The 111,337-nt window shown below is 71.4% G+C and carries 110 protein-coding genes (2 of these 110 only partly in view); 49 read left to right on the top strand and 61 right to left on the bottom strand.

Going from position 1 to position 111,337, the window contains the following annotated elements; translation table 11 throughout:
* The 4 genes in view from ABD262_RS01970 to ABD262_RS01955 are tightly spaced (at most 44 nt apart) and all read left to right on the top strand, a layout consistent with a single transcriptional unit that may run on beyond the window.
* On the top strand, positions 1 to 1,365 hold the 3' portion of the coding sequence (locus tag ABD262_RS01970) for a tryptophan-rich sensory protein (RefSeq protein ID WP_344130327.1). It extends 69 nt beyond the left edge of the window; 1,365 of the gene's 1,434 nt are visible here — the last part of the coding sequence; the start codon falls outside the window, past its left edge; it ends in the stop codon at positions 1,363 to 1,365.
* Between the two features lie 16 nt (positions 1,366 to 1,381).
* Positions 1,382 to 1,810: an SRPBCC family protein gene (locus tag ABD262_RS01965; RefSeq protein WP_344130324.1), complete on the top strand. Its 429-nt coding sequence runs from the start codon at positions 1,382 to 1,384 to the stop codon at positions 1,808 to 1,810.
* A 2-nt stretch (positions 1,811 to 1,812) separates the two neighbouring features.
* Positions 1,813 to 2,814: a DNA topoisomerase IB gene (locus tag ABD262_RS01960; RefSeq protein ID WP_344130322.1), complete on the top strand. Its 1,002-nt coding sequence runs from the start codon at positions 1,813 to 1,815 to the stop codon at positions 2,812 to 2,814.
* Positions 2,815 to 2,858: 44 nt separating this feature from the next.
* Positions 2,859 to 4,361: an aminopeptidase P family protein gene (locus ABD262_RS01955; RefSeq protein WP_344130320.1), complete on the top strand. Its 1,503-nt coding sequence runs from the start codon at positions 2,859 to 2,861 to the stop codon at positions 4,359 to 4,361.
* Between the two features lie 74 nt (positions 4,362 to 4,435).
* Here ABD262_RS01955 and ABD262_RS01950 read toward each other — a convergent pair whose 3' ends face one another.
* The 3 genes from ABD262_RS01950 to ABD262_RS01940 all read right to left on the bottom strand — a co-directional run bounded on the left by ABD262_RS01950 (position 4,436) and on the right by ABD262_RS01940 (position 7,192).
* Complete coding sequence (locus tag ABD262_RS01950) at positions 4,436 to 5,179, bottom strand: PIG-L deacetylase family protein (RefSeq protein WP_344130318.1); 744 nt, start codon at positions 5,177 to 5,179, stop codon at positions 4,436 to 4,438.
* Positions 5,180 to 5,294: 115 nt separating this feature from the next.
* Positions 5,295 to 5,888, bottom strand: a complete 594-nt coding sequence (locus ABD262_RS01945) for a YflT domain-containing protein (protein WP_344130317.1) — start codon at positions 5,886 to 5,888, stop codon at positions 5,295 to 5,297.
* Positions 5,889 to 5,980: 92 nt separating this feature from the next.
* Positions 5,981 to 7,192, bottom strand: coding sequence for an acyl-CoA dehydrogenase family protein (locus ABD262_RS01940; RefSeq protein WP_344130314.1), 1,212 nt, complete (start codon positions 7,190 to 7,192; stop codon positions 5,981 to 5,983).
* 373 nt (positions 7,193 to 7,565) lie between these two features.
* Here ABD262_RS01940 and ABD262_RS01935 point away from each other — a divergent pair, with 373 nt between their 5' ends.
* From ABD262_RS01935 to ABD262_RS01925, 3 genes are read left to right on the top strand one after another with little or no spacing between them, the layout of a single operon-like run.
* A complete protein-coding gene (locus ABD262_RS01935; RefSeq protein ID WP_344130312.1) occupies positions 7,566 to 8,402 on the top strand; it encodes a serine protein kinase RIO in 837 nt (278 codons plus the stop codon).
* A 53-nt stretch (positions 8,403 to 8,455) separates the two neighbouring features.
* Entirely contained in the window at positions 8,456 to 9,943 is a 1,488-nt protein-coding gene (locus tag ABD262_RS01930) for a wax ester/triacylglycerol synthase family O-acyltransferase (protein ID WP_344130309.1), read from the top strand.
* Between the two features lie 9 nt (positions 9,944 to 9,952).
* The gene (locus ABD262_RS01925) at positions 9,953 to 10,744 is read left to right on the top strand and encodes an alpha/beta hydrolase-fold protein (protein WP_344130306.1); all 792 of its coding nucleotides are present in this window, start codon (positions 9,953 to 9,955) and stop codon (positions 10,742 to 10,744) included.
* On the opposite strand, the gene ABD262_RS01920 is transcribed toward ABD262_RS01925, so the two are convergent.
* From ABD262_RS01920 to ABD262_RS01910, 3 genes are all read right to left on the bottom strand, one after another.
* Positions 10,738 to 11,631 (bottom strand): L,D-transpeptidase family protein, encoded by an 894-nt coding sequence (locus tag ABD262_RS01920; protein ID WP_344130303.1) that lies wholly within the window; start codon positions 11,629 to 11,631, stop codon positions 10,738 to 10,740. The genes ABD262_RS01925 and ABD262_RS01920 overlap by 7 nt on opposite strands.
* Positions 11,632 to 11,985: 354 nt before the next feature.
* The gene (locus ABD262_RS01915; protein WP_344130301.1) at positions 11,986 to 12,879 is read right to left on the bottom strand and encodes an HpcH/HpaI aldolase/citrate lyase family protein; all 894 of its coding nucleotides are present in this window, start codon (positions 12,877 to 12,879) and stop codon (positions 11,986 to 11,988) included.
* Complete coding sequence (locus tag ABD262_RS01910) at positions 12,876 to 13,985, bottom strand: HpcH/HpaI aldolase/citrate lyase family protein (RefSeq protein WP_344130298.1); 1,110 nt, start codon at positions 13,983 to 13,985, stop codon at positions 12,876 to 12,878. The genes ABD262_RS01915 and ABD262_RS01910 overlap by 4 nt, the downstream gene beginning before the upstream one ends.
* Positions 13,986 to 14,036: 51 nt before the next feature.
* Between ABD262_RS01910 and ABD262_RS01905 the strand changes: the two genes are divergently transcribed.
* From ABD262_RS01905 to ABD262_RS01890, 4 genes are read left to right on the top strand one after another with little or no spacing between them, the layout of a single operon-like run.
* A complete protein-coding gene (locus tag ABD262_RS01905; protein WP_344130295.1) occupies positions 14,037 to 14,663 on the top strand; it encodes a hypothetical protein in 627 nt (208 codons plus the stop codon).
* 21 nt (positions 14,664 to 14,684) lie between these two features.
* Positions 14,685 to 15,959, top strand: coding sequence for a magnesium transporter MgtE N-terminal domain-containing protein (locus ABD262_RS01900; RefSeq protein WP_344130293.1), 1,275 nt, complete (start codon positions 14,685 to 14,687; stop codon positions 15,957 to 15,959).
* Positions 15,952 to 16,521, top strand: coding sequence for a DUF1003 domain-containing protein (locus ABD262_RS01895; RefSeq protein ID WP_344130290.1), 570 nt, complete (start codon positions 15,952 to 15,954; stop codon positions 16,519 to 16,521). Before ABD262_RS01900 ends, ABD262_RS01895 begins: the two co-directional genes overlap by 8 nt.
* A 9-nt stretch (positions 16,522 to 16,530) precedes the next feature.
* Complete coding sequence (locus tag ABD262_RS01890; RefSeq protein ID WP_344130287.1) at positions 16,531 to 17,733, top strand: Mrp/NBP35 family ATP-binding protein; 1,203 nt, start codon at positions 16,531 to 16,533, stop codon at positions 17,731 to 17,733.
* A 76-nt stretch (positions 17,734 to 17,809) separates the two neighbouring features.
* Here the strand turns inward: ABD262_RS01890 and ABD262_RS01885 are convergent, their stop codons facing one another.
* Genes ABD262_RS01885 through sigE form a run of 4 tightly spaced genes read right to left on the bottom strand, consistent with a single transcriptional unit; the run spans position 17,810 to position 21,150 of the window.
* Positions 17,810 to 18,160 carry a twin-arginine translocase TatA/TatE family subunit gene (locus ABD262_RS01885; RefSeq protein WP_344130284.1) on the bottom strand — a complete coding sequence of 117 codons (351 nt, stop codon included), beginning with the start codon at positions 18,158 to 18,160 and terminating at the stop codon, positions 17,810 to 17,812.
* A gap of 13 nt (positions 18,161 to 18,173) precedes the next feature.
* Entirely contained in the window at positions 18,174 to 19,880 is a 1,707-nt protein-coding gene (locus tag ABD262_RS01880; RefSeq protein ID WP_344130281.1) for a S1C family serine protease, read from the bottom strand.
* A complete protein-coding gene (locus tag ABD262_RS01875; protein WP_344130278.1) occupies positions 19,877 to 20,506 on the bottom strand; it encodes an anti-sigma factor in 630 nt (209 codons plus the stop codon). The genes ABD262_RS01880 and ABD262_RS01875 overlap by 4 nt, the downstream gene beginning before the upstream one ends.
* Positions 20,503 to 21,150, bottom strand: a complete 648-nt coding sequence (gene sigE, locus ABD262_RS01870) for an RNA polymerase sigma factor SigE (protein WP_344134492.1) — start codon at positions 21,148 to 21,150, stop codon at positions 20,503 to 20,505. The genes ABD262_RS01875 and sigE overlap by 4 nt, the downstream gene beginning before the upstream one ends.
* A gap of 166 nt (positions 21,151 to 21,316) precedes the next feature.
* Here sigE and ABD262_RS01865 point away from each other — a divergent pair, with 166 nt between their 5' ends.
* Positions 21,317 to 21,949 carry an O-methyltransferase gene (locus ABD262_RS01865; protein WP_344130275.1) on the top strand — a complete coding sequence of 211 codons (633 nt, stop codon included), beginning with the start codon at positions 21,317 to 21,319 and terminating at the stop codon, positions 21,947 to 21,949.
* Positions 21,950 to 22,014: 65 nt separating this feature from the next.
* On the opposite strand, the gene ABD262_RS01860 is transcribed toward ABD262_RS01865, so the two are convergent.
* The 3 genes from ABD262_RS01860 to ABD262_RS01850 form a co-directional block, all read right to left on the bottom strand.
* A complete protein-coding gene (locus ABD262_RS01860; protein ID WP_344130272.1) occupies positions 22,015 to 22,371 on the bottom strand; it encodes a hypothetical protein in 357 nt (118 codons plus the stop codon).
* Complete coding sequence (locus tag ABD262_RS01855; protein ID WP_344130270.1) at positions 22,368 to 23,891, bottom strand: leucyl aminopeptidase family protein; 1,524 nt, start codon at positions 23,889 to 23,891, stop codon at positions 22,368 to 22,370. Before ABD262_RS01855 ends, ABD262_RS01860 begins: the two co-directional genes overlap by 4 nt.
* Positions 23,892 to 24,005: 114 nt before the next feature.
* The gene (locus tag ABD262_RS01850) at positions 24,006 to 24,179 is read right to left on the bottom strand and encodes a DUF3117 domain-containing protein (RefSeq protein ID WP_082592686.1); all 174 of its coding nucleotides are present in this window, start codon (positions 24,177 to 24,179) and stop codon (positions 24,006 to 24,008) included.
* A gap of 154 nt (positions 24,180 to 24,333) precedes the next feature.
* On the opposite strand from ABD262_RS01850, the gene ABD262_RS01845 reads away from it, so the two are divergent.
* Entirely contained in the window at positions 24,334 to 25,143 is an 810-nt protein-coding gene (locus ABD262_RS01845) for an enoyl-CoA hydratase/isomerase family protein (RefSeq protein ID WP_344130263.1), read from the top strand.
* Between the two features lie 7 nt (positions 25,144 to 25,150).
* On the opposite strand, the gene ABD262_RS01840 is transcribed toward ABD262_RS01845, so the two are convergent.
* The 7 genes from ABD262_RS01840 to ABD262_RS01810 all read right to left on the bottom strand — a co-directional run bounded on the left by ABD262_RS01840 (position 25,151) and on the right by ABD262_RS01810 (position 30,192).
* On the bottom strand, positions 25,151 to 26,425 hold the full coding sequence (locus ABD262_RS01840) for a hypothetical protein (protein WP_344130260.1): 1,275 nt from the start codon (positions 26,423 to 26,425) through the stop codon (positions 25,151 to 25,153).
* Positions 26,422 to 27,612 carry a hypothetical protein gene (locus tag ABD262_RS01835; RefSeq protein WP_344130257.1) on the bottom strand — a complete coding sequence of 397 codons (1,191 nt, stop codon included), beginning with the start codon at positions 27,610 to 27,612 and terminating at the stop codon, positions 26,422 to 26,424. Before ABD262_RS01835 ends, ABD262_RS01840 begins: the two co-directional genes overlap by 4 nt.
* A complete protein-coding gene (locus tag ABD262_RS01830) occupies positions 27,612 to 28,193 on the bottom strand; it encodes a DNA-3-methyladenine glycosylase I (RefSeq protein ID WP_344130254.1) in 582 nt (193 codons plus the stop codon). The genes ABD262_RS01835 and ABD262_RS01830 overlap by 1 nt, the downstream gene beginning before the upstream one ends.
* Positions 28,190 to 28,669: an SRPBCC family protein gene (locus ABD262_RS01825; RefSeq protein WP_344130250.1), complete on the bottom strand. Its 480-nt coding sequence runs from the start codon at positions 28,667 to 28,669 to the stop codon at positions 28,190 to 28,192. Before ABD262_RS01825 ends, ABD262_RS01830 begins: the two co-directional genes overlap by 4 nt.
* Before the next feature lie 4 nt (positions 28,670 to 28,673).
* The gene (locus ABD262_RS01820; RefSeq protein WP_344130248.1) at positions 28,674 to 29,006 is read right to left on the bottom strand and encodes a DivIVA domain-containing protein; all 333 of its coding nucleotides are present in this window, start codon (positions 29,004 to 29,006) and stop codon (positions 28,674 to 28,676) included.
* 37 nt (positions 29,007 to 29,043) lie between these two features.
* A complete protein-coding gene (locus ABD262_RS01815; RefSeq protein ID WP_344130245.1) occupies positions 29,044 to 29,289 on the bottom strand; it encodes a hypothetical protein in 246 nt (81 codons plus the stop codon).
* Positions 29,290 to 29,394: 105 nt separating this feature from the next.
* Positions 29,395 to 30,192 carry an LOG family protein gene (locus ABD262_RS01810; protein ID WP_425564789.1) on the bottom strand — a complete coding sequence of 266 codons (798 nt, stop codon included), beginning with the start codon at positions 30,190 to 30,192 and terminating at the stop codon, positions 29,395 to 29,397.
* A 63-nt stretch (positions 30,193 to 30,255) separates the two neighbouring features.
* Here ABD262_RS01810 and ABD262_RS01805 point away from each other — a divergent pair, with 63 nt between their 5' ends.
* Positions 30,256 to 31,608, top strand: coding sequence for a serine hydrolase domain-containing protein (locus ABD262_RS01805; protein ID WP_344130242.1), 1,353 nt, complete (start codon positions 30,256 to 30,258; stop codon positions 31,606 to 31,608).
* A 34-nt stretch (positions 31,609 to 31,642) separates the two neighbouring features.
* Here the strand turns inward: ABD262_RS01805 and dapE are convergent, their stop codons facing one another.
* On the bottom strand, positions 31,643 to 32,806 hold the full coding sequence (gene dapE / locus ABD262_RS01800) for a succinyl-diaminopimelate desuccinylase (RefSeq protein WP_344130239.1): 1,164 nt from the start codon (positions 32,804 to 32,806) through the stop codon (positions 31,643 to 31,645).
* Positions 32,807 to 32,940: 134 nt separating this feature from the next.
* On the opposite strand from dapE, the gene dapD reads away from it, so the two are divergent.
* The 3 genes from dapD (at position 32,941) to ABD262_RS01785 (ending at position 35,793) form a co-directional block, all read left to right on the top strand.
* Positions 32,941 to 33,873, top strand: a complete 933-nt coding sequence (gene dapD, locus ABD262_RS01795; protein ID WP_344130236.1) for a 2,3,4,5-tetrahydropyridine-2,6-dicarboxylate N-succinyltransferase — start codon at positions 32,941 to 32,943, stop codon at positions 33,871 to 33,873.
* Positions 33,860 to 34,747: a hypothetical protein gene (locus ABD262_RS01790; RefSeq protein ID WP_344130233.1), complete on the top strand. Its 888-nt coding sequence runs from the start codon at positions 33,860 to 33,862 to the stop codon at positions 34,745 to 34,747. Before dapD ends, ABD262_RS01790 begins: the two co-directional genes overlap by 14 nt.
* A gap of 146 nt (positions 34,748 to 34,893) precedes the next feature.
* Positions 34,894 to 35,793: a DUF559 domain-containing protein gene (locus tag ABD262_RS01785; RefSeq protein ID WP_344130230.1), complete on the top strand. Its 900-nt coding sequence runs from the start codon at positions 34,894 to 34,896 to the stop codon at positions 35,791 to 35,793.
* A gap of 87 nt (positions 35,794 to 35,880) precedes the next feature.
* Here the strand turns inward: ABD262_RS01785 and ABD262_RS01780 are convergent, their stop codons facing one another.
* From ABD262_RS01780 to fdxA, 3 genes are all read right to left on the bottom strand, one after another.
* The gene (locus ABD262_RS01780) at positions 35,881 to 37,176 is read right to left on the bottom strand and encodes a citrate synthase (protein WP_344130227.1); all 1,296 of its coding nucleotides are present in this window, start codon (positions 37,174 to 37,176) and stop codon (positions 35,881 to 35,883) included.
* A 110-nt stretch (positions 37,177 to 37,286) separates the two neighbouring features.
* The gene (gene dapC / locus ABD262_RS01775; protein ID WP_344130224.1) at positions 37,287 to 38,450 is read right to left on the bottom strand and encodes a succinyldiaminopimelate transaminase; all 1,164 of its coding nucleotides are present in this window, start codon (positions 38,448 to 38,450) and stop codon (positions 37,287 to 37,289) included.
* A complete protein-coding gene (gene fdxA, locus ABD262_RS01770) occupies positions 38,447 to 38,773 on the bottom strand; it encodes a ferredoxin (protein ID WP_056924243.1) in 327 nt (108 codons plus the stop codon). Before fdxA ends, dapC begins: the two co-directional genes overlap by 4 nt.
* A 21-nt stretch (positions 38,774 to 38,794) precedes the next feature.
* Here fdxA and ABD262_RS01765 point away from each other — a divergent pair, with 21 nt between their 5' ends.
* Positions 38,795 to 39,829 (top strand): GNAT family N-acetyltransferase, encoded by a 1,035-nt coding sequence (locus ABD262_RS01765; protein WP_344130218.1) that lies wholly within the window; start codon positions 38,795 to 38,797, stop codon positions 39,827 to 39,829.
* Between the two features lie 93 nt (positions 39,830 to 39,922).
* Positions 39,923 to 40,336, top strand: coding sequence for a VOC family protein (locus ABD262_RS01760; RefSeq protein WP_344130215.1), 414 nt, complete (start codon positions 39,923 to 39,925; stop codon positions 40,334 to 40,336).
* Between the two features lie 38 nt (positions 40,337 to 40,374).
* Here ABD262_RS01760 and ABD262_RS01755 read toward each other — a convergent pair whose 3' ends face one another.
* From ABD262_RS01755 to ABD262_RS01725, 7 genes are all read right to left on the bottom strand, one after another.
* A complete protein-coding gene (locus tag ABD262_RS01755; protein ID WP_344130213.1) occupies positions 40,375 to 41,571 on the bottom strand; it encodes a hypothetical protein in 1,197 nt (398 codons plus the stop codon).
* Positions 41,572 to 42,058: 487 nt separating this feature from the next.
* On the bottom strand, positions 42,059 to 43,738 hold the full coding sequence (locus tag ABD262_RS01750; protein WP_344130210.1) for a VanW family protein: 1,680 nt from the start codon (positions 43,736 to 43,738) through the stop codon (positions 42,059 to 42,061).
* A 13-nt stretch (positions 43,739 to 43,751) separates the two neighbouring features.
* Positions 43,752 to 44,306, bottom strand: a complete 555-nt coding sequence (locus tag ABD262_RS01745) for a flavin reductase family protein (protein WP_344130207.1) — start codon at positions 44,304 to 44,306, stop codon at positions 43,752 to 43,754.
* Positions 44,303 to 45,205, bottom strand: a complete 903-nt coding sequence (gene mshB / locus ABD262_RS01740) for an N-acetyl-1-D-myo-inositol-2-amino-2-deoxy-alpha-D-glucopyranoside deacetylase (protein WP_344130204.1) — start codon at positions 45,203 to 45,205, stop codon at positions 44,303 to 44,305. The genes ABD262_RS01745 and mshB overlap by 4 nt, the downstream gene beginning before the upstream one ends.
* Positions 45,206 to 45,209: 4 nt before the next feature.
* Complete coding sequence (locus ABD262_RS01735) at positions 45,210 to 46,904, bottom strand: ABC transporter substrate-binding protein (RefSeq protein WP_344130201.1); 1,695 nt, start codon at positions 46,902 to 46,904, stop codon at positions 45,210 to 45,212.
* A 54-nt stretch (positions 46,905 to 46,958) separates the two neighbouring features.
* Positions 46,959 to 48,842: a translational GTPase TypA gene (gene typA / locus ABD262_RS01730; protein WP_344130198.1), complete on the bottom strand. Its 1,884-nt coding sequence runs from the start codon at positions 48,840 to 48,842 to the stop codon at positions 46,959 to 46,961.
* Positions 48,843 to 48,956: 114 nt separating this feature from the next.
* Positions 48,957 to 49,397: a (deoxy)nucleoside triphosphate pyrophosphohydrolase gene (locus tag ABD262_RS01725; RefSeq protein WP_344130195.1), complete on the bottom strand. Its 441-nt coding sequence runs from the start codon at positions 49,395 to 49,397 to the stop codon at positions 48,957 to 48,959.
* A gap of 178 nt (positions 49,398 to 49,575) precedes the next feature.
* Between ABD262_RS01725 and ABD262_RS01720 the strand changes: the two genes are divergently transcribed.
* The 9 genes from ABD262_RS01720 (at position 49,576) to ABD262_RS01680 (ending at position 59,183) form a co-directional block, all read left to right on the top strand.
* Positions 49,576 to 51,255 (top strand): ABC transporter substrate-binding protein, encoded by a 1,680-nt coding sequence (locus ABD262_RS01720; protein WP_344130192.1) that lies wholly within the window; start codon positions 49,576 to 49,578, stop codon positions 51,253 to 51,255.
* Between the two features lie 162 nt (positions 51,256 to 51,417).
* Complete coding sequence (locus ABD262_RS01715; RefSeq protein ID WP_344130189.1) at positions 51,418 to 52,428, top strand: ABC transporter permease; 1,011 nt, start codon at positions 51,418 to 51,420, stop codon at positions 52,426 to 52,428.
* A complete protein-coding gene (locus tag ABD262_RS01710) occupies positions 52,425 to 53,441 on the top strand; it encodes an ABC transporter permease (protein ID WP_344130187.1) in 1,017 nt (338 codons plus the stop codon). Before ABD262_RS01715 ends, ABD262_RS01710 begins: the two co-directional genes overlap by 4 nt.
* Positions 53,442 to 53,528: 87 nt before the next feature.
* On the top strand, positions 53,529 to 54,548 hold the full coding sequence (locus tag ABD262_RS01705; RefSeq protein ID WP_344130184.1) for an ABC transporter ATP-binding protein: 1,020 nt from the start codon (positions 53,529 to 53,531) through the stop codon (positions 54,546 to 54,548).
* Positions 54,545 to 55,666 carry an ABC transporter ATP-binding protein gene (locus ABD262_RS01700; RefSeq protein ID WP_344130181.1) on the top strand — a complete coding sequence of 374 codons (1,122 nt, stop codon included), beginning with the start codon at positions 54,545 to 54,547 and terminating at the stop codon, positions 55,664 to 55,666. Before ABD262_RS01705 ends, ABD262_RS01700 begins: the two co-directional genes overlap by 4 nt.
* A gap of 126 nt (positions 55,667 to 55,792) precedes the next feature.
* The gene (locus ABD262_RS01695) at positions 55,793 to 56,101 is read left to right on the top strand and encodes a 4a-hydroxytetrahydrobiopterin dehydratase (protein ID WP_344130178.1); all 309 of its coding nucleotides are present in this window, start codon (positions 55,793 to 55,795) and stop codon (positions 56,099 to 56,101) included.
* Between the two features lie 4 nt (positions 56,102 to 56,105).
* Positions 56,106 to 56,819, top strand: coding sequence for a VIT1/CCC1 transporter family protein (locus ABD262_RS01690; protein WP_344130175.1), 714 nt, complete (start codon positions 56,106 to 56,108; stop codon positions 56,817 to 56,819).
* 103 nt (positions 56,820 to 56,922) lie between these two features.
* Positions 56,923 to 58,218 (top strand): hemolysin family protein, encoded by a 1,296-nt coding sequence (locus tag ABD262_RS01685; protein ID WP_344130172.1) that lies wholly within the window; start codon positions 56,923 to 56,925, stop codon positions 58,216 to 58,218.
* A gap of 110 nt (positions 58,219 to 58,328) precedes the next feature.
* Positions 58,329 to 59,183 (top strand): trypsin-like serine protease, encoded by an 855-nt coding sequence (locus tag ABD262_RS01680; RefSeq protein ID WP_344130169.1) that lies wholly within the window; start codon positions 58,329 to 58,331, stop codon positions 59,181 to 59,183.
* An 80-nt stretch (positions 59,184 to 59,263) separates the two neighbouring features.
* On the opposite strand, the gene ABD262_RS01675 is transcribed toward ABD262_RS01680, so the two are convergent.
* The 4 genes from ABD262_RS01675 to ABD262_RS01660 form a co-directional block, all read right to left on the bottom strand.
* Positions 59,264 to 59,497 carry a hypothetical protein gene (locus ABD262_RS01675; RefSeq protein ID WP_344130166.1) on the bottom strand — a complete coding sequence of 78 codons (234 nt, stop codon included), beginning with the start codon at positions 59,495 to 59,497 and terminating at the stop codon, positions 59,264 to 59,266.
* Positions 59,498 to 59,690: 193 nt separating this feature from the next.
* A complete protein-coding gene (locus ABD262_RS01670; protein ID WP_344130163.1) occupies positions 59,691 to 60,350 on the bottom strand; it encodes a TOPRIM nucleotidyl transferase/hydrolase domain-containing protein in 660 nt (219 codons plus the stop codon).
* 68 nt (positions 60,351 to 60,418) lie between these two features.
* Complete coding sequence (locus tag ABD262_RS01665; RefSeq protein ID WP_344130160.1) at positions 60,419 to 61,303, bottom strand: HNH endonuclease family protein; 885 nt, start codon at positions 61,301 to 61,303, stop codon at positions 60,419 to 60,421.
* A 215-nt stretch (positions 61,304 to 61,518) separates the two neighbouring features.
* On the bottom strand, positions 61,519 to 62,055 hold the full coding sequence (locus ABD262_RS01660; protein WP_344130157.1) for a hypothetical protein: 537 nt from the start codon (positions 62,053 to 62,055) through the stop codon (positions 61,519 to 61,521).
* A gap of 268 nt (positions 62,056 to 62,323) precedes the next feature.
* On the opposite strand from ABD262_RS01660, the gene ABD262_RS01655 reads away from it, so the two are divergent.
* Genes ABD262_RS01655 through ABD262_RS01645 form a run of 3 tightly spaced genes read left to right on the top strand, consistent with a single transcriptional unit; the run spans position 62,324 to position 64,937 of the window.
* A complete protein-coding gene (locus tag ABD262_RS01655) occupies positions 62,324 to 62,875 on the top strand; it encodes an RNA polymerase sigma factor (RefSeq protein WP_344130154.1) in 552 nt (183 codons plus the stop codon).
* Between the two features lie 23 nt (positions 62,876 to 62,898).
* On the top strand, positions 62,899 to 63,732 hold the full coding sequence (locus tag ABD262_RS01650; RefSeq protein WP_344130151.1) for a hypothetical protein: 834 nt from the start codon (positions 62,899 to 62,901) through the stop codon (positions 63,730 to 63,732).
* Positions 63,729 to 64,937: a pilus assembly protein TadG-related protein gene (locus tag ABD262_RS01645; protein ID WP_344130148.1), complete on the top strand. Its 1,209-nt coding sequence runs from the start codon at positions 63,729 to 63,731 to the stop codon at positions 64,935 to 64,937. The genes ABD262_RS01650 and ABD262_RS01645 overlap by 4 nt, the downstream gene beginning before the upstream one ends.
* Before the next feature lie 37 nt (positions 64,938 to 64,974).
* Here the strand turns inward: ABD262_RS01645 and ABD262_RS01640 are convergent, their stop codons facing one another.
* The 6 genes from ABD262_RS01640 to ABD262_RS01615 all read right to left on the bottom strand — a co-directional run bounded on the left by ABD262_RS01640 (position 64,975) and on the right by ABD262_RS01615 (position 69,714).
* Positions 64,975 to 65,490: a DsrE/DsrF/DrsH-like family protein gene (locus ABD262_RS01640; RefSeq protein ID WP_344130145.1), complete on the bottom strand. Its 516-nt coding sequence runs from the start codon at positions 65,488 to 65,490 to the stop codon at positions 64,975 to 64,977.
* 37 nt (positions 65,491 to 65,527) lie between these two features.
* On the bottom strand, positions 65,528 to 65,842 hold the full coding sequence (locus tag ABD262_RS01635; protein WP_344130142.1) for a TusE/DsrC/DsvC family sulfur relay protein: 315 nt from the start codon (positions 65,840 to 65,842) through the stop codon (positions 65,528 to 65,530).
* A 5-nt stretch (positions 65,843 to 65,847) separates the two neighbouring features.
* Positions 65,848 to 67,116: a type III sulfide quinone reductase, selenoprotein subtype gene (gene sqr / locus ABD262_RS01630; RefSeq protein WP_344130139.1), complete on the bottom strand. Its 1,269-nt coding sequence runs from the start codon at positions 67,114 to 67,116 to the stop codon at positions 65,848 to 65,850.
* Positions 67,117 to 67,235: 119 nt separating this feature from the next.
* Entirely contained in the window at positions 67,236 to 68,045 is an 810-nt protein-coding gene (locus ABD262_RS01625) for a sulfite exporter TauE/SafE family protein (RefSeq protein WP_344130137.1), read from the bottom strand.
* A gap of 23 nt (positions 68,046 to 68,068) precedes the next feature.
* Positions 68,069 to 68,248 (bottom strand): hypothetical protein, encoded by a 180-nt coding sequence (locus ABD262_RS01620; RefSeq protein ID WP_344130135.1) that lies wholly within the window; start codon positions 68,246 to 68,248, stop codon positions 68,069 to 68,071.
* 56 nt (positions 68,249 to 68,304) lie between these two features.
* On the bottom strand, positions 68,305 to 69,714 hold the full coding sequence (locus tag ABD262_RS01615) for a rhodanese-like domain-containing protein (RefSeq protein ID WP_344130132.1): 1,410 nt from the start codon (positions 69,712 to 69,714) through the stop codon (positions 68,305 to 68,307).
* A gap of 227 nt (positions 69,715 to 69,941) precedes the next feature.
* Between ABD262_RS01615 and trxA the strand changes: the two genes are divergently transcribed.
* From trxA to ABD262_RS01595, 4 genes are all read left to right on the top strand, one after another.
* A complete protein-coding gene (gene trxA / locus ABD262_RS01610; protein WP_344130129.1) occupies positions 69,942 to 70,310 on the top strand; it encodes a thioredoxin in 369 nt (122 codons plus the stop codon).
* A 32-nt stretch (positions 70,311 to 70,342) separates the two neighbouring features.
* Positions 70,343 to 70,747, top strand: a complete 405-nt coding sequence (locus tag ABD262_RS01605; protein ID WP_344130126.1) for a DUF302 domain-containing protein — start codon at positions 70,343 to 70,345, stop codon at positions 70,745 to 70,747.
* A 74-nt stretch (positions 70,748 to 70,821) separates the two neighbouring features.
* Positions 70,822 to 71,088 (top strand): metal-sensitive transcriptional regulator, encoded by a 267-nt coding sequence (locus ABD262_RS01600; RefSeq protein WP_344130124.1) that lies wholly within the window; start codon positions 70,822 to 70,824, stop codon positions 71,086 to 71,088.
* A gap of 560 nt (positions 71,089 to 71,648) precedes the next feature.
* Positions 71,649 to 72,011, top strand: coding sequence for a hypothetical protein (locus ABD262_RS01595; RefSeq protein ID WP_344130121.1), 363 nt, complete (start codon positions 71,649 to 71,651; stop codon positions 72,009 to 72,011).
* A gap of 36 nt (positions 72,012 to 72,047) precedes the next feature.
* On the opposite strand, the gene ychF is transcribed toward ABD262_RS01595, so the two are convergent.
* From ychF to ABD262_RS01565, 6 genes are all read right to left on the bottom strand, one after another.
* Positions 72,048 to 73,157: a redox-regulated ATPase YchF gene (ychF, locus tag ABD262_RS01590; protein WP_344130119.1), complete on the bottom strand. Its 1,110-nt coding sequence runs from the start codon at positions 73,155 to 73,157 to the stop codon at positions 72,048 to 72,050.
* 139 nt (positions 73,158 to 73,296) lie between these two features.
* Complete coding sequence (locus ABD262_RS01585) at positions 73,297 to 74,250, bottom strand: hypothetical protein (protein ID WP_344130116.1); 954 nt, start codon at positions 74,248 to 74,250, stop codon at positions 73,297 to 73,299.
* Between the two features lie 79 nt (positions 74,251 to 74,329).
* Positions 74,330 to 75,226, bottom strand: a complete 897-nt coding sequence (locus tag ABD262_RS01580) for a thioesterase family protein (RefSeq protein WP_344130113.1) — start codon at positions 75,224 to 75,226, stop codon at positions 74,330 to 74,332.
* Between the two features lie 69 nt (positions 75,227 to 75,295).
* A complete protein-coding gene (locus tag ABD262_RS01575) occupies positions 75,296 to 77,701 on the bottom strand; it encodes a zinc metalloprotease (protein WP_344130110.1) in 2,406 nt (801 codons plus the stop codon).
* A 21-nt stretch (positions 77,702 to 77,722) separates the two neighbouring features.
* Positions 77,723 to 78,394 carry a peptidoglycan-binding protein gene (locus tag ABD262_RS01570; protein WP_344130107.1) on the bottom strand — a complete coding sequence of 224 codons (672 nt, stop codon included), beginning with the start codon at positions 78,392 to 78,394 and terminating at the stop codon, positions 77,723 to 77,725.
* A gap of 189 nt (positions 78,395 to 78,583) precedes the next feature.
* Positions 78,584 to 79,474, bottom strand: a complete 891-nt coding sequence (locus ABD262_RS01565) for an NUDIX hydrolase (RefSeq protein ID WP_344130104.1) — start codon at positions 79,472 to 79,474, stop codon at positions 78,584 to 78,586.
* Positions 79,475 to 79,523: 49 nt separating this feature from the next.
* On the opposite strand from ABD262_RS01565, the gene ABD262_RS01560 reads away from it, so the two are divergent.
* Complete coding sequence (locus ABD262_RS01560) at positions 79,524 to 80,720, top strand: DNA recombination protein RmuC (RefSeq protein ID WP_344130101.1); 1,197 nt, start codon at positions 79,524 to 79,526, stop codon at positions 80,718 to 80,720.
* Here ABD262_RS01560 and ABD262_RS01555 read toward each other — a convergent pair.
* The 3 genes from ABD262_RS01555 to ABD262_RS01545 all read right to left on the bottom strand — a co-directional run bounded on the left by ABD262_RS01555 (position 80,657) and on the right by ABD262_RS01545 (position 83,544).
* Complete coding sequence (locus ABD262_RS01555) at positions 80,657 to 81,943, bottom strand: cytochrome P450 (protein WP_344130098.1); 1,287 nt, start codon at positions 81,941 to 81,943, stop codon at positions 80,657 to 80,659. The genes ABD262_RS01560 and ABD262_RS01555 overlap by 64 nt on opposite strands.
* A gap of 226 nt (positions 81,944 to 82,169) precedes the next feature.
* Positions 82,170 to 82,457 (bottom strand): YncE family protein, encoded by a 288-nt coding sequence (locus ABD262_RS01550; RefSeq protein ID WP_344130095.1) that lies wholly within the window; start codon positions 82,455 to 82,457, stop codon positions 82,170 to 82,172.
* Positions 82,458 to 82,518: 61 nt separating this feature from the next.
* A complete protein-coding gene (locus ABD262_RS01545) occupies positions 82,519 to 83,544 on the bottom strand; it encodes a 4-hydroxy-3-methylbut-2-enyl diphosphate reductase (RefSeq protein ID WP_344130092.1) in 1,026 nt (341 codons plus the stop codon).
* 148 nt (positions 83,545 to 83,692) lie between these two features.
* Between ABD262_RS01545 and xseA the strand changes: the two genes are divergently transcribed.
* Together xseA and ABD262_RS01535 are read left to right on the top strand one after the other, a co-directional pair.
* Positions 83,693 to 84,955 (top strand): exodeoxyribonuclease VII large subunit, encoded by a 1,263-nt coding sequence (gene xseA, locus ABD262_RS01540; RefSeq protein ID WP_344130089.1) that lies wholly within the window; start codon positions 83,693 to 83,695, stop codon positions 84,953 to 84,955.
* An 11-nt stretch (positions 84,956 to 84,966) separates the two neighbouring features.
* Positions 84,967 to 85,242: an exodeoxyribonuclease VII small subunit gene (locus ABD262_RS01535; protein ID WP_344130087.1), complete on the top strand. Its 276-nt coding sequence runs from the start codon at positions 84,967 to 84,969 to the stop codon at positions 85,240 to 85,242.
* Between the two features lie 61 nt (positions 85,243 to 85,303).
* On the opposite strand, the gene ABD262_RS01530 is transcribed toward ABD262_RS01535, so the two are convergent.
* Positions 85,304 to 85,861 carry a DUF4245 domain-containing protein gene (locus ABD262_RS01530; RefSeq protein ID WP_344130084.1) on the bottom strand — a complete coding sequence of 186 codons (558 nt, stop codon included), beginning with the start codon at positions 85,859 to 85,861 and terminating at the stop codon, positions 85,304 to 85,306.
* Positions 85,862 to 85,957: 96 nt separating this feature from the next.
* Between ABD262_RS01530 and glpX the strand changes: the two genes are divergently transcribed.
* The 4 genes from glpX (at position 85,958) to ABD262_RS01510 (ending at position 90,187) form a co-directional block, all read left to right on the top strand.
* On the top strand, positions 85,958 to 87,004 hold the full coding sequence (glpX, locus tag ABD262_RS01525) for a class II fructose-bisphosphatase (protein ID WP_344130081.1): 1,047 nt from the start codon (positions 85,958 to 85,960) through the stop codon (positions 87,002 to 87,004).
* Positions 87,001 to 87,918 carry a carbohydrate kinase family protein gene (locus ABD262_RS01520; protein ID WP_344130078.1) on the top strand — a complete coding sequence of 306 codons (918 nt, stop codon included), beginning with the start codon at positions 87,001 to 87,003 and terminating at the stop codon, positions 87,916 to 87,918. Before glpX ends, ABD262_RS01520 begins: the two co-directional genes overlap by 4 nt.
* A gap of 74 nt (positions 87,919 to 87,992) precedes the next feature.
* Positions 87,993 to 89,672, top strand: coding sequence for a fumarate hydratase (locus ABD262_RS01515; RefSeq protein ID WP_344130075.1), 1,680 nt, complete (start codon positions 87,993 to 87,995; stop codon positions 89,670 to 89,672).
* The gene (locus ABD262_RS01510) at positions 89,669 to 90,187 is read left to right on the top strand and encodes a beta-class carbonic anhydrase (protein WP_344130072.1); all 519 of its coding nucleotides are present in this window, start codon (positions 89,669 to 89,671) and stop codon (positions 90,185 to 90,187) included. The genes ABD262_RS01515 and ABD262_RS01510 overlap by 4 nt, the downstream gene beginning before the upstream one ends.
* A gap of 20 nt (positions 90,188 to 90,207) precedes the next feature.
* Here the strand turns inward: ABD262_RS01510 and ABD262_RS01505 are convergent, their stop codons facing one another.
* On the bottom strand, positions 90,208 to 90,630 hold the full coding sequence (locus ABD262_RS01505; RefSeq protein ID WP_344130069.1) for an Ohr family peroxiredoxin: 423 nt from the start codon (positions 90,628 to 90,630) through the stop codon (positions 90,208 to 90,210).
* A gap of 131 nt (positions 90,631 to 90,761) precedes the next feature.
* Here ABD262_RS01505 and lhgO point away from each other — a divergent pair, with 131 nt between their 5' ends.
* Positions 90,762 to 91,967 carry an L-2-hydroxyglutarate oxidase gene (gene lhgO, locus ABD262_RS01500; protein WP_344130066.1) on the top strand — a complete coding sequence of 402 codons (1,206 nt, stop codon included), beginning with the start codon at positions 90,762 to 90,764 and terminating at the stop codon, positions 91,965 to 91,967.
* A gap of 97 nt (positions 91,968 to 92,064) precedes the next feature.
* On the opposite strand, the gene glmM is transcribed toward lhgO, so the two are convergent.
* From glmM to rplM, 3 genes are all read right to left on the bottom strand, one after another.
* Positions 92,065 to 93,420, bottom strand: coding sequence for a phosphoglucosamine mutase (gene glmM / locus ABD262_RS01495; protein ID WP_344130063.1), 1,356 nt, complete (start codon positions 93,418 to 93,420; stop codon positions 92,065 to 92,067).
* A gap of 149 nt (positions 93,421 to 93,569) precedes the next feature.
* Positions 93,570 to 94,076, bottom strand: coding sequence for a 30S ribosomal protein S9 (rpsI, locus tag ABD262_RS01490; protein ID WP_344130060.1), 507 nt, complete (start codon positions 94,074 to 94,076; stop codon positions 93,570 to 93,572).
* A 9-nt stretch (positions 94,077 to 94,085) separates the two neighbouring features.
* On the bottom strand, positions 94,086 to 94,529 hold the full coding sequence (rplM, locus tag ABD262_RS01485; protein ID WP_056923968.1) for a 50S ribosomal protein L13: 444 nt from the start codon (positions 94,527 to 94,529) through the stop codon (positions 94,086 to 94,088).
* A gap of 289 nt (positions 94,530 to 94,818) precedes the next feature.
* Here rplM and ABD262_RS01480 point away from each other — a divergent pair, with 289 nt between their 5' ends.
* Together ABD262_RS01480 and ABD262_RS01475 are read left to right on the top strand one after the other, a co-directional pair.
* On the top strand, positions 94,819 to 95,430 hold the full coding sequence (locus ABD262_RS01480) for a winged helix-turn-helix domain-containing protein (protein WP_344130055.1): 612 nt from the start codon (positions 94,819 to 94,821) through the stop codon (positions 95,428 to 95,430).
* Entirely contained in the window at positions 95,427 to 96,725 is a 1,299-nt protein-coding gene (locus ABD262_RS01475; RefSeq protein WP_344130052.1) for an MFS transporter, read from the top strand. The genes ABD262_RS01480 and ABD262_RS01475 overlap by 4 nt, the downstream gene beginning before the upstream one ends.
* Here ABD262_RS01475 and ABD262_RS01470 read toward each other — a convergent pair.
* Positions 96,722 to 97,981, bottom strand: a complete 1,260-nt coding sequence (locus tag ABD262_RS01470) for an MFS transporter (RefSeq protein WP_344130049.1) — start codon at positions 97,979 to 97,981, stop codon at positions 96,722 to 96,724. The two genes, ABD262_RS01475 and ABD262_RS01470, sit on opposite strands and share 4 nt — an antisense overlap.
* Before the next feature lie 77 nt (positions 97,982 to 98,058).
* Between ABD262_RS01470 and ABD262_RS01465 the strand changes: the two genes are divergently transcribed.
* Positions 98,059 to 98,610 (top strand): MarR family winged helix-turn-helix transcriptional regulator, encoded by a 552-nt coding sequence (locus tag ABD262_RS01465; RefSeq protein ID WP_344130046.1) that lies wholly within the window; start codon positions 98,059 to 98,061, stop codon positions 98,608 to 98,610.
* Positions 98,611 to 98,720: 110 nt separating this feature from the next.
* Here ABD262_RS01465 and pulA read toward each other — a convergent pair whose 3' ends face one another.
* Together pulA and ABD262_RS01455 are read right to left on the bottom strand one after the other, a co-directional pair.
* Positions 98,721 to 104,537: a pullulanase-type alpha-1,6-glucosidase gene (pulA, locus tag ABD262_RS01460; RefSeq protein WP_344130043.1), complete on the bottom strand. Its 5,817-nt coding sequence runs from the start codon at positions 104,535 to 104,537 to the stop codon at positions 98,721 to 98,723.
* 90 nt (positions 104,538 to 104,627) lie between these two features.
* The gene (locus tag ABD262_RS01455) at positions 104,628 to 106,310 is read right to left on the bottom strand and encodes an ABC-F family ATP-binding cassette domain-containing protein (RefSeq protein WP_344130040.1); all 1,683 of its coding nucleotides are present in this window, start codon (positions 106,308 to 106,310) and stop codon (positions 104,628 to 104,630) included.
* 190 nt (positions 106,311 to 106,500) lie between these two features.
* Between ABD262_RS01455 and ABD262_RS01450 the strand changes: the two genes are divergently transcribed.
* Positions 106,501 to 107,373: a hypothetical protein gene (locus tag ABD262_RS01450; protein ID WP_344130037.1), complete on the top strand. Its 873-nt coding sequence runs from the start codon at positions 106,501 to 106,503 to the stop codon at positions 107,371 to 107,373.
* Here the strand turns inward: ABD262_RS01450 and ABD262_RS01445 are convergent.
* Positions 107,363 to 108,025 (bottom strand): TetR/AcrR family transcriptional regulator, encoded by a 663-nt coding sequence (locus tag ABD262_RS01445; protein ID WP_344130034.1) that lies wholly within the window; start codon positions 108,023 to 108,025, stop codon positions 107,363 to 107,365. The two genes, ABD262_RS01450 and ABD262_RS01445, sit on opposite strands and share 11 nt — an antisense overlap.
* A 75-nt stretch (positions 108,026 to 108,100) precedes the next feature.
* On the opposite strand from ABD262_RS01445, the gene ABD262_RS01440 reads away from it, so the two are divergent.
* A complete protein-coding gene (locus tag ABD262_RS01440) occupies positions 108,101 to 108,640 on the top strand; it encodes a cupin domain-containing protein (RefSeq protein ID WP_344130031.1) in 540 nt (179 codons plus the stop codon).
* Here ABD262_RS01440 and truA read toward each other — a convergent pair.
* Entirely contained in the window at positions 108,637 to 109,527 is an 891-nt protein-coding gene (gene truA, locus ABD262_RS01435; RefSeq protein WP_344130028.1) for a tRNA pseudouridine(38-40) synthase TruA, read from the bottom strand. The genes ABD262_RS01440 and truA overlap by 4 nt on opposite strands.
* Positions 109,528 to 109,594: 67 nt before the next feature.
* Here truA and ABD262_RS01430 point away from each other — a divergent pair, with 67 nt between their 5' ends.
* Entirely contained in the window at positions 109,595 to 110,791 is a 1,197-nt protein-coding gene (locus ABD262_RS01430) for an MFS transporter (protein ID WP_344130025.1), read from the top strand.
* 175 nt (positions 110,792 to 110,966) lie between these two features.
* On the opposite strand, the gene rplQ is transcribed toward ABD262_RS01430, so the two are convergent.
* Positions 110,967 to 111,337: the 3' portion of a 50S ribosomal protein L17, sunset domain variant gene (gene rplQ / locus ABD262_RS01425; protein WP_344130022.1), read on the bottom strand. The gene runs 352 nt beyond the window's last position; the window shows 371 of its 723 coding nt (coding positions 353-723); its start codon lies off the right edge, out of view; it ends in the stop codon at positions 110,967 to 110,969.

The following is a 111,337-nucleotide window of genomic DNA, read 5'->3' as shown; positions in this document are numbered from 1 at the left end:
GGCGAGCTCGTGCCCGCCCTGCTCGACGCCGGGTGGCGGGTGCGGGTGCTCACCCGCCGCAGCTCCCGCCTCGACGGCCAGCCCTGGCACGAGGACGTCGAGGTGGTCGAGGGCGACGCCACCTCGCCCGACGACCTCGGCCGGGCGCTCGACGGCGCGGAGGTCGCCTACTACCTCCTGCACTCGATGGACGGCCAGGGGAGCTTCGTCGAGCGCGACCGCACGATGGCCCAGGGCTTTGCTGCCGCCGCTGCGGATGCGGGCACCTCGCGCGTGGTCTACCTCAGTGGCCTGCACCCGTCGGGCGAGCTCTCCGAGCACCTCGCGTCACGCGTCGAGGTGGGCGAGATCTTCCTCGCCGGCCCGGTGCCGGCGACCGTCCTGCAGGCCGGGGTCGTGCTCGGGGACGGCTCGGCGTCGTTCGACATGCTGCGCCACCTCACCGAGCGGCTGCCCGCCATGGTCGCGCCCAAGTGGGTCGACAACCGCATCCAGCCGATCGCCGTCGACGACGTCGTGCACTACCTCGTCGGGGCCGCCGACCTCCCGGCGGACAGCAACCGCACCTTCGACATCGGCGGTCCCGAGGTGCTCACCTACGCCGACATGATGCAGCGCTACGCAGACGTGGCCGGCCTGGGCCGTCGCCTGATCGTCTCCGTACCGGTGCTCTCCCCCCGGCTGGCCGGGCTGTGGGTCGGCCTCGTCACGCCGATCTCCGCCGGCATCGCGCGCCCACTGGTGGGCAGCCTGGTCCACGAGGCGATCTGCCACGAGGACGACGTGCAGACCGCGATCGGGTTGCCGCCGGGTGGCCTGACCGGGTTCGACAGCGCCGTCCGCGCTGCCCTGCGCACCGTCGACCCCCTGCTCTGGCGGCGGACCGTCCAGCGCGCGGCCGGCACGGTCGCCGCGGCGGCCGTCGTGGGCTCGCTGCTCACCGACCCGAAGTCGCGCTGGTACGCCTCCCTCGACAAGCCGTCCTGGCAGCCCCCACCCGCCGCCTTCCCGGTCGTCTGGACCGGGCTCTACGCCGAGGTCGCCCTCCTGACCGCCGCCGCCTCCGCGGTGCTCAAGGAGCGCGACGACCCCGACCACCCCTCCACCCGGGCCCGCGACCTCGAGCGAGCGCTCGCGGTCAACATGGTCCTCAACGCCGGGTGGACCGGCCTGTTCTTCCGCGCCCACCGCCCATGGGTCGCCGCCGCCGAGTGCGCCGCACTCACCGCGAGCAGCGTCGACCTCGCCCGACGTGTGGCTCCGGCCGGACGGGGTAAGGCCACCGGACTGCTCGCGTATGCCGGGTGGTGCGCCTTCGCGACTGCCCTCACCACAGCCATCGCCCGACGCAACCCGCGTCACTGACCACAGGAGCACCTCAATGCCCACCGTCCAGCGCACCGTCACCACCACCGCAGCACCGACCCGGGTCCTGCCCTACCTGCTCGACTTCGAGAACGCCGTGGAGTGGGACGCCGGCACCGTCCGCTGCGAGCTGCTGTCTGGTGACGGCTCTCCCGGCACCGTCTGGCACAACGTCTCGAAGTTCGCGGGCCGCACCGTCGACCTCGACTACACCCTCGAGAGCGTCTCCGACCACGGGTTCGTCATCGTGGGCCGCAACGAGACCACCACGAGCCGCGACACCATCACCGTCTCCCCCGACGGCACCGGGTCGTCGGTCGACTACCAGGCGGAGTTCTCCTTCACCGGGCTCGGCCGCTGGCTCTGGCCGCTGGCGATGCCGTTGCTCAGCAAGCTCGGCAACGACACCGCCCGCACCCTCAAGTCAGCCCTCGACCGGCTCTAACCGTGCCGAGGCTGCGCAAGGTCTCGCCCCAGTCGAAGGGCTGGCGGCGTCGTCGGGCCGGGAAGGGCTTCGTCTACCTCGACGAGAACGGCGCCCGGCTCGGCCCCGCGGAGGTCGAGCGGATCAGGTCACTGGCGATCCCGCCGGCGTGGGAGGACGTCTGGATCTGCCCGCTGCCCCAGGGACACATCCAGGCCGTGGGCACCGACGTCGCGGGCCGGCGGCAGTACCTCTACCACCCCGTCTGGAGGCTCAAGCAGGACCAGACGAAGTTCGACCGGGTGCTGTCCGCTGCGGCCAAGCTGCCCGCGGCCCGGCGCCGGATCCTGACCGACCTCGCCCTCGACGGCATGCCCCGCGGACGCGCGGCAGCGACGGCCGTCCGCCTGCTGGACCTCGGGTACTTCCGCATCGGCAACGACGCCTACACCCAGGACAACGGCTCGTTCGGCCTCACCACCCTGGAGCGCCAGCACGTCCGGCGCCGCGGCGAGGTCATCGTCTTCACCTTCGTCGGCAAGTCGGGGATCGAGCACACCATCGAGATCGACGACGCGGCGGCCATCGCCGCGCTGGACCGGATGCGCCGCCGCAAGTCGGCGAGCAAGCGCCTGCTGGCCTACCAGGAGGCCCGGCGCTGGGCCGACCTCGACTCCACCGCCGTCAACGCCTACCTGGGCGAGGTGCTGGGCGGCGAGCTGACCGCCAAGGACTTCCGCACCTGGCACGCCACCGTGCTGGCCGCCGTGGCCCTCGCTGCCAGCGACGAGCCGGGCGACACCAAGGCGTCCCGCAAGCGCGCGATCAAGGCGGCGGTCGACGAGGTCGCCGGCTACCTCGGCAACACCCCCACCATCGCCAAGAACTCCTACATCGACCCCCGCGTCCTCGACCGCTACGAGAGCGGCGCGACCATCGACGTCGACCCGTCCCGCTTCCGCACGCCCGAGCGCCGCCAGGCCGCGATCGAGAAGGCCGTGCTCGCGCTCCTGACCGACGGCTGAGGTGCCGCGCCCGCCCGGGCGGGCACCCGGCATACGATGGCGCGGTGAGCGAAGAGCAGAAGAAGCCGGAGAACCGCGCCCGCCCGACCACGGACGAGTTCCGTGCGTTCGTCGCCGAGGACTGGGCGCCACGTCCACCCGGTCCCAGCGAGCTGAGCGAGGCTGCGCGGTATGCCGCGGCGCGGCGCGAGGCGGTCAGTGCCGCGTTCCAGGGTGACCGGCTGGTGATCCCCGCCGGTGGCCTCAAGGTGCGCAGCAACGACACCGACTACGTGTTCCGGCCGCACACCGCGTTCGCGCACCTCACCGGGCTCGGCGGCGACCGCGAGCCCGACGCGGTGCTCGTCCTCGAGCCCCGCGACGACGGCACGCACGAGCCGATCCTGTACTTCCGCCCGCTGGCCGGGCGCGACACCGACGAGTTCTTCGCCGACGCCCGCTACGGCGAGTTCTGGGTGGGGGCCCGCCCGACGATCGAGGACGTCGAGGTCGAGCTCGGCGTGACCGGCCGGCACATCGACGAGTTCTCCGACGCCGTCGTCAAGGACGCCGGCGAGGTGACCGTGCGACTGGTCCGCGACGCCGACCGTGACCTCACCCGCGAGCTCGACACGGCCCGCACGTCGGAGACCACCTCCGCCACGACGGCGCAGGACGACCTCACCGAGGCCGACGACGAGCTCGCGCACTTCCTGTCGCACCTGCGCCTCACCAAGGACGAGTGGGAGGTCGGGGAGATGCGCAAGGCGGTCGCGGCCACCCACCACGGGTTCGACGCCGTCATTGCCGACCTCCCCGAGGCGGTCGCCAAGGGCCGCGGCGAGCGCTGGGTCGAAGGCGTCTTCGGCCTGACGGCCCGCCACGAGGGCAACGGCGTCGGCTACGACTCGATCGCCGCTGCCGGCGACCACGCCACGACGCTGCACTGGATCAAGAACACCGGCGAGCTGCGCGACGGCGACCTCATCCTGCTCGACGCCGGGGTCGAGGTGGACTCGCTCTTCACCGCTGACATCACCCGCACGCTGCCGGCCAACGGCACGTTCACCGACGCCCAGCGTGAGGTCTACGACGCCGTCTACGCGGCCCAGGAGGCCGGGCTCGCCGCGGTCAAGCCGGGCAACAAGTTCTCCGACATCCACGACGCCGCGATCCGCGTGATCGCCGAGCACCTCCTCGCCTGGGGGCTGCTCCCCGAGGGAGTGTCCGTCGAGGACACGCTCGACAAGGAGCACGGCCAGTACCACCGCCGCTGGATGGTGCACGGCACCAGCCACCACCTCGGCCTCGACGTGCACGACTGCGCCCTGGCGACCCGCGAGGAGTACATGGACGCCGAGCTCCTGCCGGGCATGGTCCTGACCGTCGAGCCCGGCCTCTACTTCAAGGCCGACGACCTCAAGGCACCCGAGCGCTTCCGCGGCATCGGGGTGCGGATCGAGGACGACGTGCTGGTGACCGAGGACGGGCACGAGAACCTCTCGGCGGCCATGCCCCGCACGTCGGCCGACGTGGAGGCCTGGATCCGCGAGGTCCAGAGCCGCTGACCTTCGCCGTGCGCGAACGGGCCCGCCCCAATCGGCGGGCCCGTTCGCACGCCCGCTGGCTATCGGTACAGCTACTAGCGGCGCTCGACGACGTCGAGGGTGAGGGCCTTGTCGATCCCCGCGGCCTGACCACCCCAGCCGAGGATCATGCCGATCAGCTCGGCCGGCTTGGGGAACGTGTCGGGCAGGGCGGAGTTGTAGGCCTGGTGCGCCTCGAGCGACGCCACCGCCCGGTCGACGTGGTCAGCGACGTCGACGAAGTGCGTGGGGGTCGGTGAGCCGGCGAAGCAGAGCCGCTTGACGTTCCACGGCTCGAACCCCTCGTCGACCAGCTCGGGGAAGATCCAGCGGTTCCCGGCATCGGCCACGGCGTCGGCGCAGGCGAGGCCGACCGCCCGGTGGTCGGCCTGGTTGAGCATCCCCTGGACGAACCGGTCGCCGTAGTGCCCGGTGACCACGACATCGGGCCTGCGGCGTCGGATCTCGCGGGCGATGTCCCGGCGCAGGCCCAGGCCGTATTCGACGTTGCCGTCGCGATGGGTGCCGAAGTCCACCTCGCTCACGCCGACGATCGCGGCCCCGTCGCGCTCCTCCTGCTCGCGGACGCCGGCCGCCTCGTCGGGGTGCATGGTGTCGATCCCGGCCTCACCACGGGTCAGCAGGAAGTAGGTCACGGTCTTGCCGGCCGCGGTCCACTTCGCGACTCCCGCGGCGGTGCCGTACTCGATGTCGTCCGGGTGCGCGACGACGCACAGGACGGATGAGAAGTCGTCGCCGAAGTCGGCGAGAGCGGGCTTGTCCCCTCCGGTCTCAGTCATGCGCACGAGGGTATGCCGCGCCGCGGGGTTCGCGCCCGCCCTTTGGCGCGCGTGCGGCGGTAGTTCGGAAGATCCCCCGCACCAGGGCCGGGCTCATCTTCCGAACAACGGGGTCTCAGGCCGACGGTGGGGGTGTCTGCTGGGTCTGCTCGTGGGCGGCCCGCTGGCGCTCGGCCTCGCGGGCGGCGTCGACCTGGGCCTGCGCCGCCGCCATCGGGTCCATCGCGGTCAGCAGCTCTCGAGCCTGGGCCGCGAACTTGTGCTCGACGAGCACCTCGTACTGGGTGGCCACGACCTGCATGACGGAGGTGAAGTCACGGGTCCCCCCGGTCAGGGCGTAGCCGATGAGCGCCCAGACGAGCCCGAACACGGCGCCGAACGCGACCGTGAGCAACACCCCGATGAAGCCCGCGCCGTTGCTGCTCGTGTCGAGCAGGGAGAAGATCAGGCCGACGAAGAGACCGAGCCAGGCACCCGAGACCAGGCCCCCGACCGCGACCCGCCGCCGGGTGAGCCGGCCGGTGACCCGCTCGAGCTGCTTGAGGTCGGTGCCGACGATGAGGACGTTCTGCACCGGGAAGTCGTGGTCGGAGAGGTAGTCGACGGCCTTCTGGGCCTTGTCGTAGGTGTCGTACCGCCCGAGGGACATCGGGTACTCCAGCGTCAGGACCGCGCGGGACCTCGCCATGGCATTCGGCTGCGTGCTCATGGCACCAGTGTGTCAAAGCCCGCTGGGAGGTGGCTGGACGGGACCCGGCTGCCACCTGGGGTATGCCGCGTGGCCGGCCACGCGGCATACCGTCAGCCTTTGAGCTTGAAGTCCTCGAGGAGGCGACGGCCGATGATCAGCTTCTGGATCTCGGCGGTGCCCTCACCGATGAGCAGCATCGGAGCCTCGCGGTAGAGGCGCTCGATCTCGTACTCCTTGGAGTATCCGTAGCCGCCGTGGATCCGGAAGGACTGCTCGACCACGTCGGCACAGTTCTCGGCGGCGAGGTACTTGGCCATGCCGGCCTCGAGGTCGTTGCGCGCGCCGGCGTCCTTGAGCCGCGCGGCCTTGACCATCATCTGGTGGCTGGCCTCGACCTTGGTCGCCATGTCGGCGAGCCGGAAGAGGATGCCCTGGTGCTCGGCGATCTTCTTGCCGAAGGTCTCGCGCTGCTGGGAGTAGGCGATCCCGAGCTCGAAGGCCCGCATCGAGACCCCACACGCGCGGGCCGCGACGTTGACGCGGCCCACCTCCACGCCGTCCATCATCTGGTAGAAGCCCTGGCCAGGCTCGCCGCCGAGGATCTGCGCGCTGGTCGTCCGGTGTCCCTCGAGCACCATCTCGGTGGTGTCGACGCCCTTGTAGCCCATCTTCTCGATCTTGCCCGGGATGGTGACGCCCTGGGCGGTCTCGCCGAACCCGGAGGTCTTGTCGATGAGGAAGGTCGTCATGTTCTTGTAGACGGAGTCGGCGCCGAGGTCCGTCTTCACAAGCACCGCAACGAGATTCGCGCTGCCGCCGTTGGTGAGCCACATCTTCTGGCCGGTGATCGACCACTGGTCGACCCCGTCGACCGGCTCGCCCTTGACGGCCTTGGTGCGGATCGCCGAGACGTCCGAGCCGAGGCCCGGCTCGCTCATCGAGAAGGCCCCGCGGATCTCGCCGGTCGCCATCTTCGGCAGGTAGCGCTGCTTCTGCTCCTCGGTGCCGTGCTGCAGCAACAGGTAGGCGACGATGAAGTGCGTGTTGATGATGCCGCTCACCGACATCCAGCCACGGGCGATCTCCTCGACCACCAGCGCGTAGGTGAGCAGCGACTCCCCCAGGCCGCCGTACTCCTCGGGGATCATCAGCCCGAAGATCCCCATCTCCTTCATGCCCTCGACGATGTCGGTGGGGTACTCGTCCTGGTGCTCGAGCTCCTGCGCCACCGGGATGATCTGCTCGTTGACGAACTCGCGCACGAGCTTGACCAGCTCCGTCTGCTCCTCGGTCAGGCCATCGGTCTGCTGGAGTCGGGACATGCGGTTCGCCACCTTGCGGTTCGGAGGGATGCGGTTCGGAGGGATGCGGTTCGGGGGGATGCGGTTCGGAGGGATGCGGTTCGGGGATCAGGGCCTCCCGCGAGTATGCCGAGTGGCCCAGTCCCAGCACAGGTTCCCGCCGTGTGAGCCTCCCCACCCGGACCTCAAGAGTCGGAGAGCTGGGGCGCGGAAAAGCAGTGGCGGGGGGCGGAGCGGTTCTGTCACGCTCTCCGGGTATGCCGCGCGGCACCGGGCCGCGCGCGCACGACTCCCTCTCGCAGGGACGACCACCACGACCGAAGGAGGCGCGAGATGTCCACGACTGTCCTGGGCGCGTTCGCTGCCCTTTCCCTTCGTTCGATGGAGTCCACCCATGCAGTTCCAGGAGCACCTCTCCTTCTCGTTTGACAGCCTTCCCGACGCACCCCCCGAGGGTGAGCGTTGGTCCAGCTGGGACGGTGCCACGCACGGTCCGAAACCCCGACCCGACTGGGTCATCACCGCGCTCGGCGCCGTCGAGTCCGACCTCGGCGTCCTCAAGACCGGCAAGGAGGCCGACGTCCACATCGTCCGGCGCTGGCTGCCGGACGGCACGACCAGGCCCGCCGTCGACTCGTTCCTCGCGGCCAAGCGCTACCGCACCGGCGAGCACCGGATGTTCCACCGCGACGCCGGCTACCACGAGGGCCGACGGGTCCGGCGCAGCCGCGAGATGCGAGCGATGGCACGGCGCACCGAGTTCGGCAAGGAGCTGCTCTCCGGGCAGTGGGCCGTGGCCGAGTTCGAGGCGCTGTCCACGCTCTGGGAGATGGGGCTGCCGGTCCCCTACCCCGTCCAGCTCAGCGACCGCGAGATGCTGATGGAGCTCATCGGCGAGCCGGGCGAGGCGGCACCCCGACTCGCCCAGACGCGCCCGACGGCCGACCTGCTGCCCGAGCTGTTCGAGCAGCTGCGCACGTCGATGGTCACGTTGGCCAGGCGGGGCTGGACGCACGGCGACCTGTCTCCCTACAACGTGCTGCTCCACGGTGAGCGGCTGGTCATCATCGACTGGCCGCAGATCGTCGACATCATCGGCAACCCGCGTGGCTTCGAGTTCCTCGAGCGCGACGTCACCAACATGTGCCGCTGGTTCGTCAGCAAGGGTCTCGACGTCGACGAGGGCGAGCTGCTCGGCGACCTCGTCGCCGAGGCGACCTCGCGCTGGTAGCGAGCCACCCGGCATACCTAGGCTGGTGGTCACACCGACGAAGGGGGTCCCTCGTGCCCGTGTCGACGCGCCGCCGGCCCATCGCCCCGCTGGACTCCCTCTGGCTGGCCATGGACCGGCCGCAGAACCTCATGGTCATCGTGTCGGTCCTCTTCCTCGGCGAGGTGCCCGACTGGGCGGAGGTGACCCGGACCCTCGAGGTCCGCGTCCTGGACCGGTACCCGGTGTTCCGGCAGCGGGTCGAGCCGGCCGGTCGACTCCTCGGCCGACCGCACTGGGTCGACGACGAGGACTTCGACCTCGGTCGGCACCTCCGCCGGACCACGCTCACGGGTCGGGGTGACGACGCCGCGCTCCAGCGCTACATGGAGCAGCACCTCTCCGTCCCGTTCGACCCCGACCATCCCCTCTGGGAGATGCACCTCATCGACGGGTACGGCTCGGGTGCGGCGATCTTCTGCCGCACCCACCACGCCCTCGCCGACGGGCTGGCCCTCGCGCGGGTGCTGCTGTCACTCACCGACGAGGACCCGGACGCGGCACCGGCGCCCGCGGACCCGCCTCGGGTCGACCCGGGCAGCGCCGCTACCAGCCCCGCCCGGCCACGGCTGCCCGGGCCTGCGTCGGTCGGCCTCGACCTGGCCGGCGCGGTCGTCACCGAGGCAAGGGGCTGGGTGACGGCCACCGGGCTGCGACACACGACCCGGCTCGCGCTGCGCACGACCCAGGTGGTCTCCGAGCTGCTCCTGGGCCAGAACCCGCCGAACCCGCTGTCGGGCGAGCCGGACCGGGCCAAGCGGATCGCGTGGACCGGGCTGCTCCCCCTCGACGGACCCAAGTCCCTGGGCCGGCTGGCCGGGGCCACCCTCAACGACGTGCTCCTCAGTGCCATGGCCGCAGCCCTGCGCACCTACCAGCAAGACAGTGGCGTCGAGCCGGTCGACCTGATGACGATGGTGCCGGTCAACCTCCGCGACCTCGACGCCCCGCTGCCCCCCGAGCTCGGGAACCGCTTCACCCTCGTCTACTTCCGGTTCCCGAGCGCGACCGCGTCCCCGCTCGCCCGACTCGCCGAGACCAAGCGCCGGATGGACTGGCTGAAGGACTCCCCCGAGGTCGCCCTCACGCACCTGCTCATGGACGTCATCGGACGGGTGGGGCGAGGCCTCGACCGCCCGGTCATCGACTTCTTCGCCAACAAGGCCCTCGGGGTGACGACCAACGTCATCGGGCCGCGCCACCGCCGATGGCTGGCCGGCGCGCCCGTGACGGGGGTGCTCGGCTGGGTGCCGGGCTCGGGGCGGCACACCGTGGGTGTCTGCATCTTCACGTACGACGGGACGGTGCGGGTGGGCGTCATCACCGACGCGGCGCTGGTGCCCGACCCGCAGCGCCTGGTCGCCGCCTTCGAGGCCGAGCTCGAGCTGTTCGTCGCCCTGGCCGCCGGCTCGTCCGACGCGGGAGGTGCGCGGCCGGAGGTGCGGCCGAAGGTGCGGCCGGGTCGTCGCAGGGACGGCCGACCCGGCCGACGACAGCCCTAGGGTGAGGGCATGGCCACGTTGACCCGTCGCGCTCTGCTCGCGGGAGCTGCCGGGGCCGGCGCGCTCGCGGCAGCCGGGTGCCGCGGGCCGGACGCCGCCGCGGTCGCCGTCCGCTCCGGCTCGATGCGCAGCCGGCACTGGCCGGGGCGCGAGATCCACTGGCAGCTCGCGCAGCAGACCCACGACACCACCACGGCTGCCCCCGTCGTCGTGGTCCTGCACGGCAAGGGCGGCGACGCCTCGCACGCCTTCCGGATCATGCGGCTCCAGGACCACGTGCGCTCGGCCGGCCTCACCCTCGCGTCGGTCGACGGCGGCGACTACTACTGGCACGCCCGCCGGGCCGGCGTCGACACCGGTGCGATGGTGATCGACGACTTCCTGCCCCTCGTGCGACGCGAGACCGGGTATGCCGGGAAGGTCGCCTTCCTCGGGTGGTCGATGGGTGGCTACGGGTCGCTGCTCCTGGCCAGCGAGCTCGGCCCCGACCAGGTCTTCGCGGTGGTGGCGGAGAGCGCGGCCCTGTGGACCGACGCCGGGCTGAGCGCACCCGGCGCCTTCGACGACCGCGAGGACTTCGAGGCCCACGACGTCTTCGCGCGCACTGCCGTGCTCTCGAAGATCCCGGTGCGGATGGACTGCGGCCGCTCCGACCCGTTCGTGCCCGGCAACCGCGCCTTCGGCAAGGCCCTGCCGTCGGCGGAGCTCACCTTCGACAAGGGCGGGCACACCGCGGGGTACTGGACCAGCCACGGCGGCCCGCAGCTGAAGTGGGTGCGCGAGCAGTACGACCGTCAGTAGACGGTGACGCGCCCGCCGATCGGCATGATGTCGTTGGCCCAGATCATGTCCATCGCCGGGTTGCTGACGCGTGCGCAGCCGTGCGAGGCCGGGTAGCCGGGGACGTTGCCGGCGCCGTGCACCGCGATCCCCCCGTTGAAGTAGCGCGGGCGCCACAGGTCACCCAGCGGACCCTTGTCGAGGTGGTTGACCGCCCGGAAGGTCGAGAAGGTGCCCGACGGGGTCAGGGCGGTGCGGGTGAACCCCTGGCTGGTGTACCGCTCACCGCTGCCGGTGCTGGTGTTGAGGATCATCGTGACCCGGCCGCCGCGCACGACGAGCAGGAGCTGGCGAGCCTTGTCGATCTCGATCCCGCTGCCACCGATCCGCGACTGCGGACGCACGCCGTTCTGCAGCGCGCGCCGGGTGGCCGGGCCGAAGACGCCGTCCCGGCCGAGCCCGGCGGCCTTCTGGAGCGCCATCACGGCCTGGGAGGTGAGGCCGCCGTAGACCCCGTCGGCCGAGCCGTTCCAGTACCCGAGCGCGGACAGCCGCTGCTGCACCTGCCGGACGTAGGGGCCCGTGTCGCCCGCGTGGAGCGTGTCGCCCTCGGTGGGCACCGGCTTGGGAGTCGGCTTCGGCGTGGGCTTGCTGGTCGGCTTCGGCGCGGCCGTCGTGGTGGGCGTGGTCGGCGTCACGGTCGTCGTGGTGGGCTCCGCCGTGGTCGTCGGCTCCGGGCTCGTGGGGGTGGTCGCGGAGTCGGTGGGTGACGTCGTGCCCTGGGCCGCCGAGGGGGTCGCCGCGGTGTGTCTGCCGAACGTGATGCCGCCGCATCCGCTCAGCGCGAGCGCGCCGACCAGCACCGACGCAGCCAGCGCCGTGCGTGATCCAGTCCGCCTGCGGTCCATCCGGTCCCCTTCCCTGGCCGGCGGACCCCGTCCGCAGGCAATGCCTTGTCAGTCATGGTGACGCACGCGACCGCGTTTCGGTTGTCCCCCGCGCCGAATCGTGACCACCGCGGGCTGTCGGCACCGGCGCGGCCGCCGGGCTGCCCGGCCCGGGGCGGCGCTCCCACGCGCTCACCCCCGGGCCGGCCGCCACGTCCCCCGACATGGCGCGGACGCCCTCCCCCGAGGGCGACCGCACTCACCAAGACGCGGCCCGGTGCGGAAAGGTTGCCCTCCCGGGCCTGTTGATTTCTCAACGAGAATGCCGCCCGGCCACCGTACGGCACGGCGGTCAGGCCTCGGTGTGCGCCGAGATCAGTCCTCGGTGAGCGCCGAGATCGCCTCGTGGATCGCCAGCACCCGCTGCGCCGTCTCGACGTGCAGGCTCTCGACCAGTCGGCCGTTCAACGTCACGACGCCGGCTCCGGCTCCGGCCTCCCAGGCCGCGAGCACGGCCCGGGCGTCCTCCACAGCAGCGGCGCTCGGCGCGAAGGCCGCGTTGCACGCGTCGACCTGCCCGGGGTGGATGAGCGTCTTGCCGTCGAAGCCCAGCCGGCGCCCCTGCACGCACTCGGCCGCGAAGCCCTCGCCGTCCTGCACGTCGTTGTAGACCCCGTCGAGGATCACGGTGCCCGTCGCGCGAGCCGCCAGGAGGCACAACGACAGCCCGGTGAGCAGGGGCGCCCGACCGGGCACGTGCTCGGCGTGCAGCTCCTTGGCGAGGTCGTTGGTGCCCATCACGAGCACGGTGAGCCGGTCGGAGGCGCCCGCGATCTCCTCGCAGTGGAGCATCGCCCGAGGGGTCTCGACCATGGCCCACAGCGCGGTGCGGGCAGGGGCGCCGGCCGCCTCCATCGCGGCGACCAGGGCGCGGACCTCGTCCCCGGACCCGATCTTCGGCACCACGACCGCGTCAGGCCCGGCCGCACAGGCCGCGGGCAGGTCGGCCTCGTGCCACTGCGTCCCGATCCCGTTGACCCGGATCGCGATCTCCCGCCGACCGTACTCACCGGACCGCGCCGCAGCGCAGGCGTTGTCGCGCGCCGTGTCCTTCGCGTCGGGGGCCACCGCGTCCTCGAGGTCGAGGATCAGGGCGTCGACGGCCAGGCTCTTGGCCTTCTCCAGTGCGCGCTCGTTGGAGGCGGGCATGTACAGCACCGACCGTCTCGGTCGGTATGCCGTGGGGTCCACCACGTCAGGCCCGGTCACGACCGCGCACCGTCGCCGTCGCCATCGCCATCGGTGGGAGCTGGCTTCGCGGCATACAGCCGGGCGAGCTCGGGGTCGGTCGCGGCGAGCCGCTCGGCGAGCTCGAGCATCACCTGGCACTGCTTGAGCGAGGCGTCGTCCTCCATCTTGCCGTCGAGCATCACGGCGCCGGTGCCGTCACCCATCGCCTCGACCACACGGCGTGCGTGGGCGACGTCCTCGGCGGACGGGCTGAACACCCGCTTGGCGATCTCGATCTGCACCGGGTGCAGCGACCAGGTGCCGACGCAGCCGAGCAGGAAGGCGTTGCGGAACTGGTCCTCGCAGGCGACGACGTCCTTGATGTCACCGAACGGACCGTAGTAGGGGAAGATCCCGTGCATCGCGCAGGCGTCGACCATCCGCGCGATCGTGTAGTGCCAGAGATCCTGTTGGTACGTCTGACGACTCGCGTTGACGGCGTCCTCGACGCCAGCCGGGGGGTCCTGCCGGACGAGGTACCCGGGATGCCCGCCGCCGACGCGAGTGGTCTTCATCCGCCGGTCCGCCGCGAGGTCGGCCGGGCCGAGGGACAGACCCTGCATGCGCGGGCTGGCGCCGGCGATGGCCTCGACGTTGGCCACACCGCGGGCAGTCTCCAGGATCGCGTGCACGAGGATCGGGCGCTGCAGCCCGGCGCGCGCCTCGAGCTGCGCGAGCAGCCGGTCGACGTAGTGGATGTCCTCGGGCCCCTGCACCTTCGGGACCATGATCACGTCGAGCTTGGCGCCGATCTCGGTGACGAGGGTGGTGAGGTCGTCGAGCACCCACGGGCTGTCGAGGGCGTTGACCCGCGTCCACAGCTGGGTGGAGTCGCCGAAGTCGGTGGCGCGGGCGATCTCGACGAGCCCGGCCCGCGCGGCCTCCTTGCGATCGGCCCTGACGGCGTCCTCGAGGTTGCCGAGCAGCACGTCGACCGTGCCGACCATGGCCGGGACCTTGGCGGCCATCTTCGCGTTGCTCGGGTCGAAGAAGTGGATCACGCGCGAGGGACGCGAGGGCACCTGCGTGAGCGGGGTGGGAGCACCCACCGCCAGTGGGGCGAAGAAGTCCTTGGGGCTGCGCACGCGGCGACGCTAGCAGCGACAGCCACACCGCGGTTATGACACAGTTCACGTGTGACCGAGCCCGCGCGCGAGCCTGCTGGCGGCGCCGTCGCGCCGACGCAGCCCGAGGCGCCCGAGCCCGCGACGACGACCACGACCTCGGCCACGACCACGACCGTCACGCCGGTCAACGTCACCGCGCTGTTCGCCGAGGCCGCGACCAAGTCCGGCCTCATGTGGGTCCAGCCGCCCGGCGACCGCGCGTGGCCGTTCTGGCACGCATGGGCCGACGAGACCGTGTATGCCGTGTCCGGCCCGGGCGAGCAGTCGTTGCCGTGGTTGCCCGGGGAGGTGCTGCTCATCCTGCGCAGCAAGGACACCGGTGGGCGGCTGCTCACGGTGCAGGCCACCGTGCAGGAGATCGACCCGGCCGACGAGGGCTGGGACGCGGCGACCGAGGCCCTGCGGGCGGGCCGCCTGAACGCCTCCGACGACGCCGTCGAGCGGTGGGCCCGCGAGTGCACCGTCCGGGCGCTCCGGCCGTTCGGCGCCCCCGTGGAGGGCCCGGGGTCCTACCCCACGACGTCCGGCGCCGCACCCGTCCCGCCCAGCGAGGCCACCACCGCGACCTGGCGCCCATGGCACTGGCGCGGACGACCGCGACGACGGCGCGGGAACCGCCTCCCCGACGACGGCTGACCAGCCGGATAACCTTGCGGCGTGAGCACCCCGTCGCGCGTCTTCGTCGGCCGCCTGACCAGCCTGAGCGTGTTCGACCCGCTCGGTGACCAGGTCGGCCGCGTGCGTGACGTCGTCGTCACGTTCGGCGCCTCCCGCCGTCGGCCGCGCATCATCGGCCTCGTCGTCGAGGTGCCCGGCCGGCGCCGGGTCTTCGTGCCCATGACGCGGGTGACGTCCGTGGACGGCGGCCAGGTCATCACCACCGGGCTGGTGAACATGCGCCGGTTCGAGCAGCGCACCAACGAGGTGCTCGTGATGGCCGAGATCCTCGAGCGACCCGTCACGGTGCACGACCCCGAGGGCGACTACGAGGCGACCGTCGAGGACGTCGCGATCGAGCGCGAGCGCAGCCGCGACTGGGCGATGTCGAAGGTGTTCGTGCGACAGGGCACGGGGCGTGGCTCGCTCGGGCCGTTCCGCCGTCGCCGGGGCGCGACCATGCTGGTGCCCGTCGAGGACGTGACCGGCATCCACCAGTCCACCGCCGGGCAGTCCGCGGCGATGCTCCTCGAGACCTACGACGACCTGAAGTCGGCCGACCTCGCCGGCGTGATCCACGACCTGTCCCCCAAGCGCCGGGCCGAGGTGGCCGAGGCGATGGACGACGACAAGCTCGCCGACGTGCTCGAGGAGCTGCCCGAGGACGACCAGGTCGAGATCCTCGAGACGCTGCCGGTGGAGCGGGCCGCCGACGTGCTCGAGGCGATGGAGCCCGACGACGCGACCGACCTGCTGCACAACCTCACGGCCGAGAAGCAGGAGGAGCTCCTCCAGCTCATGGAGCCGGACGAGGCGGCCGACCTGCGTCGGCTGCTCACCTACGACGAGGAGTCGGCCGGCGGCATGATGACCACCGAGCCGGTCATCCTCGGCCCGGAGGCCTCGATCGCCGAGGCGCTCGCGGTGGTGCGCCGCGCCGAGATCTCGCCGGCCCTCGCCTCGACCGTCTACGTCTGCCGGGCTCCCCACGAGACCCCCACCGGCACGTTCCTCGGCATCGTGCACATCCAGCGGCTGCTGCGCGAGCCTCCCCACGGGGCCATCGGCGGCATCCTCGACAAGGAGATCGAGCCGCTGACCGCGGATGCTCCTCTGGGCCAGGTGACGCGGATCCTCGCGACCTACAACCTCGTGGGCGTCCCGGTGGTCGACGGCGACGGCCGGCTCATCGGGGCGGTCACCGTCGACGACGTCCTCGACCACATCCTCCCCGACGACTGGCGCGAGGACCGGCACGAGGTGACCCATGGCTGAGCGCGACCGCCGGATGGCCACCAGCCGGCTCGACCAGCCACGCGAGGCCCGCAGGGCGCTGCTCCCGCGTCCCACCATGAGCCAGGAGACGTTCGGGCGGTGGAGCGAGCGGTTCGCCCGCTTCATGGGCACGGCCGCGTTCCTGATCGCGATGACGGTGTTCGTCGTCTTCTGGGTGCTCTGGAACCTCGCGTCGCCCAGGGACTGGCGTTTCGACAACTACCCGTTCATCTTCCTCACGCTCATGCTCAGCCTGCAGGCCTCGTATGCCGCGCCGCTGATCCTGCTCGCCCAGAACCGCCAGGCCGACCGCGACCGGGTCGCCCTCGAGCAGGACCGCGCTCGCGACGAGCGCAACCTCGCGGACACCGAGTACCTCACCCGCGAGGTCGCCTCACTGCGGCACGCGATGGGTGACGCTGCGACCCGCGACTTCCTCCGCTCCGAGCTGCGTGGCCTGCTCGAGGAGCTCGAGGAGCGCGGCCTCGAGGTGCGCCGACGTGAGGCAGATGACAGGCCGGCGGGAGCGACCGGTTCTTCGAGGGACCAGGGCTCGACCTAACATGGGGGCATGTCCCCCAGCCCCAGCGACACCTCGAGCGACGCCCAGAGCGACGCCGTCAGCGACAGCGGGTCTGCGGCCGCCTCCGTGACCGACGACGCCCTCCACCAGGCGCTGTCGACGGTCATCGACCCCGAGATCCGCAAGCCCGTGACCGAGCTCGGCATGGTCGAGAGCGTCACGGTGGATGCCGGCGGCCGGGTCGCCGTGACCATCCTGCTGACCGTCTCGGGTTGCCCCATGAAGGACACGCTCACCAAGGACACCACCGCGGCCCTGGCCAAGGTGCCCGGGGTCACCGCCGTCGACGTCACGCTGGGTGTGATGAGTGACGAGCAGCGCGTGGCGCTGCGCGAGCAGCTGCGCGGTGGCACCGCCGAGCGCGAGATCCCGTTCGCAAAGCCCGGTTCCCTCACCCGCGTGTATGCCGTGGCCTCCGGGAAGGGCGGCGTCGGCAAGTCGTCGGTCACGGTCAACCTCGCCGCCTCCCTGGCCCAGAGCGGGCTGCGGGTGGGTGTGGTGGACGCCGACGTCTACGGGTTCTCGGTGCCCCGCATGCTCGGCGTCGAGCACCGGCCGACGCAGGTCGACGACATGATCCTGCCCCCGATCTCCCACGAGGTGAAGGTCATCTCGATCGGGATGTTCGTGCCCGGGAACCAGCCCGTGGTGTGGCGTGGCCCCATGCTGCACCGCGCCCTCCAGCAGTTCCTCGGCGACGTCTTCTGGGGTGACCTCGACGTCCTCCTGCTCGACCTCCCGCCGGGCACCGGCGACATCGCCATCTCGGTCGCCCAGCTGATCCCGACCGCCGAGATCCTCGTCGTGACCACCCCGCAGCAGGCTGCGGCCGAGGTCGCCGAGCGCGCGGGATCCATTGCGCTGCAGACCCACCAGCGCATCGTCGGCGTCATCGAGAACATGTCGTGGCTGGAGCTCCCCGACGGCTCACGCCAGGAGATCTTCGGGTCGGGTGGCGGCCAGGCCGTGGCCGACTCACTCACCCGCGCGATCGGCGCCGACGTGCCGTTGCTGGGCCAGATCCCGCTCGACGTCAACCTTCGCGAGGGCGCCGACCAGGGCACGCCGGTCGTGCTGCGCAACCCCGAGTCGCCGGCCGCGGTGTCGCTGCGCGCCATCGCCCGTGGCCTCGCGACGCGCTCGCGCGGGCTCGCCGGTCGCTCGCTGGGCCTGTCCCCCGTCGGCCGCTAGGAACCCGTCCGGTCGGGGCTGACCCACCAGGCGCGTCCATGCCGAACCGGGCGGCCCCGGTCAGGTGGCGTCGTCGTCAGGTGGCGTCGTCGTCGTAGGGCGTCGGCTTCGTCGCGTCGAAGCCGCCGTTGCTGGGGGCGTAGCTAGGAGGGGTCCCGTCGGCGTCAGCGGGGTTCGGGTCGAGCAGCGCCTCGCGGACGATGCGACGCGGGTCGTACTGGCGCGGGTCGTACTGCCGCCAGTCGATGTCGTCGAACTCCGGGCCCATCTGCTCCCGCAGCTGGCCCTTGGCGCCCTCGGCCATCGCCCTCGCCTGGCGCACCAGGCGACCCAGCTTCGCGGCATACTCGGGCAGGCGCTCGGGACCGAGGATCACCACCGCCAGCACGATCAGCGCGATGAACTCCCAGCCGTTGATGCCTGCCATGACGTGCCCTCTCCTACTTGCCCGAGCCGGACAGCGTGAGGGTCACGCTGAGCGTCTCGCTGCCACGTCGCACCTTCATCGACACGGTGTCGCCCACGCTCTTGGCGCGGATCGCCACCACCAGGTCGTCGGGGTCGGTCACGCGGCGACCGTCGAACTCGATGATCACGTCGCCGGGCTTGATCCCGGCCTTGCCGGCCGGGCCCTTCGGGTCCACCGGCGGGCCGCTGCTGTCGCTCTCCTTGGCCAGGATCCGCACCCCGTCGCCGGTGAACGCGCGGTCGAGCACCACCCCGATGACCGGGTGCTGGGCCGAACCGGTCTTGATGAGCTGTTCGGCGGTCTTGACCACCTGATCGCTGGGGATCGAGAAGCCGACGCCGATGTTGCCAGACTGGGTGTCGGTGGCCCCCGGGATGCGAGCGATCGCGGAGTTCACGCCGATCACCTGCCCGGCCATGTTGAGCAGCGGACCGCCGCTGTTGCCGGGGTTGATCGCGGCGTCCGTCTGGATCGCGTTGATGTACGACTGCTGGTTGCCGTCGCCGCCGGGGCTGACCGGTCGGTTGAGCGCACTGACGATCCCGCTGGTCACGGTGGACTCGAGGCCGAGCGGTGCGCCGACGGCGATCACCTGGTCGCCGACGACGACGTCCTTGGACGAACCCATCACGAGCGGCACGAGGTCGGTGCGGTCGGTCTTGAGGACGGCCAGGTCGTAGGAGCCGTCACGCCCGGCGATGGTCGCGTCGATCTCGGTGCCGTTGGACAGCTCCACCTTGATCGTCCCCCTGTTCGCGGCACTCGCGACGACGTGGTTGTTGGTGATGATGTGGCCGTCGCGGTCGAGCACGAAGCCCGACCCGGTGCCGCCCCCGTCGGCGCCGTCGACCTTGATGGTCACGACGCTCGGCAGCGCGTTGGCCGCGATGTTGGCGATCGACCCAGGCGGCCGGGCGGTCGAGCCCGCTCCGGCCGAGGGGATCGACGAGGGGGTGCGGTCGAGCCGGCCGAAGTCGACGCGTCCGGTCGCGCCCAGCCAGCCACCGAACACGCCACCCAGACCCGCCGCGACCAGGGCGGCGATGGCCGCCACGGCCACCAGCGCGCCCCAGCCGGGGCCCTTCTGCTGGGGAGCCGTGGCCTCGGGCGGGTGGTGACCGACCCACGGGGCCGACTGGCCGGCATAGCCGGCATCAGCGCTGGCACCGGTGATCGGGTCCCAGCCCTCGCTCGGGGTGCCGTGCGCGCCGGCGTGGGCCGGCCGGCCGGCTGCCTCGGCCTGGAGGCCGGGTGCGGCTGCGGCCGTGGTAGCCCCGACCGGGACCTGGCCGCCCGGCGCGTGGTCGTCGAACGGCCAACCCGTCGGCTCCGCGGCCCAGACCGGTCCGGTGGCGGGAGTCCCCGTCGTCGTCGGCGCACCGCCGACGGCCCCGGGGTCGGGTTGGCCCCGGAGCTCCTGGGTGTGGCTCAGGTCGACGGGCTGGGTGTGGTCACCCGTGCCACGGCCCGGCGGGGCCCAGGGGTCCCAGACGGGCTCGGTGACCGCAGCGGTAGTCGCGGCAGGCTCCGCGATCGGCGCGGTCGGAGCGGCGGCGGGCTCGGGCGCGGGCTCGCGCGCGGGCTCGGTGGTGGGCTCGGGACGGACGGCGGACGAGTCGAACCCGGGGTCGGCTGGCGTCGGCCGGTCCTGGCCCTCCGGGTGTCGCTCGTCGCTCATGGGGTCGATTGTGCCGAACGACCACGCACCGTGCCCACGGTGGGTGTGGCCGACGGACGTGACGATGCGCCGCCGAGGCCGGGCACCGTGAAAGCAGCCGTGGCGAAACCGGGGCTGACGGGCTTGGCCCGCTGCACCACCGGCGGCGCCGTGGGGTTGGTCGAGGTCAGGCCGCCACTCACCACGAGGCTCAGGGCCGCGGCGGCCGTGGCCCCGGCGGCGAGGCCCGCGTAGACGGTCGCGCGCCCGGCCGACCGGTGCAGCGCTGGTGCGCCGCGGTCGACGACCCGGACCGGGGCCGCCGGGATGGGCGGGAGCATCGGGGCCCGAGGCGTGCTCGAGCCCCCGGGGCTCGGGGACGGCGCCTGGGTGGCCAGGGCCAGCAGCATGCCGCGCAGGTCACCCGGGACCGGCGAGCCGGCCGAGGACCGCAGGGCCGACAGCACCCGTCGCTCCTCGTCCACGGCGGCGCGGCAGCACTGGCAGCCCACGACGTGGCGGTCCCACCGCAGCAGGGTCGCGTCGTCCATCGCCCGGTCGGCGTAGGAGGTCAGCTGGTCACCGAGGCACCGGCCGCGGGTGCTGAAGGAAGCACTCGCGACGCCGGTCCACCCGGGGCGGCTCACCGGGACCCCGGCACCGCCCGGCCGAGCACCGGGATCCGGCGCCTGGTGACGGGCGCGCGGTCGGCGTCCACAGCGGGACGGGCGAGCTTGGGGTCACGGTGCGCGAGGGCCTCTCGCAGCTGGGCGCGGCCGCGGTGGATCCGCGACCGCACGGTGCCGAGCTTGACCCCCAGGGTCGCGGCGATCTCCTCGTAGGACAGGCCCTCGATGTCGCACAGCACGACGGCCGCGCGGAAGTCGGGCGAGAGTTCGTCGAGTGCGCGCTGGACGTCGTCGTCGAAGTGGGTCGCCTCGAAGGCGGCCTCGGGGCCGGCCTCACGGGTGGGCAGCCGGGCGGCGGACTCGTCGGACAGCGCGTCGAACCGGATGCGCTGCTTGCGCCGCATCTTGTCGAGGAACACGTTGGTGGTGATGCGGTGCAGCCAGCCCTCGAAGGTGCCCGGCTGGTAGCTGTGCAGCGAGCGGAACACGCGGATGAACACGTCGTGGGTGAGGTCCTCGGCGTCGTGTGGGTTGCCGGTCAGGCGGTAGGCGAGGCGGTAGACGCGGGCCGAGTGCTGCTCGACGATCTCCTCCCAGGTCGGCGGGACCCACGCGGGTCCCTCCTGGGCGCCCCCCTGGACGTCCTGCCGGGCCGTACCGATCGTGTCGGTCGCGGACACGTCCCTCACCTCCGTCGAGCGCCTGGCGGCGCACACCTGTCATTCGGTCCAGACGACCGAGTGGCTTGCATCGTTCCCCAACAACCTGAGCGTTCCCTGTATGCCGCGGTGCCCGGTTCGAGGTGTTCGCGGCAGTAGGGTTTGGCGCATGAGCGCACAGAAGCCGGCCAGCTGGGCCTACGCCGAGGAGTTCGTCACCGAGAACGAGGTGATCGAGTCGGCGCGGCGCCGGGGCGAGGAGCTGGGGGCCACCCCGGTCGGCAACGGCGCCGGTGTCCTGCTGCGACTCCTCGCGGCCGCGGTCAAGGCCAAGTCGGTCGTCGAGGTCGGCACCGGCGCGGGCACGTCCGGGCTCTGGATGTTGCAGGGCATGCCGGAGGACGGCATCCTCACCACGATCGACGTCGAGGCCGAGCACCAGGGTGTGGCCAAGAAGGCGTATGCCGAGGCCGGCATCGCCCATCAGCGCACCCGGGTCATCACCGGCCGGGCGCTCGACGTGCTCCCCCGCATGACCGACGGCGCCTACGACATGGTGGTCATCGACGGCGACAAGGTCGAGTACCCGGAGTACGTCAGCCACGGCATCCGCCTGCTGCGGTCCGGTGGCGTGCTCGTGCTCGACAACATGCTCTGGCACGACAAGGTGGCCGACCCGGCCGCGCGTGACGAGCAGACCTCGGTGCTGCGTGACCTGGGCAAGGCGCTGCGCGACGACGAGCGCCTGATCCCCGCGTTGCTGCCGGTGGGCGACGGCGTGCTCGCAGCCGTCAAGCGCTGACGCGACCCGCTCGTCCGCGCCGGCTCCGGGCTTTCGGGCTCCGGACTCCGGACTTCCGGGACCGGTCAGGCGGTGCCGGGCCCGGGACCGCGACGGAAGCGACCGGGGCCTTCGGCGATGGCGACGACCTCGAACGGCTCGATGAGGGTCGGCGACGAGCCGATGATGCTGCTGCCCGCGGACTCCGCCGCCGTGGCCGAGAACTCGCGCTGGAAGTCGTCGCGGTAGACCTTCTCGTCGAAGACGTAAGTGCCCTCGAACCACTGCCCCTCGACCATCCGCCACGTCTTGAAGGCGAGCCCGTCGAGGAACATGAACTTGGCCATCGATGTCCCGACGACGTAGTCGCGCAGCTCCTGGGCCACCCCATCGGGTGCGGCCTCCAGCGACCAACGCACACTCAGTCCGTATCCGGCGTTCATGACATCTCCTCCAGCCAGGTGAGCAGCAGGCGGGCACCGAAGCCCGTCCCGCCCTTGGTGAGGAGTCCGCGGTCGACGTCCGAACGACCCACCCCGGCGATGTCGAGGTGTGCCCAGCGTCGCGCGCCCACGAACTCGCGCAGGAACAATGCTGCCGAGATCGACCCGCCACCGCCTCCGATGCCCGCGATGTGGTTGATGTCGGCGACGTCGCTGTCGAGGCTGGCCCGGTAGTCCTCCACCAGCGGCATCGGCCAGAGCAGCTCGCCGGTCGCCTCCCCGGCCGCCACGAGGGCGCGCCCGAGGGAGTCGTCGGTCGCGTAGACCGGGGCCATCGACCGGCCGAGGGCCACCCTGGCGGCGCCGGTGAGCGTGGCGATGTCGAGGAGCACGGTGGGGTCGAGGTGCAGGTCGGCGTAGGCGAGGGCGTCGGCCATGACGATGCGGCCCTCCGCGTCGGTGTTGCCGATCTCCACGGTCCGGCCGCCGTACTGGGTGACGACGTCCCCGGGCCGGTAGGCCGCGCCGCCGACGCCGTTCTCGGCCAGGGCGAGCAGCCCGGTCACCCGCACCGGCACGGCGAGCTCACGGCAGGCGGTCAGCACCGCGAGCACGATGCCCGCACCACTCATGTCGGTCTTCATCGCGAGCATGCCGTCGGCCGGCTTGATGTCGAGGCCACCGGTGTCGAAGGTGATGCCCTTGCCGACGAGCACGACCCGCGGAGTGCGGACGGTGGCCCCGTCAGGGGCGTAGTCGAGCTGCACGAGACGCGGTGGGGTCGCGGAGGCGGCGCCGACGGCGAGCAGCCCGCCGAAGCCCTCTGCCTTCAGCTCACGCTCGGTCCACACCCGCACGTCGAGCCCGGTGCGACCCGCCAGGGTCCTGGCCTGGGCCGCGACCCAGGCGGGGTTCTTGGTGTTGGAGGGCACCACGGCGAGGTTGCGGGCGAGCATGGTCGCGCGGGCCCGCACCACGGAGTGCCGCACGGACGGCTCGTCGTAGGACCCGACCAGGGCGAGCTGCGCGGCGGGGACGGACGCCGGCGCGGCGTCGTCCCGGACCCACCGGGGGCTGGAGTAGCCACCCAGCGCCAGTCCCTCGGCGAAGGCCGACTGGACGGCCCTGGACGCGCCACCGCCGACCGTCGTCACCAGCGCAGCACGGTCCTTGCCCGCGCGGCCGAGCGCGGCGCCGGCCGCACGCAGGTCGGCAGCGGTGGCTCCAGCCACGCCCACGAGCAGCACCTTGCGCGCCGCACGCTCACCGGGCGGGAGCGGGACCGTGGTGACCGAGCCGGCCTCGGACTTCGGCTCGTGGGTGGCCGACACCTCTGCGGCGTCGAGCCCGACGAGCGCCAGGGCCTTGGCGGTCGCGCCCGCCGGGGGCAGCCCCCCGGTCGGCACGGGGAGCGCCAGCAGGAGGTCGGCAGGGTCGAGGTCGGCCAGGACGTCGGCCAGGGGCTCCGCCGTGATGGTCCAGTCGCTGGCTGCGGGGTCGAGCAGTTCGGGTGCACGCACGGGCTCGACCCTACCCACCCGTGGTGGAGCCACGGCATACCCCGACCACCCCTGCACGCGCGAGGACCCCCGTCGGCGGGTGCCGATGGGGGTCCTCGAAACGTGCGGTGGGGACTACTTGAGGCCCTCGCAGTTGGTGATCGCGTCCCCCAGGGCGCGGACCTCGTCAGGAGTCATCTCGACCACGAGTCGACCGCCACCCTCGAGCGGCATGCGCAGGACGATGCCGCGACCCTCCTTGGTCACCTCGAGCGGGCCGTCGCCGGTCCTCGGCTTCATTGCCGCCATGAGTGTCCTTCCGTTTGGCGTGGTCTGCTGTTGGCCACGCGGATCCACGCCAGTGCCTGTGATCAGTCCCGCGCGCGCCAGATTTGCTCCATTATCTCGTGAACCACCTCACAGGCGAAATCCGGGTCCGGCGACGGTCCGGCAGGATGGCGGCATGACCGACACGACCGGCCAGCCGGCCTCCCCCGTCCTCGTCGAGCGCGACGGCGCGGTGGCCACGGTCCGCCTCAACCGACCCGACGCGATGAACTCCTTGGACACCCCCACCAAGGATGCGCTGGTCAGAGCCCTGACGGACGTCGCGGAGGACCCTTCGGTGCGCTGTGTCGTCCTGACCGGCAGCGGTCGCGCCTTCTGCGTCGGGCAGGACCTGCGCGAGCACATCACCCTCCTCCAGGACGACGACCCCTCGCTCTGGGAGACCGTGGCCCGGCACTACAACCCCGTGGTCGAGCTGCTCGCGACGATGAACAAGCCGGTCGTCGCCGCGGTCAACGGGGTGGCCGCCGGTGCCGGTGCGGGGTTCGCCCTGGCGGCCGACTTCCGCGTGATGGTCGACGGCGCCGGCTTCAACCTTGCGTTCGCCGGGATCGCCCTGTCGTGCGACTCCGGCACGTCCTGGTCGCTGCAGCGGATCGTTGGCCCCGCCAAGGCCAAGGAGCTCCTCCTCCTCCCGCGCACGGTCCCCGCCGCGGAGTGCCTGTCGCTGGGACTGGTCACGACCGTCGTCGCCCCGGACGAGCTCGAGACCGCGGTGGGCGAGCTGGCCGCCACCCTGGCCGCCGGCCCCACCCTCGCCTACGGCTCGATCCGGCGTGCCGTCGCCTTCAGCGCCGGCCACTCCCTGACCGAGTCACTGGCCAACGAGGGCGACTCCATGACACTGACCGGCGCGACCTCCGACCACCGGGCCGCGGTGGCCGCGTTCCTCGCCAAGGAGAAGCCGGTCTTCACCGGCGAGTGAGCCGCCCTCACGGCGGGGCGGAGGCCCAGGGGGTGTAGGTGAGCAGCGTGCAGGTGAACCAGAAGAGGCCCACGAGGAGCGCCAGCGCGACGACACCGACCCGGCGGCGCCAGTGCGCCACGACCTTGGCGCCCGTGGAGGTCCGCATCGCCACCGAGGCCACCACGGCTGCGAGCGGGAAGTCGAGCAGCAGGAAGCGCCACATGCTCGTGATCGGGCGCACCACCGCGAGCAGGTACAGCGGGTAGGCCAGCGCCCAGACCCGCAGCTCGACCGCCAGCCAGCGTCCGTGCCGACCGAGGATGAGCGCGATGTAGGTCGCGACGAGCCCCACCAGGATGGCCACCCCGACGAGGCCGTGCGCGTCCCACGCCCACGCCAGCCAGAGCACGAACGGGCCCGACTCGGGCTTCTGGCCCCACGCGGCCTGCACGTCGAAGAACGCCCTGGGCAGGCCGCTGGTGATGCCGACCACGACCGGCCACGCGATGGACGAGATGCCCGTCGCGACCAGCATGAGCGCCGCGGTCACCCGCTGGCCGCCCAGCGGAGTCACGCCGACCGCCCGGTCGTCGCGCCACCGGAGCACGAGGTGGGCGATGGCCGCGCAGGCGATGCCCGGCGCCGCCGCCCGGGTGAAGCCCAGGGCGAGCACCAGCACCACGACCCAGGCGTACCGCCGCTGCATCAGCAGGAGCAGGGACCCTGCGATGAGCACGCCGGCCAGCGCCTCGGTGTAGGGCATCACGAGGATGCCCGTCGCCGGGTAGAGGCACCAGAGCGCCCCAGTCACCAAGGCGAGGCGTTCCCGGGCCGGCTGGGGTGAGGCGTGCAGCGCGAAGTTGAAGCAGCGCCAGACCAGGAGCGTGCAGACGGCACCCAGCACGAGGTTGAGTCCGACGCCGGCCACCTCGAACGAGAGGCCGGTGAGCATCAGCACGCGCACCAGCATGGGGAAGGCGGGGTAGAACGCCCACGCGCTGTAGGTCAGCAGCCCGGTGTCGGGGTCCGCCGGCAAGGGGACGGGGTAGCCCTGCGTCGCGACCCGCCGGTACCAGATGCTGTCCCAGTTGCCGAGGATGTCGGCCACCGTCGGGTCGAGGTGGCCGACCCCCGCAGGCGTCTGGAACCACGTCGCGGCCACCCACATGGCGACCAGCGCGATGACCCGGGTCACGGCATACACGAGGAGCAGGAAGACGACGGGGCGTCGCAGCGCCCACCGGCCCACTGCGCTGCGCCCCTGGGAGGTCACCACGGCGCGCAGCCCGGTGACGGTCACGGCGGGTAGTCCGAGGGCGGGACGTAGACGAGCAGCTTCCAGATCCACAGGGCCTGTCCGACGACGCCGAGCGCGACGAGGACGCTGACCTTCACCCACAGCCACCGGGCCCGCCGCTCGACCCACGCCCCACCGAGGATCACGGCGATCAGCGGGAAGAGCGGGATGGCGTAGCGGAAGATGCTCGTGAAGGGGTCGAGGACGACGGCGAGGTAGGCCGGGTAGGCCAGGCACCAGGCGCGCAGCTCGGTGCCCAGCCGGGTCGCCCACGGTCCGCAGGTCAGCACGACGATGGTCGTGCCGAGGGCGGCCAGCGCGACGGGGCCGTAGACGTCGCCGCCCTCGAAGTCGCGGAAGGTCCACTGGGACATGCCCAGCCAGGGCTTGAACGGGGTGATGACGTTGCCGACCCGCCAGGCCGCCATCGTCTCGGTGTAGGCACTGCGCACCCCGGTCACCTGCCAGGCGATCAGCGGCCACGCCACGGCACCGAGGGCCGAGGCGGCGAGGGCGAACGCGCCTGCGGCGTACTCGCCGGGTGCCATCGGGTCGACCGCGCGACGGCGCCACCGCAGGACGAGCACGAGCGCGACGACGACCGCGACGGGGACGGCGATCGGTCGGGTCACGCCCAGCACGAGGGCCAGGACCCCCGTCATGACCCAGTTGCGGCGCACCAGCGCCCAGAGCAGGGCACAGAGCACGAGCATGGCGATCGCCTCGGTGTAGGCGATCTGCAGCGAGACCGCCGCCGGGAAGGCCCCCCACACCGCGACCGTCGCGAGCGCGACCCGGGGACCGACCCGCTCGGCCAGGAGCCGACCCATGATCAGGGCGGCGCCCAACCCGCACAGGAGCGAGGTGGTCGACGCGACGACCGGGAAGCCCAGCCCCGTCAGCGACATCAGCAGCCGGGCCAGCAGGGGGTACAGCGGGTAGAACGCCCAGGCGTTCTGCGAGACCCGGCCGTTGCCGGGGTCCACGGGCAGCACGTGCGGGTAGCCGTGCTGGGCGATGGAGCGGTACCAGCTGCCGTCCCAGAGCACGGTCATGTCGAGGGGCTCGACCGTCGGGCCGGTCCAGTCGGGCATGACGACCTGGTCGCGGCTGGCCAGCACGAGCAGCACGGCGGACACGGCCCGCAGTGCGAGGTAGACCAGCGCCACCCTCACAGCGAGGGTGCGCATCATCGGGCTCCGCCCGCCCGGTGGCAGCCCGCCAGGTGGTCGTCCACGAGCCCACAGGCCTGCATCGCCGCATACATCGTCGTGGGGCCGACGAAGACGAAGCCGGCCTTCTTCAGGGCCTTGGCCAGCGCGGCCGACTCCGCCGAGGTGGCCCGGAAGTCGGCCGTCGTCTGCGGCGGGACGTGGTGCGCGGGCGCGTGCGACCAGACGAGCTCGTCGAGCCCGCCCGCCTCGCGCAGGGCGAGCACCGCCGCGGCGTTCCTGATCGCGGCGTCGATCTTGAGCCGGTTGCGGACGATGCCGGTGTCGGCCATCAGCCGGGCCCGGTCCTCGTCGTCGAAGCGCGCCACCACCTCGGGGTCGAACCCCGCGAAGGCCGCCCGGAAGCCCTCGCGCTTGCGCAGGATGGTGATCCACGCCAGGCCCGACTGGAAGGCCTCGAGGGTCAGCCGCTCGTAGAGCGCCCGCTCACCGTGGACGGGCACGCCCCACTCGGTGTCGTGGTAGGCGAGGTAGTCGGGCGTGGAGCCCGCCCAGGCGCACCGCGGGACTCCGTCCTCGCCGACGACGAGCCCATTCACCGCCCGCCCTCCGGACCCGCGGACCGCGCCCGCTGCTCGGCGCGCGCGATCATCGCGTCGACCGCGCGCCCGTAGAGCCACTCGCTGGCACGGGTCAGCAGTGGCCCGAACAGCCGCTTGAACGGCAGCGGCCGCACCACGACGCCCTCCTGCCAGTCCAGCCGGGTGCCGGTGCCCTCGGGCTCGACCCGCACCTCGGCCCAGCCGCCCAGCAGCCGCCCCGTCTTCACGATGCGGAAGGTGCCGCGCCCGTCGTCACCCGGAGGCGCCCACGCGGACACGAGCATCGAGTCGGAGAACCCGACCGGCCCCAGCCCGCTGAACCCCGCGAAACCCCAGCCCAGCCGGGGCTCCCCGGTGTCGAGCCGCATGCGGGTCAACGGCATCCAGTCACCGTAGGCCGCGAAGTCGGTCACGACGTCCCACACCGTCGCGGGGGGCGCGGCGCTCAGGCGGGTGAGGTGGAAGTCGGCCATGGGGTCAGCGGTGCTGGTCCCCGGCCCCGAGGTGCTGGTCCCCGGCCCCGAGGTGCTGGTCCTCGGCCTCGACGTGCTGGTCCCCGGCCTCGAGCTCGGCGATCCTGGCCTGGAGCCGGTCGAGCACGGCGTCGACCTGGTCCATTCGGTAGCCACGCAGGGCGGTGTCGAAGCGGACCGCCGCGACCTCGCCGGCACCGAGCTCCTCGGACAGCACGGGGTCGGCCTGGGTCGTGGTGGCCTCGGACAGGGGGTCGTAGCCGACCCGCCCCACCACGAGGGCGGCGAAGCCCCCGATGAGGAGCACGCCGATGGCGATGAAGAAGACCCAGATCACGGGCCGATCGTCGCACGAGTTGCCGACGACGACCTAGTCAGCCCGCCGTACCGAGGTCGCGGACGTCGTCGTCACCGCGGCTGATCGCGCTGCGGGTCAGCATCTCGACGAACTGGGGGACGTCCTCGGGGGCGAGCCGCAGGGTGGCCCGGCACACGGTGTCCTGCCAGATCGACAGGACCACCCGTCCGGACTCGGGGTGACCCGAGATGCGCAGGGTGCGACCAGTGACGTCCCGACCGACGATGACGTCACCATGACGCGGCAGCGGCGAGATGGTCACGGACCCATCATCCGCTGAGCCGGGCAGTTCCGTCCATCCCCCGATCGCCCGTGGGCCTGCGGCAGGGCGACGTCACCGGCTCGGGCACACGACCCCGGGGTGGGCCTACTCGGGGCGCTTCGGCGCGACCCGGTCGTCGGCCTCGGTCACCAGCCGGACCGCCTCGTCCACGTCGTCGGTGAGGTGCAGCAGCTCGATGTCCTTCGCGTTGATCGTGCCGGCCTCGAGCACGGTGCCCCGCAGCCAGTCGAAGAGCCCACCCCAGTACTCGGTGCCCATCAGCACGATCGGGAACGAGGTGACCTTCTGCGTCTGCACGAGCGTGACCGCCTCGAACAGCTCGTCGAGGGTGCCGAACCCACCGGGCAGGACGATGAACCCCTGGGCGTACTTCACGAACATCGTCTTGCGGGCGAAGAAGTAGCGGAAGTTCACACCGAGGTTCACGTGGTCGTTGAGCCCCTGCTCGAACGGCAGCTCGATGCCGAGCCCGACCGACGCACCCCCGGCGCCGAGGGCTCCCTTGTTGGCCGCCTCCATGGCGCCGGGCCCCCCACCGGTGATGACGGCATACCCGTGCTCCACGAGGCGACGCCCCACCTGGGTGGCCATCTCGTAGAACGGGGTGCCGGGCTTGGTGCGCGCCGACCCGAAGACGCTCACTGCGGGGCCGAGCTCCGCGAGGGCGCCGAAGCCCTCCACGAACTCGCTCTGGATCCGCATGACGCGCCACGGGTCGGTGTGCAGCCAGTCACTGGGCCCCCGGCTGTCGAGCAGCCGTTGGTCGGTCGTCGACGCCGGGACGCGCGATCCCCGCAGCGTCACGGGTCCGGTGTGGTAGTCGTACTCGCGCTCTGTCGCGCCTGCGGTCTGCGTGTCCTGGGTCTGCGTCTCGTCGGTCACGGGGCCAACCTACGCGAGCCGCACGGCCCGCCGGCGCGGACCACGGTCGCTAGGGTCGAGGACGTGGACACCACCTTGCAGGACACCACCGTCCGACGACTGCGTGACATCGCCATCGACCGGCAGCGCACCGGCCGCGTGCCGGGTCTGGCCGCGGCGGTCGTGCGCCACGGGGCCCCGGTGTGGTCCGACGGGGTCGGGACCGTCGACGTGACCGCACCCCGCGTGCCCGGTCCCGACGACCAGTTCCTCGTCGCGTCCAACACCAAGACCTTCACGGCCGTGCTGGTGATGGCGCTGCGTGACGAGGGCCGGCTCGACCTCGACGACACCCTCGACCAGCACCTGCCCGAGGTGCGGCACCGGGTGACGGTGCGACAGGCCCTCTCCCACGCGACCGGCCTCGCCCGCGAACCGCTGGGCGACGTCTGGGAGACCCTGGTCCAGCCCGACGCGGCCACCCTGGTGAGCGACTTCAGCTCGATCGAGCGCGTCGGCCGGCCACACGAGCACTGGCACTACTCCAACGTCGTGTATGCCGTGCTGGGACAGCTCGTGGAGCGCCTCGACGGGCGCCCGTGGGAGGAGTCGCTGCGCGCCCGGATCCTCGAGCCACTCGGCATGACGCGGACCACCGTCGGCTTCGACGACGGCCCGCGCGCGACCGGCTACCACGTGCAGCCGTTCCACGACGTGCCCCGCGTCGAGCCGGTGGTCGACCTGCGGGCGATGGGACCGTGCGGCGCCCTGGCCAGCACCGTCACCGACCTGGCGAAGTGGTCGGGCTTCGTGGCCGACCCCGACGCGGCCATCCTTTCGCCCGACACCCTCGAGGAGATGTGCCAACCGCAGCTCATGGTCGACCCCGAGGGCTGGGGCGGTGCGATGGGACTGGGCTTCTTCCTGATGCGCTCGCCCGGCCAGCGGACGTGGGTCGGGCACACCGGCGGCATGCCCGGCCAGGTGACCGGGGTGTTCACCCACCGCGAGAGTGGCACTGGCGGGATCGTGCTGATGAACAGCTCCTCCGCCCCCGACCCGGCGGCGTTCGCGATCGCCCTGGGCGAGCACGTCCTCGAGCACGACCCGGCCGAGGCCGAGCCGTGGCGACCCGGCACGTCGGTGCCCGACGACCTGGTGCCCCTGCTGGGCCGGTGGTTCTCCGAGGGGTCCGGCTACACCTTCTCGGTGCGCGAGGGGCGGCTCGAGGCACGCGCTGACGCGGCGCCGGCCGACCGGGCACCGTCCGTGTTCGAGCGGCTCGACGACACGACGTTCCGCACGGTGTCGGGCCGCGAGCGCGGCGAGAAGCTGCGGGTCACCTACGCCCCCGACGGCACCGTGGTGAAGCTCAACTGGGCGACCTACCTCGTCAGCCGGGCGCCCCTTGGCTTCGGCGAGCCACTGGAGGGCTGAGCCTGCTCGACCGGACCGCCGACGCGGCGAGCGGTCAGGCCAGCCACCGCAGCAGCGCGGCCTCGGCCGACTGGAGCTGTCCCACCGGCACGCGCTCGTCGTCGTGGTGGGCCAGGTTGGGGTCGCCGGGTCCGAAGTTGACCGCCGCGATGCCCATCTCGGAGAACCGCGCCACGTCGGTCCACCCCTCCTTGGCGATGACGGGCACGGCGAGCGCGTCGACGAAGGCCTTCGCGGCCGGGAGGTCGAGTCCGGGTCGGGCACCGGGTGCGTTGTCCAGGCAGACCACGTCGTAGCCCTCGAACAGGTCCTGCACGTGGACCAGGGCCTCGTCGGCGGACTTGTCGGGGGCGTAGCGGTAGTTGACCGTGATGACGCACTCGTCGGGGATGACGTTGCCGGCGATGCCGCCGCGGATGCCGGTGGCGTTCATGGCCTCGTGGTAGTCGAGCCCGTCGACGGTCACGGTCGACGTCTCGTAGGCGGTCAACCGGGTCAGCACCGCGGTGGCGTCGTGGATGGCGTTGCGGCCGTTCCACGGGCGCGCCGAGTGGGCGGCGATGCCCTTGACCGTCACGTCGACCCGCAGGGTGCCCTTGCAGCCACCCTCGACCTGGCTGGCCGTCGGCTCAAGGAGCACCGCGAAGTCGGCGTCCTCGATCAGCTCGGGGCGCTGCTGCTGCACGTGCAGCAGACCGTTGTGCTGGCTGTCGATCTCCTCGCCCTCGTAGAACACGAAGGTGAGGTCGCGGCTCGGCTCGGCCACCAGCGCCGCCTTCAGCTGGACCGCCACACCACCCTTCATGTCGACGGTGCCGCGGCCCACGAGGTCGTCGCCGTCGCGCCGGGTGGGGAGGTTGGCAGGCTCCTTGGTGAGCGGGACCGTGTCGATGTGACCGGCGAGGACGACGCGCTCGTCGCGGCCGAGCTCGGTGCGGGCGACCAGGGTGTTGCCGATCCGCGTCACGGCCAGGTGGTCGAGAGGGGCCAGGGCCGCCTCGATGGCGTCGCACACAGCGGCCTCGTCGAGGCTCACCGACTCGATGTCGCACAGGGCAGCGGTGAGCGTGACGATGTCGGCGGACAGGTCGAGGGCGGGAGTCGCCCGAGCCTCGGAGGTCGCGGAGGTCGCGGACGTCGCGGAGGTCGCGGAGGTCGCGGAGCTCGTGGGACTGGTGGGGCTGGTGGAGGTCGCCATGCTCGCCACCATATCCGCCGGGCCGAGTGCCGCCGACCCGGCCCGGGACCGGCTCGAGGCCGGCTCGAGGCCGGCTGGAGACCGGCTCCCGGACTGGTCCCGGGCACCCGACCGAGTCTCGTAGGCTTGCCCCCATGAGCAGCGCACGCACCGCCTGGGGCCACGGACTCGCGACCATCCACGACAGCGGCGCGGTTCTCGACACCTGGTACCCGCAGCCCGCGCTCGGCGACCGGCCGGCGGATGCCGTGGCGCCGGCCGAGCTGGACGCGCTGGTCACCAAGGACGACGTCCGCAAGGTCCGCCGCGAGGTGGTCACCACCGAGATCGACCTCGACGCCGCGCCCGCCGACCCCGCTGACGCCTACCTGCGGCTCCACCTGCTCTCCCACACGCTCGTCGCCCCCAACACGATCAACCTCGAGGGCCTCTTCGGCGTGCTGGTCAACGTGGTCTGGACCACCCAGGGGCCGTGCGCCGTCGACGGGTTCGAGCTGACCCGGGCCGGGCTGCAGGCGCGCGGTCCGGTGCAGGTGCTCGGCGTCGACAAGTTCCCGCGGATGACCGACTACGTCGTGCCGGCCGGGGTCCGGATCGGTGACGCCGACCGCGTCCGCCTCGGGGCGCACCTCGCCCCCGGCACGACCGTCATGCACGAGGGCTTCGTCAACTTCAACGCCGGCACGCTCGGGCACTCCATGGTCGAGGGCCGGATCAGCCAGGGCGTCGTGGTCGGCGACGGTTCCGACATCGGCGGTGGCGCGTCCACCATGGGCACCCTCTCCGGTGGCGGCACCGACCGGGTGAGCATCGGCGAGCGTTGCCTGCTCGGCGCGGAGTCGGGTCTGGGGATCGCGCTCGGTGACGACTGCGTGGTCGAGGCCGGCCTCTACCTCACCGCCGGCACCAAGGTGACGCTCACCGACGGCCGGGTCGTCAAGGCCCGCGAGCTCTCGGGCCAGTCCAACCTGCTGTTCCTGCGCAACTCGGTCACCGGCACCGTCGAGGCGCGCGCGCGCGACGGCCACGGGATCGTCCTGAACTCGGCCCTGCATGCCAACGACTAGGCGCGGTGGCGTCGTCCTCGCGGAGCAGCGCCACCCTTCGCGCACCCGCAAGCTCGTCACCCGGCTCGTGCTCCTGCTGTTCGTCGCGGGTCTCGCGGTCGCCGGGGTGGTCGGCGCGCGTGGTCTCATCACCAACTTCGGCGGCCCGCGCTGTCAGGCGACCGCCGCGGGCGCGAGCGTCGACTTCGACCCCAGCCAGACGGCATACGCGGCCACCATCGAGGCGGTCGCCGAGAAGCGGGGGCTGCCCGCCCGGGCGGCCACGATCGCGATCGCGACCGCCATCCAGGAGTCCAAGCTCCGCAACCTGAAGTACGGCGACCGCGACTCCGTCGGGCTGTTCCAGCAGCGACCCAGCCAGGGGTGGGGCACCGTCGCGCAGATCCTCGACCCGGTCTACGCCAGCAACAAGTTCTACGACGCGCTGGTCAAGATCGACGGCTACGAGGACATGCGGATCACCGAGATCGCGCAGAAGGTGCAGAAGAGCGCCTACCCCGAGGCCTACGCCGACCACGAGACGGAGGGTCGGCTGCTCGCCTCGACCCTGAGCGGCCACTCCCCCGAGGGCATGGGCTGCCGGCTCGACGACGCCACCTCCGGCGACCCCGCGGCCCTGAAGTCCGCGCTCGCGAAGGAGCTGGGCGTCAAGGCCACGGTCACCGGTCGCAGCCTGACCGTCAAGGCCGGCTCCGAGCGGGCCGCCTGGAGCGCCGGTGCGTATGCCGTGGCGAAGGCCTCGGTGCACGGCGCCACGGCGGTGCAGGTCGGCTCGCGCGAGTGGACCCGGACCCGCGACTCCTCCGGCTGGGAGTGGCACGACGCGAAGAAGCGTCGCGGGGCCACCACCGTGACCGTCACCTTCGCCCCCTGAGCCCGCCGCCGATGCGACCAACCCTGGCCATGTGAGTGAGCGCCAACCCACTCTCAGGACGAGCCGGAGAGTGGGTTGGCGCTCACTCACGTGACACCTGTGGAGAAAGTCGGCCCCCTCTCCACACACAACGCGATCCTCGGACGGTGCCACTACCTCGTCGTCCACTGCCGCCATCGCTCGGGCGCGGATCGTTCACGGTCGCGCAGGCGGTCGAGGCCGCCGTCCCGGAGCACCGGCTCCGTGCGGGCGACCTGGCCCGGCCGACGTGGGGCGTGCGGTCGCACCGCGAGGCCACGACGCTCGACCAGCTCGCCGCCGACGTGGCCCTGGCCCTCCCCCCGCCCTGGGCGTGGTCGCACCTCACGGCGGCACGTCTCTTCCGGCTCCCACTTCCCTCTGAGTGGACCCGTGCCGAGCCCCTGCACGTGCTGCGCCCCACCGAGTGCGCCCAGGTCAGGCGCCCCGGCCTGGTCGGGCACCGGGGCCTCGAGCGGCGCGAGACCCTGACGCTGCGCGGACACCCGACGACGACCGCGGCGTGGACGTGGGCTGATCTGGCGAGCCTGCCCCCGCTCTCGGTGGTCGACCTCGTCATCGCGGGGGACGCGTTCGCGACTCGAGACCCGGCCCTTTTGGAGCGCCTGGTCGCCATCGGTCGTCGAGGCGGGTCTCGTCGTGGGGCCCGAAAGCTGCGGGCCGCAGCGGAGCTGCTGCGGTCGGGGAGCGGGTCGCCGATGGAGACGCGAGCGCGACTGGCGTTCCTCGAGGCAGGACTGCCCGAGCCCGAGCTGAACGCGACCGTCCACGGAACGGACGGCCACTTCCTCGCGCGGGTCGACTTCCTCTGGCGCGAGGCCCGCGTCGTGGTCGAGTACGAGGGAGACCAACACCGGACGGACCGACGCCAGTGGCAGAACGACATCGCCCGGGTGCGCCTGCTCGAGGAGGACGGCCTGCGCGTCGTCCGCGTCACCAGCCTCGACCTGTTCGACGCGAGCCGACTGAGAACCCTGGTCGCGATGCTGCGGGGACTCGTCACGTGAGTGAGCGCCAACCCACTCTCAGGCGAGCCGGAGAGTGGGTTGGCGCTCACTGGACGCTGCGCGGAACGGCGGACCGTCAGCCGACCGTCAGCGGCCGGTCATCTCGACGTAGGCGCGCTCGGTGGCGCCGGTGTAGATCTGGCGCGGACGGCCGATCTTGGTCTGCGGGTCCTCGATCATCTCGCGCCACTGTGCGATCCAGCCGGGCAGCCGGCCGAGCGCGAAGAGCACCGTGAACATCCGCTCGGGGAAGCCCATCGACTTGTAGATCAGGCCGGTGTAGAAGTCGACGTTCGGGTAGAGCTTGCGCTCCACGAAGTAGTCGTCCTCGAGGGCGCGCTGCTCGAGCTGGAGCGCGATGTCGAGCAGCGGGTCGGAGACACCGTCCTTGGTGAGGATCTTGTCGGCCGTCTTCTTGATGATGGCGGCGCGCGGGTCGTAGTTCTTGTAGACCCGGTGGCCGAAGCCCATCAGCTTGACCCCGTCCTCCTTGTTCTTGACCTTCTTCACGAAGGTGTCGACGTCGCCGCCGTCCTGGTGGATGGTGTTGAGCATCTCCAGGACCGCCTGGTTGGCGCCACCGTGCAGCGGCCCGAACAGCGCGTTGATGCCGGCCGAGACCGACGCGAACAGGTTGGCATTGGACGAGCCCACCAGCCGCACCGTCGAGGTCGAGCAGTTCTGCTCGTGGTCCGCGTGCAGGATGAGGAGCAGGTCGAGGGCCTTGACCATGTCCTCGTCCATGTCGTAGGGCTCGGCCGGGAAGCCGAACGTCATGCGCAGGAAGTTCTCCGGCACCGACAGGGAGTTGTCGGGGTAGAGGAACGGCTGGCCGACCGACTTCTTGTAGGCGTAGGCCGCGATGGTCGGGAGCTTGGCCAGCAGGCGGACCGTGGAGATCTCCACCTGCTCCTTGTCGAACGGGTCGAGGCTGTCCTGGTAGAAGGTCGACAGCGCGGACACCGCGGACGACAGCACCGGCATCGGGTGGGCGTCCCGGGGGAAGCCGCCGAAGAAGGCCTTGAGGTCCTCGTGCAGCAGGGTGTGGCGCCGGATCTTCTGGTCGAAGTCCTCGAGCTGGGCCTGGGTCGGCAGCTCGCCGTAGATGAGGAGGTAGGAGACCTCGCTGAAGCTCGACTTCTCGGCGAGCTGCTCGATCGGGTAGCCGCGGTAGCGCAGGATCCCCTCGTCGCCGTCGATGTAGGTGATGGCGCTGCTGCACGACGCGGTGTTCACGAACCCGCTGTCGAGCGTGACGTTGCCCGTCTCCTTCAGGAGCTTCGAGACGTCGTAGCCGTCGTTGCCCTCGGCCGCCTTGACCAGGGGGAGCTCGAGGGTCTTGCCCCCGGCCGTCAGGGTGGCGCCAGCAGTTGCGTCAGTCATGCGAAATCCATCCTCCACGTGATGCGGGCGCCCAGATCCGTGTGCCACCGGGCGCTTCCCGCGCACTGCGACGCTACCCCACCACGGGGGGCCTCAGGGAATCGACCCGACTAGCCTGCGAGACGCTCGGCCGCCGCGCCGATGCGCTCGTCGGTGGCCGTGAGGGCGATGCGCACGTGCTCGCGACCGGCTTCGCCATAGAAGCTGCCTGGCGCCACGAGTATGCCGCGGGCGGCCATCGCGTCGACCGTCGCCCAGCAGTCCTCACCCCGGGTCGCCCAGAGGTAGAGGCCCGCGTCGGAGTGGTCGACGCGCAGTCCGAAGCGCTCCACGGCAGCACGCAGTGTGGCGCGGCGGGCGGCATACCTGGCCTTCTGCTCGGCCACGTGGACATCGTCGCCGAGCGCGACCGTGAGGGCCTGCTGCACCGGCCACGGCACGATCATCCCGGCGTGCTTGCGGACCTCGAGCAGCCGTCGCACGAGCGACACGTCGCCGGCGACGAAGGCCGCTCGGTAGCCGGCGAGGTTGGACTGCTTGCTGAGCGAGTAGACGGCGAGCAGGCCGTCGCGGCTGCCGCCACAGACCCGCGGGTCGAGGATGCTCGGGGTCGTGGGCGCGGCGTTGTCGCCGGCGCCCTCCCGCCAGTCGAGCTCGGCGTAGCACTCGTCGCTGGCCACCACGACTCCGTGGTGGCGAGCCCAGTCGACCACCTTGGCGAGGTGGTCGACGCCCAGCACACGACCGGTCGGGTTGCTCGGGCTGTTGAGCCACAACAGCTTCGGTGTCGTGGCGGCGGTCAGGGGGCCCAGCGCGGCGAGGCCGTCGACCACCTGCGGCCGGGCGCCGGCGAGGCGGGCGCCCACGTCGTAGGTCGGGTAGGCCACGCCCGGGAACCCGACGATGTCGCCCTCCCCCAGACCCAGCAGGGTCGGCAGCCACGCGACCAGCTCCTTCGAGCCGATGGTTGGCAGCACCCCGTCGGGGTCGAGGTCAGGGACCCCCCGTCGGCGGGCGAACCATGCCGCCACCGCCTCGCGGAGCTGGGGTGTGCCGTAGGTCTGCGGGTAGCCCGGCGCGTCGGCGGCAGCGCGCAGTGCCTCCTGCACGACCTCGGGGGTCGGGTCGACCGGGGTGCCGACCGACAGGTCAACGATCCCCCCGGCAGCGCCCGTCCCACCAGCGCCCGTCCCACCAGCAAACAGACTCGCCCGCTCCTTGTACGGAGCGAGCGAGTCCCAGGGAAAGTCAGGCAGTGCCCGCGGGCTCGTCACTCGTCGTGGACCTGCGGCGGCAGGTCGGCGATCAGCGGGTGGTCCTTGGGGATCAGGCCGAGCTTGGCCGCACCGCCCGGGCTCCCGAGGTCGTCGAAGAACTCGACGTTCGCCTTGTAGTAGTCGGCCCACTGCTCGGGGGTGTCGTCCTCGTAGTAGATCGCCTCGACCGGGCACACCGGCTCGCAGGCGCCGCAGTCGACGCACTCGTCCGGGTGGATGTAGAGGGACCGCTCGCCTTCGTAGATGCAGTCGACCGGACATTCCTCGATGCAGGCCTTGTCCTTGAGGTCCACACAAGGCTGGGCGATCACGTACGTCATGTCGCACATACTATGCGGCTCATGTCGGCCGACGTCAGCAACCTCCCCCTCGGGTCCCGAGTCGTGGTCAGGTGGCGGCTGGAGGCGCCTGACCCGGCCACCGGCGCGACCCTCACCGACGCCGTCGGCACGCTGGTCGGGCGCGACGCCGAGACCGTGCAGGTCGAGACGTCCCGCGGTGTCGTGACGATCGAGCAGGCGCGGGTGACGGCGGCCAAGGAGGTGCCGCCGAAGCCGTCCCGACGCGGCGCAGCCCACCTCGCCCTCACCATCGAGGACCTCCAGAGGGTGATGACGCCGGCCTGGGGCGCGGTCGAGCGCGGGACCCTCGGCGACTGGGCGCTGCGCGCCTCGTCCGGCTACACCCAGCGGGGCAACTCCGTGGTGCCCGTCGGCAGCCCCGGCAAGCCGCTCGCCGACGCCGTCGCCGACGTCGAGGACTGGTATGCCGCGCGCGGCCTGCCGGCCAAGTTCGCGCTCGCGGGGCCCGAGGGTTTCGACCCCGCCGACGACCCGCTGGGTGCGCTCCTGCTGGGCCGCGGCTACACGGTCGGCAGCCGCACCCTGAACCTCACGGCCGCGCGGGAGACCATCGCCGCAGCCGATCCCGGCGGCCCGGCCGTGACCCTCGCCGGCGAGCTGACACCCCAGTGGCTGGGGGCCTACCGCCACACCCGTGCGACGGTCCCGGGCGCCACGGAGGCAGTCCTGCGCGACAGCCCCCGCGTGGTGTTCGCGAGCATCACCCCGGGAGGTGGTCTGTCGCAGCAGCTCGGCCTGCGCGCTGCGGATGCCGCAGGCACCACGCCGATCGCGTTGGCACGACTGGGGATCGGCGCGGGCTGGGCCGGGCTCGGCGCGGTCTGGACCGACCCGGCATACCGGGGGCGGGGGCTGGCCGCGCACCTCACCGCCAGTCTCGCGGCGCACCTGCGCCAGGAGGGCATCGGGCTGATCCACCTCCAGGTGGAGCACGACAACCACACCGCGATCCGCCTGTACCGGCGGCTCGGCTTCGACGTGCACTCGTCGTACGCGTACCTCACCCAGGACTGAGGGGACCACGACTCGCCGGGCTCCTCACCACCCGGGTGCGGGTGGGCGAAATCGGCTGGCGCGCGGGTGGCCGCGACGGCCAGAGTGACGCCCATGACGTCACGCATCTCGCACACCAGCATCGACTCACGCAACGCCCACGACCAGTCGGTCTGGTGGGGTCAGGTCCTGGGCTTCTCCGAGGACCCCCGCGACCCCAACCTCCCGGGTCACCAGGAGTGCATGATCTTCTCGCCCGACGGCCGACAGCGGGTGCTCTTCATCGAGGTCCCGGAGGGCAAGACGGTCAAGAACCGCGTGCACTTCGACCTGTGGCCGACCGACGGCACCATGAACGAGGAGGTCGAGCGGCTGTTGGCCGCTGGTGCCGCGCTCGTCCAGGACCTGCGCGACCAGCACGGGCCCGGCACGGGCTGGGCGACGCTGGCCGACCCCGAGGGCAACGAGTTCTGCGTGCTGCGCAGTGAGTCCGAACGCCCGGACCCCTACGCCCACCTCGTGAGGTAGGTCGCAGGGGTCGGGACGTCCAGGCTGGCTGCTGGCTGCTAGCTGGTGCGGAGCGACTGGTCCGCGACGAGGGTCCCGCCGGCGGCCCGGGCGAGCGGCTTGGCCGCCCAACCGGCACCACAGCCGATGACGGTGCCGACGTAGGCCGTGCCGCCACGGACGTCGACGACCGGGATCGACTCGGAGACCTGGGTCGACGTGCCCGGCAGGTTCGCCTTGTTGACCCAGACGTTGTTGATGAGCGCCGTGCCGCCGAGCACCATGATGTAGCCGGTGTCCTTCTGGTCGGTGAAGTCCGTCGGCCGGGCCATGGCGAAGTTGAGCTTGATGTTGGTGAAGGACGCCTGGCCCTTCGTCACGATCAGCGCGCCCATGGCCTGGTCGTTGGCGTTCTGGCCCTCGATGACGCAGTCGGTGAAGTCGAGGCCGCCCTGGGTGGTCGCCTCGACGAGGACGGCCCGGGAGCCGCCGCGGGCGGTGAGGTAGAGGTGCTTCACGGCGGTCTTCGACAGGTTGCTGAAGCGCATCAGGTAACGACCCTGGTTGGCGCCCTGCCACCCGTAGTTGAGGTCGCCGGCGACCCAGAGGAAGTTGTCGGACCCACGCAGCGAGAACTGCGTGTCCTGCACGCCGACACAGGTCCAGGAACCCTTGGTGGTGACCAGCGTCATCGAGAAGGGGTCGGCCGGGGTGCCCAGGACGTGCTTGAAACCGAAGAACGACAGCGTGTCCAGCGTGGTGGCGTAGGACGTCCCGGCGCTGTAGGGGTGGTGGTAGAACTGCGAGACGCCGTTCGAGGACTTGAAGGTGATGCCCGCGACCATGACGTTGTAGGTGGTCGAGGTGCCGACCAGCCACGACTTGGCGCCGTTGCCGCAGTTGAGCGTCACGTTGCACTGCGGGAGCGCGCCGGCCGTGTTGGCGATCTCGGGGTTCTGCCACCCGACGTTGGGGCCGAGGATGCGCAGCCCCGAGAAGGTCGTGCGGGTCTGGCTGAAGGTGTGGCTGCGGGGGGAGAGGCGGATCGGTCGACGCGGGCTCGAGGTCCGCGCGAGGTCGAGCGCTGCGGTCAGCTTCTGGTCGTCGGTGCCGGTGAACGAGTCGAGGAGGATGTCGTCCTCACCCGAGGCGGTGGCCGCCGATGCGGATGTCGTGCCGTTCACGACGGCGGCCCCCGTCGTGACGACTGCTGCTGCGCCGAGGCGCTTGAGGATGGTTCTGCGGGGGGTGGGCATTGGTCTCCTTCGGCCCCGGGGGGAGGGCACTGGCTTGCGGGGATGGCCCACCGGGGGGACTGGCCGGCGGGCATCGACCAGCACCAGTCATGCCAGGGGGCAGGACTGGTCACCCAAGACGGTGGCGTCCTTCCAGGACGCTCTTCCGACGGCCACCTCCCTGCAGGAAGGCTCCGGACACCGGCCCAGCGGTGCGGATGTCCACACGCGGATCGACGAGGCAGGAGACTAGCCAAAGACCCGGAGCCGACGAAATCCACGAGGCGCCGATTGCACGTTAAATAAGGACATCCCGGACACTTGGCGGCCCCGTGGAGTGGCGGATCGCCGCCGATCGCGGCCGAGGGGCAACCGCGTGACCAGCGTCGTCGCCGCAGGACCCCACCGACGGACCCCTGCCGTCGGAAGGCCGCCACCCCGAGGACGAGATCTGGCTCCCCCCACCACCCGCGGACCCCTCGTCAGCGAGCGCTGGCCCCGGGTGGGGTCAGTTGGCGTTCGGATGGGTGCAGGTGACCTTGTCCTCGGGGATGTAGTGCGTGGTGAAGCTGGACGTCCGGATGGTCTTGCCGGCCTTCTTGAAGACCCGGGTGACGGTGACGTCGAAGCCGGTGCTCGGACTCTGTGTCACGCACCCGGGCCGGTCGTCCACGATGGTCCTCGGCTGGACGACGTTGCGGCGCGGGCTCTTGACGCTGTCGATGTCCCACACCTTGGTGCCGTGGAACGTCACGGTGACCGAGCCGTTGGAGACGAAGGCCTGGATGAGGATCCCGTAGCCCGTGTCGTTGGTCCACTTCTGGTCGACGTCAGGCCAGGAGATGGTCGCCTCGCGCCCCTCGGGGTACCTCGAGATGTAGAAGCTGTGCGCGAGGTACTCGTCGATCCGCACCCCCGAGAAGAACGCGGCGTTGAAGGTCGTGGTCGACAGCTGCGAGATGCCGCCGCCGTAGTCGGTCGTGAGGCGACCGTTGTTGATCACCGGTGCGGGGTTGTAGCCCTTGGCGGCGGTGCGCTGGCCGAGCACCTTGTTGAGGCTGAACTGCTCGCCCGGACCGACGTAGGTGCCGTTGAGGGTGCGGGCCGCGATGGTGATGTTCTCTGTGCGCGGCGGGTTGTAGGGGAAGTACGTGGTGAAGGTGGAGACGACCTCGCGCGGCTTGATCTTCTCGGCCTCGGCGGTGGTCAGCTTCGGCTGCACCACGGCGGTCGTGACGGTCGCGGTCCGCGTGGAGGAGGTCAGGGCGGGGACGAACGCCGACACGATCGACTTCTCGTCGAGCGTGGCTCCGGCGGCGGACGGCACCACCACCGGCGTGGTCCCCTTGAAGGTGATCTTGGCGTCACGAGGCTTGGCCTCGAGCCCGGCAGCCGCGGCCGACTTCCGCACTGCCGCAACGAGTTTGGCGTTGTCGATCGATGGAGCGAGGTTGCCGGCCGAGTCGGGCTTCATCGCCAGGGCCGGCGCGAACGCCGCAGGCGCCACGGCGAAGGACTTCGCGCCGACCTTGACGGTGACCGGCGCCGACACCGCGGGAGCGGCGAACTCGGCCACCGCCCGGTCCACCTCCTGCGCGCTGACCGCGGGGGCGACCCGGTCGACCTGCGGCGTGACCGGCGTCGTGCTCGGCCACCGGGCGGCCACCTCGTCGGCGGTCTTCTCCACCGACAGGGTGGAACCCTCCACGGGCTGCACGACCTTGACCTTGCCGGCCGGGAACGTCACCGATCCCTGGACGACCTCGGTGTCGAGGGTGGCCTCGACGGCACGGAGCGCGGCACGCAGCTTGTCGCGGTCGACGCTCGTCTCGAGCCTCTCCGCGGACCCGCCGGACAGGTTGTTCCAGACGTCGGCGGGGTGGAGGCTGAACCCCGAGAGACCGTCGACGGTGCCCGCGTAGTCGATGGCGAGACCGGCCGTCCGGGGGTCGAGCTGGAACGTCTTGTCGCCCGCCTGGAGCGTGATCTTGGCACCCTCGCGCGAGGCCAGCGCGCGGCGCAGGGTGTCTTCTGCCGACTTCGGTGCCATGCCGCCCACCGGCACCCCCGCCACGGTGGAGTTGGCGGGGATGTGTCGACCGAGGAACCAGGCCATCCCGAGATAGCCGGCCAGCAGCACGGCCACGGCGACCCCGAAGCGCAGCGCAGCCGATCCGCTGTCCTTCACGGGCAGACTCCCATCACTTGAGGGCCTGGTATCGGCTCCGGTAGTACACCAGCGCATCTGCGGGGTGCTCTGTGCTCGCGTGCGAGACTACTTCGCCCACGACGATGCTGTGGTCACCAGCCGGGTGTACCGCCGTGGTGCGCACCTCCAGCGTGGCCAGGGCGTCGTCGAGGAGGGCGACGCCGGTGGCGCTGCCGCGGTGGTGCGCGATGCGGTCCAGCTGCCCGTGCAGCGGCCGTCCGGGCGTGGAGAGCCACTGGGCGACCGGTCGCTGGTCGGCGCCGAGCACGCTGACGCCCCAGACGCCGGACTCGACGATCGCATCGTGGAACCGCGCGTCGACCTCCACGCAGGCCAGCACCAGCAAGGGGTCGATCGAGACCGAGGTCAGCGCGTTCGCCGTCATGGCGTGGTCGTGGCCACCGCTGAAGGTGGTCAGCACGGTCACGCCCGTGGCGAACCGGCCCATCGCCAGCCGGAAGTGGTCGCTGTCGACGGGGGCAGTCGGCGCCACCGCACCGGGGACGTCGTCGGAGCCCAGAGGGGGCGCGGCATCGGCGGGACTCATCGGTCCCCGCCAAGCAGGTCCGTATGCCGCCCGGTCGCCCGCGCCTCGGACGGCGCGAGCCGTCCGGTGCCGGGATCGAGGGGGGCGAAACCCTCTCGGCCGGGGATGCGGGCGGCGAGGTCGTTCGAGAGCGCGTAGACGACACCGGACGCGGCCACGGTGACCTGGGTGACGTGCTCGCGCAGGGCGGCGGCCTGCACGGGCACGAGCTCGGTACTGACCACCTCGTGGGTGACCAGGTCGTCGGCGACCACGGAGGGCGGGTACTCGCCATCCGGGTCGGGGAGCTGCCATCCGTGCTCGGTCGGAGGGTGCGCGGCCAGCCACTCGCGGTCCTGACGGGCCCACGACTGCGGCACCAGGACGGCATACAGAGGGGGTCGCTCGGCAGCGGGGAGCGAGGCGACGGCCGCGCAGGTGACGCGGTGGGTCTGGACGTGGTCGGGGTGGCCGTAACCGCCCTGCTCGTCGTAGGTCACGACGACGGCCGGTCGCACCCGCCGCACGACGTCGGCGACGAGCGCCGCCGCCTCGTCGACGTCGGCGTTCACGAAGGCGGCGGGGTTGGCCGCGCTGGGCGTTCCGGCCATGCCGGAGTCGCGGTAGCGCGACAAGGCACCCGTGGCCGGCTCGGCACCGAGCACCTCGTGGGTCACGCCGAGGACCGCCATCGCCGCGCGTAGCTCGTCGAGCCGGTACGCCCCGAGGACGTCGTCGTGGGCCGCGTCGAGGTGTTGCAGTGCGGGAGGGATGACCTCGCCCTCCTCCCCCAGGGTGCAGGTCAGCAGGTGCACGTGGTGCCCGTCGCGCACGTAGCGTGCCATGGTGAGGCCCGTCGTCAGTGTCTCGTCGTCCGGATGGGCATGGACGAACAACAGGCTCTCGGGCTGGGCGGTCACGTCGCTATTCCACACCCACGGCTGCGAGGTCGACGAACCCGCCCAGCGCCGCGTTGGCCGACAGGCCCGTCACCGAGCTGCCCGCCACGAAGAGCGCCTTGCGCTGCGCCAGCGCCACGAAGACCCCGCGCTCGGCCAGCGAGGCGTCGAGCCGGCTCCAGGAGTCGGCGCGGGCGGTGGCGTCGGAGAGCCCGCTGATGCGCGTGATCTCGGTGTTGACAGCGGGATCGGCGAAACCGCCGAAGTCGCGGCCGTTGCCGCTGTCGGAGAGGTTGAGGCGACTGTCGAACAACGGCGGGATGACGGTCGAGGCGGACGGCCACGCGGGCGCCCAGTTCGCCCAGAAGACGTCGGTCTGCGCGGAGCGAGCCGGCTTGGAGACCTCCGCGAAGTAGTCCTTGGTGACCGGTTGCAGGCTGACCGTGAACCCGGCCGACTCCCAGCCGTTGACCAGGGCGGCCATCGCCTTGTCGGCAGTCGGCGTCGAGCGGTAGGCCACGCGGATCTTCACCGGCAGGGTCAGACCCGACTCCTGCAGGGCAGCCCTGGCCGCGGCCGCGTCGCCCGCCGGTCCCGCGCCGACCGGATCGGAGTCGGTGTGTCCGGGCAGGGCCGGGCCGATGAGCGAGTACGCCTCGGTGGCCGCGCTCGCCCCACCGAGGGCGTTGACGTAACCCTCGCGGTTCGTCGCCAGCGCCAGGGCCCGGCGGACCTCGAGGTTGCGCATGACGCCCTTGCTGACGTTGGGCGCGAGGTAGTCGACGAACTGGGCGGACGGGTTCACCGACCGGGCCTTGAGGGCGGCGTCCGTCAGGACGTGCTGCTGCATGGCCGGCGGCGCCGAGTCGAGCGTGATCGCCCGACGGTGGACACCGGTGTCGTTGATGACCTGCTGCACCGCGGTCTGCGACTCGGTGCCCTCGACGTAGTCGATCGAGGTGGGCTTGGCCTGCCTGATCGGGTCGGAAGCCTTGTCCCAGTGGGGATTTCGCTCGAAGGTCCCTCCCGCACTGGGGTTCCAGGCATTCTGGAGCTGGTACGGACCGTTGGAGAACACGGCATACGTGCCGTCCGCGGCCTTGTCCTGGGACTGCTTCACCGGTGCGAAGACCGGCAGTGCGACGACCTGGTTGAAGTCGGCCATCGGCGTGCTGAGCCTGAACGTGACCGTCGTCCCGTCGCACGAGACCGCCTTGTCGAACGCCGCCTGGCCCTTGGCGTCCTTGGCGAACGGTCCTGGGTACAGGGACGACCCGTCGGCCTTGCGCGGGATGTCGAGGTAGGCCAGCGGGTAGTTGAGCCCTTCCGACGCGAACGGGGCGGCGAAGGACCTCGAGACGCCGTACCGCACGTCGTCGCAGGTGACCGGTGAACCGTCCTGCCAGCTCACGCCGTCACGCAGCGTGAACGACCAGCGCTTGAGCGAGCTGTCCACGCTGCCTGCGGTGGTCGCGAGGTCACCCTCGACCGTGCGCTGCTGGGCGGCATCCGCACCCGCGGGGAACGCCGTGAGCGTGCGGGTGAACACCCGGCCTGCGAACGCGATGTCCTGCGGGTTCGAGATCCGCTGCGGGTCCCAGGTGGCGACCGGTCCCAACGACAGCACGGTCAACCGACCCGCGGGCCCGGCCCCACTCGACCCGTCGGTGGTCGGGCCGGTGCAGGCCGACACCGTGAGCGCAGCTGTCGCTGCGCCCACGGCGAGGACCGAGGTCCATCGTGGTCGGCGGTCCTGCATCGAGGGCCGCACGCCTCAGGCGTTGCGCGCCCGGGCGGCGCTGCGGGCGCGGATGGTCTGGTCGAGCTCGACCTTGCGGATGCGGACGGCCTCGGGGGTGACCTCGACGCACTCGTCCTCGCGGCAGAACTCGAGCGACTGCTCGAGGCTCAGCTTGCGCGGCGGCACGATCTTCTCGAAGTTGTCCGAGGAGGAGGCGCGCACGTTGGTGAGCTTCTTCTCCTTGGTGATGTTGACGTCCATGTCGTCGGCGCGGGAGTTCTCACCGATGATCATGCCCTCGTAGACCTCGGTGGTCGGGTCGACGAACAGCGTCCCGCGCTCCTGGAGGTTCACCATGGCGTATGCGGTCACGACACCCGTGCGGTCGGACACGAGGGAGCCGCTGGTGCGGGTCGTGATCGGTCCGAACCACGGCTCGTAGTCCTCGAACACGTGGTGGGCGATGCCCGTGCCGCGGGTCTCGGTGAGGAAGAGCGTGCGGAAGCCGATGAGACCGCGCGACGGCACGAGGAACTCCATCCGGACCCAGCCGGTGCCGTGGTTGGTCATCTGCTCCATCCGGCCCTTGCGGGTGGCCAGGATCTGGGTGATCGCGCCGAGGAACTCCTCGGGGGTGTCGATCGTGAGGCGCTCGACCGGCTCGTGCGTCTTGCCGTCGACCTCACGGGTGACCACCTGCGGCTTGCCGACGGTCAGCTCGTAACCCTCGCGGCGCATCTGCTCGACGAGGATCGCGAGCGCGAGCTCACCACGACCCTGCACCTCCCAGGCGTCAGGGCGCTCGGTGTTGAGGACGCGCAGCGAGACGTTGCCGATGAGCTCCTTGTCGAGGCGGTCCTTCACCATGCGGGCGGTGACCTTCGAGCCACGGACCCGGCCCACCATGGGGCTGGTGTTGGTGCCGATCGTCATGGAGATGGCCGGCTCGTCGACGGTGATGACGGGCAGCGGGATGGGGTTCTCGGCGTCCGCGAGGGTCTCGCCGATCATGATCTCCGGGATGCCGGCGATGGCGATGATGTCGCCGGGGCCGGCCGACTCGGCGGGCTTGCGCTCGAGCGCCTCGGTCATCAGGAGCTCGGTGATCTTGACCCGCTCGACAGTGCCGTCGACCTTGCACCAGGCGACGTGCTGACCCTTGCGGATGGTGCCGTTGTGCACGCGCAGCAGGGCCAGCCGGCCGAGGAAGTTGGAGGCGTCGAGGTTCGTGACGTGCGCCTGCAACGGCGCCTCGTCGTCGTAGACCGGCGCGGGGATCGTCGACAGGATGGTCTCGAAGAGTGCCTCGAGGTCTTCCGCGTCCGGGAGGCCGCCGTTCTCCGGGCGGTTCATCGACGCGCGACCGTTCTTGGCCGAGGCGTAGACGATCGGGAACTCGATCTGGTGCTCGTCGGCGTCGAGGTCCATGAAGAGCTCGTAGACCTCGTCGACGACCTCGGCGATGCGGCTGTCGGGGCGGTCGACCTTGTTGATGCACAGGACGACCGGCATCTTCGCGGCGAGCGCCTTGCGGAGCACGAAGCGGGTCTGCGGCAGCGGGCCCTCGGAGGCGTCCACCAGGAGCACGACGCCGTCCACCATGGACAGGCCGCGCTCGACCTCGCCACCGAAGTCGGCGTGGCCGGGGGTGTCGATGATGTTGATCGTCGCGCCGTCGGGCAGGCCGGCCTCGGCGGCCGCCTTGCCGGCGTAGTGGATGGCGGTGTTCTTCGCGAGGATGGTGATCCCCTTCTCGCGCTCCAGGTCGCCGGAGTCCATCGCCCGCTCGTCGACGTGCTGGTGCTCGCCGAACGCACCGGCCTGCCAGAGCATCTTGTCGACGAGGGTGGTCTTTCCGTGGTCGACGTGGGCAACGATGGCGACATTGCGGATGTCACCGCGGGTCTTCATAGGCATGAGCACCATTGTCTCAGGCTTTCGAGCACGCCTCGACCACGGGCGAACGCACGCACCGGCACGTTCTCGCACGCAAACCACCCGAGCCGGGGTATGGCGTGCCTCACCCCCCGCCTAGACCCGATGGAGGTTTGGCGCGATCGCGTCGACGATGGGGAGGTCGGCCGGGAGCCAGGGCACGGCATACAGCTCGTCGGCGGCCAGCCAGCGCAGCTCGTCGTGGTCCTCGATCGGTGCCGGCACACCCGAGGTGACCGACGCGAACCACACGGTCATCGCCCAGGACTCACCGAGCGGCCAGCGGCCGCCTTCCAGGGGCCCAGGCACCCGCTCCCCCAGCGCGACCCCCACGCCGAGCTCCTCGAGCAGCTCGCGGTGCAGCGCCTCCTCGGGCTGCTCGCCCGGGTCGATCTTGCCGCCGGGGAACTCCCAGCCACCCGCGAGGGCAGGCGGCTCCGTGCGCCGGGCCGCCAGCAGCCGGGTGGGGCGGAGCAGGTCGTCGACGACCGCGGCACCCACGACCTCGCGAACCGTTCCTGCTGCCATTTCGGACATGTGTCTCACTTTTGTTAATTTCCGCGGCGCACGGGTCCAGCGACCGCAGTTCTCGCTAGGGTCTGCCGACAACCGCAGAAGGATTGCGCACGCACTCTTCCTGTGGAGGAGCACCACCCAGCACCACCCTTGGCGCCCGACCGGGTCGACCAAAGATCGCACATCAAGCGAGGTATACATGAAGCTCACGCGGAAGGCGGCCCCGGTCGTCGCCTTGGCGACGACGCTGGCCCTCACGCTGGCAGCCTGTGCCCAGTCCGACCGAACCTCCGACGGCAACGCGTCGAGTGGCGGTGGAGACGTCAAGGACACCATCACCTTCGGCGCCGCCGGCGCTCCGGAGCTCTTCGACCCCTTCTACGCCACCGACGGTGAGACCTTCCGGGTCACCCGCCAGATGATGGAAGGCCTGGTCGGCATCAAGCCGGGCACCGCCGACATCGAGCCCGAGCTGGCCACCAAGTGGGAGGCCTCTGCCGACGGCAAGGAGTGGACCTTCACCCTGCGTGAGGGCGTCAAGTTCTGGGACGGCGAGGCGTTCAACGCCGCAGCGGTCTGCTACAACATGGAGCGCATGTCCGACCAGAACGAGGTCGCGGCCGGTGGCCCGGCCGGTTACTGGGCCGACGTCATGGGCGGCTTCAAGAAGGACGGCGCCGACGCCCTCTACCAGGGCTGCACGGCCAAGGACGACATGACGGCGGTCATCAAGATCAGCCGCGCGACGTCCAAGTTCCCGACGGCGCTGTCGCTCGACTCGTTCTCCATGCAGTCGCCCAAGGCGCTCAAGGCCGGTGACGCCAACAACGTCACCAAGCAGGGCGATGGCTTCGGCTACCCGGCGTACTCGAAGAACCCGGTCGGCACCGGCCCCTACAAGCTCGACAAGTACGACCAGGCCAACAAGACGGTCACGCTCGTGCGCAACGACGCCTACTGGGGCGAGAAGGCCAAGACGGCCAAGCTCGTGTTCAAGATCATCCCCGACGAGAGCACCCGTCGTCAGGAGCTCGAGGCCGGCAGCATCGACGGCTACGACCTCCCGAACCCGGCCGACTGGAAGGGTCTGAAGGACTCGGGCAACAACGTCCTCGTGCGCCCCGCCTTCAACATCCTCTACATGGGCCTCAACCCGGCCAAGAACCCGAAGCTGAAGGACCTCAAGGTCCGTCAGGCTCTCTACTACGCCCTGAACCGCGAGCAGCTGGTCAAGACCCAGCTGCCCGAGGGCGCAACGGTGGCGACGCAGTTCATGCCCGACACCGTGGCCGGCTACAACAAGGACCTGAAGCCCTACGCCTACGACAAGGCCAAGGCCCAGTCCCTGCTCAAGGAGGCCGGCGCCGAGGGCATGACCCTCACGTTCGCCTACCCGTCCGAGGTGTCGCGTCCGTACATGCCGGACCCGCAGAAGATCTACGAGGCGCTGCGTGGCGACCTCGAGGCCGTCGGCATCAAGGTCAACGTCGTGACCAAGCCGTGGAACGGTGGTTACCTCGACACCGTCGACAACGGTGGCTACGACGCGTGGCTGCTCGGCTGGACCGGTGACTACAACTCCCCCGACAACTTCATCGGGACGTTCTTCGGTGGCCTCAAGACGAACGACTTCCACACCAGTGCGACGTCGTACGGCGCGAAGCTCTCGGCGGACCTCGCTGCTGCGGACGCCATCGTGGACGAGGGCCAACGGGCCGCTGCCTACGAGAAGCTGAACCAGGAGATCATGGAGCAGGACCTCCCGGGTCTGCCGATCAGCCACTCCCCGCCGGCCCTGGTCGTCAGCAGCAAGCTGAAGGGCCTCGTGGCCAGCCCGCTGACCGCCGAGACGTTCTCCTCGGTGACGGTGAGCAAGTGACCTGAGGTTCGCCTCGGACAGCACTACCAACACTGTGGCCGTCCCAGCAGAATCGCTGGGACGGCCACAGTCGTGTACCGCCCGGGTTCGGTTGTGCCGAACCGTCGAACGTGATCCACTCCGGTCGTCCGAACTCTCGCCCGTGAAGGAGAATGACCCACCGTGCTGAGATTCATCCTGCGAAGGCTGCTGCAGATGACGGGCGTCGTCATCGTCCTGTCGCTGCTGGTCTTCCTGTGGTTGCGCAGCCTTCCGGGGGGCACGGTCTCCGCCATCCTCGGCGAGAAGGCCACCCCCGCCCGGCGGGCCGCCCTGGAGAAGGCCCTCGGCCTCGACCAACCGCTGTACGTCCAGTACTGGGAGTTCGTGAAGCGGGCCGTGAGGGGGCAGTTCGGGTCGAGCACCGGCGTGCTTCCCGGGGTCGACGCGTTCCAGATCTTCCTGCAGCGGTTCCCGGCCACCGTCGAGCTGAGCATCTTCGCGCTCGTCCTGGCGGTCGCCCTCGGCATCCCCTTGGGCTACATGGCCGCCCGACGCCGGGCCGGGTGGTTCGACAACCTCTCCGTGGTCGGCTCGCTGATCGGTGTCGCCGTGCCGGTCTTCTTCCTCGCCTTCCTGCTCAAGTACGTCTTCGCCGTGAACCTGCACTGGCTGCCGGTGTCGGGGCGCCAGGACCCGGGTCTCGACGCCACCCGCGTCACCGGCTTCTTCGTCCTCGACGGGCTGCTGACGCGCGAGTTCGACGCGGCCTGGGACGCCGTCAAGCACCTCATCCTCCCCGGTCTGGCCCTCGCGACCATCCCGTTCGCGGTCATCTTCCGCATCACGCGGGCCGCGGTGCTCGAGGTGATGGACGAGGACTACGTCCGCACCGCCGAGTCCAAGGGCCTGACCGCCCGGGTCATCCGCGGACGCCACATCCTGCGCAACGCCCTCCTGCCCGTGGTGACGACGATCGGCCTCCAGACCGGCGGCCTGCTGGTCGGCGCGGTCCTCACCGAGCGGGTCTTCTCCTTCGGCGGCCTCGGCGAGGCCACCGCGCTGTCGTTCGAGCGCAAGGACTACGCGGTGCTCCAGGTCCTCCTGCTGATGTTCGCCGTGACGTTCGTCATCATCAACCTCCTGGTCGACATCGCGTATGCCGTGATCGACCCCCGGATCCGGACGAGGTGACCCCCGTGCCCAACCCCTTCAGCCCCCGCGGCCGCAAGCAGCGGATCGACGACCTGGCCGCGAGCTCCTTCGGCTCCCCCTCCGGCGGGGTCTCCCTCGACGAGCACTCCGTCGACACCGCCGGCCACGTCGAGGAGGGCGCCGGAGTCTCGCTCATCGCGAGCGCCTGGCGCCGCCTGCGCCGCAACCCGGTCTTCCTCCTCGGCCTGTCGATCAGCGCGCTGTTCATCCTGCTGGCGATCTTCGCCCCGCTCATCGCCCCGCACGACCCTGCGGCCCGCCTGCTCATCGACGAGGTCCGGCCCCAGAGCAACCCGATCCCGGGCCCCCAGCCGGGCTTCCCCCTCGGGGCCGACAACTCGGGCCGCGACATCCTGTCCCGGCTCATCGTGGGCTCGCAGCAGACCCTGCTCGTCGGTGTGATGGCCACCTCGTTCGGCTTCCTCGGTGGGCTCACCCTGGGGACGACGGCCGGCGCCTTCGGCGGATGGGTCGACTCGGTCGTCATGCGGCTCGTCGACGTCATGCTGTCGATCCCGTCATTGCTGCTCGCGGTCTCCATCGCGGCGCTGGCCGCCCAGCCGAGCCAGTGGACCGTCATCATCGCCATCGCGACGGTGCAGGTGCCGATCTTCGCGCGACTGCTGCGGGGGTCGATGCTCGCCCAGCGGGCCAGCGACCACGTCCTCGCCGCGAGGGCCCTCGGCGTGAAGCGGTCGGCCATCGTGTTCCGGCACATGCTGCCCAACGCCCTCGGGCCCGTCATCGTCCAGGCGACCCTCGTCCTGGCCGGAGCCATCATCGACGCGGCCGCGCTGTCCTTCCTCGGTGTCGGCAACCCGGACGACCGCAAGCCCGAGTGGGGACAGATGCTGGGCAAGGCCCAGCCGTTCATCTACGACCACCTCACGCTGGCGGCATACCCGGCCCTGTGCATCATCGTCGTGGCGCTCGGCTTCACCCTGATGGGCGAGTCGCTGCGCGAGGCGCTCGACCCCAAGAGCAGGAGGTAGCGCGACCATGACCGCCCTCACCCGGCCCGGCCCGTCGCCCCTGTGCGCCCTGCCCCTCCGTCGCTCGTGTCCTCAGGGAGTCGTCGCATGACCGAGACCATCGAGAACGTCCAGACCCGAGGCAACCGCGAGGAACCCCTCCTGTCGGTGCGCGACCTGCGCGTCACCTTCACCCGGCAGGACGAGGAGCCCTTCGTCGCCGTCGACGGGGTCAGCTTCGACGTGCGCCCCGGACAGACCGTCGGCCTGGTCGGCGAGTCCGGCTGCGGCAAGTCGGTCACCTCGCTGGCCATCATGGGCCTGCTGCCCCAGCGCGGCGTCACGGTCGAGGGCGAGGTCCTCTACGGCGGGGCCAACCTGCTGACCCAGACCCGGGAGCAGATGCGCGACCGGCGCGGGCGCGACCTCGGCATGATCTTCCAGGACCCGCTGTCGTCCCTGAACCCCGTGGTGCCGATCGGCGTGCAGGTCACCGAGGTGCTCGAGCGCCACAAGGGCCTGTCCCGCAAGGCGGCCATGCCGCTGGCGCGCGAGATGCTCGAGAAGGTCGGCATCCCCGACCCGCTCCGACGACTCAAGGACTACCCCCACCAGCTCTCCGGGGGGATGCGGCAGCGAGCGCTCATCGCGATGGCGCTGGCCTGCGAGCCCCGCCTGCTCATCGCCGACGAGCCCACCACCGCCCTCGACGTCACGATCCAGGCGCAGATCCTGGCGCTGCTCAAGGACCTCGTGGAGGACACCGGCACGGCGCTCGTGATGATCACCCACGACCTCGGCGTCGTCGCCGGCCTCGTGGACCGGGTCAACGTCCTGTATGCCGGCCGGATCGTCGAGCGGGGTGACCGTCACCCGCTGTTCGCGTCGCCCCGGCACCCCTACACCCACGGGCTGCTCGCCTCGATCCCCCGCCTGGACGGGTCGCGTGGCGAGAAGCTCACCCCGATCCCGGGTTCGGTGTCCGACAACCTGCCCTGGGCGCACGCCTGCGCGTTCGCCCCGCGCTGCTCGCAGCCGATCGACGTGTGCGTCGAGCGCACGCCCGAGCTCGTCGAGGAGGGCACGCGAGCGTTGCGCTGCCACAACCCCGTGGAGGTGTCCCGATGACCATCAGCGACGAGATCCTGGTCGACGTCAAGGGAGTGAAGGTCCACTTCCCGATCCGCAAGGGCGTCATCTTCGACAAGACCGTGGGCCACGTCTACGCCGTCGACGGCGTCGACCTGCAGATCCGCAAGGGCGAGACCTACGGCCTGGTCGGCGAGTCCGGGTGTGGCAAGTCCACCCTCGGCCGCGCGATCCTCAACCTCGAACCCCCCACCGCCGGGTCGGTCGACTTCGAGGGCGTCGACATCGCGTCGCTGAAGGGTGAGGAGCTGCGCCACAAGCGGCAGGACATCCAGATGGTGTTCCAGGACCCGATGGGCAGCCTCGACCCCCGGCAGACCGTCGAGTCCCTGCTCCTCGAGGGCATGAAGGCACACGGCCTGGCCAAGGACGCCAAGCAGGCCAACCAGCGACTGCGTGACCTGCTCAAGGCCGTGGGCCTGCCCGCGGCCGCTCTCAAGAAGTACCCGCACGAGTTCTCCGGCGGCCAGCGCCAGCGCATCGGGATCGCCCGAGCCCTGTCGGTGAACCCGAAGCTGATCGTGGCCGACGAGCCCGTCTCGGCGCTCGACGTGTCGGTGCAGGCCCAGGTCATCAACCTGCTCGAGGAGCTGCAGGACGAGTTCGGCCTGACCTACCTCGTGGTGGCGCACGACCTCGCGGTCGTGCGGCACATCAGCGACCGGATCGGCGTGATGTACCTCGGCGCCCTGGTCGAGGAGTCCGATGCCGAGGACCTCTACACCAAGCCCCTGCACCCCTACTCGCGGGCGCTGATGTCCGCCGTGCCCGTGCCGGACCCCGTCATCGAGGACCGACGCGAGCGCATCCTGCTCACTGGTGACCTGCCCTCGCCGGCCAACCCGCCCAAGGGGTGCCGCTTCCACACTCGCTGCCCGTGGCGGCAGGAGACCCGGTGCGACACCGAGCGCCCCGAGCTGCGTTCGGTCGAGATGGAGGGGGTGCCGGCGAGCCACCGCGTGGCCTGCCACTTCGCCGAGCAGATCGCCACCGGTGAGCTGAAGATCCACGAGGTCAAGGCCCAGCTCACGACCCAGGAGGAGCGGGACGGCGACACCGACTTCATGGGTCCGGCGTCCGTCACCGAGGCGCTCTGACCGCCGACCACCACGGCAGGTATGCCGCGTGCGCACGGTGCGCACGCGGCATACCCCTCTCGGGGGCGGGTGAGGTGAGGCTGGGCTTCCGTGACAGCCGTGGACTTCCTTGCCAGAGTTGGTGTCATGAGCCGACTGCTGACCGATGAGGAGATCACGCGCCAGCTGGGAGACCTGCCAGGGTGGACCCGCGAGGGAGCCGAGATCAGGGCGAGCTACGAGGCCCCCGACTTCCCGGCCGCGATCCGGCTGGTCGACGAGGTGGCTGTCGAGGCGGAGGACATGGACCACCACCCCGACATCGACATCCGTTGGCGCACAGTGAAGTTCGCGCTCTCCACCCACTCCGAAGGTGGCCTGACGCAGCTCGACGTCGAGCTCGCCCACCGGGTCGCCCAGTCGGCCGCCCGCTTGGGGGCGTCCGCTCGTGGCTGAGGCAGTGACACAGGTCGATCCCCACGACGGCGAGCAGCACGACCAGGGCATCGGTGCCCGGCTCAACTGGCTGCGGGCCGGCGTGCTCGGGGCCAACGACGGCATCGTCTCCACGGCAGGCATCGTCATCGGCGTCGCAGCCGCGACCGTCGAGCGTTCGACGATCGCGACCGCCGGCATCGCCGGGCTCGCGGCCGGGGCGATGAGCATGGCGGCCGGCGAGTACGTGTCGGTGAGCACCCAGCGCGACACCGAGAGGGCGTTGCTGGCCAAGGAGAAGCGCGAGCTCCGCGAGATGCCGGACGAGGAGCTGGAGGAGCTGGCGCAGATCTACCAGGAGAAGGGGTTGACTCCCGACCTGGCCGCCGAGGTGGCCCGCCAGCTGACCGAGCACGACGCGCTGGGCGCCCACGCCGAGGCTGAGCTGGGTATCGACCCCAACGACCTCACCAACCCCTGGCACGCGGCCTGGGCCTCGATGTCCGCCTTCACCCTCGGCGCCCTCCTGCCGCTGGTGGCCATCCTGCTGCCGCCCGCCGGCGCCAGGGTCTGGGTCACCGCCGTGTCGGTCGTGGTGGCGCTGGCGTTCACCGGCTGGGGCAGCGCCCGCCTGGGCCAGGCACCGGTGCGGCCTGCCGTGCTCCGCAACATCGCGGGGGGGCTGGTGGCGATGCTCGTGACCTACGTGATCGGCGCCCTGGTCGGCACCCAGATCTGAGACGGGGCGGGCTCGTCGGCCCGTGCTCCGGGAACTCGTCCCGGCGACGAGACGTTCACCGGACTCTTCCCCCCACTGCTGAGGACCGGTGATCCACCCAGCCATGTCTGGCTATTGGCTCGACATTGCCCTCGTCGGAGCACTCGTGCTCCTCAACGCCGTCTTCGCGGGGAGTGAGATGGCCTTGGTCTCTCTCCGCGAGGGGCAGCTGCGCCAGCTGGAACGCACCGGCGGTGTGCGTGGGGAGCGACTCGTGCGGCTGGCCCGCGACCCCAACCGGTTCCTCGCGACGATCCAGATCGGCATCACGCTGGCCGGCTTCCTCGCCTCGGCGACGGCGGCCGTCTCGCTGGCCGAACCCCTCGTCCCCCACGTGGGCTTCCTCGGCTCGGCGGCCGAGCCGGTGGTCGTGGCCGGCGTGACGCTCGTGCTGGCGTTCGTCACCCTGGTGCTGGGCGAGCTCGCCCCGAAGCGGCTCGCCATGCAGCTGGCCCTGCCCTGGGCGCTCGCGGTGGCTCGGCCGCTCGACGTGCTCTCGACGCTCTCGCGACCGGCCGTCGCCGTGCTGGGTGCCTCCACCGACCTGGTGGTCCGCCTCCTCGGGGGCAAGTCGGAGACGACGGCGGAGGAGATCTCGGCCGAGGAGCTGCGCGACCTGGTGACCAGCAACCCCGCGCTCGACGCCGAGCAACGCGACATCATCAGCGGTGCGCTCGACCTGCACGGTCGACTGGTGCGGCACGTCCTGGTGCCCCGCGGCTCCGTGCTCTCGCTGCCCAGCGACCTGACCGTCGCGCAGGCCCGCGAGGCGATGGCCGCGGCCGGCCACTCGCGGGTCCCGGTGACCCTCGGGCACCACCTCGACCGGGTCCTCGGCATCGTCCACTGGGGCTCGGTCGTCGACGGCGACGACGACCTCGTCGGCTCGCGCGTGCAGCCGGCCCTGATGCTGCCCGACACGGTGCGCCTGTCGGATGCCCTCCGCCGCTTCCGTGAGGAGCGCCAGCAGATGGCGATCGTCGTCGACGAGCACGGCTCGGTCGACGGCATCGTGACTCTCGAGGACCTGCTCGAGGAGGTGGTCGGCGAGATCTGGGACGAGAACGACCCCGACCTCGCCGCGGCCGACCCGGGTCCCGACGGCGTGCTGACGCTGCCCGGCACCTTCCCGGTCCACGACCTGCCCGACCTCGGCGTCGAGCTCGGGCTGCCCCCGTCCGCGGACTACTCGACCGTTGCCGGGCTGGTGCTGAAGCTGCTGGGTCGGGTGCCCGAGCGGGAAGGTGACGTCGTCGACGTCGCCGACTGGACCATCGAGGTCACCGGCGTCGCGGGCCACGCGGTCACCGAGGTGCGGCTGCGCCCGCACGACGCGGAGCGGTCCACGCCGTCGTCGTGAGCACGCGGCATACGCCCGGAAGATCACCCCGATGACGCTGGACAGTCGACACGCGGCGGGTTTGAATGCACAGGTCGCCCACTGGGGCGACCAGACTGTAGGGAGTCCGCATGAAGCTTCGTCGCGCGCTGGCCGTTCTCGGCATCAGCACCGCCATGGTCGGGGGCACCACCCTCGCCGCATCAGCCATCACCGGGGGTGACCTCGACGGCAACGGCCACCCCAACGTGGGCATGATCGCCTTCTACGACGGCACCGGTCGCTTCCGCTGCAGCGCCACCCTGGTGTCGCCGACCGTCCTGGTCACCGCAGCGCACTGCACCGAAGGCACCGTCGGCAAGACCGCCGTGACCTTCAAGTCGGTCGTCGCCGAGGCGCCGCCATCGCCGCTGCCGGTGGCCGCCGACCCGGCCGCGGGCTACACCGCCGCAGAGCTCGCCGCGGCCGGCTTCCTGAGCGGCACGGCGCACACCCACCCGCAGTACTCGGACTTCACCGACCTGAAGAACTGGAACGACGTCGGGGTCATCGTCCTCGACGCGCCGGTGACCAACATCGCCCCGGCGACCATCGCCCCGACGAACTACCTCGACAAGTACACGCCCAACGTGCTGAACAAGACGCTCTTCACGGCGGTCGGCTACGGCACCGAGGTCCGCCAGGCCGAGTCCGGCCCGCAGAAGCCGACGCCGATGTCCTACCCGATCGTGCGTCGGGTCACCGATGAGGTGGGCCAGAAGCTCACGCCGCAGATCCTCCAGGTCAACGGCAACGAGAACGACCCGCGTGGCGGCGGTGGCACCTGCTTCGGCGACTCCGGCGGCCCGTCGTTCAACGGTGGCTACCAGGTGACCGTGACCAGCTACGGCTACACCTCGAACTGCCGTTACCTCGGCGGTCTGCAGCGGATCGACATCCCGATCGTGCAGAGCTGGCTCGCCGGGTTCGGCGTCGGCCACGCCTGACCCGACCTGAACGCGAACGTGGCGGCGCCCCCTGTGGGCGTCGCCACGTTCGTCGTTGCCGGGCTTGCGGGGCAGCGCGGTCACACGTCGTGCTTGCCGGTGGCGACGACGCCGACCACGGCGTCGGCCACCGCGGCCATCCTGAGGTGGGCCGGGGCATGGGTGGCGGCGAGCGCGCTGCCAGTCCCGGTCACGGGGATGGACAGGGCGACCAGGACGAGCGCTGCTCCAGCGACCCGGGGGCCACGGCGCGGGCGTCGCGCGTGGCGCGCGGCGAGCGGAGCAGGACGGGGGGCGACGGCGGCGGTGGTCATGGCACCACCGTGCTGGCCGGCCCTCCGCCCAGGGTGTGCGGCGGCTGTGGGGTCCCTGTGCCTGCCTCCCCAACCTCCGCCAGCAGAGCTTGGCTCGGTCAGCATGAGGGTGCACCGTCTACCGACCGAGGGCTCTTCCGCTAGCAGAACCTCGCGAGCGGGACGTGGCTGAGACGGGGGCCGTTCGCCGGCGTCAGCTGTGCCCTTCGGCGGCACGGTCGGGTCCGGACACCGCCCCGCGCAGCTCCTCGAACGTCGGTCCGGACCGGGAGATGGCGTCGAGCAGCCCGGCCAGTGGCCGCGGCAGGGCGGTCAGGTCGAGGGCCGCGGCGAGCGCCCCGGCCATCAGCTCCTTGCGCCCGGAAGCCGCCCCGGCGAACCGGTGGACCCGCTCGTGGAAGGACCCCTTCACCCAGGCCGGCTGCTGGGCAAGCTTCGCGAACCGCTGGGTCAGGCCGAGCTCCTCCAGCACGGTCCTGGTGGCTTCCTCACCCAGGTGGCGGACAAGCTCGTCCTCGAGGTCACGGTCGCAGACCTGGAAGCCCCACCAGGGCAGGTCGTCCGGGCTCCCGACAGCGCAGCCCACCCGGCGAAGGGCGCGAACGAAGAAGGGCGCCTCCGGGGCGTCGCACATCCCCAGGACGCGTGGACTCCCGGGGGCCGCGGCCGCGGCGAGCAGGTGGCGGCGGATGTTCGTCGCGCCGTGCATGTCGACCAGCTCGACCCCGCGCTCCTGCAACGGGAGTCCTGTGCGTTCGGCGACCACGCGCACGGCAGCGACGTCCGAGGCTCCCTCGAGCAGCACCCACACGGGCGCCCCCGGCGGGATCGGCACCGGCGCGGACACGGTCATACCGGTCAATCTGCCAGATCGCCCCGGTCGGGCGCCGCGTCATTTCCCCCTGTGCGGCCGGGGCGACCTCAGCGGGTCAGGGCCTGCCCGGGACAGGTCATGAGCACCCGGACCATGGCATCGCGCTCGGCGGGGGTGACGGCCAGCGCGTAGCGGTGCTTGACCGAGATCTGGCGCGCGACGTACGCGCAGCGGCCGACCTTGCGCGGCGGCAGCCAGGTGGCGGCGTCGCCGTCACCCTTGCGCTGGTTGGTGGGTCCGTCGACGGCGAGGAGGTTGAGCGGGTCGTTCGCGAACGCCGTGCGGGTCGCGGTGGACCACTGCTGCGCGCCCTTCTGCCACGCGTCCGACAGGGCGACGACGTGGTCGATCTGGACGGCGTTCGAGGTGCCCCTGCCACGGACGAAGGCGATCCGGTTGCCGGTGTAGGGATCGTCCAGGGTGCCCGTCAGCACCAGGCAGCCGTGGGTGCCCGCCTTGATGGTGGTGCCGGTGAGGTCGCGGCGCAGGATGTCGTTGCGGGTGTCGCAGCCGTTGCGGTCGACGTCGGCCCAGGCCTGTCCGAACAGGTCGCGGTCGTAACCGGTCCGCGGCGCCCGCCCCTTCACGGTGAGGGTGGCCAAGGTGGTGACGGCGGCCCCCGGCCGGCCAGTCGCTGCCGGGCTCGTCCCGGGTCGCGCCGAGGTATGCCGCGGGGCCGGTGCGGTCACGGAGCTCGGGCGTGCGGACGTGGCCGGGAGAGGGACATCCCCCGGCGTGGCCGGCGCCGCGGCGTCCGGCGCCGCGGGGGCCGGCGCGGGGCGCGCGGGTGTGGCCGCCCGGGCACTCGACCCGGCCGCGACGGTTGCCGGCGCGACGGACCCGGCGCTGGCAGAGGCGCAGGCCGCCAGCGTGGCGATCGCGAGCAGCGGCCCGGCCAAGGCCGGCCAGTGGCGATCGGGTCGACGGATCATGGTGAGGGACAGACACTTTCGCTCGGTGGCGGCCACGCTAGGTCGGCGCCGCCCACCCCGGGGTCGAAACCCGGCAACCCTGCCCGAACGGACGAGCCGGCACTCCCCCGCAGCTGCCCCCGCGCCGGCGCCGGCACCACGTGCCCCCGGCGCAGGACCCTGCGCGGGCCCTGCGCCGGAGCGACCAGTCTTCGGCCGGTGTCGGCCGCAGTGGGTCAGAGAGTCGTGGTGGCCACCGTGAGGGTGAGCAGCCGACTCTGGCCGCTCCACAGCGCGTACAGGCCGCCCGTGCCCGTGCCGGTCTGCGTCACCGAGGTGATCGCACCCAGCCCGCTGTTGCCGGGGCAGCCGTCGCCGACGGACGGGACGGCCTGGCCGGTCGAGGTGACCGCACCGAAACCGGTGAGGTACCACCCGGTCATCGGCCCCTGCTTGCCGCTGCTGTTGTTGCGCGCGTCGCTGCCCAGCGTCGCCTTGACCGACGAGCGCTTCGTGTTGGTGATGACGTGGTGGCCGCCCGGGTTGTCGAACTCACAGACCACCTCGTAGGTGGCCGTGCTGTCGTAGACGAACGTCACTCCCGCGACGTTGTCCTGCATGGCCTTGTTGTTCCACCCGTAGGCGCTCTGGACCTCTCCCTTGCCGACCCAGCCCACGCCACCTGCGTCCATCGTGTACGCGGACGCCGACCCGGCTGCCGCGAGCAGCAGCCCGACCCCCATCGCGGCTGCAGCCATCGTCTTCCTGAACATGAGCAGTCCCCTCGTTCGCGGGCGACCCCTGCGGTCCCCCTGCGCGCAGGATGGCCCACCCGGGCGGCTCAGGTATGGATTTGGTCAAGCGCCGGTCAGGCGATGGCCAATATGCAACTGTTCAGGCGAGGACATCCGCGACCATCGGGACAATTGGCCACGAGTGCTTCAGCTGGGGCCCACCTCGCACGGCACGGACCTCGTCCGAACGGGCGACAGCCCGCGCGAAGCGCCACCGTGCTCGCGCCCGCCTCCAGATACTGACCTCGTGGCGCGCGAGGACTTCGCGGACCTCCTCTCCAGGGCACAGGCCGGTGACGAGGAGGCCTTCTCGCGCCTCTGGCTGGACCTCAATCCCCGACTCGTGCGCTACCTGTCCTTGGAGCCCGGCCGCAACGCCGAGGACCTGGCGGCCGAGACCTGGGTCTCGGTGGTGAAGGGGTTGCGCCGGTTCCGCGGCGACGAGATCGCTTGGCGTGCTTGGGTGTTCGCCACCGCCCGGCGGCGCGCGCTGGACGACGCACGCCGTCGTTCCCGGCGACCTCGAGAGGCGCCGGGTGAGGTCCATGAGCACGCGTGGGCCGTGCCGGACCCCAGCGACGCCGTGGTGGAGGGGCTCAGCCCGGGATCGGCCCTCGCGCTGCTGTCGACCCTGCCGAGCCTGCAGGCGGAGGTGGTGGCCCTCCGGGTCATCGCGGGGCTGCCCGTCGAGACGGTCGCCGCCATGCTCGGCAAGAGCCCGGGCGCCGTCCGCGTGTCTGCCCACCGCGGTCTGCGGACCCTTGCCGCGGCGCTGCGCAGCCAGGGTGTAACGCACTAGCCGAGATCGGCGCTTCACCCGGTGTGACGACATTCCTCACTGGTGACCCCGGCAGCAGCGACGAGTACGAGCTCTCGGACACAGAGGTCGACGCCATGCTCAAGGGGCACCGCCCGCTGGGAGGGCCGCCCGAGGTGCAGCGGGTCGCGGACGCGATGAACGCCCTGACCTCGCCACCCGAGCGCGCTGAGCTCGGGGGCTACTCCGGGGCCATGGCCACGTACGGCAGCGCCTTCACCCGGCGTCGGTCCCGGCGGGTCGCGATGATCTCCGCTGTGGGTGGGCTCAGGGCGCTGGCGTCGGCCGCCGGCGCCGCCGTGGCACTCGGCGGCGTCGCGACGATCGTCCTGGCCTCCGGTGCGATGGGACCCGCCCACCAGAGCGTGGCCCCGCCGGTCGCGGCGACCAGCTCGACTCAGACCACGCCGCCGCAGGCCGACGCGACGGGCACCCCGGTCGGTCCCGACGCCTCGGGGCCGGCCGCGTTCGGGCTGTGCAACGCGTGGACCAACCACCAGGCAAAGGACGACGACAAGCCCGGCACGTCCGTCGCGTTCCGCAACCTGGCCGAGGCAGCGGGGGGCGAGGCCAAGATCGCCGCCTACTGCGCCAAGGTCCCCCACCCCGGCTCGTCGAGCACCACGCGCACCCCCAAGGGCACGGCGAAGCCCAAGGGCAAGGCGACCTCCACGGCGCCGAAGCCCGGCAAGGCTCCGGCGACCCCACCCGGGAAGGCGAGGAAGGGCAGCGGCGGGAACCCGCGCACCCCAGGCGCCGGTCCGACCACGACCACCCCGCCGACTGCGACCCTGACCCCACCCGGGCCGCCGGCCACCCTCCCCACGAGGGCCTCATGATCCGCCGCCCCGGCCAGGGAACGAGCGCCACCCTTCGGCGCCGACTCGGGGCCGAGCGGTCGGATCGAGGCGCGGTCGCGGTCACCGTGGCGGTGATGATGGTGGTCCTGGTGGGCATCGGGGCCTTCACCCTCGACTTCGGCCTGTCGTACGCCAGCACCCGCCAGCTCCAGACGGCCTCCGATGCCGCGGCGCTGGCGGCCGCGAACGTCTTCGCGGACAAGACCGGCAGCTGCGCGACCATCCTCGCCACGCCTGCGTGGACAGCTGAGGCAGCCAATGCCGCGTCCGCCATCCGCGAGGACAACCGGCCGGGGAGCACCGAGGCCGGCTACACCGCCTCGTGCACCGCCAAGGGGTCCATCCAGGTCAGGTACGTGTCGGCCGGGTCGACGCCCAACCTGCTCGGCGGGATCTTCGGTCACAGCGGCCCCTATGCCACCTCACGACCTGCCACGGCCATCGTCTCCGCCCCCTCCGAGGCCGTCGGGGTCCGGCCCTACGCGGTCTGCGGGAGCCAGCTGCCCACGGTGCTGCCGTCCACGGTGTTCCAGATGACCCTTCCCTCGACCGGGAACAGCCTGTGCCCCGGCGCCAGCAGCAGCGGCAACTGGTGGTCCATCGACTGCCCCGAAGTCGGCAGCAACAGCAACACCTACCTGGGCACGGCCACCGAGTTCGGTTGCACCGACCCGGTGTCGATCGTCCCCGACCAGTCCCCCCGCACCGGTTCCGCACTGCGCACCTTCCTCGAGGGGAGCTGCCCGGCCAAGTCCAGCTCCTGCCTGGGAGCCAACAGCGGGAACCTGGGAGGCACGCCCATCCTGCAGGCCTGGAACTCCCTGGTGAGCTCCCACAAGCACATCCTGCTGCCGGTGTTCTGCGGGGTGCCGCCCTGTGACCAGGCGGCCGTCGTCAACGCCGGCGGCAACAACGCCATCTACCCCGTCCAGGCCCTGCTCGGAGTCGTCGTGTGCGGCTACCACTTCGGGGGCCAGGACAGCACGGCGCTGGGCATGACCGGGGAGTGCGCCGGCCCGACCAACAACCCCTCGTCCCTGACCCCCTCGACGGGTGGGAACCAGGACAACTACCTCCTGCTCAAGGCCGTGAAGATGAGGGTGGCCGGCTCGAGCGACGAGAGCGACTGCGCGCTGGGCAGCACGTGCGACCTGCAACAGCGGCAGGTCTACCTCATCGAGTAGCTCAGCCGTCGGCGCCGGGATCGCTCCGGGCCCGACGTCAGATGAACAGCAGCTGGGCGCCTTCGGTCTTCTCGATGAAGTCGCTCGCACTGATGATGGCCTCGACCTCGTCGTAGAGGTCGTCCTCGGTCAGGTGGTTCATGTCGGCGGACATCCGGCAGGCCCACAGGTGACCCCCGGAGGCGACGATCTGCTCGAGGAACTCGGGGACCTCCGGGACGTCGAGGTCGGCGATCGACTTCTTCAGCTTCGACGTGGCCATGTGGGTGATTCCGGGGATCCCGCCCAGGCCCTGTGGCATGTGGGTCGCAGTGTTCCCCAGCGGGGTGAACTTGAGGTCGCTCATGGTCTTCTTGTTGATGATGTCGAAGCCCCAGAAGGTGAAGAACATGTGGGTCTCCACGCCTTCACCCAGGGCCGCGTTGGCCAGGATCAGACCCGGGTAGGCCATGTCGAGGCTGCCCTTGGAGCAGATGATGGCGAGCTTGCGGCCCTGGGCCGACGGGGCGTCGAAGTCAGGGATGATGGCGGGTGCCGTGTCGGCGGTGGTCATGGCGGACCTTCTCTTTCGTCGGGGGTGTGGCAGGGACTCAGACGCAGCCGTGCGGCTTGGGCAGGCCGGCGATGTAGGCCATCTTCTTGGCGGGCTTCTGGGGGAAGAGCTGGAAGAGCGTCTTGGTGGGTATGCCGCCCGCGACGGTGACGCGGCGCAGCGTGGGGGTCTCGCCCTGGGCCGCGAAGTCCTGGCGCAGGAAGCGGATCGCCTTCCAGTGCTCGTCACCCAGGTCGATCCCGATCTGGCTGGCCAACGCCGTGCCGAGGGCCTCGTCCCACTCGTCGGGGTCGGTGAGGAAGCCCTCATCGTTGACGTGGACCTGACGGCTGTCGATGGTGGTCACGGGCATGGTGCTCACTCCTTGTCTGTTGCGGTGGCTGGAGGCTGGTCGGCCGGGGAGACCTTGCCCGCCATGGACATCAGGGCCGGGAGGGGCAGTGGGCGGCCCGGGAGCAGGACGTTCCAGTAGATCCAGCGGAACCCCAGCTTCCCCAGGTGGTTGGCCCTGGTCTCCTTGAGCAGGCTCATCGGGCCGACGACCGGCAACGGGTACCGTCCGGGCAACGGCTGGGTGTCGTAGTTGAAGTCGATGAGCAGCCCCTTGCCGTTGCCGGACTCGACGAAGCAGTTGGCATGACCGTCGAAGGAGCGGGTCATCGGACGACCACGGATGAGGTCGAGGACGTTGTCGACGAAGATCTCGACCGAGAAGTGCGCGACCGATCCGGCCTTCGATGCAGGGATGTTGGACGCGTCACCGACGGCGAAGATCTCGCGGTGCTTGGTCGACTGGAGGGTGTGCTTGTCGACCTGGACGTAGTTGAGCTCGTCGCCCAGCCCTGAGCGGGCCACGAAGTCGGCACCCATGTTGAGCGGGATCGTCACGAGCAGGTCGAAGGGGATCTCCCGCTCGTCGTAGGAGACGATCGCCTTCTTCTCGTTGTCGACGCGCTCGATCATGAAGTCGGGTTCGACGAGGAACTTGCGCTGGTCGAGCATCGCCCCGAGGTGCTGCGCGGCGATCGGCTGCGTGAACGCCTCGGACAGGGGGGTGACGTAGACCAGCTCGACGCGGTCGCGGACTCCTCGTTCGCGCAGCCACGAGTCGGCGAGGAACGCGAACTCCAGTGGCGCGACAGGGCACTTGATGGGCATCTCGGTGATGTGGACGACCAGCCGTCCGTGGTCGAACGACCTCATCGCGGCGGCGAGGGCCTTGGAGCCCTCGAAGGAGTAGAAGTCGAACACGCTCTTGCGCCACTGCTCACCGAGCATTCCCGGGGTCTGGTCCGGCCGCGGCGTGGTGCCGGTGGCGATCACCAGGTAGTCGTAGTCGAGGCTGCGCCCGTCCTCCAGGCGCACGGTCCTGGTGTCCGCGTCGACCCGGTCGACCTCACCGAAGACGAGGTCGACCCCGTCCGGGATGAACGCGTGCCGCTTCCTGACGATCTGCTCAGGGGTGTAGGTGCCGAACGGCAGGAACAGGTAGCCGGGCTGGTACCGGTGCTCGTCGTCGCGGTCGACGACCGTGATGTCCCACTCGGACGAGGGCAGCTTGCGCCGGAGCTTGTTCACGATCATGGTCCCTGCCGTACCGCCACCGAGCACCAACAGCCGTCGCATTTCGTCCCACTCCTAGGTCGGGTCCTGTGGTTCCGACGTTAGGGAGAGCTGCTACAGGACCACAGGGCACAACGTCCCCCGAAGACCGCCGGGCGCGGCTCGGCCCGGGAGTGGCCGGCTCAGAACAGGGAGGGGATGCTGCTTGCCGCGGTGTACGCCGCGACGCCGACGAGCAGGGCGGCGAAGGCTCGCGTGAGTTGGCGGTGTGGGACGCGGGAGGCGATCCGGCCGCCGAGCAGGCTGCCGACGATGGCGGCGGCGGTGAAGGCGGCGATCAGCCGCCATTCGAGATGCGTCCCGGCGACCGAGACCCGCGCGGCCAGCGCGGTGGCACTGTTGACGGCGATGACCAGCAAGGAGGTGCCGACCGCGACGGGCATCGGGAACCCCAGGGCCAGGACGAGGGCGGGGACCAGGACGAATCCGCCACCTACCCCGAAGAAGCCGGTGAGCAGGCCCACCACGGTCGCGATGACCACGAGCTTGGCCAGTCGTGGGCAGGCGCAGGTCAGCGGATGCAGGGTGAGGAAGGGTTCCGCCGTCGGGTCCTGGTGTCCGCTGGGGTCGCCCGGGCGCAGGGACCGTCTCAGCATCAGGGCGGCCACGACGAGCATCAGGCCGGCGAACGCAGTCAGCAGCACCTGCGCGGGGACGTGGGAGGACAGCGCGGACCCGGCGAAGGAGCCGGCGGTGCCGAGCGCCCCGAACATGAGCCCTTGGACCGAGCGGACTCGCCCCGCGCGAGCGTGCGGGACCAGCGCGATGAGCGAGGTGGAGCCGACGATCAACAGGGAGCTGGTCGTGGCTGTGCGGGGATCCTGGTCGAGCAGGTAGACCAGGGCCGGGACGGTCAGGATGGACCCGCCACCGCCCAGGGCGCCGAGCGCGAGGCCGATGACCAGCCCCAGGGGCAGCACCAGTGGTGACACGGACGTGGCGGTGTGGTGCCGGGTCAGCTACGCCCGAACAGCCGTCCGAGGAAGGATCCTCCCCCGGCCGCGGCCTTCTCGGCGTCGCTGTGGCCGGCGCAGCGGTCGGCGCGCGGCACGCCGGCCATGACCTGGTCGACGTGCTGGCCGCAGCCGGCCCAGGTGGTCTTGCCGCAGACTCGGCAGGTGGCAGGACGGCACATGAGGTTCTCCTTCGAGGGGGGTTGGACGTGCTGGCGGGATGGAGCCGAGCGGGCGCTCAGGCGGCTTGGACGACGGGCAGCCCGGATGCGGCGGCGTGCTCGGTGAAGCTGTCGTCGACAGCGACCACGGAGGTGCCGCGGGCGGCCAGGACCGACGCTGCCACCGATGCGCGGTAGCCGACGCCGCAGTGCACCCAGACCTCGCCGTCGGGGATCTCGTCGACCCGGGCGAGCAGCTCGTGCAGTGGGATGTTGACCGCGCCCTCGATGTGCCCGTCGGCGTATTCGGAGGTGCGGCGGACGTCCAGCACGGCGACCTGGCGGTGGTGCCGCACCTGCGCGAGGTCGGCGAAGACGGCCCGCCCGAACGTCCCGAGCGGGCGGTCGGTCCACTCCTCGGGGCCGCCGGTGGCGGCACCATGAAGCTGGTCGATGCCGATGCGCACCAGCTCGCGCTGGGCCTCGGCCACCTGCTCCGGGCTGTCGCCGAGCAGCGTCAGTGGCGTGCCCCACGGGATCAGCCACCCGAGGTAGGTGGCGAACTGGCCGTCGAGCCCGAAGTTGAAGGTGCCGGTGACGTGGCCCGCCGCGAACGCCGTGCGGGTGCGCAGGTCGACCACCCACTCGCCGGCCGTGATGCGTGCCGCCAAGGCATCCTTGTCGGCCTGCTCGGGTGCCGACAGGTCGGGAGCGCTGGGCCCGGAGCTGTTCAGGGGGGCCATGTGCGCGTAGTAGGCGGGGTAGGCATCCAGACCGGCGAGGGTGTCGGCGACCCACTGCTCCTCGTCCTGGGTCAGTGCGGGGTTCTGACGCTTCTCGGTCCCGATCGTGGACGCGATGGCATCCCCGGTGGACCCGGCTGAGCAGAACGACCCGAACCCGTGCGTCGGCAGGACGTGGGTGCGCTCCGGCAGCTCCTCGGCGAGGCGGTGCGCCGAGGCGAACTGGTGGTGCACCAGGTCGTGGGTGTGCGTGTGGCCGAGCAGGTCCGGCCGGCCGGTGGCGCCGAAGAGCAACGACCCGCCGGTGAACACCCCGATCGGCTCGAGCTCACCGCCGGCACCCGGGGCCGCCTCCAGGGCGTAGGACAGGTGCGTGAAGGTGTGGCCGGGAGTGGCGATGGCCCGCACCCGCATCGTGGGCGACACGTCGACGACGTCACCGTCGCTGATCGGCGAGCGGGCGTACGACACCTCATCCGCTGCGTTGACGTGGTACCGCGCGCCGGTCGCCTCGGCGAGCGCGAGGCCGCCGGTGACGTAGTCGTTGTGGATGTGCGTCTCGAAGACCTCCGCGATCCGCACGCCGGCCTCCGAGGCGACGGCCAGGACGCGGTCGATGTCGCGCTGCGGGTCGATGACGACGGCCAGCTGACCGTCGTGGGCCAGGTAGGAGCGGTCCCCGAGGGTGGGGGTGTCGATGGGGATGATGACCGGGAGGCCAACACTCGTGGCGGTGCTGATCATGGGGGTCCTTCCTCGACCTGGTGCAGTCGGCGCGGGCAGAGTGGATACCTGGCGGGGTATCTGACAGAGCCAACGGTAGTACCCCTGGGGGCATTCCCTCAAATCGAGGAACCTTACTTCTCAGGTACCCTATGGGGTATGCAGCCGCCTCGGGAATGCGCACGAGTGCTGGAGCGCTGCATACCCCAGCAGGTATATCCTCAGCCTCAGCAGACCAAGGAGAAAGCATGAGCACCACAACCCTCACCGGCCAGAACTTCGAGTCCACCATCACCGCGGGCGGCATCGTCCTCGTCGACTTCTGGGCCTCCTGGTGCGGTCCGTGTCGCCAGTTCGCGCCGGTGTTCGAGGCCTCGTCGGCCAAGCACGACGACATCGTCTTCGGCAAGGTCGACACCGAGGTCGAGCAGGCCCTCGCCGGCGCGGCAAGGATCACGTCCATCCCGACACTGATGGCGTTCCGTGACGGGATCCTCGTGTTCTCCCAGCCCGGAGCCCTCCCGGCGGCAGCGCTCGAGCAGGTCATCGAGGGCGTCCGCGCCCTCGACATGGGCGAGGTCCGCGCCCAGCTCGCCGCCCAGCAGCAAACCGCCTGACAACCGCCGAGCACCCTCAGAAGGAGCACGCCATGGGCTACGCCCTGAGCACCACCGTCGACCGGCCGTTCGAGCAGGTCCTGGCGGCCACCCGCTCGGCCCTCGCCGACCAGGGGTTCGGGGTCCTCACCGAGATCGACCTCGCGGGCACGCTCAAGGCCAGGATCGGCGCCGAGATCCCCTCTCAGGTCATCCTCGGCGCCTGTCGCCCCCCGCTCGCCCACGCTGCGGTCTCGGTGGAGCCGTCCATCGGGCTGCTCCTGCCGTGCAACGTGGTCGTTCGCGCCCTGAAGGACGGTGAGACCCTCGTCGAGGCCCTGGACCCAACCGTCATGGTCACGATGACCGGCAACCAGGCCCTCTCCGACGTCGCCAGCGAGGCCCGCGAGCTGCTCACCAATGCCCTGGTGTCCCTCGACGGCACCCTCACCACCTGACCTCGTCAACGCGCCCGGTCCGCGTGGTCCCGCCCCACCCATCCCCTGCCCCAGCCCAACCCGAAGGACGACCCATGGTCACGCTCAACCCCGACGACATGACTCCCGTCATCAACCGGCTCCGCCGCGCCCAAGGCCAGCTCGGCGGTGTCATCCGCCTCATCGAGGAAGGCCGGGACTGCAAGGACGTCGTCACCCAGCTGGCGGCCGTCAACCGCGCCCTCGACCGCGCGGGGTTCGCCATCGTCTCCACCGGCATGCGCCAGTGCCTCACCTCGCCCGACGGCGTCAACGCGGAGGACCAGGCCGCCATGGAGAAGCTGTTCCTCACCCTGGCCTGACCTGGGACAGGCCGACCGGCCGACCGGCCGTGCGCGTCTCAGACGTTGAAGCGGAACTCCACGCCTCAGCCGTCCTGACATAGCCGATGAGCGCGCATGCGTGTCATGACGTGAAGTGAGTCCATCGGTCGCCGTCCCAGAAGCGCCACTGCGCCTCCCTCCAAGGGTCCGGATGCCACATCGGCGCGGCCTTTCGTCGTGGAGGGTGCCTTCGCCTCCACAACCCGAACCCGATCAGAGCCACTCCGGCCACGAGCGCAGGAACCGCCATGAAGTAGAGGGATAGAGCAAACATCCCGGCGGCGTCGGTCCCATCTTCAGGCTGCGCCCAGACCCAGCTACCGACCACCGCGAACAGGATGCCCGCCGTCAGCGAGGTAGCACCCCAGCCGAGCGCGGGCCGATTCCAAGGGATCGGGCCGCGGGGCGCCTCCTGTGGGGTCACATCCGCAGGATAGGCGCAGCCCCTCGCCAACGTCCGCTCATGCCGCGTTGAGCGAGCTCGAATCCTTGCCAAAAGTGGAGGACCTTAGAGGGGCGTCCGGGGATACTCTCCCCACGTGGATACGAAGCAGGAGTCGTCGCCGGTGACCGTGGCACACGCTCGCCACCAGCTGCTCGTCATCGCTGCCGTATCGGCACTCGGGCTTGGATTCATCGTTTTCGGACTCCTTCAGCAGATGATTCCCATGCTGGCGTGCGTCGTGGCTTTCGGGCTGTTGCTCACCTTCAGCCTCGATGAAAGTCCCCCCGGCGGGATTGAACGCCACCTCACTCGACGGCCTGTGTCGAGTCCTCTGGACTGGCGCGTGCGTGAGCTGGGACAGCGAGCGAACTGGCCCGTCGAGTTCGCTATCTGGGTCCGTCGAGTGCTGGTTGCGTTGGCCATTGTGTGGATCGCGCTCACCGAACTCCGGGGGTAGGCAACGTCCGCTCATGCCGCGATGCGGGCGGTACTGCTACTTCTTGCCGCCCGTCCCTGACGCCTGTTGGAAGCGGAACTCGACCACGTCGCCGTCGGACATCACGTAGTCCTTGCCCTCCATGCGGACCTTGCCGGCGGCCTTCGCCGCGGCCATCGAGCCCATCGCGTCGAGGTCCTCGTAGGACACGATCTCGGCCTTGATGAAGCCGCGCTGGAAGTCGGTGTGGATGACCCCGGCCGCCTGCGGCGCGGTCCAGCCCCGGCCGATCGTCCACGCACGGGACTCCTTGGGGCCGGCCGTGAGGTAGGTCTGCAGCCCCAGCGTGTGGAAGCCGGTGCGGGCGAGCTGGTCGAGCCCGGACTCCTCGGCGCCGAACGACTCGAGCAGCTCCATGGCCTCGTCCGGATCCATGTCCATGAGGTCCATCTCGAGCTTGGCGTTGAGGAACACCGAGTCGGCGGGCGCCACCAGCGCCCGCAGCGACTCCTGCAGCTCGGCGTTGGACAGCTGGTCCTCGTCGAGGTTGAACACGTAGATGAACGGCTTGGTCGTCAGCAGGCCCAGGCCCCGCGCCTCGGCGAGGTCGACCCCGGCAGCGGCGCCCGCGGCATACAGGGTGTGGCCCTCCTCGAGCACCTTCTGCGCCGCCACGGCGTTGTCGAGGGTGGCCTTCTTCTCCTTCTGGATCCGCGACTCCTTCTCGAGCCGCGGCACGGCCTTCTCGAGGGTCTGCAGGTCGGCGAGGATCAGCTCGGTGTGGATCGTCTCGATGTCGGACTCGGGCGAGACCTTGCCGTCGACGTGGACGACGTCGCCGTCCTCGAACGCCCGCACCACCTGGCAGATCGCGTCGGCCTCCCGGATGTTGGCGAGGAACTTGTTGCCCAGGCCCTCGCCCTCCGACGCCCCGCGCACGATGCCGGCGATGTCGACGAACGACACGGTCGCGGGCAGGATGCGCTCGGAGCCGAAGATCTCGGCCAGCCGCTTCAGGCGCGCGTCCGGCAGCGGGACCACCCCGACGTTCGGCTCGATCGTCGCGAACGGGTAGTTCGCCGCGAGCACGTTGTTCTTGGTCAGGGCGTTGAACATCGTGGACTTGCCCACGTTGGGCAGGCCGACGATTCCGATAGTGAGAGCCACAAGGCCGAGAGTCTACCGGCGGTCCGGAGCCGACCCCGACACGCAACCTTTGCTAGCACAGGTTAGTGCTTGATGGACAGGTTGCATGCTGTCCACGACTGGGCAAGCTTTGCTAGCAAAGGTTGCGTGCACACCCAGGTCAGTGCAGGTCGAACCGTGCCTCGAGGACGTGGTCGAGGACATGGGTCGGTATGTCGCGGACGTGCCTCACGCGGCACGCGGCCAGGGCCGCCTCGGCCGCGGCCACTGCGGCCTCGGCGCCGGCCAGGATCTCGCGCACCTCGTCGATCTCGAGCTTGATGCCCGGCTTCTCGAGGGCGCTCGCCTGCGCCCACTGCGTCTGGAGCGCCCGCAGCTGGGCCAGCACCTGGTCGCGCTGGACCTTGGCCTGGTTGACCGCCAGCGCCTGTGCGGCGCAGAGGTCGATGCGGTGGTCGACGACCAGGGCCCCGCTGAGCCGCCAGTCCTGGGTGAGCACGGTCTGGCTTCCGATGGTGATGCTCTGCTGGAACGTCAGCCCGAGGTCCTTCGTGGTGGTCGTGCTCGCGAACTCCGCACCGATCTCGTCGTCGAGGTTCAGCGAGCCGACGCCCACCTTGACCTTCTCCCACCACGTCATCTCGTCCGAGCCGGCGCTGTGCACGGCCGAGCTCGCCTCGTCGCGCACGGCCGCGGTGGCCGCCGCGACCACCTCGTCGTCGTCGCTCGCGAGCTCGAGCAGGTGGGCCGCGACGGCGTCCGGCAGGGCCTCGACGTACCGGTTGTAGGCCGCGACCACCACGTGGTCCGGGGTGTCGTCGTTCTCCAGCAGCGAGACCACCGCGATGGCCTTGCGGAGCGTGTCCCCGGCGTCGAGCTGGGTCCGCACCGTCCCCGCGGCGGCCGGCACCGCGAGCCCCGTCCCGGCGGTGACGTTCTGTGCCAGGACGGTCCGCGGAGTGTGGGGGTGGTTGGCACGCACCGGTGTCGGCGTGCCGATGGTCTGGTCGGTGACCCACATCAGCACCGGCCACAGGTAGGGCTCGGAGCCCCCCGAGGCGTCCCCCTGCACCCGGCACTGCAGGTGGTCCAGCCTGAGCTCGATCTTCGTCATGACAACTCCCCCCAGTTGGTGTGTCGGAAAGGAGACGCGACGAGCCGCCCAGATACCTCCCGGGGTCAGGCTCCCGGGGTCAGGCTCCTGCGAGCGGCGACGCGGACGGCGGGACCGGCGGCGGCGCTGACGCCCTGGCCAGCTGCCGCGACAGGGCCACCAGCCGACCTTCGCTGTCCCAGACCTCCGCGTCCTCCTCGAGGAAGCCCCCGGCCAGCGTGCGGTTGGTGAGGCTGACCCGCAGCCAGCCGGGCGCCGGACGCGCCCGCACGTGCGCGGTGAGCTCGAGGGTGGGCGTCCACCCGGGCAGCCCCAGCTCGAACGCGACCGGCGGCAGGGCGTCGACCGCCAGGAGCAGCAGGAGCGGGTCAGGCTCGCGACCGTCGGCCATCCGCAGCCACCCCCGGATGACACCGTTGCCCGACGGCTTGCCGACCGCCCAGCCGGTGGTGGCCGGGTCGAGGCGCATGTCGAGCCGCTGGAGCAGTGAGGCGTGCTTGAGGAAGTCCGGCGGCGCCTGGGCCGCCGAGACGCAGCGGTCCGGCGGGGGCAGGTCCGGCGGCTGCGCCGACGTGGTGAGGTCCCCGTCGACCGACGCGAGGTCGCCGTAGGTCGCGAGGAAGCGCACCCGCTCGACCTCGCCACCCCCGCCGTCGTCCTGCAGCAGCGAGGCCTGGCCGGTCGACACGGCCCGGCCCCGGCGGACCACGGAGGTGCGCACGGTCGCGGGCCCGGGCGCACCAGGCGTCAGGTAGTAGGCGCTGATCGCCAACGGGTCGGGATGGGCCGGACGGTCGCCGTCCGCGGTGCCGAACTCCGCGGCGAGCGCCCGACCGGCGATGGCCAGCAACACCCCGCCGTTGACTCCCCCGCCGATCCGCCAACCCTCGCCGAGGGCCGCGTCATAGACCCCGTCCTCGCCGTCTCGTGCCGAGACCGCTGACCCCGCGTCGAACTCGCTGGCCCCGTTGACCACTCGCTGCTCCCATCCGTGCGCTGCGCGGCATACCTGACGTCACTGGAGGGTATGCCGCGCGGCGGCCGGTCAGGGCGTGGCCGTGGCGTCCGCCACGTCCCCCGCTGCGGCGGTCGTGGTCGGGGCTGGCTGGGGCTGCGTCGGCTCGGTCGTGGACGCGGTCGGGTCGGTGGTGCCAGTCGGCCCCGACGAGCTGCTCGAGGACGACGACGACCCGGAGGCGGTCGAGGAGGAGCTGGACGCCGGCGGGCCACCGGTCGAGGAGCCGCTCGCGCCCGTGGTGGGCGACGTCGTGCCGGCCGGGCCGGTCGACGTCGACGCGGTGGGCGTGCTGCCCGTCGTCGGCTCCACCCAGGCCGGGTCCTTCTGGACGATGGCCAGGATCTGGCGCTCGAACTCGGTCAGCCGCTCCTGCAGCTCGCTGAGCGGGACGTCCTGGATCGAGTCGCCGAAGGCGGAGATCTCCTTCCACAGCGCCGCGAGCTCGGCGCTGCTCTGGGCGCTGAGGGGGCCCGACAAGGTCACGACGAGCTGGGTCGCGAGCGCCTGGGTGACGCACTGGACGCAGCCGTAGTTGACGGCCGCGGCGACGTTCTCGGGGACGACGACGTCGGCGTTCCCCACGATCAGGACGACCTGGAAGGCGACGGCCACGGTCTGGCACCCGGTGCAGGACGCCAGGGCATACGCCTCGTTGGTGTTCGCCACCGTGTCCCCGTCGGCCCAGACCAGGGCGAACGCGACGTCGTAGAGCGCGGAGCCGTCCTTGGTGTTGACGGCCATCGCCTGGTTGCCGCCCTCACCCGGCGGCAAGGGGCGGTTGAACGGGAAGACCCATGTGGGCAGCTGCTGGCCGCCGGCCGCCGCCTGGCCGCCGCGCGGCACCATGACGACCGCCAGCTGCGGCGACTCCGCCGTGGGCAGCGCCGCGCCCTGCGGCCACACCGCACGGCCCGCGCCCTGACGGCCCTCCTGCAGCGTGGTCGGGGTGCCCGAGCGCAGCGTGCTGGAGACCCCGTCGGCCAGGGTGCCCCGCTCGTAGGCCTGGATCGGTCGGTAGGTGCCCGGCTGCGGCCACCAGGACCAGGCCAGCCCGGCCACCACGGCCAGCGCGACCAGGCCGGCCACCGCGCGCCGCACCGGACGGTCCTCGGTGGCCCGCCAGGTGCCGGCCACGACCTGCTTGGCGACGCGGGAGACGATGAACACGACGCCCAGCACCGGCAGGGCGATGGCGACGATCGACAGCACCCGCACCACCACGGCGAGCACGTCGCCGTCGGCGAGCTGGGTCTCGAGCCGCGCCCACTGCCGCCCGACGGAGGCCCACGCCGTGCCGGCTACGCGCGGGAAGCTCAGGACCATCATCACGAGGGAGAACAGCAGGACGGGCACCACGAGGACGACCCACGTGGTGACCACGGCCCTGGCCCAGGGCTTGAGCACCCTGGCCCCCGGGTCGTTCCAGTGTCGGGGGAGCAGGCCCACGAGCGTCGGCTTGATCCGGTGGTAGAGGTCGGGCACCCCGGTGACGTCGGCGAGGACGTGGTAGCCGTCGAACCGCACGAGGGGGGCCAGCTGGCGCACCATCTGGAGCACCTGGGTCGCGATGATCAGCAGGATCGCGTCCCAGCCCGTGCCCCACCAGACGCCGAACATCGCCACCGCGACGATGGCGTTGAAGTAGAGGCCACCGAGGTCGGTGCGCACCCGTCCCGCCCGACCGAGCCGGTAGCTGTCGGTGACGTCGGTGTAGAACGCCGGCCACACGAGGTAGAGGCCGGTGCCCATCGCCCCCGGTGTCGAGCCGCCGTAGCGAGCGGCCGCCGCGTGCCCGAACTCGTGGAAGCCGGCCGAGACGACGGTCAGCGCGAACACGGCCAGCAGCAGGGCCGGCTGGGCGAACGCCTGGTGGGTGGCCGACGCGAGTCCCTTGTGCAGGAGCACCCAGCCGCACACGGCGAGGAACGCGGCGACCAGGACCACCACGACGACTGGCGCGAAGAGCCAGGCGAAGGGGGCGGTGATCCGCCTGGTGGCCTCCGGGTCGGACACGACGTACTTGAACCGCAAGGCCAGCAACGGGTTCGAGCGCCGGACCTCCGGCTCCGAACCGTCCGCCTTCGTGAGGACGCCGAGGGTGCGCAGCCTGTCGCACAACGTCTCGGCGTCCGCCTCGGACACCTGGCGTCCCACGGCGGCGCCCACGGCGTCGGCCACCTGCGCGTGGGTCCGCCGACCGTCCACCTGCGCCAGCACGGCATACAGCAGCGGGGTCAGCTGGATCGCCTGGCCGTCGCCCCGGCGCACGAGCGCAGGCGCGACGCGGTAACCCGAACCGGGCACCTCCCCGAGGAGCTGCACCCCGTCGGCGCGCACGGGCACCGCACCCCCACCGTGCGGTGGGGGCGCGGCCGCCTCGTCGTGGACGTCGGCGGGTGCGTCGGGGGCACCCGGCCCCTCGAAGGGAGTCACGTCAGCGAGAGCTCGCGCCGACTACTGGGAGATGTCTGACGACTGGTCGGTCGTCGCATCCGCGTCGGCGTCGATGTCCTGGACGATGATCGCGTCCTGCTGGGCCAGCGCCACGGCGTCGGAGTCGATCGACCCGATGTTCGCGGCCACCGCGGCGTCGATCGGCGCCGCGACGTTGGCGTTCGCCGCCACCGCGCCGGCGATCGGCGCGGCGAGGTCGAGGTCGGCGGCGAGGTCGACGTCGACGTTGAGCAGGTTGCCGTCCAGCGCACCGGCGCTGGTGGCCGCCCTGGTCGCATCGGTCGGGGTCGTCGCGCCGTCGGTCGGGGCCGTCGTGGCATCGGTGGGCACGTCCGTCGCCGGCGCCTCGGCGGCCTGGTCGATCGTGGAGTCCTGCCCGGCATCGGCCACGGCCTCGCCGGTGATGCCCTGGTCGATCAGGACGCCCTGGTCCGCCATGGCCTGGGCCTCGGAGCCGGCGGACAGGATGTTCGCACCCACGGCAGCGTCGATCGGCGCCGCCACGTTGGCGTTGGCCGCCACCGCGAGGTCGATCGGCGCAGCGGCGTCGAGGCCGATGTCGAGGTCGGCGTTCAGGTCGAGGAGGCTGATGACCTCCTTGTCGGGCAGGGCGGTGCCGCCCTCGGCGGCCAGCTCGTCCGCGGTCAGCGGCGGCATGCTCGAGTCAGTCATGGTGCACTCCGTGTCGACGGTTTCCCCCGGCCCAATGACCCCGCGAGACTACCCCGTCCCTGGCCGGTGGCGCACCTCGGTCGGCGCCCTGACCTGCGGCGATGGTGCTGACAGGCTGGCCCAGCAGGGCGCACCACGGCAGCCGGCCTTGCCGACCGGCCGCCCGCGGCACGCCCGGTCGACCTCACCTCACAGCGCCGGGAGCCCGTCCTCGAGGTATGCCGTGGGGCCGCCATGGGCGGCGAGGAAGGCGAGCAGCCGCTGGTTGTACGGCGCCACCCGCTGCTCCCACTCCTCCTCGTCGGCGAAGTGCAGCGCGCGGATCTCCCTGCGCTCCAGGGTGGTCCGTGCGATCAGGCCGGTGTCGGCGACACCGAGGTCGAAGACGAAGACGGTGGCGTCGTTCCAGCCGCGCCACGGTGGCAGCCAGTTGACCGCGAGCAGGGCCCGCACCTCGACGTCGATCGCGAGCTCCTCCCTGACCTCGCGGACCACGCACTCGGCCGGCGACTCCGAGGGGTCGACGACGCCGCCGGGCAGGTCCCACTCGGCCTTGTAGGTGAGCTCGCAGAGCAGCACGCGGCCGTCGGGGTCGCGCAGCACGCCCTGGGCGATGGCGCGCTTGGTGGGCAGCGAGGAGTTGAGCAGCGCGATGAAGCCCTCGCGGCTGTCGGGCTCGGCGTCGTCGCGCAGGCGCGCGAGCACCATCGTGTCGACCCGGCGGCCCGGACCGGCCAGCGCGCCGCGGGCGACGCCTTCCTTGCGCAACCCGGCACGCACCGCCGCACGGACTCCCGGCCGGTCGACGACCGGCACCCGTGCCTCGACGCGGTGCACCTCGAGCGTGTCGAACGTCCAGGCGATGGCCAGCCGCAGGGCCCGCTCGATGATGCCGACCTCGCGGTACTCGGCCACGACGGCCCAGATCAGGTCGGCGTCGCCGGACCCGTCCTCGATGACCTCGACGCGCCCCACCTGCTCGCCTTCCCAGACGACCTCGAACGCGGCGCTGCCGTCGTCCTCGACCGGCAGGCCTCGCAGGACGAGGTCGTCACCGTCGGTCAGCTCTGCGATGGGCACCCGGCCAGCCTAGACACGGCTGTCGGCGCCAGGTGGGATGGTCCTGTCCATGGAACTCGTGGGCATCCTCATCCTCGGTCTGGTCGTCGGTGGCGCCGCCGGGTGGTGGAGCGCGCGCGGGTCTGCTGCCGCGGCCCTCGCGTCGGCGCGCACCGAGGTCGACCTCCTGCGCGAGCGCGTGGTCGACCTCGAGGCTGCGGTCTCGGACGACGCCCAGACCGCCGCAGCCCTCGCTCCCCTGCGCGACGCCCTGGTGCGGGTCGAGCAGCAGGTCGGCACGCTCGAGCGCGACCGCACCAGCCAGTTCGCGGCGCTCGAGACGACCATGGCCGCGGTGCACGAGTCCACCACCGCCCTGGGTCGCCAGACCCAGTCGCTGGCCGGCTCCCTCAACTCCTCGACGGTCCGCGGGGCCTGGGGCGAGGTCCAGCTGCGCCGGGTGCTCGAACACGCCGGCATGCTCGCGCGGTGTGACTTCGACGAGCAGGTGAGCCGGGTGAGCCGGCACCAGCGCCAGGTGCGCCCCGACGTCGTCGTGCGCCTGCCCGGCGACAAGTACCTCGTCATCGACTCCAAGGCACCGATGGGAGCCTTCCTCGGCGCCCAGGCCGACGACCTGCCCGCGGCCGAACGAAGGGAGCTCTTGCGGTCGCACGCCGCGTCGCTCAAGTCGCATGTCACGGCGCTCGCGGCCAAGGACTACTGGACCGCGTTCGAGAACTCGCCCGAGATGGTGGTCTGCTTCGTCCCGAGTGACGCCATGCTTGCGGCCGCCCTGTCGGCCGACCCGGCCCTGCACGAGGACGCCATGTCACGTCGCGTCGTGCTCGTTGGTCCTGGCGCGCTGCTCGCGCTGCTGCGGACGGTCGCGTTCACCTGGCAGCAGGACGCCCTGACCGCGCACGCCCGCGAGGTCATGACCCTGGGACGCGACCTCTACGACCGGTTGGGCACCCTCGGCAGCCACACCATGCGCATGGGCACCGCGCTGCAGCGCTCGGTCGAGGCCTACAACCAGATGGTCGGCGCCCTCGAGTCCCGGGTGCTGGTCTCGGCCCGGCGGATGCACGAGGCCGGGGTCGTCGAGCGGCCACTGCCCACCCCCCTACCGCTCGAGACCGGCCCCAGGGTGCTCACCGCGATGGAGCTGATCGAGGCCGCCACGGCCGACGCCGAGCGTCCTCAGCTGGACTTCGACGACCCCGAGCTGCCGCCGAGGTGGACCGGCAGGGAGTCGACCGCGTAGACGATCGACTGGTCGCGGAACTGCAGCGACTCGGGTGCGGCCGCGAGCGCCAGCTCCGGGAAGCGGCGGACCAGCCGGGGAAAGGCGATCCGCAGCTCGAGCCGGGCCAGCTCGGCGCCGACACAGCGGTGGAACCCGTAACCGAACGCCACGTGCGAGGACGGCGGCCGGTGGGGGTCGAAGGAGCCGAGGTCGGGGCCGATCCGGTGGTCACGGTCGGCCCGGCTGAGGGCCGCGATGACCACGTCGCCCTTGTGGATCGTCTTACCGAAGAGCTCGAGGTCCTCCTTGGCGAACCGCGGGAAGGCGATCTGCACGACGCTGAGGTAGCGCAGCATCTCCTCCACGACGCGGTCGATGGAGGTGTCGTCGTCACGGACCAGCTCGAAGTGCTTGCGGTCGCGCAGCAGGACCAGCGATCCCAGGGCGAGCATGCTGGCCGTGGTCTCGTACCCGCCGGTGAAGACGCCGTCGGCGAGCCCGGCGACCTCCTCGTCACTGACGTCGTCGCCCACCGCCGCGAGGATCCTGCCCAGGAGGCCGTCACCCGGGTCGACCCGCTGCTTGCGCGTGGCGTCGAGCAGGAAGAGCTGGCTCTGTGAGATCGCCCCGAAGGCGCCGGCACCGCCCGCGGTGACGTCGAACCGCGCGTGGCTCAGGCTCCGGAACCGCTCTCGGTCCCCCACCGGGAGCCCGAGCAGCTCGCAGATGACGAGGAACGGGATCGGGAAGGCGAAGTGCTCGACGAGGTCGACGACCGGTCCGTGGGCCTCCATCCGGTCGAGCTGGTCATCGACGATGGCCTCGATCCGCGGGGCCAGCCGGTTGATCCGGCGCATGGTGAACTCGGGCGTGAGCAGGGCCCGCAGCCGGGTGTGCTCGGGCGCGTCGGTGAAACCCAGACCCCCGACGCTGGCTCCGGCCGCGCCCACGTAAGGCCGGATGTCGTTGCTGAACCGGCGCTGGTCGGCCAGGACGGCCTTGACCTCCGCGTGGCCCGAGACGAGCCAGATGTTCATCCCGAACATGTGCGCCAGCCGGTGGACCGGCTCCGGCGCGCTGGTGCCGATCCGGTGCACGGGATCGAGGCCGGAGCGCCGTAGTGGGCGCAACAGCCGCCGGGGTACGGCTTCCAGGCTCGTCAGGTCGACGGGGCCGCCGCCCGTGGCCCGGGCGATGAGCCGCTGCGTGAGGCGCGCCCGCGCAGTGGTCAAGCCGATCATGGGTCAGACGGTACCCGCGTGGCGGCGTCCCCACGGTCAGGCTGGCAGTTCCGGGACCGCGTCGTGACCGAAGCCTGCGGTCCGCCCCTCGACGGCTTGCCACCCCTTGCCTCCCGATGCCCGAAATGTTCCGGCGAGTGCGGCGCAGGGGGCAACGAGTCGGCGTCCGCGACGACCCCCGAGTGGCCGGCAGCCGGTCGTCACCCGAATGGCCGGCAGCCGGTCGTCACCCGAGGACGAGGTGCCAGACGCTGCCGTCGTCGAAGTGCGTGACCCACACACCGTCGGCGCTGGGGGCGACCACCGCGGGACCGGGCCCCACCTGGAGGCGTTCGACCGCCTGGCTCGACGTGGTGTCGATCCGGGTGACGAGGTCGCCCACGTCGTCGGGCACCCACACCCAGGCGCCGTCGGCCGAGGCCTTGAGGTTCACCGGGCTGGCACCTGCGGGGGCGGGCGGGCCCACCGGAGCGAGGGTGGTCGCGTCGAGGCCGGTCACGGTGCCGGACCTCACGTTGGAGACCCAGACCCTGCCCTTGGTCGCCGCGACGTAGCCGGCCGTCCGTCACCTTGCCTCAGTGGAGTAAGCCGGCCTCTTCGAACGCGCCGTCGTGCCGCATCTTGTCGCTCAGCCCACGGGCCTTGAGGTCGCGCCGGATCTCGTTGGGCAGCGAGAAGAGCAGGCTCTCCTCGGCAGCCACCACGGGCAACACGTCGGCATAACCACGCTCGCCGAGGTAGGCGAGGACGTCGCGCACCAGCAGCTCGGGCACGGACGCCCCCGAGGTGACCCCCACCGTCGAGACCCCCTCGAGCCACGCCTCGTCGATCTCGTCGGCGTAGTCCACCAGGTGGCCGGCCCGCGAGCCGTGCTCGATCGCGACCTCGACGAGCCGCACCGAGTTGGACGAGTTGCGCGAGCCCACGACGATCATCAGGTCGCACTCCGGCGCCATCTGCTTCACGGCCAGCTGGCGGTTCTGGGTGGCGTAGCAGATGTCGTCGCTGGGCGGGTCCTGCAGCGACGGGAAGCGCTCCCGCAGCCTGCGCACCGTCTCCATCGTCTCGTCGACCGACAGCGTGGTCTGGGAGAGCCAGACCACCTTCTCCGGGTCGCGGACCGTCACGTTGGCGACGTCGTCGGGACCGTCGACCAGGGTGATGTGCTCGGGGGCCTCACCCGAGGTGCCGACGACCTCCTCGTGCCCCTCGTGGCCGATCAGCAGGATGTCGAAGTCGTCGCTGGCGAAGCGGACCGCCTCGCGGTGCACCTTGGTGACCAGCGGGCAGGTCGCGTCGATCGTCTTGAGGTTGAGGGCCTTGGCCTCCTCGTGGACCACCGGGGCCACCCCGTGGGCGGAGAAGATGACGGTCGCACCCTCGGGCACCTCGTCGGTCTCCTCGACGAAGATCGCGCCGCGCTTCTCCAGCGTCGTGACCACGTGCTTGTTGTGGACGATCTCCTTGCGGACGTAGACCGGCGGCCCGTAGAGCTCGAGGGCCTTCTCGACGGTCACCACGGCCCGGTCGACGCCTGCGCAGTACCCGCGCGGGGCAGCCAGCAGCACGCGCTTGGTGGCCTGGTCAGTCGTCTGGGTCATGGCTCCATCGTAGGTGGCCGTCGTCGGCCACCCCAATCCGCCGGCGGGGTATGCCGCGTGGTCACCACGCGGCATACCGCCCACTGCCGGCCGTGGCGCGCGGGTGTGGGCGCGTCCCGGTGACGGCCCCACCTCCTAGAGTGGGCGCGTGAGCGGCCCAGACCAGCGACCGGCGCTGCCCGAGAAGGCCGCCGACACCTCGGCGGAGTCGCCGTGGCCGGTGCGGCTGCTGAGCATGCGCATCGCGGAGTACGTCGAAAAGATGTCGGTGCTCTGGGTCGAGGGCCAGGTCGTCCAGCTGACCCGTCGCCCGGGCCAGCGCACCGCCTACCTCACGCTGCGCGATCCCGATGTCGACATGTCGCTCTCGGTCGCGATCCAGGTCAATGCCCTCGACGCCATGGCGACTCCCCTCACCCAAGGGGCCCGGGTCGTCCTGCAGGCCAAGCCGGTCTTCTGGACCCAGCGTGGCTCGCTCATGCTCGACGCCCGCCAGATCCGGCCCGTCGGGGTCGGCGAGCTCCTCGCCCGGGTCGAGCACCTCAAGCGCACCCTCGCCTCGGAGGGCCTGTTCGACGCCGACCGCAAGAAGCCGTTGCCGTTCCTGCCGCGCAGGGTCGGGCTCGTCTGCGGGCGGGCCGGTGCCGCCGAGAAGGACGTCGTCGAGAACGCCCGCCGCCGCTGGCCCACGGTCCGCTTCGAGATCCGCGAGGTCGCAGTGCAGGGCGGCAACGCGGTGCAGGAAGTGATGGCCGCGCTCCAGGAGCTCGACGGCCGTCCCGATGTCGACGTCATCGTCATCGCCCGCGGGGGCGGCTCGGTCGAGGACCTCCTGCCGTTCAGCAACGAGGCCCTGGTCCGCGCGGTCGCGGCCGCCCGGACCCCGGTGGTCTCGGCGATCGGCCACGACGTCGACACCCCCCTGCTCGACCACGTGGCCGACTGGCGCGCCTCCACCCCCACCGATGCGGGAAAGCGGGTGGTGCCCGACGCCCAGGCCGAGCGACACGGTGTGCGCCACTCGCGCGACCGCGGCCGGCGCGCGCTGCAGGCACGGATCGCCAGCGAGCGACGCCACCTGATCGCCCTGCGCTCGCGCCCGGTCATGGCCCGGCCGGCGGCGATGATCGACGCCCGGCGCCAGGAGCTCGACGCCCTGACCGACCGCGCCCACCGCCGGGTCCTCGCGTCGGTCCACCGCGCCGCGGACCAGATCGCCCACCTCCGGGCCCAGGTCAGCACCCTCTCGCCGCTGTCGACCCTCGAGCGTGGTTATGCCGTGGTGCAGCACCGCGACGGGCGCGTGGTCATGGACCAGGCCGACGTGACGGTCGACGAGGTGCTCCGGGTGCGGGTCGCGCGGGGCGACTTCGCCGCGCGCGTCGTCGGCCTCCCGGGCTCCTCCGGTTAGGCTCCTCCACCATGGCCAAGGGAGCAGACAAGGCGACGCCCGCCGTCGGGACCGACAGCACCGTCGAGACGGGCGGCGCCTTCGACGACGTCGCCGACCTGTCCTACGAGCAGGCCCGCGACGAGCTGATCGGCGTGGTCGCCCAGCTCGAGGGCGGCCAGCTCGGCCTCGAGGAGAGCATGCGCCTGTGGCAGCGCGGTGAGGCCCTGGCGGCGCACTGCAGCACGTGGCTCGACGGGGCCGAGGCCGCCCTCACCCAGGACGACGACGCGGACCCGACCCGCTGACGACTTCCCGCCGGGTGACCCACCCAGAGTTCGTCAGCGAGGGTTCGTCAGCGAGGGTTCGTCAGCTGGTCGGGACGGGGCGGAGCGTCTCGGCGAAGGCGGTCAGCTCGTCGAAGGTGCCCGTGCCGGTCACGATCGTCGTGAGCTCGGCCGGGGTCTGCGCGCGGTGGACGAGGCTGTTCTGCACCTTGCCGCTGCGGACGTAGGTGCCCCAGGTCTGGCCGGCCGCCTGCACGTCACCGGTCTTGGTGGCGCGGTTGGTCTGCGCGGACACCCACTCGTCGGTGGCGTCCTTGGTCTGCTCGATGGCGATGTAGTTGCCGGTGGGTGACTGGTAGCCGGCGTGCCAGGTCATCAGGCCGCCGGTGGAGCGGACGTAGCGCACGCTGGTGGCCTTCCACCCGTCGGGCAGGGCCTCGGGGCGCTCGATCGGCCACCCGCTCGTCCTGGCCACCTCGACCGAGGCCCCGGCCACGTCGACGGGAGGCTGCGAGACGCTGTTGACCCGGGGCACGATGGCGATGAGGGCAGCCACGATCACGCCGATCACGACCAGCGACCGGACCATGTTGGCCACGGAGCCGTTGGCGTAGGAACTGCGGGGCGCTGGCGTGCTCACGCCCCCATCGTCCACGACCGGGGCACCCCGGCGCCAACTGCCCCCTCCACCGATAGGCTGCGGGCGCTCACCCGCCGTCGCGTGAAGGATCGATGCATGTCCGAGCAGCACCTCCCCTCCTCCTTGCGCGTCGGTGTCGAGGCGCCCGACCGCAACCTCGCCCTCGAGCTCGTGCGGGTGACCGAGGCGGCCGCGATGGCCGGCGGTCGCTGGGTGGGGCGAGGCGACAAGAACGGCGCCGACGGGGCCGCGGTCGAGGCCATGCGGGCGCTGATCAGCACGGTCTCGATGAAAGGTGTCGTGGTCATCGGTGAGGGCGAGAAGGACGACGCCCCGATGCTCTACAACGGCGAGGAGGTCGGCGACGGCGTCGGCCCCGAGTGCGACGTGGCGGTCGACCCGATCGACGGCACGACGCTGACCGCCAAGGGGCAGTCCAACGCCGTGTCGGTGCTGGCAGTCTCCGACCGCGGCAGCATGTACGACCCGTCCGCGGTGTTCTACATGGACAAGCTCGTGACCGGCCCGGAGGCGGCCGACGTCGTCGACATCCGTCTGCCCGTGGCCGAGAACATCAAGCGGATCGCCAAGGCCAAGAAGGAGACCGTCGAGGACGTCACGGTGGTCATGCTCGACCGCCCGCGCCACCAGAAGCTGGCCGCAGAGGTGCGCGACGCCGGGGCGCGGCTGCGGTTCATCTCCGACGGTGACGTCGCCGGCGCGATCATGGCGGCCCGCGACGACACCGGCATCGACCTGCTGCTGGGGATCGGCGGGACCCCCGAGGGGATCATCACCGCCTGTGCCATCAAGTGCCTCGGCGGGGTCATCCAGGGTCGGCTGTGGCCGCAGGACGACGACGAGCGTCAGCGCGCCGTCGACGCCGGTCACGACCTCGACCGGGTGCTGTCGACCGACGACCTCGTCACCGGCGAGAACTGCTTCTTCGTGGCGACCGGCATCACCGACGGCGAGCTGCTCAAGGGCGTCCGCTACCGGGCGGGAGGCGCCACGACCCACTCCTTGGTGATGCGCTCCAAGTCAGGCACGATCCGGCTGATCGAGAGCCACCACCAGCTGGCCAAGCTGCGCGCCTACTCGTCCGTGGACTTCGACCACGCCGGTCCCGGGAGTGCGTCGTGAGCCCCCGGCTGCTCGTGGTCGGCGAGGCGCTGGTCGACATCGTCGCCGACTCCTCCGGGAAGCGCACCGAGCACGTCGGCGGCAGTCCCGCGAACGTGGCCATGGGCCTGGCCCGGCTGGGTCACGACGTCGACTTCGCGGGCTGGCTCGGCCACGACCCGCGAGGCGAGCGGATTGCCGCCCACCTGGCCGGCCACGGCGTCCACGTCCTCCCGGAGAGCTTCGGCGCCGACCCCACGTCCACGGCGGTGGCCACGCTCGACGAGAGCGGGGCCGCCTCCTACGAGTTCGACCTGCACTGGGACCTGCCCGAGATCGACCTCGTGGAGGGCACCGGACACGTCCACACCGGCTCGATCGCCACGGTCCTGCTGCCCGGCGCCGCCAGCGTCACCGCCGCGCTCCGGGCCGTCCGGTCCCAGGGCACGGTCTCCTACGACCCCAACATCCGGCCGAGCATCATGGGCGACCTCGACCCCGTGCGCGACCGGGTCGAGGAGCTGGTGGCCCTGAGCGACGTGGTCAAGGCGAGCGAGGACGACCTCGCGCTGCTGTATGCCGGCCAGTCGCCCGAGCGGGTGATGGCCGCGTGGGTGGGGCTCGGGGCCTCGGTCGCGGTGGTCACCCTCGGTGCCGACGGCGTCGTCTACCGGGTGGCCGGCGACCCCGGACTCGGCCGCGCGGGCACCCGGGCGGAGCACGTCGTCGACACCGTGGGCGCCGGAGACTCGTTCATGGCCGGACTGGTCTCCGGGCTCGTGGTCGCCGGACTGCTCGGCGACCCGGGTGCGCGCGACCGGCTGCGCAGCGCGACACTGGAGGAGGTCCGGCCCGCGGTCGAGCGTGGTCTGGCCACCAGTGCCGTGACCGTCGGCCGAGCCGGTGCGTACGCCCCGGCACTGGACGAGCTGTAGCACCACCCGACGACCACTGGGCTGACCGGCGGCAGCGCCGCCGCGAGACCCGAGGACAGGAGCACGACGACCCGATGGCCGAGTTCGAGTACGAAGACCTGCTGCCGATCGGTCCCGACCAGACCGAGTACCGGCTGCTGACCACCGAAGGCGTCTCCACGGTCGAGGGCCCCGGCGGTCGCACCTTCCTCCAGGTCGAGCCCGAGGCGCTGCGCAGGCTGACGGAGACGGCCATGCACGACATCGCGCACTACCTGCGCCCCGCGCACCTGGCCCAGCTCCGCCGGATCATCGACGACCCGGAGGCCAGCAACAACGACAAGTTCGTGGCGCTCGACCTGCTCAAGAACGCCAACATCGCCGCGGGTGGCGTGCTGCCCATGTGCCAGGACACCGGCACGGCGATCGTCATGGGCAAGCGGGGCCAGCAGGTCCTCACGCCGGGCTCCGACGAGCGAGCCATCGCCCAGGGTGTCTACGACGCCTACACCCGGCTCAACCTGCGCTACTCGCAGATGACCCCCATCACGACGTGGGAGGAGCAGAACACCGGCTCCAACCTGCCGGCCCAGATCGAGCTCTACGCCGACACGGCCGAGGGGCACGAGACGGCATACAAGTTCCTGTTCATGGCCAAGGGTGGCGGCAGCGCGAACAAGTCGTTCCTCTACCAGGAGACCAAGGCGGTCCTGAACCCCGAGCGCATGCTGGCCTTCCTCGACGAGAAGCTCCGCAGCCTCGGCACGTCGGCCTGCCCGCCCTACCACCTGGCCATCGTCATCGGCGGGACCAGCGCCGAGTTCGCCCTGAAGACAGCGAAGTACGCGTCGGCCAAGTACCTCGACGAGCTGCCGCGCGAGGGCTCGGTCACCGCCCACGGCTTCCGCGACACCGAGCTGGAGGAGCAGGTCCTCGAGCTGACCCGCAACTTCGGGATCGGGGCGCAGTTCGGTGGCAAGTACTTCTGCCACGACGTGCGCGTGGTGCGACTGCCCCGACACGGCGCCTCCCTGCCCATCGCCATCGCCGTCTCCTGCTCGGCCGACCGACAGGCCCTCGGCAAGATCACCCCCGAGGGAGTCTTCATCGAGGTGCTCGAGAAGGACCCGGCGCGGTTCCTGCCCGAGACCACTGACGAGCACCTCGAGGACGAGGGCGACGACGTGGTGCGCATCGACCTCAACCGGCCGATGGACGAGATCCGGGCCGAGCTCACCAAGTACCCCGTCAAGACCAGGCTGTCCCTCTCCGGACCGCTGGTGGTCGCCCGCGACATCGCGCACGCCAAGATCAAGGAACGGCTCGACGCCGGCGACGGCATGCCGCAGTACCTCAAGGACCACGCCGTCTACTACGCCGGTCCGGCCAAGACCCCTGAGGGCTACGCGAGCGGGTCGTTCGGCCCGACCACCGCCGGCCGGATGGACTCCTACGTCGACCAGTTCCAGGCGGCCGGTGGCTCGATGGTGATGCTGGCCAAGGGCAACCGCTCCAAGCAGGTCACCGACGCGTGTGCCGCCCACGGCGGGTTCTACCTCGGGTCGATCGGCGGTCCCGCGGCCCGGCTCGCCCAGGACTGCATCAAGTCGGTCGAGGTGCTCGAGTACCCCGAGCTCGGCATGGAGGCGGTGTGGAAGATCGAGGTCGAGGACTTCCCCGCGTTCATCGTCGTCGACGACAAGGGCAACGACTTCTTCGCATCCACGATCAAACCGATGGCCATGTCCATCCCGAAACGACCGGGGCTACTGTGACCGAACAACACGCTGCCAACAAGGGATTCGACGACCTCCTCGAGGCCAACCGCGCCTACGCCACGACCGACTTCGCGACCGGCGGCTTCGACGGCATCGCCCATGCCGGCGTCGCCATCGTCACGTGCATGGACTCCCGGATCGACCCGCTGCGGTTGGTCGGGCTCGAGCCCGGCGACGCCAAGATCTTCCGCAACCCCGGCGGACGCGTCACCGCCAACGCGCTCGAGGCCCTCGTGCTCGGCGTGCACCTGCTCGGGGTCGACCGCATCCTCATCGTCCCCCACACCCGCTGCGCCATGGCGAGCAGCACCGAGGCCGAGCTGCGCGAGCGGGTCGGCGCATCCGCCGGCCAGGACGCGTCGTGGCAGGGCTTCCACGTCGTCGAGGACCAGCGCGCGGCGCTGATGGCCGACGTGCGGGCGGTGCGGTCGCACCCGCTGATCGGCGACCAGGTCGCCGTGGGCGGTTTCATCTACGACGTCGACACCGGGCTGCTCGAACGGCTGGTCTGAGCGCCGCCCTCCACCCGACCTCAGGCGAGGGCGACTGTCACGTCGATGTTGCCGCGGGTGGCCTTGGAGTAGGGGCAGCGCTCGTGCGCCGCGTCGACCAGCTGCTGGGCGGTGCCACGGTCGAGGCCGGGCACCTCGGCCACCAGGGCCACTGCGAGGCCGACACCCGTGTCGGTCCGCCCGAGGGTCACCGTCGCGGTGACGGTGGAGTCGGAGGTGTCCAGGCCCATCGCCGTGGCCACCGAGTTCAGGGCGTTGCCGAAGCACGCGGCGTAGCCGGCGGCGAAGAGTGTCTCGGGGTTGGCCTTGGGGTTCGCCTTGCTGCCCGGCTTGCCCAGCTTGAGGTGCACGACACCGTCCGCGCTCGTGACGTGGCCGGCCCGGCCCCCTTGCGCGGTGGCGGCGATCGAGTAGAGCGGTTCGGTCAGGGACTCGTGGGGCATCAGCGGGGCTCGCCTTCGATGGGGTCGACGGGACGTGGACATCCTCGAGGCGGATGCCACCCAGGACAACGGGGACGGCGCAGCCACGATTCCGCCGCGGGCTCCCCACCCCGCCGTCCTAGGCTGTGACGATGCCGACACCGGTGCGTCACCTCGTCGTCGGCGGCGGGATCCTCGGGCTGGCCGTCGCCGATCGGCTGTGCCGGGAGCGACCGGGTGCAGACGTCACCGTGGTCGAGAAGGAGCCGTCCTGGGCCGTCCACCAGACGGGACGCAACAGCGGGGTCATCCACTCGGGCCTCTACTACCCGCCGGGCTCGCTCAAGGCCGCCTTCTGCCGGGCCGGAGCGGCCTCCCTCGTCGCGTTCGCCCGGGAGGAGGGCATCCCCCACGAGCTCTGCGGCAAGCTCGTCGTGGCGACCAGGACCGACGAGCTGCCCGGCCTCGAACGGCTGCACCAGCGCGGCCTGGCCCACGGGCTCGCCGTCACCCGGCTCACCCGCGAGGAGGCCCGAGCGCACGAGCCGCACGTCGACGCGGTGGCGGCGTTGCACGTCCCCGAGACCGGCATCATCGACTACCCGGCCGTGTGTGCGGCCCTCGTGCGCCGGCTGGAGCGAGCCGGCGCGACCCTGCTGCTCGACACCGAGGTCCTGGGGGCGGGTGGCGGGGGCCCGGCCGGTGCGAGCGTGGTGCGGACCAGCCGCGGCGACCTGCCCGCCGACCTCGTCGTGGCGTGTGCCGGCCTGCAGGCCGACCTGGTGGCCCGACGGCTCGGTCACCGTCCGTCGGCGCGGATCGTCCCCTTCCGGGGCGAGTACTTCCAGCTGCGTCCGGAGGCCAGCCACCTGGTCCGGCACCTCGTCTACCCCGTGCCCGGCCCCGACCTCCCGTTCCTGGGCGTGCACCTGACCCGCGGCACCGACGGACACGTCCATGCCGGGCCGAACGCCGTCCTCGCGCTGGCCCGCGAGGGCTACGACTGGCGCACGGTGCGCTGGAGCGACCTCCGGGAGACCTTGACGCACCCCGGCTTCTGGCGCCTGGCGGCGCGCCACCACCGGGCCGGCGCCGCCGAGGTCGCCCGCTCCCTCTCACGCCACCGGTTCGGCGACAGCCTGCGACGGCTGGTGCCGGAGCTGCGCGACGACGACCTCATGCCGGCTGTCGCGGGAGTGCGCGCACAGGCCCTGCGGGCCGACGGGACCCTGGTCGACGACTTCCTGGTCGAGCGGGACGGGAGGGTGGTCCACGTCCTCAACGCGCCCTCGCCAGCCGCAACGAGCGCCTTCGAGATCGCCCGACACATCGTCACGCTGCTCGACCAAACCCCCTGAGCCGCAACGCTCTTCGCGAACGCCCAGCGGCAGCTGGGCATGCCCTGATCCCACCTCGACGTGGTGGTGGTGGTCGGTGGTCGTGGTGGTGGTGCGGTCAGAGGGCCAGGCGAGCCTTGACGACGTCGACCAGGCGGTCGGCCACGGCCTGGGCCTGCTCCTGCTCCCCCGCCTCGACCATGACGCGCACGACCGGCTCCGTGCCGGACTTGCGCAGCAGCACCCGGCCGTTGCCGGCGAGGGCCTCCTCCTCGGCCCGGACGGCGGCCTGCAGCTCGTGGTCGGACTCGACCCGGGCCTTGTCGACACCCTTGACGTTGATGAGCACCTGCGGCAGCCGGCGCATCACGGTGGCCAGCTCCGACAGGGGCTTCCCGGTCTCGGCGACGCGGGCCGCGAGCATCAGGCCGGTGAGCACACCGTCGCCGGTCGTGCCGTGGTCGAGGAAGATCACGTGGCCGCTCTGCTCGCCACCCAGCGAGTAGGAGGAGGCGCGCATGTCCTCGAGCACGTAGCGGTCGCCCACGGCGGTCTGTCGCACGGCGACGCCCTCGCGCTCCATCGCCTGCAGCAGCCCGAGGTTGCTCATCACGGTGGCCACGAGGGTGTCCTGGGCCAGCGCGCCACGGGACTTCAGCGACACCGCGAGGATCGCCATGATCTGGTCGCCGTCGACCTCGGTGCCGGTGTGGTCGATCGCGAGGCAGCGGTCGGCGTCGCCGTCATGGGCGATGCCGAGGTCGGCGCCGCGGGCCACCACGGCGGCCTTCAGGTGGTCGAGGTGCGTGGAGCCGTAGCCGTCGTTGATGTTGAGGCCGTCGGGCTCCGTGCCGATCTCGAAGACCTCCGCGCCGGCCAGGCGGAACACCTCGGGCGAGACCTGGCTGGCCGCCCCGTGGGCGCCGTCGATCACGACCCTGATCCCGTTGAGGCGGTTGGGCAGGACGGTCAGCAGGTGCGAGATGTAGCGCGTGTGCCCGTCGGGCATGGTGACGACGCGGCCCACGTCGGGGCCGGTCGGGCGCTCCCAGTCCTGGTCGAGGCGCGCGGCGATCTCGTCCTCGATCTGGTCGTCGAGCTTGTGCCCACCGGCGGCGAAGAACTTGATCCCGTTGTCGGGCATGGCGTTGTGCGACGCGGACAGCATCACGCCGAAGTCGGCGTGGGTGTCGTCGGTGAGGAAGGCGATCGCCGGCGTCGGCAGGACGTTGGCGTGGTAGACGTCGACTCCCGCCGAGGCCAGGCCCGCGATCACGGCGGCGGAGAGGAACTCGCCAGACGCCCGGGGGTCGCGTCCGACGACCGCCTTGGGGCGCCGCCCGGCTCGGCGGGCGTCGTCCCCGAGGACGTGGGCGGCAGCCACGCTGAGGCGCAGCGCCAGCTCGGCCGTGATGTCGACGTTCGCGAGGCCGCGAACCCCGTCGGTACCGAAGAGTCGTGCCGTCGTGGGCATGAAGTGGAAGCCTTTCGATCAGGTGCGCGAACGGGCCGCCCCGTGGGTGGCGCCGGCCGCACGGGCATCTGGCGTGAACCTACCGCCAAAGACGCCGAAGGCGGCACCCACGTGGGGCGCCGCCTTCGAACGGGTACTGCGGGGGCAGATCAGCGCTTGCTGTACTGCGGAGCCTTGCGGGCCTTCTTGAGACCAGCCTTCTTGCGCTCCGGGACGCGGGCGTCACGGGTGAGGAAGCCGGCCTTCTTGAGCGCCGGACGGTTCAGCTCCTCGTCGATCCCGTTGAGCGAGCGGGCCACGCCGAGTCGGACCGCACCGGCCTGGCCGGAGGGGCCACCACCGTGGACGCGCACGAGCACGTCGTAGGCACCGTCGAGCTCGAGCAGCGTGAACGGCTCGTTGACGATCTGCTGGTGGACCTTGTTCGGGAAGTACTGCTCGAGCGTGCGCCCGTTGATCTTCCACTCGCCGTTGCCGGGGACGATGCGCACGCGGGCGATGGCCTGCTTGCGTCGACCGGTCGCGGCGCCGGGCACCGTGGCGCTCGCGCGCCGCGTGGGCTCGTCGGAGGAGACAGGGCCCTCGGACTCGGAGGTGTACTCGGTCAGCACGACCTCGTCACCCTCGACAGGGGTCTCAGTGTTGATGTCAGTCACAAGAAATCCTTACTGGGAGACCTGGGTGATCTCGAACGGGACGGGCTTCTGGGCGCTGTGCGGGTGCTCGGAGCCGGCGTAGACCTTGAGGTGGGTCAGCTGCTCACGACCGAGCGTGGTGTGCGGGAGCATGCCGCGAACGGCCTTCTCCACGGCCTTGGCGGGGCTCTTGGCGAGGAGCTCGGTGTAGGAGGTGCTCTTGAGGCCGCCCGGGAAGCCGGAGTGGCGGTAGGCCTTCTTCTGCTCCAGCTTGGCGCCGGTGAGGGCGACCTTCTCGGCGTTGATGATGATGACGAAGTCGCCACCGTCGACGTGCGGGGCGAACGTGGTCTTGTGCTTGCCGCGCAGGAGGATCGCGGTCTGGCTCGCCAGGCGACCCAGGACAACGTCCGTGGCGTCGATGACGTGCCAGGTGCGAGTGACCTCGGCCGGCTTCGGGGTGAAGGTGCGCAAAGTTCTGAACCTTTACATCGGCTATATCTGTGGAACTGCGATGGTCATGAGGAAATGCGGTGGTTCGGTATGCCGCGTGCGCCCGAGGCGCACGATCCGCCGGGCGGATCGGTGGTGTCGCCTTACGAGGGCGCACGGCATAACAGTGCTCAAGTTTACGGGTCGACCGCCGCGCACCCAAATCGCCCCTGCGACCGCCGTAAACCGGCCCTGACCTGCAGCGATACCCGTGCATAATTCCTGTGCACAATACTTGTGCAAACAAAGTGTGCAAAGGTATTGTGCACGCATGGCCACTTCCCGCACCCAGATCGGCGACCTGACCGGGCTGCGCCTCGACGCCGCCGCCCTCAAGGTCCTCGCCCACCCCCTCCGCTCGCGGCTGCTCAGCGCCCTGCGCGTCGACGGACCGGCGACCGCCACCGCCCTCGCCGCACGGCTCTCGACCAACTCGGGGGCGACCTCCTACCACCTGCGCAAGCTCGAGTCGGTGGGCCTGGTCTCCGACACCGGTGAGGGCGAGGGCAAGCGCCGGCTCTGGCAGGCAGCCACCGACTTCCACACCTGGGAGGCCAGTGACTTCGCCGGCGACGAGGACTCCGAGACGGCGCTCGGCTGGCTGGTCCGCGACTACGCCCGCCACTTCGCCGAGCAGTTCGAGCGGTGGCTCGACGTGCAGGACACCTGGCCCATCGAGTGGCGGGACGCCGCGGGCATGAGCGACAACTTCATCGTCGCGACCGCCGAGCAGGTCGAGTCCCTCAAGGCCGAGCTCGACGAGCTCCTCCTGAAGTACCGCCGCGTCGGCCAGGGCAACCCGAAGGCCCGACGGATGGCGGTCTACAGCGCCGTCTACCCCCTCGACCTCGACCGGGTCCCCAGCGCCAAGGAGCACTCATGACACCGGCCCCGGTGACCTCCCTCTCCCCCACTGCGGCCAGGCGGGTCTTCCTCGTCCTCAGCACGACCCGGTGGTTGCCGGTCGGCTTCATCGTCGGCCTCTTCACGCTGGTGGCCCGCGAGCGCGGCCTCACGATCCAGCAGATCACCCTCTACATGGTCGCGCAGGGGATCATGGTGTTCCTGCTCGAGCTTCCCACCAGCGGGTTCGCCGACGCGCTGGGCCGACGTCCGCTGCTGCTGGTCGCGGGCGTGGTCAACATCGGCGCCGGCGTGGCCTTCCTCTTCGCCCACTCGTTCTGGCAGTTCGCCCTGTCCGCCGGCCTGATGGGTGTCTACCGCGCCCTCGACTCCGGCCCGCTGGAGGCCTGGTACGTCGACACCGTCCACGAGCACGAGCCCGGCGCCGACGTCCACCGCGCCATGTCGGCGCAGGGGGTGCTGGTCGGGGTCGGCATGGGCGGTGGCGCCCTCGTGTCTGGCGGGCTGGTCGCCTGGCACCCGTTCCGCGACTCCAGCGCCCTGCTCCTGCCCGTCCAGGTGTTCGTCGCGTTGTCCGTGGTGCACCTGGTGGCCACCTTCGCGCTCCTGCGCGAGACCCCGCGCAGCGACAGCCGGATGCGGGCCCGGCTGGCCGACTCGGTCCGCGAGACCCCGGTCGTGGTCCGCGACGGCATCCGCCTGGTGACGCGCAACCGGGTGCTGGCCGGCCTGGTGGCGGTCGAGCTGTTCTGGGTGATCGGCATGATGGCCTACGAGACCCTGATGCCCCTGCGGCTGTCCGACCTCCTCGGGTCGGAGGCGAGGGCCGGCGCCTGGATGGGCCCGGCGGCGGCCGGGGGCTGGGCGCTGTTCTCGCTGGGGTCGTGGCTCGGCGGCCGCGCTGCGGATCGCTTCGGGCTGGTGCAGGCCGCCGTGCTCGGGCGGGTGCTCAACGGGCTGGGGGTCGTGGCGATGGGCCTGGTCCTCGGACCGGTCGCCCTCGTCGCGGCCTACCTGGTGACCTACTCGCTGCACGGAGCCGCGAGCCCGGCCTACATGGGTCTGATGCACCGCGAGGCGAGTGCGCGCAACCGCGCGACGATCCTGTCGCTGGGCTCCCTGGTCATGCAGGCGGGTGGCGCGGTGGCCGGCCCCCTCCTGGGCCTGCTGGCCGGACGCACGTCGATCGCGACCGCGATGGTCGTCGCCGGGGCCATCAGCACCGTGGGCTTCGTCTGCTTCCTCCCGGCCTGGCGCCGCGGGCGCACCCTGCCGGTCGAGGAGCTCGAGGCCGAGGACGCCACCCCCGCCTAGTGGGCCGGTGACGGCTCGGCGACGGCCACGGCCGGCGTCGCCGCCACCACGGTGGCGCCGGTCGACCGTCGCAGCTCGCGCGACCCACGGACCAGCATCGGTGCGAACGATGCGAGCGCCATCACGGCGGCGGCCACGAGGATGACCCGGCCGGTCCCGAAGGTGTGCGCGAGCGGGCCGGCGAGGGCGTTGCCGGCCGGGATCGCGACGAAGGACGTGAGGATGTCCCACGACGACACCCGTGCCAGCACCGAGTGGGGCACGCCGTCCTGCAGCGCGGTGTCCCAGCAGACCGAGAAGTACATCAGGCCGGCGAAGGCGACCACGGCGGCGCCGATGACCGCCGCCAGCTGACCCGGCCACGCGAACGCTGCCGCGAAGAGCGACATCAGCGCCACGCAGGGCCAGCCGACGAGCAGCGGGCGACGGGGCGGCATACGCAGCGCCAGCAGGCCCCCGACCAGACCGCCGGCGCCGGAGGCGGCCGAGATCCACCCCAGGGCCGTGGGGCCGCCGAGATCGCGCACCGCGATGACGTCGACCAGCACGGTCACCGCACCGAAGGCCGCGTGGTATGCCGTGGCAGCCAGCAGGCCGGCCAGCAGCCAGCTGCGGCCGGTCACCTCGCGCCACCCCTCGCGCAGCTCGGCGAGCAGCCCCGCCCGCGGCGCGCGCGGCGCGTCGACCCGGATGGCCGCCACGGTGCCGGCCGACACCACGAACGAGGCCGCGTTGACCACGAAGGCCCAGGGCGCGCCCGCCCAGGCGACGAACACACCCGCGGCCGCCGGGCCGAGGATGAAGGCGGAGTTCTGGAGGATGTTGAGCGTCGCGTTCGCCGCGTGCCGACGGTCCACCGCCACGAGCAGCGGTCGCAGCGACACGAAGGCCGGCCCGAAGAAGGCCGCGGCGCCGCCGGTCACCGCGGCCAACCCACAGAGCAGCGGCACGCTGTCCTGGCCGGTGGCGAAGTAGCCGGCGGTGGCAAGGGTGCTCAGGGCGCGCACGACGTCGCTGGCGACCATGATCCGTCCGGGTGACACCCGGTCGGCCCAGATCCCGCCGACCAGCGTGCCCGCCAGTCGGGCCGCCATGGTGGCCGCGAGGACGAGGCCGAGCTCGCTGGCGCTGCCACCGCCCGCGAGGACCGCGACGGCCAGGGCGATCGGGGCGAACGCGTCGCCGAACCACGACAGCCCCTGGCCGACGGCCAGGAGGCGGAAGCCCGAGGGGGTGGAGGGGGCGGTGGAGGTCATGCGAGGGAGATTAGTACACCGTTTAACTATCTGTCATCTAATTCTCAGACGGTATCCAGATCTGCCACACTGAGGGCATGGCCGAGGGACACGAGCAGGGACCCGAGCAAGGGCACGAGCAACAACACGAGCAGGGACCCGAGCAGGACTGGGTGGACCAGCACGTCGAGCGCTGGCGCCGCACGTTCCGGGGTTTCGACCCCGAGGTCGAGGGCGCCGTCGTGCGGATCGGGGCGATCAACCGCCATGTGAAGCGGGCCAACGCCGCCGCGTTCGGCGAGCTCGGCCTGGGGCCGGCCGAGTACGACACCCTGCACACGCTGCTCGTCCAGCCCGAGCCCAACGAGACCACCCCGGCCCAGCTGGCCGAGGCCTGTCACGTGACGCGCGCGGCGATGACCTCCCGACTCGACCGGCTGGTCGAGCTGGCCTACGTCACCCGGGAGAGCGACCCGCTCGACCGCCGTCGCATCATCGTCCGGCCCACCCAGTCGGGGCGCACCGTGTGGAAGCAGGCCCTCGAGCTCGCGGTCGTCCGGGAGAAGCAGACCCTGGCCGTCCTCAGCGAGGCCGAGCAGGTCGAGCTGAACAGCCTGCTGCGGCGCATCGTCCTCGGCCTCGAGACCTGACCCCCTCCAGCAACCTTTGCTAGCAAAGGAAATTCGTTGGTGGACAGGGTGCAACCTGTCCCTCGACGAGGAACCCTTGCTAGCAAAGGTTCCTCGTCGGGGGCGAGGGGTCAGCGCTGGACGAAGACCGCCACGGTCCTGGGCGGCACCGTCGCCGTGCCCGCCGACGCGTTCCAGGTGGCCGACTTCACGACGGCGTCCGACCCCAGCTGCTGCACCGGTGACAACGCCAGGGCGGCACCAGCCAGGCCGGGCACCTTCTGGGTCACCGCGGTCGGCGAGGCGTTGAACACCACGACCAGACCCTTGAGCTGCGGGTCGGCGTCGGCACCCTTGGTGTCGTCGATCCGCATGGCGATCACCCCGGGGTGCGCGTCTGCCGTGCCACTGGCCGGGAAGGAGACCTTGGCGTTGATCGCCGAAGCGCTGCCGAGCCGGAACAGCCGGGTCGAGAAGCGCAGCCGCAGCAGGTCCTGCGCCTGGGCGGTGGCCGTCTGCACGTCGGCGGCCGCCGGCTTCAGCGCCGGGTTCGCCAGCAACGGCTTCTGGATCGCCCACTTCGCCTCGTTGTCACCCTTGAGGGGCAGACCGTGGCCGAAGCCGTTGTCGGCACCGGTCCAGTCGAGGGTGTTGAACCAGTCAGAGCTGTCGTAGCTGTTGCGGTCCAACGACTTCGAGCGGAGCAGGTCCGCACCGGCGTGCCAGAACGACGGCGTCTGCGAGAGCGCCGTGGTCGAGAGCGAGAGCGTGTTCATCCGCACCCGGTCGCTCATCGAGGTCGCCACCGGCAGCTTGTAGGTCAGGCTGTCGAACAGCGTCTCGTTGTCGTGGGCGTCGACGTAGGTGACCACCTCGTCCGGCTGGTCGGCGTAGCCCGCGGGCTGGCCGTTGTAGTCGACGTCCTTGCCGGTCACGACCGAGCCGTTCTGGTTGAGCCGCAACGAGAACGACCTCAGGTTGCCGGCCAGCCCGAGCTCGACCAGGTCGGTGTCGTGCTTGAGCGACGTGGCCGGGTCGTACGCGTCGAACGGGACGCCGTTGCTGTCGGTGGACTCACCGCTGCCGAAGCCCTGCTTGCGCGGGTCGCTGTCGAACGGCCCGCCACCCCGCACGGCGTCGCGCAGCCGGTCGGAGAAGGTCCCGATCCCGGTGCCTCCGAGCTGACCCTGCGTGGCCTGCACGAAGCGCGCGTTGTCGGCCACCTCGCCGAAGTTCCAGCCCTCGCCGTAGACGTACACGGACTTGCCGTCCACGCCGTCCTTGGCGAGCGTGAGCCGGTCGAGGGCAGCCCGCACGGCCAGCATGTTGGCCTTGCTGTGGTGGCCCATCAGGTCGAACCGGAAGCCGTCGACCTTGTAGTCACGGGCCCACAGCACCACCGCGTCGACCATCGCCTTCTGGGCCATGGCGTGCTCGGTGGCCACGTTCTGACAGCAGGTCGAGGTCTCGACGCCGCCGCTGGCGTTGAGCCGCTGGTAGTAGCCGGGCACGACCTTGTCGAGGACGCTGGTCTGCGCCTGGCCTGACGTCGGGGTGTGGTTGAACACCTGGTCGAGCACGACCCGCAGGCCGTCCTGGTGCAGGCCACCGACCATCGTGCGGAACTCCGCGACCCGCGCTCCCCCGTCGGCCTTGGCCGGCGTCGAGGCGTACGACCCCTCGGGCGCCATCCAGTGCCACGGGTCGTAGCCCCAGTTGAACGCGTCCTTGGCCCGGATGGCGTTGACGCAGGCCTGCTGCTGGTCGCTGTCCGGGGCGTACGACCTGAGGTCGCAGGCCGGCGTCTGCTGGTCGGCCGGGTCCTCGGGGATCGAGGCGATGTCGAAGGTCGGCAGCAGGTGCACCGTGTTCAGCCCCGCGGCGGCGAGCGCCTTGAGGTGCTTGGTGCCGTTGCCGTTCTCCGCGAACGCCAGGTAGGACCCACGGTTCTGCGCACTCACGGTCGGGTCGTTGACCGAGAAGTCACGCACGTGCAGCTCGTAGACAGTCGAGTCGACGTCCTTGGCGAGCGCCGGCGCCTTGGCCGTGCGCCACGACGACGGCTGGTATGCCGGGTCCTTCAGGTCCACGGCCACCGACCGGGTCGAGTCGAGGGTCAGGGCGACGGAGTACGGGTCCGTCACCGGGGTCGTCTCGACCTTGCCGGTCGTCGGGACGTAGACGGTCACCTCGTAGAGGTAGCGCGAGTTGCGCAGCCCGGCCGAGCCGGACCACGAGCCGTCTGCGAACCGTGACAGGTGCGTCCGCGTCGCCGCGCTCACCGGCGCGTCGGCGGGGGCTCCCGGCGCCCAGGTGAGCAGGTCCACCCGCTGGGCGGTCGGCGCCCAGATCCGGTAGGACGGCGAGCGGCCGCCGAAGGTGACGCCATAGGTGCGCTTCGCGGCGTCCGCGGCATACAGGTCGTCGAGGACGTAGGCGATCTGCACGCCCGTGGCGTCGAGCACCCGGTTGAGGGTGTCGTACATGCCGACGGCCACCTGGCCCTGGAGGATCTCAGGCACCTGCTTGGCCGTCCTGGTGTCCAGCCGCAGGGCGAGGTAGCCCTTGAGCTCCGGGTGCGCGGCCACCACCGCGGCAGGGAGGCCGTCGGGGTCGTAGCGCAGCGGCGCCGTGGTGCCGCCGGTGATCGCCTCGGCGTCCACCGCGAGACCACCGTCCCGCGACCAGGTCAGGCCCCACTTGAGCAGGGCGGGGTCGACCCCGTCCGGGACCAGGTCCGCGGGCCACGCGACCAGGCCGCGCTGGACCCACACCGCCCGCTGCTTGGTCAGGTCGGGTGCGGCGCCGGGCTTGGTCACGGTCGTGCTGATCGCGTGTGTCGCCAGGACGTACGAGATCGTCACGAGCAGCCCGTCGGAGGGGACGGTGAGGCTGACGTTGGCCCCACCGGGCGCGCCACCGGCCCCGTAGTTCTCGTCCCACGACAGGCCGTGCGCCACCTTGAACTCGTAGCTGCCTGCCGGCATCTGGTTGGTGGCCCACGTGTAGGTGCCGTCACCGTCGGGGTCCTGCAGCCAGGGCTTCATGCAGTCCGGGCTCCAGTCGGCACAGCCGCCCACCTCCGACTGGAAGCTGCCCGGTGCGGTGATGATCGGGCCCTGGGCATCGGAGGTGATCCAGTGGGTCGAGTGGTCGTAGTAGAAGTTCACCTCACCGTCGGCGGGCACCTTGTAGGAGATGTTGGACCCACCGGGCACGCCACCGGCTCCGTAGTTCTCGTCCCACTTGCGGTTCAGCGCAGCCTTGTAGGCGAACTCCTGTCCGGCGGGCAGCTGGTACTTGCCCTTCCAGATCTGGTCGGCGGCGCCGAGCGACAGCTGGGCCTGGTCGCACCAGGGCGCCCAGTCCTCGGGCGCTCCGGCGGCGGTCACGCAGCCCATCTCGCTGTTGTGGTCGCCGGCGGCAGCGACGGCGTCGGGCTGGGTGACCGGGCCGACGTTACCGCCGCCCCCGGCCGCCTTCGGGTCGCCGACGATGCCGTAGCTCGAGGACGCCGAGACGTGCCCGACCGAGTCCTTGGCCACGGCGCGGTACTCCACCAAGGTGCCCTTGGGCCACGCCGTCGTGTCGCTCACGTCGTGGAACACCCGGTAGGGCGCGTTGTCATCGGTGCCGAGCGCAGTCCAGGCAGTGGTGCCCACAGGGCGGGCCAGGAAGGAGACCTGCGCGAAGGTGTTCGTGGTGATCGCAGCCCCGACCTGTGCACGCCCGCCCACGACGGCACCCGCGCTGGGCGAGGTCAGGTAGACCGGCGGCGCCGACTTCGGCCGGTCCATCGGCGTGGTCGCCTTCCACACCGCCACGGACTGCGGGGGGAGCGTGACGGTCAGCCGGCCGTCCTTGGCCGACCGCACCGACGACGTCGTGCCGTAGAGGGGCGCGAAGCCCTGGTTGTGGCCGTAGGTCGCGAAGGTCGCCGACTTGGCCGACGTCGCGTTGTTGAGGGCCACGACGTACTCCACGCGCTTGGCCTTGTCGATCCGCGAGAAGGCGAAGACCCCTGCCGTGCTGCTGGCATAGCGGTGCACCTGGGCCCCGTCGGCGAGCGCCGGGTTGGCCGCCCGCAGCGCCGACAGCTGCTTGATGTGCTGGTAGAGGGGCGCACTGGTGTCGAAGCGATCCTTGGAGCCCGACTCACCGCCCAGCACCTGCTCGCTGGCATAGCTGGGGACCTGCGTGGCGAACATGTCCTGCCTGGCTGCCTTGTCGCCGCCCGAGCCCATGAAGCCCTGCTCGTCGCCGTAGTAGGTAATCGGCTGTCCCCGGGTGAGGAACATCAGCGAGTCGGCCAGCTTGACGCGACGCATGAGGTCGGCCGCGTCCGTGCTGGGGCCCTTGAGCAGCATCCCCACCCGGCCCATGTCGTGGTTGCCGAGGAAGGTCGGCAGCTCGTAGGCGTTGGAGTCGGTGTCGGTGTAGTAGTCGTCGTCGGCGTAGAGGTCGCGCAGGTCGGTGCCCGACTTCCCCTGCACCCAGTTGACCGACTGCGCCTGGAACCCGAAGTCGAGGGTGGCCGGCAGCTTGCCCGTGGTCGTGAAGGTCGACATGTACGACGGACGCGAGTCGTAGACCTCGCCGAACATGAAGAAGTCGTCGTTGCCGTCCTTCTTGGCCTGCGCCAGCATCGCCGGGCTGAACTTCTGCCAGAACTCCATGTTGACGTGCTTGACCGTGTCGATCCGGAAGCCGTCGACGCCGAAGTCCACCCACGCCTTGTAGATGTCCTCCATGCCCTGCTCGACGTCGGCCTGCTCGGTGAACAGGTCGTCGAGCCCGACGAAGTCGCCGTACTCGGACGACTCGCCGGCGAAGGTCGAGTCGCCGCGGTTGTGGTAGTTGGTCCGGTCGTTCAGCCAGGCCGGCACCTTGACCGTGGCGTCAGCCGGCGTGTTGAAGACCGGGTGGTACGGGAACGAGGTGTTCGGGTCCATCGCCGGGAAGCCGGGCTTGCCGGCGTACGCCTTGTCGTCGAAGACGTTGCCGTTGGCGTCCTTGTAGGGAGAGGTCGCCTTGTCGATGTAGGTGTACTTGCCCTCGGAGTAGTTGATGACGTCGGCGGTGTGGTTCGTGATGATGTCGAAGAAGACCTTCATGCCCTTGGCGTGGGCCGCCGAGATCAGGGCGGTGAGGTCGGCGTTGGTGCCGAGGTGCGGGTCCACCTGGGTGAAGTCGGTGATCCAGTACCCGTGGTAGCCGGCGCTGTCGTTCGGCGGTGCTCCCTGGACCGGCCGGTTCTTGAACGACGGGGTAAGCCAGATGGCCGTGGTGCCGAGACCCTTGATGTAGTCGAGCTTCGACTGGATCCCCTTGAGGTCACCGCCGTGGTAGTACCCGCTGTTGGTCGGGTCGTAGCCGGTCTGGGACTTGTCCCCGGTCAGGCCGCCCTTGTCGTTGGCGGTGTCGCCGTTGGCGAACCGGTCCGCCATGACGAAGTAGTAGCGCTCCTTGGTGAGCGGCTCGCGCAGGGAGTCCGCGGCATACGCCTGGTCGGCCCTGGTGGCCGGCCCCGAGAGCTGCACCGGTCGCATCCCGACCTGGTGGGTCACGTCGTCGTAGGAGAACTCGACGCGCGCGGGGCCCTTGAGGACCAGCGGGATGTTGGCGCCGTTCTTCGCACCACCCGCGCCGTAGTTCTCGTCCCACGAGTGGTCGATGACCACCTTGAACTCGTACGAGCCCGCGGGCACGTCGAAGACCTTCGCGTAGGCCGTGGTGTTGCCCACCTGTGCCAGGTCCGTGGCCGTGCAGTCGGGAGCCCAGTCACCGGGACAGCCGAGCTCGCTCTGCAACGAGCCCGCGAGGGTGGCCGTCCGGGGCGCCGGGTCGGCCGCGGCTGCGGGACCCGCGGCCAGCGGCACCCCCACCCCCGCGAAGACGACGGCTGCGCTGCTGAGGACAGCAAGGAGTGTGGTTCTGGGTCGCGCCATGACAGCACCGTCCTGGTCAACGGGAGGTTCGGGGGAACCAAGGCAATGTATGCCCACCGGGCCCGCGGCGCTCGCCGAGACGGGGCGGGCTCAGCGGGCGCGGGCCACCCGCCCCTCGTCCCAGACCGGTTCGTCCGACTCGTAGACCCGGCCGTCCGAGCCGAACACCAGGAACCGGTCGAAGCCCCGGGCGAACCACCGGTCGTGCGTCACCGCGATGACGGTGCCCTCGAACGCCGCCAGACCTTCCTCGAGCGCCTCGGCCGAGTGGAGGTCGAGGTTGTCGGTGGGCTCGTCGAGCAGCAGGCAGGTCGCGCCCGACAGCTCGAGCAGCAGGATCTGGAACCGCGCCTGCTGGCCGCCGGAGAGCGAGTCGAAGGTCTGCTCGCTGGCGCGCGCCAGGCCGTAGCGGTCGAGCACCCGGGCAGCCTCCTCGCGGGGCCGGCCGGTCCGGTGCTCGTCGCCCCGGTGCAGGATCTCCAGCAGGGTCCGTCCGACCAGGGCGGGCTGGTCGTGGGTCTGGGCGAACCAGCCCGGCCGCACCCTCGAGCCCAGCCGCAGACGACCGGTGTGCGCCACCGACACCGGCTGGATGTCGCCGACCGGGCGGTGCTCCGCGTCGGGGTCGCTGCCCCCGGCCGCCACGAGCCGCAGGAAGTGCGACTTCCCCGAACCGTTGCTGCCGAGGACGGCGACCCGCTCGCCGAACCAGATCTCGAGGTCGAACGGCTTCATCAGGCCGGTGAGCTCGAGCCCTTCGGCGATGACGGCGCGCTTGGCCGTGCGACCCCCCTTGAGCCGCATGTTGACGTTCTGGCGCAAGGGGGTCTCCTGCGGCGGCCCGGCCTCCTCGAACTTGCGCAGGCGGGTCTGGGCGGCGTGGTAGCGCGGCGCCATCCCGTCGTTGTACTTGGCCTTGACCTTGAGCATCTGCACGAGGTCCTTGATCTTCTGGTGCTCCTCGTCCCAGCGCCGACGCAGCTCCTCGAGGCGGGAGTTCCGGTCCTCGCGGGCCTGGTGGTAGGTCGCGAACCGACCGGGGTGGACCCAGAGCGTCGAGCCGGCCGCGCCGGGCTCGAGCGTGGCGACCCGGGTCGCGACGCGGTTGAGGAGCTCCCGGTCGTGGCTGACGAAGAGCACCGTCTTCGGCGAGGCGATGAGCTGCTCCTCCAGCCACCGCTTCGCAGGGACGTCGAGGTAGTTGTCCGGCTCGTCGAGGAGCAGCACCTCCTCGGGTCCGCGCAGCAGCGCCTCGAGGACGACCCGCTTCTGCTCTCCACCCGAGAGGGTGGTGACCTTGCGCCACTGGGCCTTGTCGAACGGCATACCGAGGGCCGCGACGGTGCAGACGTCCCACAGCGTCTCGTAGTCGTAGCCACCCACGTCGCCCCAGGCCACCAGGGCGTGCGCGTAGGCCATCTGGTCGGCCTCGCTGTCGCGCTCCATCATCAGCATCTCGGTGCGGTCGATCTCGGCCGCCGCTTCGCGCACCGGCTCCGGCGCCACCGAGAGGAGCAGGTCGCGCACGGTGGAGTCGTCGCGCACCGAGCCGACGAACTGGCGCATCACCCCGAGGCCGCCCGAGCGGGTCACCGCGCCGTCGTGGGCGGCGAGGTCCCCGGCGATGATCCGGCCCAGTGTGGTCTTGCCCGTGCCGTTGGGGCCGATGAGGGCCACCTTCGCCCCCTCGCCGACCCGGAGGGAGACCTCGCTCAGCAGGGGCCGGCCGTCCGGCAGCACGAAGCTCACGGTGTTGATGTCGAGGTGTCCCACGGGGTCAAGGGTGCTGCACCGGACCCCTGCTCGTCATCTCAGTTGTCTGACGGGCAACCCCGGACGAACGGACGAGACGAAGGTAAAGGCTTGTCAAAGTTGGTCGGGGGCACTGCTCGCGACCCGCGACCATGGACAAGTCGCCCCGAAAGGACATCTCGTGCCCCGCTCCGCCTCTCCCCTCCGCCTCATGGCTATGGTCGCCCTCGTGGCGATCGTGGGTGCCGTGGGCGTGACGGTGGCCGGCCAGGCGATGGCCGCGCCGGAGGTGACGGTGGACCGCACCGGCCGCCCGGCCGCCGCCCGGGCCATGTGGGTCTGGGACACGTCCGACCCGCAGGCGGTCGTCAGCCTCGCGACGGCCCGGGGCATCGGTCAGCTGTATGCCGCCGTGCCCCCGCACGTGGACAGCTCACCGAAGCTGGCCGAGCTCCAGGAGCTGGTCGCCCTGGCCGACGCTGCAGGGTTGCGCGTGGACGCCCTCGGCGGCGACCCGGGCTGGGTCGACAACCCCACCTGGGTGGTCACCAACTGGCTCCAGCCGACGCTGGCCACCGGCCTGTTCACCGGGGTCCACGTCGACATCGAGCCCTACACGACCTCCGCGTGGACCAAGAACCGCAAGGCCGTCGTCAAGAAGTACCTCGCCACCCTCGACCTGCTCGGCACCGCGGCGGCGGCCACGCCCATCGAGGCGGACATCCCGTTCTGGTTCGACGAGATCGCCGCGAACGGCTCGACGCTCGACCGCGAGATCATCCGCCGCACCGATGCGGTCACGGTGATGGCCTACCGAAACCGCGCGGACGGTCCCGACGGCACGATCGCCCTCGCCGCCGCCGAGGTGACGGCCGGCGGGCAGCTCGGCCGCCCCGTGCGGATCGGCCAGGAGACCAACTTCCTCGGCACCGACCCGACCGAGGTCAAGCAGACCTTCTACGGCATGACGCTCGCACAGATGAACACCCAGCTCGCGCTGGTCGAGGACGCCTTCTCGGGCTCCTCCGCCTTCGCCGGCCTGGCCATCCACGACTCGCTCGGCTACGCCGCCATCACCGGCTGACCGGCGGCTCACCCTCCAGGAGGAGGCGACACCACAGGTCCTCGAGCAGCTCGGCGTACCGCTTCGCCGACCAGCCGCGCGAGCGCAGCAGCAGCCAGTAGTCGGGTGAGTTGGTCGACCAGACGATGTCGGCCACCTCGCGGTCGGTGAGGTCCGCCCGCAGGTCTCCCGAGGCGCGCAGGTCGGCGGCGAGCAGCAGCATGTTGGCTGCCCGGCGTTCCATCACCATCGACCAGGCCGACGCCGACGCGGGGTCGGCCTCCCCCGCCCTGCGCAGTGCCTCGAGCAGCGGGGCGGTGCGCGGCACCAGGGTCCGCATCGCCGCGGCATACACCGCGAGCTTCTCCCGGCCCGTGACCGCCGCCTGCACCGCGCGGACGTAGTCGCGCTCCTGCGCAGGCACCGGCTCGTCGGCCGATCCCAGCACCATGTCGACCACCGCGACCGCCAGCTCGGGCTTGCGCCCCACGCTGGTGTAGACCGTGTCGACGGAGACACCGGCCGCCGCCGCCACCATCGCGACGGTCGTCGCCTCGTAGCCGTGCTCGGTGAGCAGCTCGCGGGCGGCACGCAGCACCGCCAGCCGCGTGCGACGGGCCTGCTCGGCGCGCACCGTCGACCGGTAGGCGCGGGTCTTGACGGTCCTGGTCATCGGGCCTACCTTAGCAATATTCGCCCGAAGATGGTTCGGATGAATATTGGCCCAGTGCAGGCTGAGGAGCGCCAGATGAGCGAGCTCGGGACGACCACCCCCACCGCCACCACCGGCCCGGGCGCCGGGGTCGTCCACCGGCCGGCGGGCACGGGCCGCGGGACGTGGGCGATGGGCTCGTTGTTCGAGCACCTGCTCAGCGCCGACGAGTCGGGGGGCGGCCTCGGCGTCGCCCTCGTGACCCAGCCGCCCGGCACCGCCACCCCCCTGCACCGGCACACCCGCGAGGCGGAGGCCTTCTACCTCCTCGACGGCGCGATGACCTACCGCGCCGGGGACGAGGTCTTCCACCTCACCTCCGGTGACTTCATCTGGCTGCCGGCGATGCTGCCCCACGCCTTCCGGGTGACCGGCGACGAGCCGGTCCGCTTCCTGGGGCTCACCGACCCCGGGCACCTGTTCGACCTCTACGACGAGGTCGGCCTGCCGGCGCTCGAGCACCGGCTCCCCGGCGCCGATGGTCGCTCGATGCCCGAGGAGATCGCGCGGTGGAACGTCGTCGGGCCGCGGTACGGGCTCGAGGTGGTCGGGCCCCCGCTGCCCGAGGGCTCCTAGGCCGACGGCGGTTCTGACCGGTCCAGGGTCCGCCTGACCCGCGACTCCCTGGCGCGGACGGCCAGCCCGGCGTCGTCGGGATAGACGACCTCCTCGAGCGAGAGCCCGTGCGGGGGCATCACGACGACAGCGGCGTCACGGACGGCCGCCCGCATCACCTCCGCGGGCCAGTGGACCCCCTTGCGTCCCTCGCCCACCGGCACGACGGCGCCCACCAGCGAGCGCACCATCGAGTGGCAGAACGCGTCAGCGACGACCGTCGCCTCGAGGGTGCCGTCCTCGGCGCGTCGCCACGAGTAGTCGAGCAGCGTGCGCACCGTCGTCGCCCCCGCGCGCCGCTTGCAGAAGGCTCCGAAGTCGTTCAGCCCGAGCAGCTCCTGGGCGGCAGCGTGCATCGACTCGACGTCGAGGGCGCGCTTGGTGACCACGGTCTCGCGGCGGCGCAGCGGGTCCACCAGCTCCGGTCGGTCGGCCAGGCGGTAGAGGTACCGGCGCTGCAGCGCCGCGAAGCGCGCGTCGAAGCCGTCTGCGGCGACGGCAACGGCCCGCATGCCGATGTCGGCAGGGAGTATGCCGCGCAGCCGGCTCAGCGCCGCCTCGGCGGGAGTGCGCGTGGAACGACCGGGCAGCGCCGCCCAGGCGGTCGGGTCCGGGTCGAAGTGGGCCACCTGGCCCCGGGCGTGGACCCCGGCATCGGTTCGCCCGGCCACGGTCAGCCGCACCGGCTGCTCGGCCCGCAGGATGGTGGTGAGCGCCGCAGACAGCGTGCCCTCGACGGTGCGCAGCCCCGGCTGGGCCGCCCAGCCGGAGAAGTCGGTGCCGTCGTAGCCGAAGTCGAGCCGGATCCGCAGGGGCGCCGCCGGCCGCTCCCCCTGCTCCTGGTCCATGCGGCAAGCCTAGTCACGGGTGGGTTGGTGCCCCTCGCCCGGACCTCAGGTCTGCCAGAGTGGGCGGGTGAGGATCGCCACCACCCCGGCGCGCACCACCGTCGGCCTCGCCCGGCACCGCGCCGCCGTCGCCGCAGCCTTCGCCGTGCAGGGTCTGCTGTTCATCTCCCTGACCACCAGGCTGCCCAGGTTCCAGACCCGCTGGGACCTGTCGGAGCTGTTCGTCTCCGGGCTGCTGCTCATGGTCGTGCTCCTGGCCGGCGCCGGGTCGGCCCTCACCGAGATGGCTGCGACCCGCAGGGGCAGTGCCGCGACGTTGCGGGTCGGGTTCGTCCTGCAGGCCCTCGGGCTGGCCGCGGTGGCCGGCGCACCGCAGAGGGGCGTCTTCGTGGGCGGGCTGGCCGTCTACGGCCTGGGGCTGGGCGTCGTGGACGCGGCCTCCAACATGCAGGCGGTGGCGGTCGAGCACCGCTACGGCCGCACCATCCTGCCGTCGTTCCACGGGGCCTGGACGGCCGGCGGGATCGTCGCCACGGTGGTCACGATCGCGGTGACGCAGGTGGGCCTGCTCGCCGGGCTGCTGCCGTTGTGCGTCGTGGCCCTGCTCCTGCTGGCCGCCCCCCTCCTGCCGGCCAGCGCCGACCCGCCGGTGGCGACCACTGCCGCCGCCCTGGCCGTCCCGTGGCGCAAGATCCTGCTGCTCGGGGCCGCGATGGTGCTGTTCTACATGGTCGACACCGCGGCGACGACCTGGGGACCGGTGTTCCTCAAGTCGGTCCACGAGGCACCCGACTGGCTGCTCCCCCTCGCCACCCTCCCCTACCTGGTCGCCAGCCTGGCCACCCGGCTCGCCGGCGACGCGGCCGTCGCCCGGGTCGGCGCCGTGCCCCTGCTGCGCATCGGCGCACTGGTGGCCTGCGGAGCCCTGGCGGTCATCGTCTTCTCACCGTCGTGGTGGGTCGCGGTGCTCGGCTTCACCGTGCTGGGTGGCTCGGTCGCCGTGATCGCGCCGCTGTCCTTCTCCGCCGCAGCCGTGGTCGCGGGCGGCGGGCTCGACCCCGAGGCCCGACGGGCCCGGGTGGACGCCGTGATCGCCCGGTTCAACCAGTTCAACTACGTCGGCGGGCTGCTGGGGGCCGTCCTGACCGGCGTCGTCGGCGCGCAGTCCCTACGCCCCGGGTTCGCCGTACCCATGGTGCTGATCCTCGCGATCCTCCCCCTGGCCGGCGCCTTCCGCACGGAGCCTGCCACCCGGCATACCTGACCGTCGTCGGTCGGCGGGCGCTCTCGGCACTTGTTGCCACCAGGACCCCACCAGACCCCCGGAACAACCCACCCGTGACGACCAGGCAGCAACACGTCACAGGTGGTCCGGACAACGCAGCGGGCCGCCCACCCCGGAGGGTGGACGGCCCGTTGCTGCGATGTGGCGGCCTGGGTCAGGCGCCGGCCTTCGTGAAGCCAGCGGCCTCGGCGTCGGCGGCGGACTTGAACCAGAACTCGGCAATCGTCTGGTCGTACCACTGGCCGTCGGCCTCGTGGTACTTGCCCGAGTCGGCGTTGCCCTTGACGGTGTACTCCGCGTCGGGGGACGAGCCGTCCTCGTTCGCGGCGATGGCACCGGCCGGGACCTCCGTGGCAGCAGCCTCGGTGGTCTCGGTCGACTCGGTGGTCTCGGTCGACTCGGCGGCCTTGGCGTCGTCCTCCGCGGCCTTGGTCTCGACCGCAGCCTCCTTGGCCTCGGCCTGCTTGGCGGAACGCTTGGTAGCGGCCTCCGCCTCCTTGACGGTCGCCTTCTTGGCCAGCGGCT

Source organism: Pedococcus bigeumensis, assembly GCF_039531795.1.
Classification (GTDB): Bacteria; Actinomycetota; Actinomycetes; order Actinomycetales; family Dermatophilaceae; genus Pedococcus; species Pedococcus bigeumensis.
This window is presented reverse-complemented; position numbering and strand designations above follow the sequence as displayed.

What these genes read in the sequence shown, in the direction of transcription:
- ABD262_RS01965 (WP_344130324.1), top strand. Translation starts at nt 1,382, where the DNA reads ATGCCCACCGTCCAGCGCACCGTCACCACCACCGCAGCACCGACCCGG.
- ABD262_RS01950 (WP_344130318.1), bottom strand. Translation starts at nt 5,179, where the DNA reads ATGACTGAGACCGGAGGGGACAAGCCCGCTCTCGCCGACTTCGGCGAC.
- ABD262_RS01945 (WP_344130317.1), bottom strand. Translation starts at nt 5,888, where the DNA reads ATGAGCACGCAGCCGAATGCCATGGCGAGGTCCCGCGCGGTCCTGACG.
- ABD262_RS01940 (WP_344130314.1), bottom strand. Translation starts at nt 7,192, where the DNA reads ATGTCCCGACTCCAGCAGACCGATGGCCTGACCGAGGAGCAGACGGAG.
- ABD262_RS01935 (WP_344130312.1), top strand. Translation starts at nt 7,566, where the DNA reads ATGCAGTTCCAGGAGCACCTCTCCTTCTCGTTTGACAGCCTTCCCGAC.
- ABD262_RS01925 (WP_344130306.1), top strand. Translation starts at nt 9,953, where the DNA reads ATGGCCACGTTGACCCGTCGCGCTCTGCTCGCGGGAGCTGCCGGGGCC.
- ABD262_RS01920 (WP_344130303.1), bottom strand. Translation starts at nt 11,631, where the DNA reads ATGGACCGCAGGCGGACTGGATCACGCACGGCGCTGGCTGCGTCGGTG.
- ABD262_RS01895 (WP_344130290.1), top strand. Translation starts at nt 15,952, where the DNA reads ATGGCTGAGCGCGACCGCCGGATGGCCACCAGCCGGCTCGACCAGCCA.
- ABD262_RS01890 (WP_344130287.1), top strand. Translation starts at nt 16,531, where the DNA reads ATGTCCCCCAGCCCCAGCGACACCTCGAGCGACGCCCAGAGCGACGCC.
- ABD262_RS01885 (WP_344130284.1), bottom strand. Translation starts at nt 18,160, where the DNA reads ATGGCAGGCATCAACGGCTGGGAGTTCATCGCGCTGATCGTGCTGGCG.
- ABD262_RS01880 (WP_344130281.1), bottom strand. Translation starts at nt 19,880, where the DNA reads ATGAGCGACGAGCGACACCCGGAGGGCCAGGACCGGCCGACGCCAGCC.
- ABD262_RS01865 (WP_344130275.1), top strand. Translation starts at nt 21,317, where the DNA reads ATGAGCGCACAGAAGCCGGCCAGCTGGGCCTACGCCGAGGAGTTCGTC.
- ABD262_RS01860 (WP_344130272.1), bottom strand. Translation starts at nt 22,371, where the DNA reads ATGAACGCCGGATACGGACTGAGTGTGCGTTGGTCGCTGGAGGCCGCA.
- ABD262_RS01850 (WP_082592686.1), bottom strand. Translation starts at nt 24,179, where the DNA reads ATGGCGGCAATGAAGCCGAGGACCGGCGACGGCCCGCTCGAGGTGACC.
- ABD262_RS01845 (WP_344130263.1), top strand. Translation starts at nt 24,334, where the DNA reads ATGACCGACACGACCGGCCAGCCGGCCTCCCCCGTCCTCGTCGAGCGC.
- ABD262_RS01835 (WP_344130257.1), bottom strand. Translation starts at nt 27,612, where the DNA reads ATGCGCACCCTCGCTGTGAGGGTGGCGCTGGTCTACCTCGCACTGCGG.
- ABD262_RS01825 (WP_344130250.1), bottom strand. Translation starts at nt 28,669, where the DNA reads ATGGCCGACTTCCACCTCACCCGCCTGAGCGCCGCGCCCCCCGCGACG.
- dapE (WP_344130239.1), bottom strand. Translation starts at nt 32,806, where the DNA reads ATGGCGACCTCCACCAGCCCCACCAGTCCCACGAGCTCCGCGACCTCC.
- dapD (WP_344130236.1), top strand. Translation starts at nt 32,941, where the DNA reads ATGAGCAGCGCACGCACCGCCTGGGGCCACGGACTCGCGACCATCCAC.
- ABD262_RS01790 (WP_344130233.1), top strand. Translation starts at nt 33,860, where the DNA reads ATGCCAACGACTAGGCGCGGTGGCGTCGTCCTCGCGGAGCAGCGCCAC.
- ABD262_RS01780 (WP_344130227.1), bottom strand. Translation starts at nt 37,176, where the DNA reads ATGACTGACGCAACTGCTGGCGCCACCCTGACGGCCGGGGGCAAGACC.
- fdxA (WP_056924243.1), bottom strand. Translation starts at nt 38,773, where the DNA reads ATGACGTACGTGATCGCCCAGCCTTGTGTGGACCTCAAGGACAAGGCC.
- ABD262_RS01765 (WP_344130218.1), top strand. Translation starts at nt 38,795, where the DNA reads ATGTCGGCCGACGTCAGCAACCTCCCCCTCGGGTCCCGAGTCGTGGTC.
- ABD262_RS01760 (WP_344130215.1), top strand. Translation starts at nt 39,923, where the DNA reads ATGACGTCACGCATCTCGCACACCAGCATCGACTCACGCAACGCCCAC.
- ABD262_RS01755 (WP_344130213.1), bottom strand. Translation starts at nt 41,571, where the DNA reads ATGCCCACCCCCCGCAGAACCATCCTCAAGCGCCTCGGCGCAGCAGCA.
- ABD262_RS01745 (WP_344130207.1), bottom strand. Translation starts at nt 44,306, where the DNA reads ATGAGTCCCGCCGATGCCGCGCCCCCTCTGGGCTCCGACGACGTCCCC.
- typA (WP_344130198.1), bottom strand. Translation starts at nt 48,842, where the DNA reads ATGCCTATGAAGACCCGCGGTGACATCCGCAATGTCGCCATCGTTGCC.
- ABD262_RS01725 (WP_344130195.1), bottom strand. Translation starts at nt 49,397, where the DNA reads ATGTCCGAAATGGCAGCAGGAACGGTTCGCGAGGTCGTGGGTGCCGCG.
- ABD262_RS01720 (WP_344130192.1), top strand. Translation starts at nt 49,576, where the DNA reads ATGAAGCTCACGCGGAAGGCGGCCCCGGTCGTCGCCTTGGCGACGACG.
- ABD262_RS01705 (WP_344130184.1), top strand. Translation starts at nt 53,529, where the DNA reads ATGACCGAGACCATCGAGAACGTCCAGACCCGAGGCAACCGCGAGGAA.
- ABD262_RS01700 (WP_344130181.1), top strand. Translation starts at nt 54,545, where the DNA reads ATGACCATCAGCGACGAGATCCTGGTCGACGTCAAGGGAGTGAAGGTC.
- ABD262_RS01695 (WP_344130178.1), top strand. Translation starts at nt 55,793, where the DNA reads ATGAGCCGACTGCTGACCGATGAGGAGATCACGCGCCAGCTGGGAGAC.
- ABD262_RS01685 (WP_344130172.1), top strand. Translation starts at nt 56,923, where the DNA reads ATGTCTGGCTATTGGCTCGACATTGCCCTCGTCGGAGCACTCGTGCTC.
- ABD262_RS01680 (WP_344130169.1), top strand. Translation starts at nt 58,329, where the DNA reads ATGAAGCTTCGTCGCGCGCTGGCCGTTCTCGGCATCAGCACCGCCATG.
- ABD262_RS01675 (WP_344130166.1), bottom strand. Translation starts at nt 59,497, where the DNA reads ATGACCACCGCCGCCGTCGCCCCCCGTCCTGCTCCGCTCGCCGCGCGC.
- ABD262_RS01670 (WP_344130163.1), bottom strand. Translation starts at nt 60,350, where the DNA reads ATGACCGTGTCCGCGCCGGTGCCGATCCCGCCGGGGGCGCCCGTGTGG.
- ABD262_RS01665 (WP_344130160.1), bottom strand. Translation starts at nt 61,303, where the DNA reads ATGATCCGTCGACCCGATCGCCACTGGCCGGCCTTGGCCGGGCCGCTG.
- ABD262_RS01660 (WP_344130157.1), bottom strand. Translation starts at nt 62,055, where the DNA reads ATGTTCAGGAAGACGATGGCTGCAGCCGCGATGGGGGTCGGGCTGCTG.
- ABD262_RS01645 (WP_344130148.1), top strand. Translation starts at nt 63,729, where the DNA reads ATGATCCGCCGCCCCGGCCAGGGAACGAGCGCCACCCTTCGGCGCCGA.
- ABD262_RS01640 (WP_344130145.1), bottom strand. Translation starts at nt 65,490, where the DNA reads ATGACCACCGCCGACACGGCACCCGCCATCATCCCTGACTTCGACGCC.
- ABD262_RS01635 (WP_344130142.1), bottom strand. Translation starts at nt 65,842, where the DNA reads ATGCCCGTGACCACCATCGACAGCCGTCAGGTCCACGTCAACGATGAG.
- sqr (WP_344130139.1), bottom strand. Translation starts at nt 67,116, where the DNA reads ATGCGACGGCTGTTGGTGCTCGGTGGCGGTACGGCAGGGACCATGATC.
- ABD262_RS01620 (WP_344130135.1), bottom strand. Translation starts at nt 68,248, where the DNA reads ATGTGCCGTCCTGCCACCTGCCGAGTCTGCGGCAAGACCACCTGGGCC.
- ABD262_RS01615 (WP_344130132.1), bottom strand. Translation starts at nt 69,714, where the DNA reads ATGATCAGCACCGCCACGAGTGTTGGCCTCCCGGTCATCATCCCCATC.
- trxA (WP_344130129.1), top strand. Translation starts at nt 69,942, where the DNA reads ATGAGCACCACAACCCTCACCGGCCAGAACTTCGAGTCCACCATCACC.
- ABD262_RS01605 (WP_344130126.1), top strand. Translation starts at nt 70,343, where the DNA reads ATGGGCTACGCCCTGAGCACCACCGTCGACCGGCCGTTCGAGCAGGTC.
- ABD262_RS01600 (WP_344130124.1), top strand. Translation starts at nt 70,822, where the DNA reads ATGGTCACGCTCAACCCCGACGACATGACTCCCGTCATCAACCGGCTC.
- ABD262_RS01585 (WP_344130116.1), bottom strand. Translation starts at nt 74,250, where the DNA reads ATGACGAAGATCGAGCTCAGGCTGGACCACCTGCAGTGCCGGGTGCAG.
- ABD262_RS01570 (WP_344130107.1), bottom strand. Translation starts at nt 78,394, where the DNA reads ATGACTGACTCGAGCATGCCGCCGCTGACCGCGGACGAGCTGGCCGCC.
- ABD262_RS01560 (WP_344130101.1), top strand. Translation starts at nt 79,524, where the DNA reads ATGGAACTCGTGGGCATCCTCATCCTCGGTCTGGTCGTCGGTGGCGCC.
- ABD262_RS01555 (WP_344130098.1), bottom strand. Translation starts at nt 81,943, where the DNA reads ATGATCGGCTTGACCACTGCGCGGGCGCGCCTCACGCAGCGGCTCATC.
- ABD262_RS01545 (WP_344130092.1), bottom strand. Translation starts at nt 83,544, where the DNA reads ATGACCCAGACGACTGACCAGGCCACCAAGCGCGTGCTGCTGGCTGCC.
- ABD262_RS01535 (WP_344130087.1), top strand. Translation starts at nt 84,967, where the DNA reads ATGGCCAAGGGAGCAGACAAGGCGACGCCCGCCGTCGGGACCGACAGC.
- glpX (WP_344130081.1), top strand. Translation starts at nt 85,958, where the DNA reads ATGTCCGAGCAGCACCTCCCCTCCTCCTTGCGCGTCGGTGTCGAGGCG.
- ABD262_RS01515 (WP_344130075.1), top strand. Translation starts at nt 87,993, where the DNA reads ATGGCCGAGTTCGAGTACGAAGACCTGCTGCCGATCGGTCCCGACCAG.
- ABD262_RS01505 (WP_344130069.1), bottom strand. Translation starts at nt 90,630, where the DNA reads ATGCCCCACGAGTCCCTGACCGAACCGCTCTACTCGATCGCCGCCACC.
- lhgO (WP_344130066.1), top strand. Translation starts at nt 90,762, where the DNA reads ATGCCGACACCGGTGCGTCACCTCGTCGTCGGCGGCGGGATCCTCGGG.
- glmM (WP_344130063.1), bottom strand. Translation starts at nt 93,420, where the DNA reads ATGCCCACGACGGCACGACTCTTCGGTACCGACGGGGTTCGCGGCCTC.
- ABD262_RS01480 (WP_344130055.1), top strand. Translation starts at nt 94,819, where the DNA reads ATGGCCACTTCCCGCACCCAGATCGGCGACCTGACCGGGCTGCGCCTC.
- ABD262_RS01475 (WP_344130052.1), top strand. Translation starts at nt 95,427, where the DNA reads ATGACACCGGCCCCGGTGACCTCCCTCTCCCCCACTGCGGCCAGGCGG.
- ABD262_RS01470 (WP_344130049.1), bottom strand. Translation starts at nt 97,981, where the DNA reads ATGACCTCCACCGCCCCCTCCACCCCCTCGGGCTTCCGCCTCCTGGCC.
- ABD262_RS01465 (WP_344130046.1), top strand. Translation starts at nt 98,059, where the DNA reads ATGGCCGAGGGACACGAGCAGGGACCCGAGCAAGGGCACGAGCAACAA.
- pulA (WP_344130043.1), bottom strand. Translation starts at nt 104,537, where the DNA reads ATGGCGCGACCCAGAACCACACTCCTTGCTGTCCTCAGCAGCGCAGCC.
- ABD262_RS01450 (WP_344130037.1), top strand. Translation starts at nt 106,501, where the DNA reads ATGGCTATGGTCGCCCTCGTGGCGATCGTGGGTGCCGTGGGCGTGACG.
- ABD262_RS01445 (WP_344130034.1), bottom strand. Translation starts at nt 108,025, where the DNA reads ATGACCAGGACCGTCAAGACCCGCGCCTACCGGTCGACGGTGCGCGCC.
- ABD262_RS01440 (WP_344130031.1), top strand. Translation starts at nt 108,101, where the DNA reads ATGAGCGAGCTCGGGACGACCACCCCCACCGCCACCACCGGCCCGGGC.
- truA (WP_344130028.1), bottom strand. Translation starts at nt 109,527, where the DNA reads ATGGACCAGGAGCAGGGGGAGCGGCCGGCGGCGCCCCTGCGGATCCGG.